The following is a 115,343-nucleotide window of genomic DNA, read 5'->3' as shown; positions in this document are numbered from 1 at the left end:
ACGCCGCTGCCTGAAACAGAGTCTCGGGTGAAAAGCGATAACGGAGAAATGGAACAGACTGAGTCTCGCCTCGCTGTCTCATTATCGGCTGCTTTCCCATGGATTGGCGCAGCCGCAAGGCACCGGGGTCTTCTCAGTTCATCCGTTCGACAATCATGGCGGTGCCGACGCCCGCAGCACCGCTCATAACAACCAGCCCCAAAGTGCCATCGGCGGCGTCGAGGCTGTCGAGCAGCGAGGATGTCAGGATGGCGCCGCTGGCTCCCAATGGATGCCCCTTGGCGATATGGCCGCCGCCGACATTGACCCGGGAAGGATCGACATCCCTGTCGCGCAGAAACTTGGCGATGGTGACGCCAAACGCCTCCATGAATTCAATCCGGTCCATATCGCCGAGCGTAAGGCCGGCCTTTTCCAGCGCCCTGTCCATCGCGGCGAAGCCTGCCGTCAGAGACGCCGCGGGATCGCCGCCGCACTCGGCGAAGGAGAGTATCCTTGCACGCGGGGCGCTGTCCCGATCCTGACTGCCGACCAGCGCGAGCGCCGCCCCGTCGCAAACCGGCGGTGCATGGGCAATGGTATGAAGCGGTACGAAACGCGCGCCGCCGAGCGCTTCGGCATATTGATCCTGCAAGGCCCCGAAACCGGGCGCGATGGCGGCGAGAAAGGCCGCATCGGTTTTCGGCCTGATGCATTCTTCCACGGCCAGGCCGCCCGTTGCGATACGCGAGCGTTGCAGGGTGGGATTCTGTTCCGCCGCTACAGCCTTTTGCTGCGAAGCGAGCGCCGCGGCGTCCAGTTCATCCCGGCTGATGCCCTCCGCATTGGCGAGCCGGTCGGCTGCGAGCACGACCGGAATATAGCGAGCGCGAAGCGACAGGCTCGGGTCGCTATAATAGTTAGCCTTATCGCCCATAAACGGCACGCGGCTCATGCATTCGACGCCGCCGGCAAGCACCGTATCGGATTGGCCGCTTGCAACCATTGCTGCAGCCTGACCAATCGCAGTGAGGCCCGAAGTGCAGTAATTGTTGAGCGAAATGGCCGCCATATTATCCGGCAATCCTGCATGGAGTTTGGAAACCAGCGCAATGTGCCCGCCCTGATCCGCGACTTGCCCGACACAACCCAGAAACAGCGCATCCGGATTGCGCGCGCCATCACCGCACCGTTCCGCAAGAGCAGCGGCCTGCTGCTTCACCAATTCCTGCGGGCTCAGCGCCGCAAGACCGCCCTCGGGTTTCGCCTTGCCGCGCGGGGTGCGCACCGCATCATAGAGATAGGCCGCGGCCATTCCGTCAGACACCTACTACGAAGCTGACCGAGGTTGTCGCGCTGCCCCCGACATTGAATGTGGCAAAGTTCCGGGCGCCTTCGACCTGGTAATCGCCCGCATTGCCGGTCACCTGACGCCAGCTGTCGAGCATCATCCGCACCCCGGTCGCGCCCACGGGATGGCCCGATCCAATCAGACCACCGGATGGATTGACCGGCAGCTTGCCGCCCAGCGCAATCGTTCCGTCCTCGATCGCGCGCCAGCTTTCGCCCGGCGGCGTAATGCCGAAATGGTCGATCGCCATATATTCGGTGATCGAGAAGCAATCATGCACCTCCACCCCGTCACAGCCATAGACGTCCGCCATCTCGGCCCGGTGCAGCGCGTCGCTCATCGCTTTTCGGACGAACGGAAAGACATAGGGCTGCCCTGCGCTATCGTTGACTTTACGCTGATACAGTAGCGGCGCGGTCGAGTGCCCCCAACCCTTGATCCGGGGAATGCTCGCCAGATCGATGTCCCGGCGTTTCGCATAGGCCTCGGCAACGGCGCGAGAGGCCAGGAAGATCGCTGCAGCACCATCGGTGACCTGTCCGCAATCCGATTTGTGCAGCCGGCCCTCGATCCGCGGATTCCATTCGTCATTGTCCGCCAGGTGATCCGCAGTGATCTGCCAGCCCCGGGTCTGCGAATTGGGGTTGCGTTTGCCGTTCGCGAAATTGTTTTCGGAAATGGCCTTCAGATAGGCCCGGTCGAGCCCATGGCGCTCCTCATATTCCTCTTCGACCTTGGAGAACATCCAGGGCCACATATAGCGGGCTTCGTTCGCTTCCTGTCCGACCCAGGCAGCCGCGCCGAGATGCTCTGCCGCGCGCTGCCCCGGAACATTGCGCATCAGTTCGATCCCCAGCACCAGCGCCATGCCATAGCGCTCCGCTTCGATCTCTGCGCTTGCTGCCAGCAAGGCGATACTGCCCGAGGCGCAGGCCGCTTCGTGCCGCGATGCCGGAATTCCGGCGAGATCGGGGTGAACGTGCCCGAAAAAGCCGCCGAGCTGCCCCTGTCCCGTAAACAGCTCGCCCACGAAATTGCCGACATGCGCGGTCTCGACCTCGCGCGGTTCGATGCCGGTCGCTTCGAAAGCCGCCGCGGCGACGTCGCGGAACAGCGAGAACATGTCGCCACCTTCGCGTTCCACATTGCGGGCGAAATCGCTCTGCGCGCCGCCCAGCACAAACACTTCGCTCGTCATCTCAACTCTCTCCTTCCAGCATGGCGATTGCCCGCTCGCGCACTTCGCTGCGCATCACTTTGTTGGTGACGTTGCGCGGCAACGCATCGAAGCGGAACAACCGCTCGGGCAATTTGAACACCGCCAGATCCTTTTCGCGGAGGAAGTCCGTCACCTGTCCCAGTGTCAGATCGCAATCTTCCCGCGGCACATAGGCCAGGCCGACCCGCTCGCCCATCACCGAATCGGGCAATGCAAAGGCCCCGGCTTCGGCCAATAGGGGGTGCCCGCCCAACAACTGGTCGATTTCCTCCGGCGAGATGTTCACGCCGCCACGGATGATCACATCCTTGCAGCGCCCGACGAAATGGTAGAAACGTCCGCCCCCCGCAATCTCGAACAGGTCGCCGGTCTTGTAGAAGCCGTCATCGGTAAAGGCCTGTGCCGTCTGTTCAGGCGCAGCCTGATAGCCTTCGAACACGGTGGGGCCATGAATATGCAATTCGCCCGACACCCCTTCCACGGTGATCTCCTCGCCGCCGTCCGGGGGCACGAGACGGGTTCGCGCGATCGGCATTGCCTCGCCGCCATGATAGGGTTGGAGCACCATCTCGCGCGGGAAATAGCTCGCCCGCTCGATGGGATCGGGCACCGCCTCGGGGCCGGTGACCAGCGACATGCCCTCGTTCGATCCGAACAGGTTCACCACTATGATGCCGAACCTGTCCTGAAAACCCTTGACCATCGCGGGCGCGAGCGGTGCGGACCCGGATCCGATCGTCCTGATGCTCGAAAGATCGACCTGTTCGAGCAGGGTCTCATCCTGCAGAAGCATATTGAGGACAGCCGGCGGCGCTATCGTGAACTGCGGCCGTTCCGACGCAATCTGGGCAAGATAGACCTGCGGATCGAAAGGATGGTGCAACACCATCGTGCCGGCGATGCGCAGCCAGCTCATCGTTACCCCGCCGATGCTGGCCATGTTGATCAGCGGGAAGGGATTGAGCATCACATCGCCTTCGCGCAATCCTGACGGGCCATAGGTTCCCGGGGCGATCGCCACCCAGTGATTGTGGCTGCGCGGAACGCCCTTGGGCACTCCCGTCGTGCCGGACGTCCAGCAAATGGTGAAGATATCGTCGGCATCCACCGGATTGGCTGCGCGATATGCGGCAAGCGCCTCCGGATTGCCCGTCGCTTGCGAAAGATCGAAAGCGTCTCCCGGTGCATCCGGGCCGAAGGTCATGAGCCGGCAATCGTCGCCGAGCACGGCTTGCGCTGTGCCAAGATGATCGCCGCCCTTGAACCGCGTGCCGCAAACAAAAGCTCTGGGTTTGACGATCCTGCACATGCCGGACAGCTCATGGCTGCGATACTGGACGGCAGCAGGACTGATCACTGCACCGATCATGGCGGCGGCAAAATACAGGTTCACGAACTCGCTGATGTTCGGCAGCTGGACCATGATCACATCGTCCTTGCAGATACCCGCAGCCAGAAGCGCCCCAGCAAGGCGCTCAACCTCGGCCAGCATCTGTGTATAGGTCAGCCGCTGCGGGTCGCCAAAAGCGAAATCGGCGCGATTGGGAGCATCGACCAGCGCCAGCCGATCAGGATAAGCCGCAGCATTGATCAGGAACAGGTCGGCGAGCGTATCGTCGCCCCACCAGCCCTGTTCGCGATACCGTCTGCGTTTTTTCGCATCTGCAGCGATCATGTCAGGCAGCCAGAACGCTGTTTTCGCCCATGCCGATATCGCTGCCATTGGCCCAGGTAGAGTGGGTTCCCGAACAAATCCGTTCCGGCAGGATGATCCGGCAGACCGGCCCAGCTTCCATGTTTTTCGCGTCTATCAGCACACATTCCGACGTGTCGGCGTTAACATCCGCGACATAGGAGACAAGATAGCCGTCATCCTCATCCTTGGCGCCGATCCGGGGAACGAAGGGACTTTCGCTGGCATAGCGGCCCTCGCCGAGTTCGTATGACCAGCTTTCACCTGTATCCAGATCATGTTTCACAAGACCCTTGAACAGGAACCAATAGGGTTCCGGAATCGCGCTATAGGCATAGCGGTATTTCCGCCCGGCATATTTCTGGTTGAACATGCCGAATTCCAGGATGCGATCGTCAAGCCGCTCCTCCCTCGTTTTCCCGGTCTTGAGATCGAAGCGCCACCGGTGGAGCTTGGGCTTCATCAACCCCTGCGAAAGATAGGCCATCATCCGCTCCAGGCCTTCGGGCGCGTCGGGATAGGATTTCGGCTGCGGCTCTTCCTGGAAATAGCCGTCCATGATAATCTCGTCGCCTTCCTCATAGGCGTTGATCCAGTGCAGCGTGTAGGTGGGGTCGGCCTCGAACCAGCGGATGTCCTCCGGCTGGCCATAGCGCGGGATGATTGCGAAACGGGTCGGCATATCGGGGTGGAACTCCACCGCGTGCACGTTGCGCTCGAGCAGCTCCTCGTTCCAGAACAGCGGCATATCGTTCAGGATCGAATAATTTTCCGTGAAGCACATATCGTGCGGCAGGCGCGGCCCCGGCAGGGGAATCGGAACATAGTGCTTCAGCTTATTGTCCGGACCGACGACGCCGTAATGCATGTAGGGCGCGTGTTTGGAATAGTTGAAAAACATCAGCTCGCCCGTCGCCTCGTCGACCTTGGTATGCGCCGATATGCCGTCGACGGGTACCCAAGCTTCAGTCCCGTGCTGCTCCATCGTGAAGGGGTCGAGCCGATACCCCTCGCCGCACTGGTAGAAGGTGGAAAGGATCTTGCCCGCATGGACAATAACATCGGTCGAGGAACTGTCCTTCAGCCATTCCTGCGCGCCCCAGCCCGGCCGGATCGATTTGTGCGGCGGCTCCATGAGCCCGGCCCATAATGAATGCCCGACCTCCTTTTCCGCCTCGAACCCTTTGGTCCGTACGAAGCGGCTGCGATAACTCGCCTTACCGTCCTTGAACGCAATCGAATGGATGAACCCATCGCCGTCGAACGGGTGATAGCGGCCGATCGGTTCGTGAATCTGGTTTTCGCCCGTGCGGACATAGACCCCGTCAATATCATCGGGAATCGTGCCGATCACTTCCGTGTCGCCATCGGCAAAAGTCGCGTTCCATTCATTGTAGGTCGGCCGCCAGGCTCCCTGCATATAGGGGTGATCATTGGACTGAATCGTCGACTTGATCGTTTCCACCAGTTCTGAAGGCATCGTTTCACTCCCGTTCGGTAAAATGCGGCAGTCCGGCCGCAATATCATATTCTCGTTGAAGCCGCGCGGCGATGGCGTCGAGCGAATCGATTCCCCGCACCGCACCCACGCCCTGCCCGGCTGACCATACATTCTTCCAGGCCTTGGCATCGTCCTGCGCATTCTCGAAATCGGGCTTCTTGTCTTCCGGCATGTCGGCGGGATCGTAACCCGCAGCGACCAGACTGGATTTCAACCAGTTGGCGGTAACGCCGGTAATCCCGCGGGAAGGAACAATATCCTCGGCCCCGGCATCGACCACCATCCGCTTATAGGCCGGCTCGGCCATACTCTCGGCACAGGCGATCAGCGATGTGCCGAGATAGGCGAGATCGGCACCCAATATTTCCGCCGCGCGAATCGCGTGGCCGGTGGATATTGCACCGCCAAGCACGATTGGCCCGTCCCAGAATTGACGCACTTCTTCGACAAACGCGAACCCGGCGGTCTGCCCGGTATGCCCGCCGGCACCTGACGCTACGAGCACCAGCCCGTCGACACCGGCGGCGGCGGCCTTGCGTGCGAAGCCTACCGAATTGACGTCGGCAAAAACCAGTCCGCCATAGTCATGGACCTGCCCTATCACCCGCGCCGGGCTGCCGAGCGCTGTAATGACCAGAGGCGCGCGATAGCGGGTCACAAGTTCGAGGTCGGCCGGCAGCCGGTCGTTCGAAGGGTGAACGACAAGGTTTGCGGCCCAAGCCGCGGCGCCTGGCTCTGCCACCATTCGCTCGGTGATCTGTTGCAACCACTGATCCAGAATTTCCGGCGTCCGCGCATTGGGCGTGGGGAACGATCCGATAATGCCCGAGCGCGCGGCGGCAACCACCATTTCCGGGCCGGAAACCAGGAACATCGGTGCCGCGATCGCCGGGATACGGAGATTCTTCCTGAGACCGACGGGCAATCCGCTCATTGATCAGTCGCCGATGCGGAGCGTTCGAAATAGATTTGCATAACCATACTAACTTGTATAACCATACCTTACCGGCAAGCGCAAGTGGATGGATTTCACCGCCAACAAAATGCGAGCCACAAAAAGGGAGGACCACAATGCAAACCGTTACTCGTATCCTGCTCGCGGGAACCGCGTTAGCAGCGCCGGGCATAGCCCAAGCCCAAACCACAGCCGAGGAACAAAGCGGCGGACTCAATGTCATCGTCGTCACCGCCCAGTCACGCGAGGAAGGGCTTTCCGACGTACCGATTTCCATCGCCACAGTGTCGGGCGACCAGCTGGAAAGCTACGGCACCAACTCACTGGAAGATGCGGCGTCCGCCGTGCCGAACCTCAATATCACCCAGACCGCCATCGCAAACCGGATCGCCATCCGCGGCATCGCTTCGGGCGACAATAAGGGTTTCGAGCAATCGGTCGCCATGTTCGTCGACAATATCTATTATGGCCGCGACCAGCTCAGCCGGATGCCGCTCGTCGATCTTGAGCGGGTCGAAGTCCTGCGCGGGCCCCAGCCCACCCTGTTCGGCAAGAACGCGATCGCCGGCGCGCTAAACATCGTCACCCGCGATCCGAGCGACGAATTCGAAATGTCTCTTTCCGCGCTCTACGAGTTCGAACATGACGAGACGAAAATCACCGGTGTAGTCTCCGGCCCGATTACCGATTCCATCGGCGCGCGCCTGGTCGGATATTATCGCGACATGGACGGGTACATCCTCAACACGAATCTGGGTCGCGACGAGCCCAATGCGCGCGATTATTACATGCGCGGCATAGTCGATTACGAAAGCGACGGTTTTCGCCTGGAACTCAAGGGCGAATATGCGGATTTCCGCTCGCGCGGACAGGCTCGCGAAAATTTCGGGCCTGTGGGCACATACTCGCTGATTTTCCAGGGACCGCTGGCGGTCGATACAGATCTCGACTGGCGGCGGGAAGATAACGGCTATCAGAGCGATAACGAGACGATCAGCCTGGTGGCCAACGCCGAACTCGACCTGGGAGGCGTTACCCTGACATCGGTTACCGGCTATCTCGAATATTCGGTCGACGAGACGATCGATGTCGATTTCACGGCCATCAGCCTGCTGGACGGAACCCAGCAGAGCGAGGATTACAGCCAGTTCTCGCAAGAGGTGCGGGTTACCTCTCCGGGCAACGAACCGTTCAACTATATCGCCGGCATCTATTATCAGCACAGCGAACTCGATGCGGGCGACCGGGTTCGGTTCAACCCGACTTTCCTCGGTTTCGGCCCGCCGTTCAGCGCGATTGGCGATACTATTAATGTACGCGACTATTCGCAGGAATCAGACCTGTTCTCTGTATTCGCGCAGGGTGAAATCTCGCTCACAGATCGGCTGAGACTGACCGCCGGCGCTCGCTACAATCACGAGAACAAGTCGGGCGACCGGACGCTGGGTATTGTCCAGGGGCCGCTCAATGCCAGCCCTGCACCCGTCGTTGCCGCGGTGTTCCGCGCGCTCAATATCGAAGCGCACACCATCTCCGGCGAATTCACCGAAAATTCGCTCAACCCGATGGTGAACGTGCAATATGATGCGACAGACGAGCTGATGCTCTACGCCTCCTATGCACGGGGCACCAAAGCCGGCGGCTTCGACATCCGTTCGAATTCGGTACCCGGGTCGCCGACCGTCGCCCGGCCCGGCTCATTCCGTTTCGAGGAAGAATCCGCTAACAATTTCGAGGTTGGCCTTAAATATGAAAGCCGGACCGCAGCCATCAATCTCAGCTTCTTCCGCACGAGCTACAGCGATCTGCAGACGAACGTCTTCGACGGCACGCTGAACTTCAACGTGCGCAACGCTTCGGGTGCGCGAACCCAGGGGATCGAGGCGGATGCGCGCGTCGCGGTGGGCGACCATCTGGTGTTGAGCGGCGCCATTTCCTATCTGGACTTCGAATTCACCAACTTCGACCAAGGACAGTGCTATTTCGGGCAAGTACCGGACGTAGCGGGAGGATTCTGTTCTTATAACGGCCAGCGCAATGCGCTCACACCGGAATGGAGCGGCAATCTCAATGCCGATTTCTCCCACCCCCTGGGCAACACGCTGGAGCTCGGAGTCAATTTCAACGCCGACTTCTCAAGCAATTATATCGCGGCATCGAATCTCGATCCGAACACCCGGCAAGAGGGCTTTGTGAAACTGGGTGCCCGGATTTCGGTCGGCGATATCGACGATCGCTGGTCGATCGCGCTGATCGGGCGCAACCTGACGAATGAGCGCATCCTGACCACCGCCGGCGCCTTGCCGCTGGCAACGACGATCACCGGAGGAACCGGAATCGCCTATAACGGGATATTCGAACGGCCGCGCAGCATTGCCCTGGCAGTGGATTTCAATTTCTGATGCGAATCTGTCCGTAGATGGGAGAAACAGAATGAGGATTTGGCTGGCCGGTTTGGCGCTTGGCGGCATGGCGCTCTTGGGAGCTCCGGTCGCGGCGCAGGACAATCCGGCCAGCGCTGCGGAAACCGACCCGGCAGCCATGGAGTGGATGCGCGGAGCACCACCGCTGGCAAACCGACTGGTGCGGCGGGATGATGGAAGCTTCTACCAGTTTCCCAGAACCCGCTGGTCCTTCTCCAATATGCGCATGCTGTTTCCCACGGCCAATATCGGCCGCGGAAACGGCCCGCAAAGCAACCTACCTGAAAATCATCGCGGCGATCTCGATGCGGTATCGTTTGTGCCGCTCGGCGGAAGCGAACCGATGCGCTGGGACGAAGCGCTCCAGCGCAGCTATGCCGATGCGATCCTTGTCCTCCATCGCGGCACGATTGTTTACGAACGCTATTTTGGCGTGACCGGCAGACACACGCCGCACATGTCCTTCTCCATGACCAAATCCTATATCGGCACCGTCGCGGCGATGCTGATGGCGGAGGGGCTACTCGACGAAAACGAGACGGTCGCCCATTACATCCCCGAACTCGAGGACAGCGGTTTTGGCGATGCGACCGTGCGACAGGTCGCCGACATGACCACCGCTATCGACTATAGCGAAGATTATACGGACCCGCAGTCGGAAGTGTTCGCCTATGCGATCGCCGGCGGCATCTTCGCCCGGCCCGAGGGATTTTCGGGGCCGGACGGTTATTACAACTACCTTCCGACGCTACGGAAAGAGGGCGAACACGGCGCGCGATTTACCTACAGATCCGTCAATACCGAAGTCCTTGGATGGCTGATCGCGCGGGTCACCGGGCGCAGCGCCGTCGACGTGGTTGCGGAGAGAATCTGGAGCCGGATCGGGGCTGAAAACGATGGCTATATGATGGTCGATTCGCATGGAACCGGTTGGGCGGCGGGCGGCCTGAACGCGACCTTGCGCGACCATGCAAGGTTCGGAGAAATGATGCGCCGAAACGGTAATTTCAACGGGATTCAGATCGTTCCGGAAGCGGTTGTCCAGCAGATCCATCGGGGCGGCAGCCGGGAAGATTTCGCCCCGGCGGGTTATACGACACTTCCCGGCTGGAGCTATCGCGATCAATGGTGGGTCAGCCATAACGGCGCTTTTGCTGCTCGCGGCGTGCATGGCCAGACAATCTACATCGATCCGGCGGCCGAAATGGTGATTGTCAGACTTGCCTCGCATCCCATGGCCGCCAATGCCCATATAGACCCGGTGAGCTTGCCCGCCTATCAGGCGATAGCCGATCATCTGGCAAGACAAGGCAATTGAAGGAATAGCGCTCGTGAAAATGGACACCATCCGCGCATGCTCGATCTGGCGTGCGTTGGAGGTTGTCGGCGACGTTCCGGTCCTGTTGATCATGGAGCAGGCTTTTCTGGGTGTCCATGGATTCGAGAAATTCGTCGAGCAAACCGGATTCGCCCGGTCGGTCGTAAGCAACCGTCTGAAAAAACTGGTCGCTGAAGATTGCCTCGCGATGGCGCCGCAACCCGGCAGCCGCCGCACGTCCTATCGCATCACGGAAAAAGGGCGCGCCCTGTTCCCGGTCGCCATGGCCATGGTTCGGTGGCAGCATCGATGGGAGCCCAAACGCCGCGATTTCCAGATTCGACTGGAGCACGCGACCTGCGGCCACGCGATCGAGCCCAAACCTGTCTGCCTATCCTGCACGGCCGAGATCGATCCGCGCGAAGTCGACTGGGAGGAAGGCCCCGGCCTGGTTCAGGTTACGCCGGATTACAGCCGCCGCCGCCGTCCCTCGGCCAGCGTCACCAACCGGCGTGGCGGCGGGACATTGGTCGATTCGATTATCGGCATTTTCGGGGACCGCTGGTCGACTTTGGTGATCCGTGCGATGTTTTCGGGCCTGTACCGTTTCGACCAGATCCAGCAGGATACGCTGATGGCCCCGAACATCCTTTCCGGCCGGATCGACGAACTGATCGAGGCGGGTGTCCTCCGCACCGAGCAATATTGCGAACACCCGCCCCGTTTCGAGTATCGCCTGACCGAAAAGGGACGCGAGCTCTACCCGGTGATCCTCGGCCTCTTGCAATGGGGGGATCGCTACTATGCAGATGAAAAGGGCCCGCCTCTCCTGCTTTTCCACCGCCCCTGCGGCGATCCGTTGGAAATGCGTATGCAGTGCAATCACTGCGGCGAGGAACTGCTGCCCTCCGACATGCGCTTTGGGCTGATCGGCCCCGAATAGCAGCCAGACGGTCATAATCAGCCATCATGCACGGCGACCGGGCGTAAATCGGCGGGACCTTTGCCGGCCATCGGCTTCGCAACAATGCTTTTCGAAGAGCTTCCTCAAGGACCATTTGAGAGTCCCAATTGACTAAGCATCGATGGAACCTAAGAGAATGTGCGACAATCGCAGACAATCACGGGTCTGACAGCTGCGGCTGCGCCATCTGGCCGCGCCGCGGCTTTCTGCTGACCCTTTCGCTATCCGGGTGGGGCCGATGTACGATTTTTTGAAGGGTGTAACGATAGTGGAAGGGTCGGCGTTTGTCGCCGGGCCCACCTGTGCGCTGCACTTCGCGCAGATGGGCGCAAAGGTCATCCGTTTCGACCAGATCGGTGGTGGCCCCGATGCAAGGCGCTGGCCGCTCGGTCCGGACGATGAAAGCCTGTATTGGGAAGGCCTCAACAAGGGAAAACGGTCTATCGCGATCGACTTCAAGAAGCCGGCGGGCCGCGAACTTGCGCAACGGCTGGCGACGGGCGGCAGCGGACTGTTCGTGACCAATTTTCCCGTCGACGGTTTCCTCTCGCACGATGTTCTGAGCGCCTTGCGCGAAGACCAGATTACCTTGCGCGTAATGGGCTGGGCCGATGGCACGCCCGCCGTCGACTATACGGTAAACGCGGCAACCGGCCTGCCCTATATGACCGGGCCGTCCGACGATGATCGGCCGGTCAATCATGTGCTCCCGGCATGGGACCTTCTGACCGGAGCCTATGGCGCTTTCACCCTGCTTGCCGCGGAGCGCGATCGCGCTGCAAGCGGCCGTGGCCGCGAAATCCGGCTGGCGCTCTCCGATATAGCCGCCGCTTCCCTCGCCAATCTGGGCTTTCTGGCCGAAGCCATGCTCGGCGACGCGGATCGCGGGCGGAGCGGCAACAATCTCTATGGCGCGTTCGGCCGCGACTTTACCGCCAAGGGTGGTGAACGCTTCATGATCGTTGCGATCACGCCCCGGCAATGGTCGGGCATGCTGTCGGGACTGGAGATCGGCGAAGACGTGGCCGCGCTCGAAGCCGATCTCGGTATCGATTTCGGCCAGGACGAGGGGGCCCGTTATACGCATCGGAACCAGCTCGATCCGTTGATCGAAAAGGCGTTCGCACGCTTCGAAGCGGCTGATCTGGAAACACGCTTCGCAAAAGCCGGCGTTACCTGGTCGCGATATCGATCGCTGCATCAGGCGCTGTCCCAAGAGCCCCGTCTGTTTGCGGACAATCCGATATTTTCCGAAACCGCCCATCCGGGGGGCGCCACATACCCCGCGCCCGGCGCGGCCGCCCGCATTCCCCAGGATGAGCGCCGCCAGCCTGAACCCGCACCGAAGATCGGCCAACACACCGATGAGGTGCTCGCCGATTTCCTCAACCTCGACAGCAGCGAGATCGCGCGCTTGCACGATCAGGGAGTGGTGAAATGACGGCACTGAGCCCGGATCGTATCGAGCAGTGGCGCAGCGCGATAGGCAGGAGCGAACGGCGGACCGAGATACTGGAAGCGCAAAGCCTGCGGCGCTTTGCCCTGTCAGTCGGGGCGGATACCGCACAAACTCCGCTCGCCCACTGGGCGTTCTTTCTGCCCGGGCCGACGGACGAGGAAATCGGACCCGACGGCCATCCGCGAAAAGGCGGGTTCCTGCCCGATATCCCCCTCCCACGCCGCATGTTCGCCGGCAGCAGCATCCGGTTCGACACCCCTCTGGCAATCGGCGTCGAGGCCGCGCTGATTGCCACGATTGCCGATGTCACCCACAAGGCCGGGCGTTCTGGCGATCTTGTGTTTGTCGAGGTGGAGAAAGTCATATCGCAAGATGGCGCTCCGTGCGTGACCGAGCGGCAGAGCTATGTATATCGTGGTGAAGGCACGCCGGCGGCTATGCCGATACCCGCTTCGAAGCCGCCAGCGGGCGAGCAATGGACGCCCGATGAAGTGAATCTGTTCCGCTTTTCCGCCGCTACCTTCAATGGACACCGGATCCACTACGACAAACCTTATGCGACGTCGGTGGAGGGCTATCCGGCGCTTGTCATCCACGGCCCCTTCACGGCCGCAAAGCTGGCCGGGCTGGCGATGCGCCGCGGGCCGCTTGCAACCTTTTCTTTTCGCGCAATGGCGCCGCTGTTCCTCGGACAATCCGTTTTCCTGAACAGCAGCGCGCAAGACGAAGTTACCGCCATCCGTTGCGACGGCACCCCAGCAATGACCGCCAAAGTGAGTTACCGATGACCGACTGGATCGACCTGTCCCGAAAAGCCGCTTTCGCGGCGCGAGGCCTCACCGAGAAAATGCGAGCAAAGGCCGCCGAGGCCATCCTCGTCGATGGCCGTGTCGACAATGACCGGGTGGAGCGCGAACAGTGCCTCGTTCATGGTTTCGCCTGGCTGGCGACATCCGCGGAAGCCGTTGCCGCCGCGTCGGACTGGGCCAGCCGGGCCAGCGGAGCGGGTGCTTATGGCGAGCTCGAGGAGCTGATCCTCAAAGTGGGTTTGGGAGAATATTGCGCGCAGCTCGCATCCGCGATCCCGATGAGCCAGAACGAATTCGTCCGGCTGTCGGAATTCGGCTTGCGCGACGCAGTCGCAGAGTTTGTCGCCGATCCCGCAATCGCCAAATTCCTGACCGAAGGCAATGTTCCGGAGACGCGGCACAGGCTTGCCGAGCTACTGGGCGAGGGAGCGCGGCCCTTCGAAGAAATGGGCGATGAAACGCATGATATGATCCGGGCGCAATTCCGGGCCTTTACGGCAAACCGGATTACCCCCAACGCGCATAAATGGCATTTGGCCGATGCCCTCATTCCTATCGAGATCGTGCGGGAGATGGCGGAACTCGGCGTTTTCGGCATCTGCATAGACGAAGACTATGGCGGCCTCGGCCTCGGCAAACTCGCCATGTGCCTGGTTTCCGAGGAATTGTCGCGAGGCTGGATCTGCGCGGGTTCGCTCGGCACCCGATCGGAGATTGCCGGCGAGCTGATAGGAAAGAACGGCACCGAGGAGCAGAAAAGGAAATTCCTGCCGCAACTGGCCGATGGGTCGATATTGCCGACTGCCGTTTTCACCGAACCGGACACCGGCTCGGACCTTGCCTCGGTGCGGACCCGGGCGACACGGGCCGAGGATGGCGGCTGGCGGATCGACGGCGCGAAGACCTGGATCACCCATGCCGCACGCGCCGACCTGATGACCATCCTGTGCCGCACCGATCCGGATACACCCGGCTATGGCGGCCTTTCCATGCTGCTGGCTGAAAAGACGCGCGGCACCGACAAGGCCCCCTTCCCCGACCCGGGCCTTGCCGGCGACGAGATCGCAGTGCTCGGCTATCGCGGGATGAAGGAATATACGCTCGGCTTCGACAATTTTGCCGTCGGCGCCGATGGCCTGCTGGGCGGCGCCGAGAGACAGGGCTTCAAACAGCTGATGCGGACGTTCGAGGGCGCCCGCATCCAGACCGCCGCGCGCGCCATCGGCGTGGCCTGGAACGCCTTCGACCTCGGGCTAAGCTATGCCCTTGAACGCAAACAGTTTCGCAAGCCCCTGCTCGCTTTCCCGCGAGTTTCGGACAAGCTGGCCCTGATGGCGGCCGAAACGGTAATGGCGCGCGAGCTGACCTATTCGGCGGCCCGGCACAAGGACAAAGGCGAGCGCTGCGATATCGAGGCCGGCATGGCAAAACTCCTCGCCGCCCGGGTCGCCTGGTCCAATGCGGACCTCGCGGTGCAGATTCACGGCGGCAACGGTTATGCGCTGGAATATGAGATCAGCCGCGTCCTGTGCGATGCGCGGATACTCAACATATTCGAGGGCGCTGCGGAAATTCAGGCCCAGGTTATCGGCCGTGGGCTGGTGATGGCGCAATCCTGACTGCGAGAAACAGAGCGTTGCCACAGCCAAATGCCGCGCGTGCCGACATATTCAGGCGAGGCAGGAGCCTCTTGTCGCGCGAAATGAAACACAGCTGCACTTACCTGCTGGTTGTCGACAAGCCGCTGGCACATCGCGCTTGAAATGCGCACAAGACGATATTTTTCGGGAGATTCTACAATGCGTGAAGCCGTAATCTGCGAACCTGTCCGCACCCCGGTCGGCGGCCTGGGCGGCGCTTTCCGGGAAACCAGCGCGGCGGAGCTAGGCGTGGCGGCGGTTCGCGGCTTGCTTGACCGTACGAAACTTCCGCACGATGCCGTCGAGGATGTGATCTTCGCGCAATGCTATCCAACGATGGAAGCGCCGGCGCTCGGGCGGGTCGTCGCGCTGGATGCCGGCCTGCCCATCGAAACACCCGGAATACAGATCGACCGGAGATGCGGATCGGGCCTGCAGGCCATAATCTACGGGTCGATGCAGGTGCAGACGGGCGGCGCGGATCTCGTTCTTGCGGGCGGCGCGGAATCGATGACCAACGCCGCCTTTTTCACCCATGAAGCGCGGTACGGCACGCGCAAGCCAGCCATGACTCTCCACGATTCTCTGGTGCGAGGACGGTTGACGGCCGGCGGCAAGAATTATCCGGTGCCGGGCGGCATGATCGAAACGGCCGAGAATCTTCGCGCTGAATACACAATTTCGCGCGAAGAGCAGGACGAACTGGCCCTGAACTCGCACGCAAGAGCTGTAGCGGCACAGGAAAGCGGCATATTCGAAGAGGAAATCATTCCGGTTACCATAAGGGACCGCAAGGGCAACGAGACGATTGTCGATCGCGACGAGCATCCCCGCCCCGGCCTGACCATGGACGCCCTTGCCAAGCTGAAACCGATATTCGGCGCAAAGGATGCCAGCGCGACCGTGACGGCGGGCAATGCGAGCGGCCAGAATGACGGCGGATCGGCCTGTATCATTTGCACCCGGGAAGCGGCGGACAAATACGGATTGAAGCCGCTAGCACAGCTGAAAAGCTGGGCGGTTGCCGGCTGCGCGCCAAAGACCATGGGGATCGGTCCGGTCCCCGCCACCGCCAAGGCGCTCGCGCGGGCGGAACTCACCCTCGGCGATATCGATCTGATCGAACTCAACGAGGCATTTGCGGCGCAGGTCCTCGCCTGTCTGCGCGAGTGGAAATTCGCCGCCAGCGACCATGACCGCCTGAACGTGCATGGTTCGGGCATATCGCTCGGGCACCCGGTGGGCGCGACAGGCGGCCGCATCCTCGCCACCCTGTTGCGGGAAATGGATCGGCGCGATGCGCGCTACGGCCTGGAAACCATGTGTATCGGCGGCGGCCAGGGGCTGGGCGCGGTTTTCGAGCGCGCCTGATTCAGCCGGCTATTCTCCGGTGAAATTCGGCGCCCGCTTTTCGAGGAAGGCATCGACCGCTTCCTCATGATCGCGGGTTTCGTGGATAACCGCCTGATAGGCAGCTGACAGTTCCAATATGTCGGAATAGCGCTGGGCCTGCGCCTCGCGCAGCAACCGCTTTGTAAGCCTTACAGCGCGGGGCGGATTCTCGGAGATTTTTTCAGCAACTGCCCGGGCCGCATCCAGCAGCTTGTCGTCGGCCACGACCTGCGAGAACAATCCCATTTCCAGGCCGCTGGCAGCGTCGAATCTTTCCCCTGTCAGAAACAGTTCGGCGGCTTTGGAATAGCCGAGAATCTGTTGCAGCGACCAGGCGCCGCCGTCACCCGGAACGATCCCGACCTTGATGAAGCTGGCCGCGCATTTAGCGCTTTCAGCAGCGATCCTGACATCGCACAGGCAGGCAAGATCGAGGCCGAGGCCGACCGCATGGCCGTTCACCGCCGCAATCATCGGAACATTGGTTGCCATGAAGGCCCGGGTGATTTTCTGCACGCCCCGCCGGTAGGTATTCATTGTTTCAACCGGCACCGGCATCCGGCCGATGCCGGTTTTCTCCTTCATGCCTTTGAGATTGCCGCCGGCACAGAAGGCGCGGCCATTTCCCGTCAGGATGCCGACACTGATTGCCGGATCGTCGTCCAGCGATTCAAGCGCGTTTATCACATCCGCGCAATGCTCCAATGTGCCGATGGCATTGAGCGTATCCGGGCTGTTCAACCGCAGTACGGCCACCCTTCCCGATTTCTCGACCTGTACAAAATCGCCCATCATATTCTCCTTATCGGAGCGGCCATAACCCGCCGCGCACCGGTTCGCCATAGCCTGGCCGCCGACCTACTCTTTGTTTTGAGAGAGGTAGCAAAACTGCTTTGCCCGATGGGCATTTCCCCTTAAGCCGTTCGCGATGCAGAGCTTTGCCATCCATCCCTTTTCAACGCCCGGTACGGTTTCAGACCTGCGGGCGCAGGTGCGCAGGATCGTCTCCGAATGCGAGGCGGGCTGGGATGCCGCAGACCGCGCAAACAGCTGGTCCGTCGCCGACCCTGCATTCAGCGCGCGACTTGGCGACGAAGGCCTGGTCGGGATGATCTGGCCAAAGCGCTATGGCGGCCATGACCGCGATCCGCTGGAACGCTATATTGTTCTGGAAGAATTGCTCGCCGCCGGAGCGCCGGTGGGCGCGCACTGGATTGCCGACCGCCAGACCGGCCCGTTGCTGCTGCGCTATGGCACGGAAGAGCAGCGCGAAAAATATCTTCCCGGCATGGCTGCAGGCAAGACCTATGCCTGTATCGGCCTCAGCGAACCGGGCGCGGGATCGGATCTTGCGGGCGTAAAAACCACGGCTCGCAAGACGGACACGGGCTGGGTCATCAACGGCCAGAAAGTCTGGACGACCGGCGCGCATATCGCCCACGCCATACTGGCATTGGTCCGCACCGAGCCGGGGTCCGAGCGGCAGGCCGGGCTCAGTCAGCTGCTCGTCGATATGGACACACCGGGCATCACGGTCCGGCCGATCATCAACCTCGCCGGGCAGCATGATTTCAACGAGATATTCTTCGAGGATGTCGAAGTGCCGCATGGCGCACTTGTCGGTGGGGAAGGCAATGGCTGGAAACAGGTGACAGCGGAACTGGCGCTCGAGCGTTCGGGGCCAGAACGCTATCTTTCAAGCTTTGCCCTGCTCCGATACCTGATCGCCGAACAGGGCGGCGACCCCGCCGTCCAGCCGCTGATCGGCAGGCTGACAGCCGAGCTGTGGACCCTGCGGCAAATGTCGATGTCGACCGCCGCGAAGCTTGCTGGCGGCGAAGATCCCGCCGTCGAAGCGGCCATCGTCAAGGATCTCGGCAACAGTTACGAACAGGATGTTCCGTTGGCGATACAGGCCGTGCTGACTGCGGATTTCGATACGCGAAGCGATAGCGATCTCGCGCGCACGCTTTCCCTGCTGCTCCAGACCGCGCCCAGCTTTTCGCTGCGCGGCGGCACAAGGGAAATCCTGCGCGGTATCATTGCGCGGGGACTGGGCCTCAGATGAGCGAGAATAGAAGCCTGCTCTGCGATACTGCAACGGCTGTACTGCGCGAGGCGGCCGACATGCACAGCCTTGAGGAAGCAGGCTTTGCCACGCTTCTGATAGCCGAAGCCGATGGCGGCTTCGGCGGTGACTGGGGCGATGTCTTCGCGGTTCTGCGGATCGCCGGATATGAAGGATCGGATCTCGATATTGCCGGGCTGATCCTCGATCCGGTGGCTGGCGACAGCATGGAGAAAGGCGCCTTTGCAAAAGTGTGTCTGGCTGCCGGGGCGCTCGACCGGATTCTCGAAATGGCCATCGACTATGTGAACACGCGAGAACAGTTCGGTCGGCCGCTCGCCCGATTTCAGGCGGTCCAGCAGTCGCTCGCAATCCTCGCGGTCGAGGCGGCGGCAGTGAATTCGGCCGGGGCGGGTGCAGCACTGGCGCTCGATCACGGCGATGCAACGTTCGAGATCGCGGCGGCGAAACTGCGTACCAATCAGGCGATCGGCGTCGGCACGGCCATTGCCCATCAGGCCCATGGCGCGATCGGCTTTACCCGGGAATATCCGCTCCATCCCTTCACCCGGCGGCTCAACCAGTGGCGCACCGACAATGGCAATGACCGGTACTGGTCCGAAAAGCTGGGCGCGGCGGTTGTCGCCCTGGGTACGGACGGTCTGTGGGAAGAAATCACCCGCCGTTCGGACCGGAGCGCGGGCTGAAATGGCGCATGAGCGGGAGCAGTCAGGGAAAAGGGTAGACGATGGAGCAGGCTGACGATTTTCGCAGGGAATGCGACGCGCTGGACCGGCTACTGGCTCCGCTCGACGACACGGATTTCGGCCGTGCGACCGGCTTCAAGGGCTGGACGATCAATCAGATTCTGCGCCATCTGCACGTCTGGAACTATGCGGCGCATCTCTCCCTCACCGATGGAGAGGCTTTCCGGGCATGGATGAAGGATGCGGGCGGCCCCATCGGCAGGGGCGGTATGCCGGCATTCGAGGAAGCCTGGCTGGATGGCTTGTCCGGCACCGCGCTGCGCACCGCGTGGCGCGATTTTTATCCCGTCCTGACCGCCGCGTTTTCCGGGGTCGATCCATCGAAGCGTGTGCCCTGGGCGGGCCCGAGCATGAGCGCACGATCCTCGATCACTGCCCGGCTGATGGAGAGCTGGGCCCATGCCCAGGCCATCTATGACGAGCTGGGCGTGGTCCGGGACAATGCCGATCGCATCCGCAATATCGTGATATTGGGGCTCAACACCTATGGCTGGACCTTCGCCAACCGCAAATTGCCGGTGCCGGAACCGCGCCCGCAGCTTGTGCTGACCGCGCCTTCGGGCGAAGTCTGGACGTTCGGCGAGGAGGCTGGCGGGGAGCGCATAACGGGAATGGCGGAGCAATTCTGTCAGGTCGTCACCCAGACGCGCAATATTGCGGACACCGGGCTTGTCGTGTCCGGGCCGAACGCGGCCCTGTGGATGCGTTTCGCGCAATGCTTTGCCGGTCCGCCCAACGATCCACCCGAACCGGGCGCGCGCAGGGTCCGCGCCGCCTGACCCGTCCCTCCCCACCCGAAACCGTCACGGAGAGAAATCAGCCTCATGCATATTCCCCATTCGCTTGCCGGTCGCACGGCCCTTGTCGCGGGCGCTTCGTCCGGTATCGGCGCGCATCTTGCCGAACTGTTTGCGGCGGCCGGCGCCAATGTCGTGCTCGGCGCGCGGCGATCCGACCGGACCGAGACCCTGGCCGCCGCGCTCCGCGATGCGGGCCACCAGGCGCTCGCCGTGACCATGGATGTCACTGACGAGGCCTCGGTAAAGTTGGCCTATGATGCCGCCGAGCATGCGTTCGGCACGGTCGACGCGATCATCGCCAATGCGGGCATGGCGGGTGGCGGGCGTTCGACCGATGTCGATGCCGGGCGGGTGCAGGCGGTTATCGATACCAATCTGCTCGGCGTCTATCTGACCGCGCGGGAAGGCGCGAAACGGCTGATCTCGGCGGGCAGCCGCGAGAAGGAGAATGGCCGGATCGTCCTGATCGGATCGATCACTGCCGAGATGACGGGCCAGGGCGATGCCGCCTATGCCGCAACCAAAGCGGGCGTCGCGCATCTCGCCAAACAGTTTGCCCGCGAATGGATCCGCCAGGGGATCAACGTCAACACGGTCCAGCCCGGCTATATCCGGACCGAATTGTCGGGCGACTGGTTCGACACCGAAGGCGGCCGAGCGCAAGTTGCGGGCTGGCATCGCGGCCGGCTGATGGATATCGACGCGCTCGACGATCTCATCCTCTATCTGTGTTCCGACGCCGCGCGTTATGTGACCGGCGCAACCCTCACCATCGACGACGGACAAGCCCTATGACCCAAGCCCCTATCTCCGACCGCGCCCGCGCCATTGCCGACAATGTCGAACGCTTCGTGCGCGAGACCGTGGCCCCCCATGAGCAGGATCCGCGCATGGGCGCGCATGGGCCGAGCGACGCGCTCGCCGACGAACTCAAGGACAAGGCGCGCGCCGCCAATGTGCTGACCCCGCATATCCTGGACGACGGCAGCCATCTCACCCATGCCGAAACGGCGCTGGTGCTGAGGAAGTCGGGCCTTTCCCCGCTCGGCCCCGTCGCCTGCAACACCGCCGCGCCCGACGAGGGCAACATGTATCTGCTCGGCAAAGTGGGCAGCCCGGAGGCGAAGGAACGGTTCCTGAAACCGCTGGTCGAAGGCCGGGCGCGCTCGGCCTTTTTCATGACCGAACCGGCCGACGAGAACGGCGCGGGCTCCGACCCCTCGATGATGCAGACGGTCGCGAAGATGGATGGCAATCACTGGGTGATCAACGGCCGCAAGACCTTCATCACCGGGGCGGAAGGCGCCAAGGTCGGCATCGTCATGGCCAAGTCGGACGACGGCGCCTGCATGTTCCTGGTCGACCTTCCCGACCCCGCAATCCGCATCGAACGCGTGCTCGATACCATCGACAGCTCGATGCCCGGTGGCCATGCCGTCATCACCATCGACAATCTGCGCGTGCCTGCGGACCAGATGCTCGGCGAAAGCGGCGAGGGTTTCAAATATGCCCAGGTTCGCCTCGCCCCGGCCCGCCTCACCCATTGCATGCGCTGGCATGGGGCAGCAACCCGCGCCAATGAGATCGCAACCGACTATGCCTGCCGCCGCAAAGCCTTTGGCAAGCCACTGATCGACCATGAGGGTGTCGGCTTCATGCTCGCCCAGAACCTGATCGACCTCAAACATACCGAACTGATGATCGACTGGTGCGCCGCAGTACTGGATACCGGAGACCTCGGCACGGCGGAAAGCTCGATGACGAAGACCCATGTCGCCGAAACGCTGTTCAAAATAGCCGATCGCTGCGTCCAGGCGATGGGCGGAACTGGTGTGTCCGGGGATACCATCGTCGAACAGGTATTCCGCGAAATCCGCGCCTTTCGCATCTATGACGGCCCGACCGAAGTACACAAATGGTCGCTCGCCAAGAAAATCAAACGGGAGTGGAGCGCGGACTAGCGACGCCCCGGCGGCACAATTCTCTTGTAACTATATTTACAAAAAAACAAAAGGTTGTGCGGGCAGGCCGACAGCACGACTTGATTAGTTACAAGAATCCATGGCCTGAGTCGCAAAATTCCTGCAAATCCTCTGGCACACGCTGTAAATTTATTGACAGCTTAAAGTGATTCAACTTCCCAGAGGTATAAAAGCATGTCCTACCAAGACCATATCACGGCCAGCAATAAGCTGATCGACAGCAAGAACGGCACCTGGAGCAGCATCGACGCTGAGTCGGTTGCCCGGATGCAATTGCAGAACCGCTTCAAGACCGGTCTCGATATTGCCAAATATACCGCTGCGATCATGCGCGAAGACATGGCCGCCTATGATGCGGATCCTTCCAAGTACACGCAGTCGCTGGGCTGCTGGCACGGCTTCATCGCCCAGCAGAAGATGATTTCCATCAAGAAGCATTTCGGCGACACCAAGCGCCGCTATCTCTATCTTTCCGGCTGGATGGTTGCCGCGCTGCGCAGCGAATTCGGCCCCCTGCCCGATCAGTCCATGCATGAAAAAACGTCGGTGCCCGCGCTGATCGAGGAGCTCTACACTTTCCTGCGCCAGGCCGATGCGCGCGAACTGGGCGGGCTGTACCGCGATATTGACGCGGCCCGCGAGGCCGGCGACGCCGCAGCGGAAAAAGCGGCGATGGACAAGGTCGAGAATTTCCAGACCCATGTCGTTCCGATCATTGCGGACATCGATGCCGGTTTCGGCAATGCGGAGGCCACCTATCTGCTTGCCAAGAAGATGATCGAAGCGGGTGCCTGCGCGCTGCAGATCGAAAACCAGGTTTCCGACGAAAAACAGTGCGGCCACCAGGACGGCAAGGTTACCGTTCCGCATGAGGACTTCCTCGCGAAGATCCGCGCCTGCCGCTACGCTTTCCTCGAGCTCGGCGTCGAAGACGGTATCATCGTCACCCGCACCGACTCCCTCGGCGCCGGGCTGACCAAGCAGATTGCAGTCAGCAAGGAGCCGGGCGATCTGGGCGACCAGTATAACAGCTTCCTAGATTGCGAAGAGATCGATCCGGCAACGGCGCGCAACGGCGATGTCATCATCAACCGCGACGGCAAGATGGTGCGTCCGAAACGCCTGCCCTCCAACCTGTTCCAGTTCCGCGCCGGCACGGGTGAGGACCGCTGCGTTCTCGACAGCATCACAAGCCTGCAAAATGGCGCCGATCTGCTCTGGATCGAAACCGAAAAGCCGCATGTCGAGCAGATCGCCGGCATGATGGACCGTATTCGCGAAGTCGTTCCGAACGCCAAGCTGGTTTACAACAACTCGCCTTCGTTCAACTGGACGCTGAACTTCCGCCAGCAGGTTTACGATGCGATGGCCTCCGAAGGCCTGGATGTCTCGGATTATGACCGCGACGATCTGATGGACGCCAAATATGACGATACCGAACTCGGCGAAGCGGCCGACAAGCGCATCCGCACCTTCCAGGCCGACGGATCGAAACGGGCCGGCATCTTCCATCACCTGATCACCCTGCCGACCTATCACACGGCGGCGCTGTCCACGGACAATCTCGCCAAGGAATATTTCGGCGATGCGGGCATGCTCGGCTATGTTCTGGGCGTCCAGCGCAAGGAAATCCGCGAAGGCATCGCCTGTGTGAAGCACCAGAACATGTCCGGCAGCGACATTGGCGACGATCACAAGGAATATTTCGCGGGCGAAGCGGCGCTCAAGGCCGGCGGCGTACACAACACGATGAACCAGTTCGGATAACATCCGACTAGGATCAGGCACCCCTCCCCCCCTCTCGTGGTGCCTGATCCAACCGAATTTTCCTGGGGAGGAAAAGATGATCCGTCGGCAGCAATGTCGGCGGATCATTCTTTGGCGCGGGCACCGCGCCCCGGCTCCCGGTTGTTCAGCGGCAGGGAGCGAAGGTCGTGCTCATTGCCGGGAGCGTGCTGGAAACCGCCGCCCGCTTCATCCCGCCGGAATTGTAGAGCATCGCAATTTCTCCCGTGCTCGATACGGCTATGGCGCCGCCATCTCCACCGAGCTCCTTCACATCGCCGAGCATGTTCCAGAGAGCCTCTTCCAGCGTGTCTCCGGCCAGTGCGAAGCGATGCGCGGCGGTCAGCGCTCCGCCGGCCCGGATGAATTTCTCGCCCGTTCCGGTGCAGGAAATGGCGACATGCCGGTCGGCCCAGGTGCCCGCACCGATCAGCGGAGTGTCTCCCACGCGGCCCGGCGGCTTGCCGAACACGCCGCCCGTCGAAGTTCCCGCCGCGAGATTGCCGTGCACATCCAGCGCCACCGCGCCCACCGTGCCATGCGACATATCGGTAACCGAAAGATCGGCCTCGCTCACCCCGACAGGCAGCACATAATAGCCATCCGGATCGCCGACCGGCGCGCAATCGTTCGCAGCGGCAAAGCGGATCGCGCCGTCCCCGGCCAGCATGACGCTGGGCGAACGCTCCATCACCTTGCGCGCAACACCGATCGGGCTGATCACATCCTGGATCACCGCCACGGCACCGGCATCCTGCGCCGCGCCGTCCATGATGCTGGCGTCGAGTTCGATGACGCCGTGCAGGTTCGGGGACGACCCCCGGCCCGCCACATAAAGGCCCGAGGCCTCCATATCGCGGACCATTTCCTCGACCACATCGAGGCTGGCTCCGCCATCGCGCAACATCCCCTCGCCGCGCGCCACCAACGCCGCCAGATGCGCCTCGACCTCGGCATAATCGACACCCGGTTTCGCCCCCGCGCCGCCATGCAGGGCCAGCGCGAATTTGGGGGATGATGTGGTCATGGACAATGCTCCGAAGGGAATTTCGCCTCTATGAGAAAGCGTTCTGCTTGTCGATCAAAAGGCATCAATCCCTCACGCACACAGCAACCGCCGCACCAGCAGCGCCGCGCTCCGCGCCGTCATTCCGTCGCGGTCATGAGCCGGGGAGAGTTCGACGATATCGGCGAGCGGCAGGGCGCAGCCATGCGCGTCCGCCGCTGTCATCACCGTCTCGACCAGATGCTCGACCGTCGAAAGCGGCACGCCGCGGGCGGCGGGGGCGCTGACGCCGGGGGCCTGATAGTGGGGCAGCAGGTCGATATCGATAGTGAGGTAGAGAATGTCGGATCGCTGCGCGATGGCCGCGATTTCGGCGTCTGCCGCTGTGTGGTCCGCGATCAGGGCGTGATCCATCACCATATGCACGCCCCAGTCCGCCGCCCGGTCAAACAGGGCCACTGTGTTCGATTCCTCAGCCAGCCCAATGCACAGATAGTCAAAGCCGTCCGGGTCCGCATGGCGCATCTGGTTGAAGGGCGTGCCCGATGAGGGGCCCGCCGCGCCGGGCTCGCGCAGATCGAGATGCGCGTCGAGATTGATGATGCCGATGCGTTTCTCTGCGAAATGCGCGCGCAGGCCCTGATAGCTGCCCCAGGCCGTTTCATGCCCGCCGCCAAGAACAATTACGCGATCATGCTGGCCGAGCGCGCGGGCGATATGCTGGCCGAGCATCGTCTGCCCGGCTTCCAGATCGTCGCCCTCGACATCCACATCGCCAAGATCGGCAAAGGGCTGCGCATTCGTGGGCGCGGCAAAACCGGCCAGCGCCTTGCGAAGCGCCTGCGGCCCCTGCCGTGCGCCGACCCGCCCCTTGTTGCGGGCAACACCGGCTTCCGAGGCAAAGCCGAGCAGGGCGCGATCCCCGCTATCGCCTGCATATTGGTATATTCGCCGCGCGCGCCCGCCATCCTCGCTGTCGTCGCGGCCGGTCCATTGCTCGGGCGGGATATGGGTGGCGGGCATGGTCTGTCTTACCCCAAAATGCCGGGCAGGTTCAGGCCGTGTTCGCGGGCGCAATCAATCGCCTCGTCATAGCCGGCATCGGCATGGCGCATGACGCCGGTCGCCGGATCGTTCCACAGCACATTGGCGATCCGCGCATCGGCTTCCTCGCTGCCATCGCAGCAGATGACCATGCCGCTATGCTGCGAAAAGCCCATGCCGACGCCGCCGCCATGATGGAGGCTGACCCAGGTCGCGCCGCTGGCGGTGTTGAGCAGCGCGTTGAGGAGCGGCCAGTCCGACACCGCATCCGACCCGTCTTTCATCGCCTCGGTCTCGCGATTGGGCGAGGCGACCGAGCCGCTGTCGAGATGATCGCGGCCAATCACGACCGGCGCGCTGAGTTCGCCGCTGCGGACCATTTCGTTGAAGGCGAGGCCCAGCCGGTGCCGCTGGCCCAGCCCGACCCAGCAGATGCGCGCAGGCAGCCCCTGAAAGCTGATCCGTTCGCGGGCCATGTCCAGCCAGTTGTGGAGATGCGGATCGTCGAGGATCAGTTCCTTCACCTTGGCGTCCGTCTTGTAGATGTCCTCCGGATCGCCGGAAAGCGCGCACCAGCGGAACGGGCCGATGCCGCGGCAGAAGAGCGGGCGGATATAGGCGGGCACGAAGCCGGGAAAGGCGAAGGCGTCCTCCAGCCCCTCTTCCTGTGCAACCTGGCGGATATTGTTGCCATAATCGAGCGTCGGCACGCCGGCTTTCCAGAAATCGACCATCGCGGCGACATGGACCTTCATGCTGGCGCGCGCGGCCTTTTCGACCGCCTTGGGGTCGCGTTCGCGCTGGTCGCGCCATTCGTTCATCGTCCAGCCCGCGGGCAGATAGCCGTTGATCGGATCGTGCGCGCTGGTCTGGTCGGTCACCATGTCCGGGCGGATGCCGCGCTTGAAGAGTTCGGGCACGATCTCGGCAGCATTGCCCAGCAAGCCCACGGACTTGGCTTCGCCCGCTTCGGTCCATGCCGTAATCATGGCAAGTGCTTCGTCGATGGACCGCGCTTTCTCGTCCACATATTTGGTGCGTAGACGGAAATCGATGCGGGTCTCGTCGCATTCGATAGCGAGGCAGCAGGCACCGGCCATCACCGCGGCGAGCGGCTGTGCACCGCCCATGCCGCCGAGCCCGGCTGTCAGGATCCACTTGCCGGTCAGGTCGCCGCCATAATGCTGGCGCCCGGCCTCGACGAAGGTCTCATAGGTGCCCTGCACGATCCCCTGGGTGCCGATATAGATCCAGCTGCCGGCCGTCATCTGGCCGTACATGGCGAGCCCCTTTTTATCGAGCTCGTTGAAATGATCCCAGGTCGCCCAGTGCGGCACGAGGTTGGAATTGGCGATCAGGACGCGGGGGGCATTCTCATGCGTTTTGAATATGCCGACCGGCTTGCCGGACTGCACGAGCAGGGTCTCGTCCGCTTCGAGATCGGTAAGACCCGCGACAATCTGATCGAAAGCCTGCCAGTTGCGCGCCGCCCGGCCGATCCCGCCATAGACGACCAGTTCCTCCGGCTTCTCCGCCACATCGGGATGGAGATTGTTCATCAGCATACGCAGCGGCGCTTCGGTCAGCCAGCTCTTGGCGGTGAGCGTCGTGCCTGTCGGCGGGCGCACTTCGCGGGAATTGTGGAAGCGATCAGCCATGGAAAATATTCTCCAGCGTAGGGAAGGTCAGTCCTGTCGCATTGACGAGCTTATCGCTCCGGGCGAGCTCGGCGGCAGCGTTCAGGTTGGGCGCGAGGAAGCGGTCTTCGGTCAGCGGAGCGATCCGTTCGCCGAACCGGTCGATCACCGCGCGCAGCGGCGCACTTGTCTGTTCGGGCGCGCGGAAGCGGATGCCCTCGACCGCGCAGAAAATCTCGATGCCGAGAATGTGGAACAGATTGCCGAGCATGCGCTGCAAGCGCCGCGCGCCATGGGCCGCCATGCTGACATGATCCTCCTGATTGGCGCTGGTCGGCGTCGAGTCCGTCGAGCAGGGATTGGCGAGATGCTTATTCTCGCTCATCAGCGCTGCGCTTGTCACCTCGGCGATCATCAGGCCCGAATTAAGCCCCGGATCGGCCGCCAGGAAGGGCGGCAGATCGTAGCTGAGCGTCGGATCGACGAGCAGCGCGACGCGCCGCTGGGCGATGCCCCCAATCTCGGCCAGCGCCAGCGCGATCATGTCGGCGGCAAAGGCAACGGGCTCGGCATGGAAATTGCCGCCAGACACGATGCGGTCCTCCTCGGTCAGCACCAGAGGATTATCGGTCGCGGCATTGGCTTCGCGGACGAGCGTGATGCTGGCCAGCGATAGCATATCCATCGCCGCACCCGTGACCTGGGGCTGGCAGCGCATGCAATAGGGATCCTGCACCCGCGGATCATCATCCCGGTGCGAGTTGCGGATTTCGCTGTCATCAAGCAGGGCGCGCATGGTCGCCGCAGCAGCAATCTGGCCGGGATGCCCGCGAAGCGCATGGATTTCGGCGAGCAGCGGCGCAGTGGAGGCCTTTGCGGCATCCATCGACAATGAAGAGGATATCAGCGCGGTGTGAGCCGCATGCTGCGCCTCGAACAGTGCCGCCAGTGCATAGGCGGTCGAAAATTGCGTGCCGTTAATAAGCGCGAGCCCTTCCTTTGGGCCAAGCACAATGGGTCGCAACCCGGCTTTGGACAGCGCCTTGGCCCCGACATGCGTTTCGCCATTATACACCGCCTCGCCTTCGCCCATCATCACGGCGGCCATATGGGCAAGCGGAGCGAGATCGCCCGACGCGCCCACCGATCCCTGGGCCGGGACCACCGGCGTCACGCCCTTGGCAAGCATGGCTTCGAGCAGGTCGATAACCTCTTCGCGAACGCCCGACGCGCCGCGCCCCAAAGAGATAAGCTTGAGCACGATCATCAGCCGGGTGATCGCGCGCGGCGTTGCCTCACCCACCCCGCAACAATGGGAAAGGACCAGGTTGCGCTGCAGCTTGGCCGTGTCCTCTGCCGCGATGCGAATGGAGGCGAGCTTACCGAAGCCGGTATTGACGCCGTAAACCGCATCATTCCCCTGCGCCGCCGCGGCGACGCGCTCTGCCGAAGCCAGGATCGCAGTTCGCGCTTCAGCGTGCAGCTCGATCGGCAGCTCCTCCCGCCAGACCGATTCCAGCGTCGCGAGGGAAACCTCGCCGGGTCTCAAAATCAGCATTCGGCACCTCCAAAAATCCGCTTGTGGAGCAGAGTATCGCCCATACGGTAGGTCAGTTCCGCCGGATCGGTTACGTCCCAGATTGCAAGATCCGCTATCTGCCCAGAGGCGAGCCGGCCGATATCGCGCAGGCCGAGCGCCCGCGCGGCGTTTACCGTACCGCCTCGCAAACATTCTTCCGGCGTCAGGCCGAAAAGCGTCGCGCCCATGTTCATCGCCAGCAATAGCGACGTCATCGGAGACGAACCGGGATTGCTGTCCGTCGCGATGGCCATCGGGACACCGGCCTTACGAAAATCCTCGATCGGCGGCTTTCTCGTTTCGCCCAGAAAATAGAAGGCGCCGGGCAGGATCACGGCGACCGTCCCCGCCCCGGCCATCGCGGCGATCCCGTCTTCGCTGACAAATTCGAGATGCTCGGCCGACAGCGCGCCATATTCGGCGGCCAGCGCCGCACCGCCCTGATCCGACAATTGCTCGGCATGGAGCTTCACCGGCAGGCCGAGCTCGACAGCCACATCGAAAACTTTGCGGATCTGCGCCGGCGAGAAGGCGATATTTTCGCAAAAGCCGTCCACCATATCGACGAGATTTTCGGCAGCAGCCTCGCGCAATGTCGGCAGGCAAATACCGTCCAGATACTGGTCGGCGTCCATATCCTCGGGAATGGCGTGCGCACCGAGAAAGGTCTTGCTGATCCGCACCGGGCGCATTTCGGCCAACCGCGCGGCGACCCGCAACATTCGCAGTTCCGTCTCCCGGTCGAGGCCGTATCCCGACTTGATCTCCACCGTGCAGACACCTTCCGCCAGCAACCGGTCCAGCCGGGCGAGTGCGCCGGCCAGCAGGTCCTCTTCCGACGCGCTGCGGGTTGCTTGGACCGTGGAGAAGATACCGCCGCCCGCCCGGGCGATGTCTTCATAGCTTGCGCCTTCAAGCCGCAACTCGAACTCGCGGGCCCGCGAACCGGCGTAAACAAGATGGGTGTGGCAATCGAACAGGCCGGGCGTGATCAGACGCCCGCCGAGCGAAGTCTTCTCGAAATCCGCATGTTGTCCGGGAATGGAATTGGCCGCCCCCGCATAGACGATCCGATCGCCATCAATTGCAATCGCACCATCAGCGACCATGCCCCAGCCACGCGCTTCGGACAGCGTTGCGAGCGTCGCATCAGTGTAAATATGGTGCCGCATCCGTGATTCTTCCCTCGAAAATATGTTTAGACATATAAATTTTATGGTCAACTTTACGATTGCGTGAATGGCGCAAATCGGGGAGTGTGTATGGAATGCATCCCTATGAAGAAATCCGCACCGAAATCCTGCGCCGGATCAACAGCCAGGCCTGGCCCGCGGGTTTCGCGCTGCCACATGAGGAAAAGCTGGCCGAGGAATTCGGCGTCGCGCGCGGCACCATCCGGCGCGCCCTCTCGCCGCTTGTCGATGCCGGACTGATCGAGCGCCGCCGCCGCGCCGGCACCCGGGTCGTCGGCCGCAAGGCGCACAGCTCAACCCTGACAATTCCCGTCGTGCGCCACGAGATTGAACGCGGAGGCCATGCCTATGGCTACAAGCTTCTGAGGAGCAGTCTGGGCGACGATGCCAGGGACGATCAGGGTCTTTTCGCGGGCGCACCGCTACGACATATTGTCAGTCTTCATCTCAGCGATGGCCGCCCCTATCAACTGGAAGACCGGCTGGTGAATCTGGAGGCAATACCCGAGGCGAGGGACGCCGACTTCTCCACCGTCAGCCCCAATGAATGGCTGATTGCCCGCGTCCCCTATTCCTCCGTCCGCACAATATTGCGCGCGGAAATGCCAGGGACGAACGACTCCAAATATCTCAAGCTGCAACGCGACGAGCCCGTCTTCGTCATCGAACGACAGACCCGGCTCGACGGCAATATACTGACGCTGGTTCGTATGGCTCATCCGGCCCACGGATTTCAGATGATTACCGCGACAGACGATTTCCAATAGGAACTCGGGAACTGGCTCTTTACGTTTACGTCAATTGGCGTATCATTACTGTAAACGAGCCCCGAGGATCCCGATTCATGAATTTCGATTTTTCCGACGACCAGAAATTCCTGCGCGAAGAGGCCCGGAAGTTCCTGTCCGCCAAATGTACTACCGCCGAAGTGCGCGCCGTGCTCGACGACGAAACCATGAGCCACAATGAAGCGGTCTGGCAGCAGATTGTCGAGATGGGCTGGCTCGGCACGGCGATTGCAGAAGAACATGGAGGTCTTGGCCTCGGTATGCTCGAACTGTGCGTGATCGCCGAAGAGCTGGGCCGCGCGCTTGCGCCGGTTCCCTTCGCATCGACGGTCTATTTCTTCGCCGAAGCGCTGAAACTGGCAGGATCGGACGCGCAAAAGGCCGCGCTGCTGCCGAAAGTTGCCGATGGCTCCGCGATTGGCTGTATAGCAGCCTCGGAGGGCCCCGGTGCCGTCGAGGCCGGCAAGCTTGCAACCGAATATAAGGATGGAAAGCTCAGCGGGACGAAAATCCCGGTAACCGATGGCGACATCGCGACCCATGCAGTTGTGCTGGCCAGGGATGGCGCAGGTGTGAGCCTTGTGCTGGTGGCGCTGGACCAGCCCGGCGTTACGCGCACATCGATCGAAACCATCGAACCGACGCGCAGCCATGCCGAGATCGTGTTCGATGGCGCCGAGGGCGAACGGCTGGGCGCTCAGGGCGATGGCGAAACCCTGTACAATGAGGTCATGAACCGGGCCGCCGTATTGCTTGCCTTCGAACAGACGGGCGGCGCATCAATCTGCCTGGAAATGGCGACCGACTATGCCAAGGAGCGTTACGCCTTTGGGCGCCCGATCGGCGGCAATCAGGCGATCAAGCACAAGCTCGCCGAAATGTATGTGAAGAACGAGGTGGCCCGGTCCAACGCCTATTATGGCGCATGGGCGCTATCGACGGATGCAGCCGAACTGCCCGAGGCCGCAGCGGCCGCGCGGATCGCCGCCTCCGAAGCCTATTGGTTCGCATCCAAGGAAAATATCCAGACGCATGGCGGCATGGGCTTCACCTGGGAGGTGGACTGCCACCTCTATTATCGCCGCGCGAAACTGCTCGCCGTGCAGGCCGGCGCGCCCGCCGTCTGGAAAGAGAAACTCGTTCGTGCGCTCGAAACACGCAACGCTGCGTAAAGGAACCTCCGATGGATTTTAACGACACCCCCGAAGAAGCCGAATTCCGCGCTGAGGCCCGGGCCTTTCTCGAACAGCATCTCGAGCCCAAAAACGCCAGTGCGATCCGCGGCCGCGAAGCGCGCAAGCAGACGCTGGAAAAAGCCAAGAAGTGGCAGAAAGTGAAAGCCGAAAACCGGTTCGCGCAAATCACCTGGCCCCGGGAAATGGGCGGTCGCGGCGGCACGCCGATGCAGCAGGTCATCTGGAACCAGGAAGAGACGAAATTCGATGCGCCGATCGGCCCCTTCGCCATCGGGCTTGGCATGTGTGTGCCGACGGTAATCGCCTTCGGGTCCGACGCGCACAAGGAGCGCTATGTCCAGAAGGCGCTCCACGGCGAGGAAATCTGGTGCCAGCTTTTCTCCGAACCCTCCGCAGGCTCCGATGTCGCGGGCCTCAAAACGAAGGCGGTGAAGGATGGCGACGACTGGGTGATCAACGGCCAGAAGGTCTGGACCACCGGCGCGCAGTTTTCCGACTTCGGCATCGTCCTGACGCGCACCGACCCAAATGTGCCCAAGCATAAGGGCCTGACCATGTTTATCGTCGACATGAAGGCGCCCGGCGTCGAGGTTCGCCCGATCCACCAGGCATCGGGCGGCCGCGAATTCAACGAAGTCTATTTCACCGACGTTCGCATTCCCGACAGCGACCGGCTCGGCGAACCGGGAATGGGCTGGAAGGTCGCACTCGTCACACTGATGAACGAACGGCTGGCCGTGGGCGGCTCGCCGGGGCCGGACTGGCAGGAAATCATGGACTATGCCCGCGACGCCGGTACGCTCTCGAACAGCGCCTTCCGGGAAAAGCTCGCCGACTGGTATGTCGCCGCACAGGGCTACAAGCTCACGAAATTCCGGACCCAGACAGCCCTGTCGCGCGGCGAAACGCCGGGGCCGGAAAACTCGATCGGCAAGATCATCACCGCCAATCATCTTCAGGATATCTGCAACAGCGCGGTCGAGATGCAGGATCATTACGGGCTGATCGTCGACAAGGACAAGGCCCCCGCCGATGCGATTTTTCAGGAGAGCCTGATGTGGGCGCCCGGCCTGCGGATTGCCGGCGGGACGGACGAGATCCTGAAGAATATCATCGCCGAACGCGTGCTGGGCCTGCCCCAGGATGTTCGCGTGGATAAGGACAAGGCATTTTCCGAACTTTAGGCGGCATTAGAGTGCTGTGCGACAAGACCATAATCTAAAAGGATAATTCTGATGGCTGAAGCCTATATCATCGACGCCTGCCGCACCCCTCGCGGCATTGGCAAGGTTGGCAAGGGCGCGCTCGCCGAAGAGCACCCCCAGCACCTGGCCGCCACGGTTTTGAAGGCCATTGCCGATCGCAACGATCTCGACACCGCCGACATCGACGATGTCATCTGGAGCACCAGTACGCAGAAGGGCAAACAGGGCGGCGATCTCGGCCGGATGGCGGCGCTCGACGCCGGCTATGACATCCGCACCAGCGGCACCACGCTCGACCGTTTCTGCGGCGGCGGTATTACCAGCGTCAGCTTCGCCGCGGCGCAGATCATGTCCGGCATGGAGGATCTTGTCGTCGCCGGCGGTACGGAAATGATGTCGCTGACCTCGGCGATGGCCAAGGAAGAAATGGCCGCAGGCTTCCGTCCCGCCATGATGGGAGCCGGCAACGAACGGCTACAGGCCGTCCATCCACAGTCGCACCAGGGCGTGTGCGGCGATGCGATTGCCTCGATGGAAGGCATTTCGCGCGAAGCCGTCGATGCGCTTGGCCTCGAAAGCCAGAAGCGAGCGGCTGCCGCGATCGCAGAGGGCCGGTTCGACAAGAGCCTCGTCCCGGTGGTCGATGACGAAGGCAATGTCATCCTGGGAGAAGAGGAATTCCCCCGCCCGCAGACCACCGCCGAAGGCCTGGCCGCGCTGGAACCCTCTTTCACCAAGATCGCCGATGTCCCGCTCGACAAGCAGGGCACGACCTTCCGCAAGCTCATCAACCAGAAATATCCCGATCTCGAGATCCAGCATGTCCACCATGCCGGCAACTCCTCGGGCGTGGTCGATGGCGCTGCGGCCGTGCTGCTGGCGTCCAAAGACTATGCCGACAGCCATGGGCTGACCCCACGCGCGCGGATCGTGGCGACCGCCAATATGGGCGACGACCCGACGCTGATGCTGAACGCGCCGGTTCCGGCGGCGAAGAAGGTGCTCGAAAAGGCCGGTCTGACCAGGGACGATATCGACCTTTGGGAAATCAACGAGGCCTTTGCGGTGGTTGCCGAGAAGTTCATCCGCGATCTCGAGCTGGACCGCGACAAGGTGAATGTGAATGGCGGCGCGATTGCGCTCGGCCACCCGATCGGTGCGACCGGTTCGATCCTGATCGGCACGCTTCTCGACGAGCTTGAGCGGCGCGACCTGAAACGCGGCCTCGTCACCATGTGCGCAGCAGGCGGCATGGCTCCCGCGATGATCATCGAACGGGTCTGATTGATTGCAACGGGGCGGCTGCAACAGGTCGCCGCCCCGTTCTATCCTTGCTTTCTGGGAAACCCCGCCAGAGGCATCTGCCGCTGCCCAAGCGGCTATCGTAATGGGCGCACGATTTCCCCAGACAACATCAACCAGCGTTCCGGAGGGGTGCGAAGCCTGCCGCCTGACAGTCACGCGACTTTCAGAAACGATCTTCTTTGGACCTCGCAGCGAGTAAAGCATTGTGGAGTCGCACCCGATACATGCAAGGCAAGCCATGCAAGCAATGCGGACGTGTCGACGACATTGAATAATCACTGCAAGTCGCGGTAAGAGAGCATCAAGAACACAGCGAATTTTATCGCCAGCGTCGCAAAGTCAGGCCATTCATGATGAAAAATATGAAAGTCGCCGATTCGGAAATCGATGCCCCCCAATTGGGAAGGGGACATCCGGCCGACAGCGACAGTGCGCCACTGAGTTTCCTGAAGCTCTTCTATCCGTTCCACTATGCGGTCGGCATGACGGTCGAGAAACACCTCGCCGGGAACTCACTCAGCCGCCATCAGACGGTAATCCTCTGGATCTTAAAATCGAAAGGCCGCAACGGACGCACCCTGCCCCGCAAGATTATCGCCCAGATGGTCAAAGCCTGGTATAATCTGGGCAATCCAGCCATTTCGAAAGTCTTGCGCAAAATGGCGCAGCAGGAGCTTATCGCGATCGAGGAAAGTGCGAATTCGCGCCGGGAAAAATGCATCAGCCTGACCGATACGGGTGCTGCCACCATCAACGAAATGATCGCCCGCACCGAAAATTTCATTACACAGATTTCGGACAAGTTGACCGATGCTCAGATCCTCAACGGCATGGACTTTATCGAGCGGGTCGGCGAGATTGTGGAATTCGAACTGGAATCGCCCGTCCCCTCAAGGGTGTAAGAAACAAGGAACGACCATGAGTAAAATGCGTATCGTGCTGAGCGGAGCAGCCGTTATGGCCCTGACCGCCACCGTAGCCTGTTCGGGAGGCGAGGACGCGGCCCCAACAGCAGAAACCGAGACGCCCACGGAAACGTCTACCGAAACGCCGGCTGAAACCGCTGCGGCTCCGGAAACGCCCAGCGCGGATTCCGTCGATACGCTGGACGGCACGGTATTCGCCGATTTCACCGGCGATGCGACCGCCGGCGCGGCCGTATTCGCGCAGTGCCGGGCCTGTCATGTGCGCGATGCAGGTGTTAATCGTACCGGTCCTTCGCTCCACAATATCGTCGGCACCGAAGCGGGCAGTATCGAAGGTTTCCAATATTCCGACGCCAATGCAAGCAGCGGCATCATCTGGACCCCCGAAAAACTGTTTCAGTATCTCGAAAATCCGCGCCGCATCATCCCCGGCACACGCATGGCCTTTCGCGGCCTTTCGGATCCGCAGGACCGGGCCGATCTGATCGCCTATCTCCAGTCGGAGTAAATCCTCGCCGGAGATCGAGGTCGCTCAGACATTGGTGGCCGGAACTATCGACCAGGATTCCAGTCGCTTCCCTCCAGCCCGGGCGGCGCGACGGTTTCGATGTTCAACTGGCCCTTGAGGCCCGCTGTACGGTGGACGCTGATCTCTTGCCATTCCGGCGACATCGACATGCGAACCATATCGGCCCGCGCGGGATATGACGCGATAGCAACCTCGTCCCACAATTCCTCAACCTGGCCGAGGGAAAGGAATGTAACATCGCCGACGAAAACCGGCTTTCCGCCAAATCTCGGGAGGATTTCCGCCACGGCCCGGCCATAGATTGCATAGGCCTCGCGGCCGGTCAGATCGGTCTCGCGACCATCGGCATATTCGGCCCTGTCCTTGAACTTGAGCAGATTGACCATGAAGATCGGCCCGTCAGGGCCCGGTTCCATCAGTTTACCGATCTGTTCCGGATCGTTCGGCACCACCTCATTCTTAACGTCCATCCGGCATTCTCTCCCTATTCGGCCAGCGGAGCCACGCCGTAGCCGCGGGCGATGGTTTGTTTCCGGACTTCGGTCGGTTCGAATGCATCGGCGAGGGCCCGGAGCGCGGCATCGATATCGTGCCGATGGCCGCACAGGAACAAGTCGAGCGCGGCATAGCCATGTTCAGGCCAGGTATGGATCGACATGTGCGATTCTGCGAGCAGGGCCACGCCGGTTACCCCCTGCCCCTTACCGAAATGGTGAAGGTTCAGGTCGAGAATCGTCGCGCCCGCAGCGGCCACGGCTTCGCGCAGCGCCCTCTCGACAAGAGCGGCATCGTCGAGCCGGACGGTGCAGCCATGAAAGTCGGCCAGCAGGTGGCGGCCGTCATAGGGCGGAGTTGCGCTATCCGTCATAACGCCGCCATTCATTGGTGAAAGTTCTCACGAGCCGCTGGTTGTCGAGCCGGTTCGGCTCGGCCTCGACCCGCGCCATGTCTGGCGGGAATTCGAACAGTGTCGGTTCGGATGCGGTCGTTACGAAACGCCCGCCAGGCAGCAGGTCGGACTGTTCGGGCACGCCCATGGGCGATGCCAGAATGAAACCCCATTCGCCAAAGCTCGGTACATAGGCATGATAAGGCCGTGTCTCGAAGCCGGCGGCCTCAAGTGTTGCCGCGATCGTCCAGAAGGCGTTGGGCGCGACATAGGGCGAACCACTCTGCACCGAGACCATGCCGCCGGGTGCGAGGCGCTGGAGCAGCGAGCGGTAGAAGGTGGTGGTATAGAGCTTGCCCAGCGAGAAATCGGTCGGATCGGGAAAATCGATGACGATCGCATCGTACAGCCCCTCAGCCTCGCGCACCCAGCGGAAACCGTCCGCATTGATAACGGTCATGCGCGGATCGCTGAGCGACCCCTGGTTAAGCTGCACCAGAAGCGGCGTTTCGCGAAACAGTTCCGTCATCGCCGGATCGAGATCGACCAGCGTTACGGTCTCGACATCCGGGTGGCGCAGCACTTCGCGCGCTGCAAGACCATCGCCGCCGCCGAGGATCAGGACGTTGCGCGGGCTTTCCACACGACCCAGATTGGGGAGCACGAGCGCCTCATGATAGCGATACTCGTCAAGCGACGAAAATTGCAGATTGCCATTGAGGAACAGCGAGACATTGCTCCCGCGCCGGGTGAGTACGATCCGCTGGTACGGCGTCGATGTCGCGTGGATAATGGGCTCGTCGATGCTCGCGGTTTCGGCCAGACGCTGGAAGCGTTCGGCGCCGACGAAACCGATGACGAGAGATATGGCGACCAGCACACCGGCCAGCATCTCGACCGGCAGGCGCCGGCCTCTTGGCTGGATCATGATCAGGGCTATCGCCACGCCGACATTGAGCAGCCCGAACAGGAAGCCGGTTCGGATCATGCCGATAAAGGGCATGAGCACCAGCGGAAAGAGCAACGACGCCGCAAGCGCGCCAACATAGTCGAACGTCAGCACGGTCGAGATGGTTTCGCGAAAATCGAAATCGTCGCGTAAAATCTGCATCAGCAGCGGAATTTCGAGGCCCACAAGAAAGCCGATGACGAGGACGAGTCCATAGAGAACCACGCGGAACTCATCGACGACGGGAAACATCATGAAAAGGATTGCCGCGGCCCAACCGCCAGCCAGAGCGATCAGGATTTCCGCGCGAATAAAGAGCCTTAGCTCATCCTTCTTTACATAGCGTGAGAACCAGCTCCCGATTCCCATCGCGAACAGATAGACGCCGATAATCGTCGAAAACTGGGTGACGCTGTCGCCGAGCAGATAGCTGGCGATCGTGCTGGCGAGCAGCTGGTAGACCAGGCCGCAAATCGCGACGACGAAGACCGATGCGATCAGGGCATAGGCTAGCGGCCTTGCGGTTTTCTCGAACGGGGGCGGAGGCGCCGCTGGGTCAGCCAACGATCGCCGCAGCCACGATAACCGAAAGGCCGAGCGCGATCATGCCGGCAAAGATGGCGACCGCGACATTCTGCTTCTGCTCGATTTCTTCCCACAGGCTGCCCGGGGTCAGGAAATCGAGAATGACAAAGGCGACGACCATGACGAATATGCCGACGCCCGCATAAAGCAGGGTCGCGCCGACAAGATAGAGGCTGAATAGGTTCATAACTGGCTCTCCCTGGTAAATTCCGAAATCATTTGTGGCGCGGCCCCCGGCCGATAAAGACGCCGCCCGGTCCGCGCGCTGTGCTGGCCCGCTGGCCGTCTGCAAAAGGCGAATAGCCAGTGAAAGAGGCATAGGCGAAGCTCGATGTGACGAGCAGGCACCACAGCCCGAAAATGAAAACGCCCCGGTTCATGCTGCTGCCTCAGTCATCGTCATCATCTCCTGCAAAATCGCTGTCCGACTTGCGCCGCGATTCAAAGTTCAGATGTTTCCACCATTGCCATATCGCCGGGACGAACACGAGTAGCAGCGCCAGGAACAGGTTCGAATAGAAGGTTGCGCCCTTCTCTATCGTCACCTCGACCTGCGCATTGGGGCTGCTGCCATATTGGCCCTCCGTCCAGCGGTTTCCGGCCGCATAGACGTTGAGCTCGTATGTGCCGCGCGGAATCATCGAGAATTTGCTCGCCGAGTAGCGGCTGCCCTCGGACCAGTTACCCTCGCTGTCTCGGCCGGAATAGGCTTCGACGACATTGTTCGCCTCAAACACCTCGCCGGTGTCCCGATTGGTCAGGGTATAGCTCAGATCGATCCAGCTATTCTCGATGCGCGGAGCCTGGGCCGAAACCGTGACCGCCTGGCGCGCGCGATCAAGCACGATAGGCCCGACTTTCGCGCTCTGCTCAACACCATCGGTAGAGAGGTTGACCCTGGCCGTCTGGGGATCGCTGGTTCCGCCAAAGAGGAAGCTCAGCACCAACAGCGCAAGCCCCACGGCAAGGGCGAGCTTCATGAAGCTTCCCGCTTTCTTGCGATAGGGCGAAGGCTGATGTGGCAGCGGCAGGCCGCCACCGGTCGCCGACGGGATTCCGAAGGCATCGGTTATTTCATTGGGTTCGAGCAGCTCGCTCAGCGACCATACCGTCTCGTTGCCGCTATGCTCCCAGCTCAGCATTTTTCCCGGACGGACGAAATCGGCCGTCAGGACTTCCTCGCCAACCGCCACGCGCCAGTAAAACTCGCCAAGCACATAATCGACCTGCGCCCGGGTTTGCGCATAAAAGGGCTCGTAGAATTCACCATCTACGGTGAAGCCGACCAGCGACAGTTTTTGCGGCGAAGCCGTCAGCTGTCGCCCCAGGCTCCAGCCGCGCCCGTCGGTGTCGAGGAAGCGATAGCCTTCGTAGGGATTGAACAGCAGATATTCGTCCCACGGATATTGCCCGTTTTCCGAGCGCCGCTGATAGCCGATGACCTCCCATTCCGTCCCGCGCAAAACGCCCCGGCTGCCGAGCGGCAGCTCGAGTTTGCGCACCTCGCCTTCATAGCGCTGGATGATGCTGACATCGGGATTGGCGATATCGAGCGTCGAGCCGCAATATTGGCATGCGATGCTGACGGACGTGCCGGCAGCCTTGATCTCGATCGATCCGCCGCAATTGGGGCAGTTGAACTGTTCGGCCGCAGGCGCGCTGTCGCTCTCCGACGGCACGACTGTGCGCTTGGCCGTCGGGCCTTGCGGCTGGTCTTCCGGCGCACTGCCCCAGGGATTGGGGCGATCGTCGCCGGGCGGGGATTGCGGCGGTTCAGGCGGCATAATCGGGCATCTTCCAGCCATGGATAGAGCGCAGATTGTGCGGCTTGAGCTCGGCAAGCGTTACATAGCGGCCGACATAGAAACCCGGATCCTCGCCTTCCTCGCGCTCGAAATTCGCGGAAAAGCCCTGATCGTCGCGCATGTCGACATTGAACACTTCCCAGCCCGTCGATGGCGCAAAGGGCAGCTCGCCCTCTGCTGCAATGCATCTGGCGGTGCGCATGTCCGACACGACAAATTCCGCCCCATCGATCTGGGTGCGATCCCCGACCGCCGTCTCGCCGCCCTGCGCCAGATGCTGGATCAGGTCTGAATTGCATTCGGCAATCGGGCGTTCGATCACCATCTGGAACTGCCCGTCGGACTCGCTGAGCCAGCCATGGCTCATGTCCGAAAACAGGCACAGCCAGTCGTTCCACGCACCCTGATCGTAACCGAGCCGGATCCGGCCGATGACATCGAAAGGCTTGCCGCCATATTCGCCGCGCGTTCCGATCTGGATCGGGCTGACATCGAAGGGCAGAACGGCCACTTCGCCGGCCAGTTCGACGCCCTCGGCAATCCGCTTCACGGTCGCCTGGCAATAGTCGCAGATGCGCGCAGGCAGAGCCGGTGAGCGGAAGATGACTTCCGCTCCGCAGTTCGGGCAGTTTTCCGATTGCATTGCCTCGCCAGTCCCCCGCTTTGCCTGTTTCGATCAGGCCGTACGTCTAGTCTGCATCTAAATCTGGCTCAGAAGATCCGCTTTTTTCGCGTCGAATTCTTCCTTGCTGATCGCACCCATCTCCTGAAGCTTGTGCAGCTTCTCGATCTGTTCGAACGGATCTTTCTCTTCCGCCGCCGGCGCAGCGGGAGCGACTGGCGCGGCAGGGGCTGCCGGAGCCGGCTGGGCCAGCGCGCCGGCCATAGTCTGGCCGATCGCCATGCCCACACCCGCGCCTGCGCCGATACCGGCCATGCCGCCTTCCTGCTGGGCGGCAAGCTCGATGGCTTCGGCTGCCTGGAATTTCGCATACTGATCGAGATCGCCGAGCACCCGCATCGAACTTTTCTTGTCGAGATGCTCCTGGACCGCTTCGGGAAGCGACACGCTTTCGACAAAAAAGGTCGGCACTTCGAGGCCATATTGCTCAAAGGCCGGGCCAACCGCCTCTTTCAGCGCATCGGACAGTTTCTGCTGGTTGGCGGCAAGATCGATAAACGGCACATCGCCGCCGCCGAGACCGGTGGCCAGCGCGGTGATGATCGCCGCGCGGAGCTGCGGTTCGATGGAGCTCACCGTCACCTTGTCGAGCGTACCGACCAGAGCCGAATAGAAAGGCGCGATATCCTTCACCCGGAAGGAATAGGTGCCAAAGGCACGCAAGCGGATCGGGCCGAGCTCGGGATCGCGAATGGTGACCGGCTGCGCCGTGCCCCATTTCAGGTTCACCTGTTCCTTTTGCGAGAAGAAATAAACATCCGTCTTGAACGGCGATTTGAACGCCTTGTCCCAGTTTTTGAGGTTGGTAAGGATCGGCATGTTCGACGTGTCGAGCGTATGCAGGCCGGGGCCGTACATATCGGCAAGCACGCCTTCATCGATCACGACGGCGGCCTGCGTCTCGCGGACCGTCAGCTGGGCACCATTCTGGATCTCGTTATCCGCAAAATCCAGCCGTTCCGCCAGATCGCCGGGCTCTTCGCCCCATTCGATAACGTCGATAAATTGTTTCGAAAGAAAATCCCTAATGCCCATTCCAGTCTCTCCCTTGCCGTTTCACTTTAGCGCTATCCCTAAGAAGCGCAAACCATGATACTGATATAGGGCGGCAACACGGGTGTTTTTAGGGGTCATGGCTGAAAATCGACGAAAAAGGGCTGAGAAACCTCATAGCTTCCCCGCCCCTTCGCTGAGGATCGTGACCGGATCCCAAATGCGGTTCTAGAAGGTTGTGCTGAGACCAAAGGAGAAGCTGCGCCCCCGGTCGTAGCTGAGCGCATCGATCGAAGACCCATCTGGTGCCCGGTAAAATTCCCGGAAATCCTCATTCAGGATATTGCGCAGTTCCAGCGTCGCCTGCACTTCCTGGCCGAACAGGGTCAACGCCTGGCGCCAGATAAAGTCGAGCTGGATACGCCCCTCCTCGCGGATATCGGGCGCATCGCCGATCGGCGAACGGTTCGTAATCCGGTCGCTCGTATAGGTGACGAGCAGCGATTGCTGAGAGAGTCTGTCCTCATCTTCCAGGCTGAGCTGCAGATTGACGATATGATCGGACTGGCCGGTCAGGGCCACACCGTCGACGAAATAGTTGGTTGCTGGTTGCGGGTCGGTAAAACCGGGCACGAACGTCGTGTCGTTGGCGTTCACCGAAATTTCCGACTGGGTATAGGTATAGTTGAGCTGGGCGCGCAGCCGGCGCGAGGAGAGGATTCCCCCCCAGTCGTAGAGCGGGAAGAATTTCACAAGCTCCGTTTCCACACCGTAAAGCGTAGCCGCCGGCGCGTTGAGGAAGGTGACATTGACATCATTGTCGCCGCTCGTCGCCAGCTGTTCGATCGGATTGTCGATATCCTTGTAGAAGGCGGCGATGCTGAACAGTTCGTCCCTATCGAAATACCATTCGAAACGCCCTTCGATGTTCAGGAGTTCGCTGTCGATCAGGGCCGGATTGCCGCGGAAGGTGCGGTCATTGTCCGGATCGGTATAGGAAGGCGCGGCCAGCTCGCGGAACTGGGGCCGGCCGATCGTGCGCGACGCGCCGAGGCGCAGCTGCATGTCTTCGGCGAAGTTCCACGTCACCGTGGCCGCGGGCAGCCAATAATCGTTGGCGATCGGCGGCGCGACGAAGAGCGGGTTCACCTGAAACCCGAAAAAGGGGATCGGCGTCACGCTTTGCACGGCGTCTTCATAGCGGACGCCGGCCGCCACGCTGAACCCGTCGAACAGTTCGATATCGACCTGTCCGTACCCGGCATGCACCTCAAGCTCGGCCGTATAGGCGTCGCCGCCCTGGGCATCGGTGCGCTCTTCGACGAAGATATCGTAGAAGCCGAGGATCGCGTCCGAAAACAGGTAATCCGGCCTGAGCTGCGTCACCGGGAAAGGCAAGCCGCCCTGGCGCTGGGTGACGAAACGGAAGGCCCGGCGCTCGAAATCGCGCTGGTTCAGATAATAGGCATAGCCGGCATTGATATCGAACCGCCGCCCTGTGGGAACGCTATAGGTGAGATCGACCTGCGCGCCATAGACATCGTCGTTGAGCTCGGAAAAGCTCAGCAGGTCGGTCTGGCCGCCCGAGCGCGTGTCATGGACGAAATCGTTCGCCACCGTGTTGAACGCATATTGGATCTCGCGCTCATAGGGCGCCTCGCGCTGCGCGTTGGCATAGCTGCCGCGGACATCGACATTGATATCGCCGAAATCGAACTCGCCCACCAGCTGGGTGCTCATCAGCTGACGCTCGAACCATTCGGTATTCTGGTTGTTCTGGATCGTGCCGGTGCTGCGGACCGGGCTCGCCGACGTGCTGATCCGTGCTTCCTTGGCGGTATCGCGGATGTAGAGATTGGTAAAGCGGATGCTGTGCTCGCCAAATTCCGCACCGATCCCGACCAGCCCGTTCACGACGATGCGGTTCTGGGTCGACAGGAAGCGATAGTCGGACACATTGGGGGTAATCGTCTGGTCGCCATTGGTGAGCTCGCCCTGCTGGCGGATGCCGCCGCGCGTTTCCCAGCCATTGCTCCAGCCGGCGGTCGCGACAAAACCGAGCCGGAAATCGCTGCCGATATCGACATAGGTGCCGCCCGTGATGTTGACGCTGCCGTTGAACGGGATCTCGTCATTGCGCTGCACGAGGTTGATATTGGCGTTCTGGAAGCTGCGCGAGATGTCCGCGATATCCGCGACATAGCCCGAGGCCGCCGGATTGCTGAATTCCGGCTGGTCGAAACGGATGCGCACACCGCTGTCCAGCGCCGTCTGCACGAGCGCAGGAATATCGCGCGTCCCGTCGTCGAAACCGGTCCAGTCGCTGTCGCTGCCATAATAGGTATAGCCGGTTTCCAGCGTGGTTTCGGAATTACCGCTCAGGCTGCCGCTGAAAGTGATGAATGGCTCGTCGGGAACGGCGCGGGTCGTGAGGTTGATAACCCCGCCGCCGAATTCGCCGGTATAATTGACCGAATAGGTTTTCTGGACGAGCGAGCTCGCCAGGATGCTGGTCGGGAAGAGATCGAGCGGCACCGTGCGCTTGAGCGGCTCGGGAGACGGGAGCGGCGATCCGTTGAGCAGCGCCAGGGAATAGCGTTCGCCAAGACCGCGCACATAGACGAAGCGGCCGCCGACAAGACTGAGCCCAGACACGCGCTGCAACGCGCCAGCGGCATCGCCTTCGCCGGTACGGGCCAGATCTTCCGAAGACAGCACCGACAGCACTTCGGAAGAAGCGCGGACGGGTTCGGGAATATAGCGTCCGGTGACAACGATCGGCGTACCGCTGCCACCGCCAGTCGAGATATCGACACTGTCGTCAGGCCGATCCTCGTCGACCGGCGCATCGGCCGGAACGCTGGCGTCCGCGACGCTCGCATCTGCCGTTTCTTCAGCAGTTTGGGCGAAGGCAGGCGCGGTAAGCGCACTCGATACGAGCAAAAGGCTCGCGAGTGTAAATGTCTTGGTCATGGCTGTTCTCTTCCAAGCGGGTGAAGACAAGAAGGGGCGGCAACCGGAATGTCGGTCGCCGCCCGATCATGCTTTTGGTTAGCCGTAGAACGGCGTGACCAGGCAGGAGAGCATGGCGCTGCCGGTGTCCTGATCGTCGGATCCGAACAGGCCGCAGGTCCAGTCCTGCGTCCAGGGTGTCGCCGCAGCCTGATCGACCGCTCCGATATAATCGACCGTTGCGATCGACGGATCGGTGAAGGCTGTCACCGCATCTTCATTCGCGCCGTTGACGAAACCATCCGTCAGCGAAGTTGTGAACGAGGCGTTGTTGTTGGCGCCCAGGTTGAACAGGGTCGTGATTTCAGCCGCCGTGATGCTGCCTTCGCTGCCGAATGCCGTCGGGCAATCGATAACGACAGACTGGAAATCGGGAACGCCGTCGTCACGCGTCTCATCGTCGCTGAGGTTCAGACATTCAGACTTGTCCGTGATGATGCCGTTCCAGAGCTGGCCGCCAATGCCTTCGCGGAGCAGCACGCCGAAATCCTTGGACCCGCCGCCGCCATAGAAGGTGAAGTTGGCCAGAGTCGGGTCCGACCGGGGCAGATCGTCGAACTTGGAGTCCGCTTCGATATAGTGGTCGCCGCCCGCCGCGCGCTGCCTCGCGATGAGGAACTGCAGCGTACCGACAAAGCCGGAGTCGATATCGAAGCTGTCATCGTCGGCGCCGGTTACGGCGATGTGATCGCCATTGACCGTACCGCCGAACCATTCGATGCCATCGTCCGAGCTGTTGTGGACCTGCACATAGCTGAAATCGGTTCCGTCGCCGACACCGCCAAGCGAGATGCCGTTCAGTTCGTTGCCGGTACTGACTTCGAAGCCCGGGTAGCGAACCTGCACATAGCGCAGGGTGCCGCTGTCGTCATTGGGCTGATCGCCGCCGTAAAATGCGCCGGACGTGCCTTCGATTTCGGTCTGGCAATCCGCCGCACCGCCGACGGCCGCGCCGTCGCAATCGTTGATCGGAGCGCGGCCGAGGATGACCAGACCGCCGAACAGGCCGATCGAGTCCGCGTTCACCGTACCGGTGCCGTCAGTTTCATTCTGGAAGTTGGCGCGCGCCGTAAAGGTGATCGGCTGGGTCTGCGTGCCGATTGCATTGAGCTGGGAGCCACGCTGAACGACCAGGAAATCGGCTGTACCCGCACCGATCACGACGACGCCGGGATCGATGTTGAGAATGCCCTGGGTGCCACCGGCCGCCAGGCCGTCTCCACCGACATCGACGCCTACATCGACGCGGCCGCTGAGCGAATAGACAACGCCGTCGAGCTTCTGGAGCGTCACCGTACCGGTAATCGTTCCGCCCAGGCGGCAGATGCGGAAATCGACGGAACCATCGTCATCCCCATCGATCGTGCCGTCATTCGTCGTGCCCATCGGGCAATCGGCAGCCGGTGTGATTGCGTCGAAGCGCGCGCTCGTCGGCGCTGGCCCAGGAGGAGGAGGCGGGGGCGGCGCCGGGGTCGACGGCGTCACAACGACGATATTGCCTTCCCCCGGCGACGCGACATCGTCGGCGCCGCAGGCGGCGAGCGGAATGGCAGTGCTCATCAAGAGCATGATGCGAGTAGGTGACATGAAGAAAAACCCCTTTGAACCGTTTTGGCGTAGCGAACCGCGGGCGCTGGGGCCGGCAGGTTCCGGGGACGCCTCTATGGGCGCTGTGTGATTCCTTGATGACGGACTTTTTGAGCTTTTGTGACACTGATCGAAACGAAAATGTCACAAAGTGCCGCGGCGCGTTTCCATGCTGCGTTAGCGGGCATCCATGATGATTGTCCGGCGCTCACCATCCCGCAATATTTCGATCTCGACCTGCCCTCTTTGACGAATGCGGCGGGGAATTCCGGCGACATCGTCGGCATCTTCCAGCCCGAGTCCCCCGACTCGCAGCACGACATCGCCGTCCTGCAAACCGGCATCGCGGAACATTTCCGGCATGCTGCCACTGCGAAATTGATAGCCGGCATGACGACCATCGACGCGAACAGGGGCCAGCGCCGCCTGATATTCGAGCGATTCACGCCGCGAAGCTTCGTCGCCGCGCTGACCGGACCGGGAACCGCCCCCCGGCGAGGCGGCCGAAGCCGTGCCGCCCTGCCCGTCCTCGGCAAAAGAGAGTCGCACCTCGCGCCCGCGCTCCCGCACGAGAATATGGTCCGCCGCCACGGCGAGCAGCGGAACGCCCGGAACGAGATCGCGCCCGACCCGCACGAGCCGCTGGGCCCCCGCCCCGGTCGAAACAATGGCCGCGCCATCCTCTCCCGTGCCCATCACGCCGTGCAGGCGAAGTTCGGCAACAGAGCCCGTCGGCGGTACGGGAGCAGGAGAGGACGGCGCGGATGATACGGAGGAAGGTGCGGGCACCGGCGCTGGCTGCGCGGTGTCGTGCGGGGAGGAATCGCCTCCGCTGAACAGCCAGAGCAGGAGCAACAGCGCCGCCAGCCCGGCGGCCACGATCATGGCCAGGCGGCGGGGCGATGTTTCGGCATCGCGATCCAACTGGAAAAGGCCGGGCCGTCCATCGGCCATGCTGCGCTCTCCTCGGCCAAAGCCTGAAACCGGCATCTGCTACCGGTATGACATGACGAAGTGATGACAGAAGGCAAGGATCAATAGCTGTTCTATCGCGATGATGAGGAAAACGGGCTTGCTATATCCCCCGCCCTCGCCCCACTATCGGCGGATAACAGATCGGGAGGACAATTGGTGAGCGAGCAGGATATTTTCCCTGTGCCGGAAGAATGGGCGAAGCGGGCCCATGCCGACAAGGCGGAATATGAATTGCAATATGGGCGGTCGCTGGCCGACCCCGGAAGTTTCTGGCTGGAACAGGCACGCACACTGGACTGGATCAAGCGGCCCGAAATATCCGGTGACTGGAGTTTCGACGCAAGCGATTTCCATATCAACTGGTTCACCGACGGGCAGCTCAACGTGTCGGCCAATTGCATCGACCGGCATCTGGAAACGCGCGGCGATGCTGTGGCGATCATCTGGGAACCCGATGACCCCAGCGAGGATTCCAGAAGCTTCACCTACAAGCAGCTCCACGAACAGGTGTGCCGTTTCGCCAATGTGCTCAAGGATCAGGGCGTGCGCCGCGGCGACCGGGTCACCATCTATCTGCCGATGGTCCCGGAGGCCGCCTTCGCGCTGCTCGCCTGCGCGCGGATCGGCGCGGTCCATTCGGTGGTGTTCGGCGGCTTCTCTCCCGAAGCGCTGGCCGGCCGGATCACCGATTGCGACAGCACCCATGTCATCACTGCAGACGAAGGCCGGCGCGGCGGCAAGACCGTCGCGCTCAAGGCCAATGTCGACAAGGCCGCCCAGCACACGACCAGCCTCAAAAAGGTCATCACCGTCCGCGTAACGGGCGGCGATGTCGACATGACGGAAGGCCGGGACGTCTGGTATCATGAAGCGGCCGAGACAGTGGAAGCCGATTGCCCGCCCGAACCGATGGGCGCCGAAGACCCGCTCTTCATTCTCTACACGTCCGGTTCGACGGGCAAGCCCAAGGGTGTGCTCCACACGTCAGGCGGATATCTGCTCTGGGCGTCGCTCACGCACAAATATGTGTTCGATTACAATCCGGGCGAGATTTACTGGTGCGCTGCCGATATCGGATGGGTCACCGGGCACAGCTATATCGTCTACGGCCCGCTCGCCAACGGCGCGACGACGCTGATGTTCGAAGGCGTGCCCAACTGGCCGACGCCGAGCCGCATCTGGGAAGTCGCCGACCGGCACAAAGTCGAAATTCTCTACACCGCGCCGACCGCGCTGCGCGCCCTGATGCGCGAAGGCGACGATTATGTGACCCGCACCAGCCGCGCCAGCATCCGCCTGCTCGGCACGGTCGGCGAACCCATCAATCCGGAGGCCTGGCGCTGGTATTACAATATCGTGGGCGAACAACGCTGCCCGATCGTCGACACCTGGTGGCAGACCGAAACGGGCGCGGCGATGATCGCGCCGCTGCCTGGCGCGACCGACCTCAAACCCGGCAGCGCGACCAAGCCTTTCTTCGGCGTGGAACCGCAGATCGTCGATGGCGAGGGAGAAATTCTCCATGGCGCCACAGAGGGCAATCTGTGCATCACCCGCTCCTGGCCTGGCCAGATGCGCACCGTATACGGCGATCACAAGCGCTTCTTCGACACCTATTTCACCACCTTTCCCGGTAGATATTTCACCGGAGACGGCTGCCGCCGCGACGAAGATGGCTATTACTGGATCACCGGCCGGGTCGACGATGTTATCAACGTCTCGGGCCACCGGATGGGCACAGCCGAAGTCGAAAGCGCGCTCGTGCTCCACAAGGACGTATCGGAAGCCGCGGTCGTCGGCATGCCGCATGACGTAAAAGGACAGGGCATTTACGCCTATGTCACGCTCAACGCGAACACCGAGCCGAGCGAAGCGCTGCGCAAGGAGCTGCTCGACTGGGTGCGCACCGAGATCGGTCCCATCGCCCGGCCCGACGCGATCCAGTTCACACCGGCTTTGCCCAAGACCCGCTCGGGCAAGATCATGCGGCGCATCCTCCGCAAGATCGCGGAAGGCGATGTCTCTAGCCTCGGCGATACGAGCACGCTGGCGGAACCCGCAGTGGTGGATGAGCTAGTGGCGAACCGGGTCGGCTAATCGCCTTCAGTAAGCGGCGTCAGGAAACTCCGCTCGGCAACCCAGTCTTTCAGCGCGTCCAAATCGCGAATGTGCACGGCGCGATAGCCGGTTCTGACAAGCCCCGCATCCGCCAGTTCGGCCAGCGCCTTGCCGGTCGTCACCCGGCTTGCGGCAATCGCTTCGGCCAGGCCCGACTGGCTGCCATGGGCGACATGCCCTTCGCCATCCGGTTCAGCGAGCGTGAGCAGCGTTTTGGCAAGCCGCATAGCTGCCGGCAGCCGCCGCTGGTCGTCGAGCCGCTCCAGCGCCAGAGACAATTGCCGCGCAAGGCTGGCCAGCAGATGATCCCGCAATTCAGGCTGCGTATCGAGTAGCCGGGTGAACCGGGCACGAGAGACTTCCCGGATCGCCGTCTCACCGACCGCCACAGCGTCCAGCGTACGCGGGATATCGAGAAACAACGTCATCTCGCCAAAGACATTGCCGGGGCCATGGACGATATAGGTGGAACGCTCGCCCTCGGAATCCGTCGCGCTCATCCGCACCCTGCCTTCGACAATGATGGAGAGTCCCGGCTTGCGATCGCCGCGCTGCTGGATGACCGCACCGTCGCGATACCGGATCAACGTTCCCGCAGCCTGGACGGCACTGCGCATTTCGGCCGGCATTCGGCTGATAAACTGGCCGAGTGATAGGGAAAGTGGCGTTTCGGTCAATTGCAAACTTCTTGGCAGTTAGGATCAGTCCTTCCTGCTACGAGTCGCTGCACAAGGCAAGAATCGGAAGCAAAGCGGTCGGATACCAAAACGCCCCCGGGAGAGGATGTCATGCATACGAGTACTATCCTGATCCTCGCGATCTATTTCGGATTTGCACTGATCGAGCTTTGGCGGACAGGGCTTTTCAGCAAGCCCGAACAGACCCGGGGCGACGGAATCGTCGAAGCGGTGAGCACCATCGTGCTGCTGTTCGTGACCCAGCCTTTCATCCTGTTCAGTTCCGTCTGGATCGCCGGGCAGATCGCTCCCCAATATGCGGGCGCGCTCGCCGGTATTCCGATCATTGCCGCCATAGCGCTGTTCCTCGTGTTCGACGATATGATGCAATATTGGTGGCACCGCGCGGCGCACACATTCTCGCTGCTCTACAAGCTGCACCGTCCCCATCATGACGGCCGCTATATGAGCGTGCGCCTCGTCTATCGGAACAACATCTTCTATTATCTGACGATGCCGGGCATCTGGTTTTCCGGCGTGCTGATCTATCTCGGCCTCGGCTATGTCTATGCCGGCTATATCGTTGTGAAGCTCGCGGTGATCATCGGCGCGCATTCCGATGTCGCCTGGGACAAGCCGCTGTACAGGATCGCCTGGCTCTCGCCCGTCATGTGGGTGGTCGAGCGGACCATCTCGACGCCCTCGACCCATCACGCCCATCACGGCCGCCACAAGGCCGACGGCGTGACCAATTACAAAGGCAATTTCGGCAACCTGCTGTTCTTCTGGGACGTGCTTTTCGGTACGGCAAAGATCACGCGGCGCTACCCGGAGAGCTATGGCGTGGAAAACCTGCCCAAGACATCGACCGGCGAAATGCTGGTCTGGCCGCTGATCAGCACGGGGAATTCGGCCGAGGCGCAAGTCCCTGAGAAGGTAACGGTTTAGTCGGTCAGAAGGTCGCTAGCGCAACATCGCCGCACCGCCCTCCGATGACATCCAGCGACGCCTCGCGCCGCCGGAGCCTGTGTCTTCTCCGCCCGCTCCCCCACTCAGTATATTCTATGGGAGGCCGGGTGGGGGAGAGGGCTGGAACGGCGCCTGAGGCAAAGCCGAAGGCCTGACAAACTAAGTCTTCACTATCCCGTTATCGATCAGGCTGCGGGCGGTATCGACGATCGTCTGTTCCTCGTCGCGCGTCTGCCAGCCGAGCTTTTCCTTCGCATGGCTGGCATCGGCATGGCGCACCTTGCCGAGTTCGGACTTTACCTGCCGCGCTACGGGATCCCAGATCGCGACGATCTTCATCAGCCAGTCGGGAAGCTTGCGCGACGGAACCTTTTTCGCCTCGTCCCCCAGTCGCTCTTTGAGCAGCATCGCAATGTCGTGAAGCTTGAAAAACTTGCCGGCTGCGAAGAAGCGTTCGCCGTCCATATCCGGGGCGGTGAGCGCGCGGACGTGCAGGTCTGCCACATCGCGGACATCAACGACGCAAAATCCAAGATCGGGCGCGCCCGGGAAGCTGCCGTCCATCATCTTCTTCACGGCTTCCAGCGATGTCGAAAAATCGGGGCTGAGGATGGGCCCCAGAACCATGCTCGGATTGATCGTGCAGAATTCCATGCCCTCGCCATTGGCTACCATCCAGTCCCGCGCCGCGCGCTCGGAGATCGTTTTCGACTTCACATAGGGATAGACATCGGGATGCTCGAGATTGGTCCAGTCCTTCTCGCTGAACGTATATTCGCCGCGATCTACGCCGTACGCTATCGCCGCCATGGACGAGGTCATCACGACCCGCTTCACACCCGCTTCCTTGGCGAACCTCAGCGCACGGAGCGCGCCGTCTCGCGCCGGCCCGATCAGGTCGTTCTCATCCCTGGGGGATGCACTGGGAAGCGGCGAAGCGAGATGGGCGAGATGGGTGCAGCCCGCCATCGCCTCGGCCCAACCCGCATCGTCCATTAGATCGGCAGCGAAAAAACGAAGCTTGGCATTGTCGACGTTCAGAATATCGCGAACCTGCTGTTCCCGGTCCAGCGAACGGATCGTGCTATGGACAGTCCAGCCCTCGGCCACCAGCTGCCTGATCGTGAAGCCCGCGATATAACCGCTGCCCCCCGTTACGAGTACGGTTCCCGGCATTGCGATCCCTCCCGCTGTGGCGTCGGGGGAAGACTATGCCTTTATCCTGCCGAATACAACGCAACCGATCGGGATGTCATTCCGTCGGAGCCGTAAGAAAGCGCTCCATTGCCGGGCGCAGCTCTTCGGAGAAGAACAGAACTTCCGGCGGCTCGAACCGCCATGCCGTGCGGTGCTCCCGGAATGCGACAACATCGCTGGTGGTCAGCCCGTCTTCGCCATAGGCTTCGCGCATGGCGGCGACGATCCGTTCCTGGTCGTCGGCATCGACGAGAATCCAGACCATCTGCAGGGCGTCGTCGCGGAAGACGAATTCGGCGAGGCGCGGTTCCCCCATATAATCGAATCCCTGGCAATCGATCTGCTGCTGGATGTTCTGCACGTCCGGCAGCACAGGCGGATCGATGGTTCGCAATTCCGCCTCGCTGCACAGTCCGGCGAGCCGCTCGGTCATGCTGTCCACCGAAGCGCCGAACGCAATGGCATCGGGGATCGTAACGTCCGCCGATTGCGCCGATGCGGCCGAGGAAACGCCCAGCATGGCCCATAGAAACAGCGATCCTGCTTTCATTCGAATATCCTCCCTAATATCCATGGCCGTATTACCGTATTACATGTATAATACAATAGCATTTCCAAATCCGGCAATTCGCCATAAAGGCCGCCTATGCGATCTATCGACACAGTCCTTATCGGCGGCGGCATTGCCGGGCTCTCGGCGGCAGCGAGGATCGCGCGGCATGGCGAGACAGTGGTTCTCGAGCGCGAGAGCGCTGCCGGCTATCATTCGTCCGGCCGCAGCGCGACATTCTGCCATTTCGGAATAGGCGACGGGCTGGTCCACAAGCTGACCGCGATCAGCAAAACCCTATTCGCCGCGCCGCCCGAAGGGGACCACCCTGCCCTGGCCCGGCGCATGGCGGCCTTCTTCATCGCCCGGGCCGATGAGGAAGAGCAGCTCGACCGGCTGACCGAAACCACCCTCGCCCATTCGCCCCAAGCCCGGCGGATCCCCGGCGCCGAGTTGCGCGATATCGTACCAGTCCTGAATATTGGCGATGGAGGGTTTGCAGCAGGCCTGTTCGATCCCGACGCCTACAAGCTCGACAGCGACGCCATGCTGCAGGCGAATATCCGCGCTCTGCGCGCCGCCGGCGGAGTGTTGGTGACCGACGCTCCGGTCGGCGCGATCCGCCGCGAAGGTGCGCGCTGGATCGTCGATACGCCCGGCGAAAGTTACGCCGCGAAGCGCATCGTCAATGCCGCCGGCGCCTGGGCCGATACAATAGCGGAGATGGCGAGCGTCGGGACGCTCGGCCTGATGCCTCTCAGGCGCACCATCATCGCCTTCCGCCCGCCCGAAGGGGTGGATGTGTCCGGCTGGCCATTTACCAAGACGGTTGGCGAGGGCTTTTACATGCTGCCCGAAGGATCGGGACAGTTGCTCGCCTCGCCAATGGACGAGAGCGCCTCGCCGCCCTGCGATGCGCAGCCCGACGAGGAAACGGTCGCGCTGGCCGCCTGGCGGGTCGAACAGGGAACGACAATGCCGATACGCCGCATCGATCACAAATGGTCGGGCCTCAGGACGTTCGCGCCAGACCACAGCCCGGTCGCAGGCTACGCGCCTGATGCACCCGGCTTTTTCTGGCTGGCCGGGCAAGGCGGTTTCGGGCTTCAGACCTCGCCCGGCATGGCGATGGCAGCGGAAGCGTTGCTGCTGGAGCTCGAGTGGCCGGAAGCGCTCGTGGAGAATGATGTGCGACCAGAGATGCTCAGGCCGGATCGGTTGCGCATCACTCGCTAGATCGTTTTTCAGCCATTTGGGCCGAGAGGCTATCGTATCGGAAACAGCGTCTTTATCTTCTGTTTACCAAAATCTGACATGGCTTTTCCATGCAGCACAGCAGGCTCATCGCGAACCAGGAATTGCAGCCGATTCCAGACAGGCGGAACTGGCCGATCTGGCCATGGGCTCTGCTTGGCATTTTTGCCCTGATCGACGGCCTTTGGCTCCTCGCGACGCCAATTGCCCTCGACGCCAATGCCGTCGGCACAATTTTCTCGCTGATGCCGCTCGTCGTCGCGGCATTGCTCGGGGCCAAAAGATTCGAAGACAATGATGCCATATATGTTGTCTGCACGGGTCTTGCGTTCATTCTGGTTGCCTGGCCGACGCTGCGATTGTTCAACCATCTCAGCATGACGACCGCGCTGCCCTGGGCAGACGCAACTTTGAGTCAGCTGGACAGCATGATCAGATTTGACTGGCACGCCTATATCCGCTGGCTTGACGGGCAGCGCTGGCTGCTTTCGATCATGAACTGGACCTATACCGGTTTGAATGGTTACTCGATCTTCTTCTTTCTTCTTCTCGCACTTTTTCCCGATCGACGCGCTGCCTGCTTCGAATTTATCGCATTATTCGTCGTGTCTGCCAGCCTGTGCATGACGCTAGGCATGTTTTTCCCGGCTCAGGCAGCGATGGTCTATTACGCCCCGGACCTGGCCGGTTTCCAGCATGTCCATGACAGTCTCGGCACCTACCATATATCGTCGCTCAACATGCTTCGTGAGGCGCCAGCGCCCGTGCTTGAGCTCGATAGCCTGCCCGGCCTCGTGACCTTCCCGTCATTCCACACTGCCATGGGTGTGGTTCTTATCTATGCATGCCGGAGATCGTTGTTCCTGCTGGTGCCCAGCCTCGGCATCAACCTTTCGATGATTGCCGCAACGCCGCTATATGGCAGCCATTATGGCATCGACATTCTCGGAGGAATCGTCGCGGCCCTTGCGACGATCGCCATCATACGACACCTTGAAAGGCGGGCATCCGATGCAACCGACTGGGTTTCGCAACTCGGATTTGCCCGCCTGAAGGCTCCGGCTGCCTAATTGAGCAGCACCAGCTCCTCGGCCATGGTCGGGTGGAGCGCAACGACATCGTCGAAATCGTCCTTGGTCAACCCCGCCTTCACCGCTACAGCGGCCGCCTGCAGGATTTCGGCGGATTCCGGGCCGATCATATGGAGCCCGACGACTTTACCTGTATCTCCGTCGCAGACCATCTTGTAGAGCGCGCGTTCGTCGCGGTCGGCAAGCACGTTCTTCATTGCGCGGAAGTCCGATGAATAGACTTTCACATTGCCTAAAGTCGTGCGGGCCTCGCTCTCCGTCATGCCGATGGCTGCCATAGGCGGGTGGCTGAACACGGCCGACGGGATATAGCGATAGTCGACCGTTTTCGGATTGTCGTTGAACACCGTTTCGGCGAAAGCCTGGCCTTCGCGGATCGCAACCGGCGTCAGCTGCACCCGGTTGGTGACATCGCCGACCGCATAGATGCTGTCGACATTCGTCTTGCTATACTCGTCGACCTTGATCGCACCCTTCTCGTCCATCTCGACTCCGGCATTTTCCAAGCCGAGCCCGTTCGTGTTGGGCACGCGGCCCGTTGCGATCAGCACCATGTCGACATCGAGCGGCGAATGATTGCTCATCTCGACATGCAGCGATCCGTCTTCATTCTTTTCGATGCTCTCGAACTCGGCATTGAACCGGAAGTCGATGCCCTTGCGCATGGATATCTCGAGCAGACGATCGCGGATGGACTGGTCATATTGGCGCAGGATCGCGTCGGAGCGGTTGATGAGCGTCACTTCGCAGGAAAATTCGTTGAAGATCCCGGCGAATTCGTTGGCGATATAGCCGGCACCCGCGATCAGCACGCGCTTGGGTAGGGTTTCGAGGTGAAAGACCTCGTTGGAACTGATCGTGTGTTCGACGCCCGGAAAATCCGGCTTGAACGGCCAGGCCCCGGTGGCGATCAGAATCTTGCCAGCAGTAACCGTCTTGCCCGAGGCAAGCGTGACCTCGTTGGGGCCGGTGACGGTCGCCCGCTCATGGACAATCTCGACATCATGGCTTTCGAGCGTGTTGATATAGATGCCGTTCAGCCGCTCGACTTCGGAAAGGACATTGTCGCGCAGGGTCGGCCAGTCGAACTCGGGGTCGCCCGAAACTTTCCAGCCGAAGCGGCGCGCATCATGAATATCCTCGGCAAAATGGGAACCATAAACCAAGAGTTTCTTGGGAACGCAGCCACGGATCACACAGGTGCCGCCCACCTTATGTTCTTCGGCAATAGCCACTTTCGCGCCAAAGGCCGCCGAAACGCGGGCCGCGCGGACGCCGCCGGAACCGGCACCGATTACAAAAAGGTCATAGTCAAAATCAGCCATCGGGATTTCCTGTTGTCTTTGTCTGCCAAGGGTTCGAACTGGGGCGGCAATCGGTTACGCGCAAGTCGAGTTTTACCGATCAGAGTGATCGTCATTGCATCTTGTGCCTCATAGCGCCCGGTCAATCAGCGCTCTGGTCGAGGCGTCCAGCTCCAGCGTATCCTCATCCCCGGCGATGGCCCTGGCGATATCCTTGCCAAGCTCGACCCCGAACTGGTCGAAGGGATTTATTCCGAGCAGCGCCGCATTGACGAAGGTGCGATGCTCATAAAATGCCAGCAATGCGCCGAGGCTTGCCGGATCGAGCCGCTCGAGGAGGATCGTGCTGGAGGGCCGATCTCCTGCAAAATGCCGGGCCGGATCGTCCGATGCGCGCCCAGTCATGAGTGCAGAGCCCTGCGCGAAACAGTTGACCAGCAATTGCTCGTGATGCGCGGGATCGCGGTGGTCGTGCGCTTCCGCCACGGCCACGAACTCCACCGGTACGAGATGCGTTCCCTGATGCAGGAGCTGGAACACGGCATGCTGCGCATCGGTGCCCACACCGCCCCAGACGATTGGCGATGAGGCCCGGGTCAGAGGCTGGCCATCGGCATTTGCCGCCTTGCCGTTCGATTCCATTTCGAGCTGCTGGAGATAGGAGGGCAGCAACCGCAGCCGCTCCTCATAGGCAAATATGGCGCGGGTCTCCGCGCGCCGCGTCTGCGCATAATAGAGATCGGCGAAAGCGGCGAGCGCGGGCGCGTTGCGGTTCCACTCGGTGAACCGGAAATGCCGATCCATCGCCGCGGCCCCTTCAAGCATCTGCTCGAACGCTTCCCAGCCCAGCGCAAGCGCGATGGGAAAGCCGATCGAAGACCAGAGCGAATAACGGCCGCCTACCGTATCCGGGAAGGGTAGCACGCGTGTCTGGTCAATCCCGAATGCTACAGCTGCATCCGGCTGCGCCGTCAGCGCGACCATCTGGCCGAACGGATCGACGACCCCGGCATTGCGCATCCATTGCAGGGCGCTTTCAGCGTTGAGCATGGTTTCTGCCGTGGTAAAGCTTTTCGAGGCAATGACGACCAGCGTATATTCCGGATCGAACAGCGTGAACGGTCCTTCCAGCGCCGCGCCATCGACATTTGAAACCACCGCGACATCATAGGCCGGATCGTCGCGCCCCAACGCGTCGATCACGAAATCCGGGCCCAGCGCCGATCCGCCGATCCCCAGGTGCAGGATGTGCCGGATCTCGCCGAGTGCGCCAGCCTCGATCGCATCGATAAGCGCGCGCATCCGCATGTGCAGCGTCCTGGCGAGGGCCACGCTGTCCGGCGCGCCTTGCCCGCGCTGGGCCATATGCTCGGCCGCCCGTCCTTCGCTGATATTGATAGGTTCCCCGGCAAACAGCGCGTCACGCTTTTTCCCCAGTTCCTGCGCCCCGGCCAGCCCTTCGAAAGCCTCCACCAGCGCCCCATCCAGATGCGTTTTGGAAAAATCGAAATAGAGACCCGCTTCCTCGACAGTCAGCCTGTCGAGACGATCAGGATCGGTATCGAAAAGGGCGGTCAGGCGTTGCGGCTTGGTGCTGGCAATCGCCTGCCAATAATGTTCGCTATCAGACATATTGCCCTTCTGACGTGCAGACGGCGTGGCGGCAAGCGCCCCGGGGCCTACCCTTAGGGCAGCGAAAGCGAAAGACGCGCCCGCAAGCCCCCGCTCGCCAGATTTTCAAGCGTCAGTTCGCCGCCATGTTCGCGAACGATGGCGCGGGCAAGAGCAAGGCCGAGGCCCGAGCCGCCCTGCTCGCGATTGCGCGATTCGTCGAGCCGAGCAAAGGGCTCGAACACGGTTTCCAGCGCCGCCGGATCGATTCCCGGGCCGTTATCGTCGATCTCCACCACGGCCTGTTCGCCAGCCAGCCGAACGCGAACCGACGCCGCCTCGCCATAGCGCAGGGCATTGTCGATCAGATTGCGGATCGCCCGTTTGAGAAGATTGGACCGCCCGTTGACGATCAATCGCGCGCTGTCCTCGAATTCCACCGGCGCGCCAACAACGCGAAAATCCTCGATCGCGCTGTCGACCAGCGCGGTCAGATCCAGCTTTTCCGACTGCGCATTGGGTCGTCCCAAACGGGCAAGCGAGAGGATATCGTCGAGCGTCTCGGTCATGCCGGAGATCGTCTCGACCATTCGCGCCCGTTCGCCTTCGTCGGAAACATTTTCGGCGTGGATGCGCAGGGCGGCGAGCGGTGTTCGCAGATCATGCCCTATTGCGCCCAGCATATGATCCTTCTCACCCAGCATCCCGGCAATCCGCACGCGCATCGCATTAAATGCGGAGATAAGGCTGGCTACATCGCGCGGTCCTTCGACAGCTACCGGTTCATTGGGGTCGGCGTCGGTAAAATCGCTGACCGCGCTCGTTAGCGACCGCAATGGCCGCGAAACCCGCCGCACGAACAGGAACAGGACCAGCATCAGGACGCCGTAGAGGACCACCGTCTGCGCGACGATCGAGGCAAGCGCGCCTATGCCGCCGGGCCTCATCCGCATCCAGCTGTTGAGCCACCTGCCATCTTCCAGCTGTACGGAAACGCGAAAAACCTGCGGTGGGCGGCGATTGTCGAAACGGCGTTCGCCCATCGGTCGGCCACGGCCTCGCGCATTTCGCAACTGGGCGATATCGGCCCGCCCGACCTCGACCCTTTGGACATGTATTCCGCTTGTTTCCAAGATCGTTGCCAACCTTAGTTCATATTCGGAGACACGTGGAAGGCCCTCCGCGCTGACGGCGCTCTGCGCGCCGACGCTCATCCTTCCGCCGCCTCGCCGATGCCTGCGACCATGGCGTACGCGCAGCGGTTCGCCCGCCGCCAGTCGTTCGGCCGCCGTAATTGTCCGCTCGACCACCGGGCCGGCCGCCTCGGCGAAACGCAGCCGCTCGCCCGCCCTGACGAGCATCGCGAAATTGATCGCCTGCGCCGCAAACAGCGCCAGCGCGACCAGCAACATCAGTTGGCCGAACAGGCTTTTGGGCAGCAGCTTCTTCACAATCGGGTAACGTCGGTCGCGAGCGTATAGCCGCCGCCCCACACCGTCTTGATCAGCTCCGGCGTTTTAGGATCGACCTCAATCTTGCGCCGCAAGCGACTGATCTGGTTGTCTATTGCCCGGTCGAATGCCCCGGCCTCCCGGCCCTGGGTAAGATCGAGCAACTGATCTCGCGTAAGCACTTGCTGCGGATGGGTGACTAATGCGAGCAGCAGCTGATACTCCCCCGTCGACAGGGCGACGGACACGCCGTCGCGATCGACAAGCGTGCGCTCCCCGGCCTTGAGGACCCAGTCCCCGAAACCGTAACTTTGCTGGTCGGGCGCACGCTGGCGCATGCCGCCATTGCCGGTGCGGCGCAGGATCACCTTGATCCGCGCCAGCAGCTCGCGCGGTGAAAAGGGTTTCACGACATAATCGTCCGCACCCATTTCCAGGCCGATGATCCGTTCGGTTTCTTCCGACTTCGCCGTCAGGAGGATTACCGGAATGTCACTCGTCTCGCGAATATGGCGCGTCAGGCTGAGGCCATCCTCGCCCGGCATCATGATATCGCAGATCACGCAATCGATGGCGTAGCCGGCCAGGTGTCGCCGCGCCGCTACGGCATCCGCTGCCTGGGTGACGCGATAGCCGTTCTTGCCCAGAAACGCGGCAAGCGGATCGCGGATGCTGCGCTCGTCTTCGACAAGCAGGAGGTGTGGGCGACTGGTCATGAAATCTGCATAGCGCGGCAGGGGCCCTTAAGCGATATGGCGGGCAACCGGCCAGGGAAGGCACCGGTTGCCCGCCAAACGCTGCGCGCCCCGATCAGGGAGGGGGTGGAGCGCACAGCAAGAGGCCGACGTAGCGCGACCTATTCGCCGCGCCGCTCGGCACGGCGGGCGGCGCGGGCCGCCCGGCGTTCTTCGCGTGTCACCGTGCCGTCGCCATCCGCATCGGCGCTGTTGAAACGCTCAACGGCCCGGGTTCCGAATTCCTCGCGGGTGATGCGACCATCGCCATTGGCGTCCGGATTGGAGCGGTTAGCGCGCCGCTGAGCGCGCCATTCGGTGCGGCGGGCCCGACGCTGCTCGCGCATCGCCGTCCGCTCGGCTTCGTCAATCTGTCCGTCGCTATTGGCATCCGCCCGGTCGAAACGAGCCAGAGCCGGAGCAAGGGCTTCGTCGCGGGTCACAACGCCATCGCCATTGGTGTCGAGCCGCTCCATGCGCGGCCCGTGCCCGCGGCGACCTCCGCGACGGCTCTCGCCGCCATGCCGGCCACGACGCTCACCGCGGTGCCGGCGGCGCTCGCTGCGCATCGCCTCGCGCTCGCTGGCATCGATCGCGCCGTCGCTGTTCGCATCGGCACGGGAAAAACGTTCGTCGAGGGACGTATTGAGTTCGGCGCGGGTCACATTGCCGTCGCCATTTTCATCGGCGCGCATGCCGCCCGGCTGGGCAAGAGCCGCGCCGGCAACGATAAGGGCGGCGGTTCCTACACCGATAGTCATAGTCTTTTTGGTGATCATCATGGGGATCTTCCTAGCTGTAAACGGTTCCATCCGGCGGACTTTTCCTCCGCCACGGCACAAAGGAATAGACGATGATTGTCGCAGAGATTTGCCGAATGGCGTGAAAAGTGTCGCAAATTGTCGCAAAGCTCTCTTTTCCCGGGGTTGACCGGAGCGCGCGCCTCGTCGACATCGCCCGCGATGCTCAGGGAACTGGACGAGAAGACCGGCGACGGTTCGCCGCGGCCCCCGCCGGGTCAGCCCTATCGGCGAACGCTGTTCGGCTGGGTGCGGTTCATCGTCTCACTGGCGATCCTGGCGATACTTGTGCGCAGCCTGGTTATCGCGCCCTTCAACATCCCGTCACGCTCGATGACGCCGACCATGCTGGTCGGAGACTATCTGTTCGTCGCGAAATGGCCCTATGGCTATTCGCGGTACAGCTTTCCCTTCGCGCCCGAATTCATCCACGGCAGGATCGGCAACGGCCGGCCGGACCGTGGCGAGATCGTCGTTTTCCGGTCCCCAGCGGTACCGGCCAGCAGCTACATAAAGCGCGTCATCGGATTGCCGGGAGACCGGGTACAGATGATCGCCGGAGAGTTACACCTTAACGGCGAAGCGGTTGCCCGCGAGACCGCCCCCGTTTTTGCCGAACCGGTGGACGATGCGGGCACCTGCGCCAGTGAACCGGGAAGCAACAGCCGGCTGGAAAGCGCAGATGACGGCTCGCTCGTCTGTTACACGCCGCGTTACCGGGAAACCCTGCCCGGCGGCCGAAGCTATCTGGTGCTCGATGCGGGCGACAGCACCGCCGATACAACCCAGGAATTCATCGTTCCCGCAGGCCATTATTTCCTGATGGGCGACGATCGCGATCGCAGCGCGGACAGCCGCTTTCCCGCCGTGCCGGGCGGTGGCATCGGATTCGTGCCCGAAGAGAATATTATTGGCCGGGCGCTGGTAATCTTCTGGTCGACCGACGGGTCGGCAAGCTGGATCAACCCGATCAGCTGGTTCAGCGCGACCCGATGGGACAGGATCGGCAGCGGGTTTTAATAGCGCTTGCGGCTCACCCTCGCTAAAGACCCACCCGATGAACGACAATCCAGAAACCTCGACCTGGCTGGCCGATACGCTTGGCCATACGCCGCATGACACCGCGATATTCGCCCGCGCCCTTACCCATCCGAGCATGGACGAGCCCGATTATCAGCGGCTCGAATTTCTCGGCGACCGGGTGCTCGGCCTGATCGTGTCGACCTGGCTTTACGAGCGGCATGAGAATGACCCCGAGGGCCAGCTCAACAGCCGGCTCGCCGCGCTCGTCTCGCGCAGCACCTGCGCCGCGATCGGCCGGGAGATCGGCGTTGCCGCGCATATCCGCCTCGGCAAACAGGCGCGCGACGATGGCAGCGCAGACAGCGACAATGTGCTCGGCGATGTCGTCGAAGCGCTGATCGGCGCGCTGTATCTCGATGGCAGCTTCGATACCGCCCGCTCCTTCGTCTACCGGCGCTGGGAAAGCCGGGTCGAAGAAATGGACCGCGCGCCGCAACATCCCAAGAGCGCGCTGCAGGAATGGGCCGCCGCCAATCGCTGCAAGCCGCCCGTCTATACGATCGCAGACCGCAGCGGCCCGGCCCATAATCCGCATTTCCGGATGCGCGTCGAAATTCCGAACCGCGACCATGCTGAGGCCGAAGGGTCCTCGAAACAGGAGGCCGAGAAAGCCGCCGCCAAGGCGCTGCTGGAGAAACTGAGTTGAGCGATATCAATAACCACCATTGCGGCTTCGTGGCCATTGTCGGCGCGCCCAATGCGGGCAAGTCGACGCTCGTCAACACGCTGATCGGCCAGAAGGTCGCGATAACCAGCGCCAAGGCGCAAACGACACGCACACGCCTTATGGGGATCCTTGTCGAAGACGATACCCAGATCGTGCTGATCGACACGCCCGGCATCTTCGCGCCAAAACGCCGGCTGGACCGGGCCATGGTCTCCGCCGCCTGGGGTGGCGCGGAGGGTGCCGACCTGATCGCGCTGATCATCGACGCAAAAGCAGGCCTCAAGGGCGGGATCGAGGCGATGGTGGAGAGCCTCAGAAAACGCCCCGAGCCCAAGCTGCTGGTCCTCAACAAGGTCGATATCGCAAAGAAGGACGAGCTGCTCCGCCTTGCCGCAGGGCTCAACGCGCTGCTCGACCCCGTGGACACATTTTTCGTTTCGGCTACGACCGGCGACGGCGTGGACGATCTTAAAAAGGCGCTGGTGGAAGCCATGCCCGAGGGCATGTGGCATTTCCCGGCGGACCAGGTGTCGGACGCCAGCCAGCGCCTGCTCGCCGCCGAAGTGACGCGCGAACAGCTTTATCATCAGCTGCGCAACGAACTGCCCTATGCCAGCGCCGTCGACACCGAGAGCTATACCGAACGCAAGGATGGGTCGGTCGAGATCCGCCAGCAAATCCTGGTCGCCCGGCCGACGCAAAAAGCCATCGTGCTCGGCAAGGGCGGCAGCCGCATCAAGGAAATCGGCCAGAAGTCCCGCGAGGAACTGGGCGAAATACTGGGCTGCAAGGTCCACCTGTTCCTGCACGTAAAGGTGAAACCCGACTGGGAAGAGGACCAGACGCTCTACCGGGACATCGGGCTCGATTGGGTGGAATAAATCAACTGGCGGTACCCAGCACCTCATCCACCCATCGCGGCACAAGCTCCCCTGCCCGCCCCATCCGGCTTTCCTCGAAAAAGATGCTGCCCTCGCTCGGGTCGAGATTGAGTTCCAGCGTTCGCGCGCCATAGTGCCGGGCGCTCTGCACAAAACCGGCGGCGGGATAGACGGCGCCCGAAGTGCCGATCGACACGAACAGGTCGCATGTGGCGATCGCGGCGTCGATTTCGTCCATCCGGTAGGGCATCTCCCCGAACCAGACGATATCGGGGCGGACATGGCCGCTCGTCTCGCAGGCCGGGCAAGGCGGCCCGCCGGCCATCTTTCCCTCGAACACATGCCGCGCGCCGCAGGCCAGGCACCAGCCGGATTTCAGCTCGCCATGCATATGCAGCAGCCGCTTCGCCCCGCCGCGCTCATGCAGGTCGTCGACATTCTGCGTCACGATGAGCAGCCTACCCTTCCATTCGGCATCCAGCCGACCCAGCGCCAGATGCGCCGGGTTGGGCTCGACCGCGCGGAGCTTTGCGCGGCGTTGATCGTAGAAATTCAGGACGAGATCGGGATTCCGCTGAAAGGCTTCGGGTGTTGCCACATCCTCGACCCGCTGCCCCTCCCACAGGCCGTCGGGCCCGCGAAAGGTCGGCACGCCGCTTTCGGCGGAAATGCCGGCCCCGGTCAGGACCACGATATCGCGGACATCCTTCATCGGGCTCTAGATACGGTTCCTCCAAAAATGAACAAGGGAGTCTGTCATGCCAGGCCGAATTCTGCCATTCCCCATCCAGAACGCGACGCCCCCTCAAATCGGATACTGACAAAGGCCCGGCCTTATGGGATGTGATGCGAACAGGATGCGAGAAGAGAGAAAATGAAACAGATCGGCATTATCGGCAGCGAAGGACGGATGGGCCGGACGATCGCCGCGCTTCTGGACGGTAGCGCCGGCCATGCGGGCGGAGTCGATGCGGGCGGCGATGTTGCCGGCCTGGCGGCCGGCAGCGATGTGCTCGTCGATTTCTCCGCGCCCGGCGCGCTGGAGGCCACCCTTGCCGCCGCGCGCACCGCGCAAACGCCCCTTGTTGTCGGCACGACCGGGCTGGCAGACAGCCATCATGCACTGATCGACGCGACCGCGAAGGACATCGCTATTCTCCAGGCCGCGAACACGTCGCTCGGCGTAAACCTGCTCGCCCATCTCGTGCGCGACGCCGCCGCGCGGCTCGGCACCGAATGGGATATCGAGATCGTCGAGATGCATCACCGGCACAAGGTCGACGCGCCGTCGGGAACCGCCCTGCTGCTCGGCGAAGCAGCGGCGGCGGGCCGCAAGACGACCCTCGGCGAAGTCGCCGAAGAAGGCCGGGCCGGGCTCGATTGCGCCCGCACGGAAGGTGCGATCGGTTTTGCGAGTTTGCGGGGCGGGTCGGTCGCCGGCGATCATCAGGTCGTCCTTGCCGCGGAAGGCGAACGCATCGAACTGGGTCACCGCGCCGAAAGCCGTGAAATCTTCGCCCGCGGGGCGATCAAGGCGGCCCTGTGGCTCGCCGACAAAGAGCCCGGACGGTATACGATGGGCGATGTGCTGGGGCTTTGATTGTCAGACCTTCGCTATGCTCAGGCACCGCACCGGCCCACACCCCTACCCGGCCTCCCACTCAGTATATTCTATGGGAGGCCGGGTGGGGGTGTGGGCCGATGCGGTGCTCAACCGACAGGTTGAATCTGACAGACATCTTGCGGCGATTTCCTGCGATGGAAATTCTGACAAATAGGACAACCGACGATGAAAAAAGCCGATATCTATGAACTCTTTCACCGGCTTTCCGAGAATAACCCCGAGCCCGAGACGGAGCTCAATTACGTCAATCCCTACACCCTGCTGGTCGCCGTTGCGCTCTCGGCGCAGGCCACGGATATCGGCGTAAACAAGGCGACGAAAAAACTGTTCGAACAGGTGACGACGCCCGAGCAGATGCTTGCGCTTGGCGAAGAAGGTCTGAAGGAACACATCAAGACGGTGGGCCTTTTCAACACCAAGGCGAAGAATGTCATCAAGGCCGCGGCCATGCTGGCCGAGGAGCATGGCGGCGAAGTGCCGCGCAATCGCGAGGCGCTCGAACGGCTGCCCGGCGTGGGCCGCAAGACGGCCAATGTGGTGCTCAACGAGGCCTTTGGTGAGCACACCATCGCCGTCGACACGCATATCTTCCGGGTTTCCAACCGCACAGGCCTCGCACCGGGCAAGACGCCTCTCGCCGTCGAACAGAAGCTCGAGAAGGTAACTCCGGACGATTTCAAACGGCATGCGCATCACTGGATACTCCTACACGGACGCTATATCTGCAAGGCGCGGACGCCGGAATGCTGGCGCTGCTCGATCTCCGAATTTTGTAACTTCAAGCCGAAAACGGGCGAACCCGCTGGCAAGCGGAAGAACGCTTAAACTGCCGTTCATCTGCCCGGCGCTATTCGGATAGTTCAAGGAGACAGTCATGCGCAGATCATTTCTTGCTTTTCCGGCAGCCGGAGCCGCAATCGCCATTGCCGCTCTCGCTATCCCGGCCGCCTCTTCCGCGGAAGACGAGCTGCCCCGCTGGCAACAGGCGCGGGAGACCGGCGAACCGGTCAGCTGCATCCCGCTCAGCCGGATTCGCAACACGCGCGTTCATGACGACCGCACGATCGATTTTCACATGAATGGCGGAGAGATTTACCGGAACACGCTGCCCCATCGCTGCAGCGGCCTGGGGTTCGAGGAGAGCTTTTCCTACGAAACGTCGCTGAGCCGGCTGTGCTCGACGGATATCATCACTGTGGTCCGCACGGGCGGCGGCGGAATGAGCGGCCCGAGTTGCGGCCTCGGCCAGTTCCAGCCGATCGAACTCCCCGAACGCGACTGAACCCGCTGACCTGAGATCGGGCAAAAACAGGCTGGCAGGCCCGAACACTTCCTGCTAGGCGCTCTGCGCACGCACCCGTAGCTCAGCTGGATAGAGCGCTGCCCTCCGAAGGCAGAGGCCAGAGGTTCGAATCCTCTCGGGTGCGCCAGCTTTTCCGCTCCTTCCGCCGAGAACAGGAATCCGGATCGCCCCAAAATCCGCTCCCCATCAGGTCAGCCTGATGGAAACTCCGCCATCCGCGGTCATGGCGCTACCCGTTACGAAGCTTGCACGGTCCGACAGCAGGAACAGCGCCGACTGGGCGATCTCTTCGGGTTCCGCCATCCGCCCGAGCGGGTGAAGGCTGGCGATGGTTTCATGAACGTCCGGATCTTCGCCGGCCATGGCGGTTCTTGTGCCGCCGGGGAGCAGCGCGTTCACCCGCACTTTTTCAGGCCCGTGTTCGGCGGCCAGCGCGTAGGCCAGGCCGATAAGGCCCGCTTTCGATGCCGCATAGGCCCCCATCCCCGGCATGCCCGCATTGGCATGGCCGACAAAGGAGGAGGTAAACAGGATCGAACCGCCCCCCGCCGCGGCCATGGCGGTGATCTGGTGTTTGGCGGCGAAAAAGGCGCTTGTCAGATTCGTCGCGAGAACAAGGTTCCAGTTGGCAGCCTCCATAGCGGGAACGGAGGCGATTTCGCCCATGATCCCGGCATTATTGAACGCACCGTCAAGCCGGCCGAAGGTATCGACAGCAAGGTCGACCAGCGCCTTTGAATAGGAATCTTCCGTCACATCGCCCGCCAGAGAGACGGCGGAACCACCCTCCGCCCGGATCCGCGCGACCAGGGCATCGAGTTCGGCTTCGCGGCGTGCACCAAGCACGACGTTCGCGCCTTCGCTGGCGAACAGCAACGCCGCAGCGGCGCCTATGCCGCTGCTGGCCCCGGTGATGATGATCGATTTATCAGAAAGCTGCATGTCGGCCTGTTCCCTTTTTCCACTATGTCTGGGGGCCGGATGGCAGCGAACCGGATGGAAGAAACTCCGTTTATTGCTCTCGAAACAAAACATGCCGGCGCGGAAATTGCGCGAACCGTAAAGCGGGATTCGGGTCGCCGATCCTTGCGTTAAACAGATTGCATTTGTCCTTTGGCTTTCGGTAATGCCATTACAATCGCATCGTCCCGAGAAAGAGAAACGCTCCATGAAAACCCGTGCCGCCGTGGCCTTCGAGCCGAAGAAGCCACTCGAAATTGTCGAACTGGATCTGGAAGGACCCAAGGCCAGCGAGGTTCTTGTCGAGATCATGGCGACCGGCATCTGCCATACCGACGCCTATACGCTGGACGGTCTGGACAGCGAGGGGCTGTTTCCCTCCGTTCTCGGGCATGAGGGCGCAGGCATCGTCCGCGAGGTCGGCGCGGGCGTCACATCCGTCGCGCCCGGCGATCACGTTATCCCGCTCTACACACCCGAATGCCGCCAGTGCAAAAGCTGCCTCTCCGGCAAGACCAACCTGTGCACGGCGATCCGCGCAACCCAGGGCCAGGGGCTCATGCCCGACGGGACCAGCCGGTTCAGCTACAAGGGCCAGACGATCCACCACTATATGGGCTGCTCGACCTTCTCCAACTTCACCGTGCTGCCCGAAATCGCGGTCGCGAAAATCCGCGAGGACGCACCGTTCGAGACGAGCTGCTATATCGGCTGCGGCGTGACGACGGGCGTTGGCGCGGTCACCAACACGGCGAAGGTGGAGCCGGGCGCGAATGTGATCGTGTTCGGGTTGGGCGGAATCGGCCTCAATGTGCTGCAGGGCGCGAAGATGGTGGGCGCGGACAAGATCATCGGCGTCGATATCAACGACGATCGCGAGGAATGGGGCCGCAAGTTCGGCATGACCCACTTCGTCAATCCGGCAAAAGTGGATGGCGATATCGTCCAGTTTCTCGTCGAGCTGACCGATGGCGGCGCGGACTACACCTTCGATTGCACCGGCAACACCGATGTCATGCGCCAGGCGCTGGAAGCCTGCCACCGGGGCTGGGGCGAAAGCATCATCATCGGCGTGGCCGAGGCCGGCAAGGAAATCGCCACGCGGCCGTTCCAGCTCGTCACCGGGCGGGTCTGGAAAGGCACAGCCTTTGGCGGCGCGCGCGGCCGGACCGATGTGCCCAAAATTGTCGACTGGTACATGAACGGGAAGATTGCCATCGATCCGATGATCACCCACACATTGAGCCTCGAGGAGATCAACAAGGGATTCGATCTGATGCATGCGGGCGAAAGCATCCGCAGCGTCGTGGTCTATTAGAAACAGCATTTACCCCAAGGAGAAATATCTATGTTTTCACATGTAATGCTCGGCGCCGACGATATGGATGCGTCCAAGAAATTCTACGACGCGGCGTTCCAGGCGCTGGGCGGCCGCGAAGGCATTGTCGATCCCAAGGGCCGGGTGATGTATATTCACAATGGCGGCATTTTCATGCTGAGCCAGCCTATCGACGGCGAGCCAGCCAGTTGCGGCAATGGCTCGACGATCGGATTCGCTGCGGAAAACCCGGAACAGGCCGACGCCTGGCACAAGGCCGGTCTCGACAATGGCGGCACAGCGATCGAGGATCCTCCCGGCGTGCGCGAGAATAACGGCATGAAGCTTTACCTCGCCTATCTGCGCGACCCCGCCGGCAACAAGGTGTGCGCGATGCACCGGATGGGCTGAGCCCCGAAAGAAACCGGCTGGCATTTCGCGCCTGATCGGCTAGCTTCCACCCCGTGACGAACGACCGCACAAAAGGCGGCGACGAACAGGGGGTGGAAGATGGCCGAAGGCGCCAACGACAAAGACTATGCCACAGGCGAGAATGAGCGGGGCTATTGGCGCGCCAATATCCGCCTGCTCGTCACGCTGATGAGCATCTGGTTTCTCGTGTCCTTCGGCGCAGGCATCCTGTTTCGCGATTTCCTCGACCAGTGGAGCCTTGGCGGATATCCGCTGGGCTTCTGGTTCGCGCAGCAGGGTTCGATCTACGTCTTCATCGCGCTGATCGTGATTTACGTCCGCCAGATGCGGAAGATCGAAAAGCGGTTCGGGTTGGACGGCGAATGACCACCCAGACCCTGATCTATCTCTTCGTCGGCGCGTCCTTCGCGCTCTATATCGGCATCGCCATCTGGTCCCGCGCGGCGTCTACGTCCGAATTCTACGTCGCCGACGGCCATGTGAACCCGATCGTCAACGGCATGGCGACCGCAGCCGACTGGATGAGCGCAGCAAGCTTCATCTCCATGGCCGGGCTGATCGCCTTTCTCGGCTATGACGGCAGCGTCTATCTGATGGGCTGGACGGGCGGCTATGTGATGCTCGCGCTTCTTCTAGCCCCCTATCTGCGCCAGTTCGGCCAATATACCGTCCCCGATTTCATCGGTGCGCGATACTATTCCAAGGCCGCCCGTGTCGTCGCGGTCATCTGTCTCATTTTCATCAGCTTCACATATATCGCCGGTCAGATGCGCGGCGTCGGCATCGTCTTTTCGCGCTTCCTGGAGGTGCCCGTCGATCTCGGCGTGATCATCGGCATGGGCATCGTGTTCGTCTATGCCGTGCTCGGCGGGATGAAGGGCATAACCTATACCCAGGTCGCGCAATATTGCGTGCTGATCTTCGCCTATATGGTGCCCGCTTTCTTCATCAGCTTTCTGGTGACCGGCAACCCCATGCCGCAGGTCGGGCTGGGCAGCCAAGTCGCCGACGGATCGGGCATGTATGTGCTCCAGAAACTGGACAGCACGCTGACCGATCTCGGCTTCACCGCCTATACCGACGGTTCGAAATCGATGATCGACATTTTCTGCATCACGGCTGCACTAATGATCGGTACGGCCGGCCTGCCGCATGTCATCGTCCGTTTCTTCACCGTGCCAAGCGCGCGGGATGCCCGCAAATCGGCTGGCTGGGCGCTGGTTTTCATTGCGCTTCTCTACACGACCGCGCCTGCGGTCGGCGCCTTTGCCCGGATCAATTTCATCGATACGGTGAATGAAACGCCCTATGCCGAAGCTCCTGAATGGCTGACCAATTGGGAAAGCAACGACCTTATCGCGTTCAACGACCGCAATGGCGACGGGGTGATGCAATATCGCGCGGGCGACGCCTTTGCCGGTGCGCCCGCCTTTACCGAGGAGCGCGGCGCATCGGGCGAGAGGCTGGTGTCCAACGATCCGGCCCAGGGCGAAAACGAGGTCTATGTCGATCGCGACATCATGGTGCTCGCCAATCCGGAAATCGCGAACCTGCCGGGTTGGGTGATCGCGCTCGTCGCGGCGGGCGGCCTGGCCGCTGCGCTTTCCACGGCGGCAGGGCTGCTCCTCGTGATCTCCTCCTCGATCAGCCATGATCTGCTCAAACAGACCTTCCGCCCGCAGATTACCGAGAAAGGCGAGCTGATGGCCGCGCGTATTGCGGCCACTGCCGCGATCCTCGTCGCCGGCTATCTCGGCATCTATCCGCCCGGCTTCGTGGCGCAGGTCGTCGCCTTCGCATTCGGTCTGGCGGCTGCTTCGCTCTTCCCGGCCATCTTCATGGGCATCTTCTCGAAGCGGATGAACAAGCATGGCGCGATCGCCGGGATGCTGAGCGGCCTCGCCTTTACCTTCCTCTACATCGCCTATTTCAAGCTGTGGAATCCGGATGCCAATGTCGCGGCCAACTGGTGGTTCGGCATCTCGCCCGAGGGGATCGGCGTGATCGGCATGCTGCTCAATTTCGCTGTTGCGATTGGTGTTGCTTCCTTCACCAAATCGCCGCCGCTCGAGATTCGCCGGCTAGTCGATTCAATCCGCGTGCCGCGCGGGGCAAGAGACACGCAAATATGACATATGATTTCGACGCATGGCGGGCGCGCTCGCCCTATTATGACGAAAGCCATGACGCGCTGGCCGAAAGCGTCCGCCGCTTCGTGGAACGCGAGGTCGAACCGCATATCGATCAGTGGGAAGCGGATCGTCAGCTCCCCCGCGAATTGCACAAGAAGGCCTCTGAAGCCGGTATATTGGGACTCAACTATCCGGAGGAATTTGGCGGTCATTCGGAAGGCTTCGATATTTTTCACGGCATGGTGGTAACCAACGAACTGGCCCGCGTGGGTGCCGGCGGCCTTGGCGCTTCCCTGATGACGCACGGTATCGGCCTGCCGCCGATCCTGGCCATCGGCTCGGACGAGATGAAAAAGCAGATCGCCCCTCCTGTCCTTGCCGGAGACAAGATCATCGCGCTCGGCATTACCGAGCCGTCCGGCGGGTCCGACGTCGCCAATCTCCAAACCCGCGCCGTCCGCGACCGCGACGATTATATCGTCAACGGCCAGAAGATGTTCATCACCTCCGGCGTGCGCTGCGATTATATGACTACCGCCGTGCGCACAGGCGGCGACGGCGCGGGAGGTATTTCGCTGCTTCTGATCGAGATGGACAGACCCGGCGTCAGCCGCACCGCTCTGGAAAAAATGGGCTGGCACTGCTCGGACACTGCCGCCATCTATTTCGACGATGTCCGCGTACCTGCCGAAAATCTGATCGGGCAGGAAAATGGCGGCTTTATCGGCATCATGCGCAACTTCAATCGCGAGCGACTGGGCCTGGCCATGGGCTGCTGTGCCTTTGCGCGCGTGTGCCTGGAAGAAGCAGCCGACTGGGCCCGCGAGCGCAAAACCTTCGGCAAGCCGCTGGCTGGGCACCAGGTGATCCGCGTGAAGCTCGCCGATATGGCAAGGCGGATCGGCGCGACCCAGGCCTGGGTCGATCAATGTGCCTGGGCCGAGCAGGAAGGCAAAGGCCAACCCGCCGATTTCGCGATGCTCAAGGTGCAGGCCACCGAGATGCTCGAACGGGTTGCGCGCGATGCCGCGCAGGTGCTTGGCGGCGCTTCCTATCTTCAGGGATCCAAGGTTGAACGCATCTATCGGGAGGTCCGCGTCAATGCGATCGGCGGCGGATCTGAAGAGATCATGCTCGATCTCGCTGGGCGGCAGCTGTTCGGCGGGAACCGTTAGGCAGCCCAGAGCAGCGGTTTCGCGATCATCAGCCAGAAAACCCCGAGCAGCGCGATAAAGGCTGGCCAGCCGAGGATGAACCAGAGCCGCATTGCACGGTGATAGTCGGTGCCCAGCGGACTGCCCGTTTCCGCCGCCGTCTGCGCCAGCCGCTGTGCCCTAATCTGCAAGCCCACAACCGGTGCCCAGCAGGCAAAGGCGATCGCATAGAGCAGATAGGTGACAAGCAGCCAGCTCTCGGTCAGCGAATAGCCGGCCAGATAGACAAGTGCGACACCGCTGACGGGCTGCACCACGCCGCTCGTGCCGGTAAAAATCCAGTCGGCGCGGACGACCATCCGTCCGACACTGGCAATTGTCGCCGGATCTCGGGTCAGATGGGCGTTGAGCAGGTACCAGGCGGTCCCAGCCCCGAAGCCGAACAGGATCGTGGAGCTGAGAATATGCACCCATTTGACGAGCAGGTAAGGATCCATCAGCGCCGGTCTCCAATCGCACCATGGATGAGGATGGCGACAAGGATGGGAATATTCTTGAGCAGCGGGCCCAGCGGGTCGAGCCAGAGATGGGGAAGCGCGAAGCCAATCACGAGCGTATAGCCAAACACCATCACCAGCTGCGCAAGCGTGGACCAGCGCGCATGCCGGTCCAGAATCAGCAGGGCCGCAATCCCGAGATCGAGCGCGCTGCCACCGATTCGAAGCGGGTCAGCCAGAGATGCCGGCCAGCCAAGCGAACGCACAAGCTCATCCGCCTGTGCCGCTCCATGGAAAAAACCGAGCAACGCAGACGTGACCCACATCAGCACCAACACGGCTTTCAGGGCCGGCGCGAGAAAGAACAGCCGCGCGTGCCAGCGGTCCTGCACCTGGGCAGGCCGGTCGCGCAGCGCCGTTTCAAGGTTGCGCGGTTCAAAACCGACCGCGCTTGCGAACGCCTTGCTGTCCCCGGCATTGCCGACGACCATCTGGACCAGGCTGTTGGTCGCGATTGGCCCATTTCCCAGCAGGTCGCCCATCCGGCCGAACAGGCCCATGACCGGCATCGGGATCGAAGCGAAGCGCGCGCGCCCAAAGCCCAGCCATGCGCGATACCGCGCAAGCATCTCGCGCAGGTCCATCGTCTGCGGCCCCACAGGCTCAAGCGTCCGTTCAGCAAAACCATCGTCTTCGCAGGCGATGCGGACCGCCCGGGCAAGATCGCGAACATGGATCGGCGTAAAGGGAAAATCGCCCTTGCCCGGTATCGGTACACAGGCGGGCAGGCCGGCCATGCCGCGCATCAGCGATGTGCCGCCATAGCTGCCATCGCCATAGACCAGCGACGGCCGCAGGATCGTCCAGCCAAGGCCTGACGAGCGCAGAACCGCCTCCCCGTCGAGTTTGGACCTCGCATAGTCGGTCGGCACATCCGGCCGCGCGCTGATCGCCGACAGGAGGACAGCGCGCCTGACCCCCGCGTGCACCGCGGCGGCGTACAGCGCTTTCGGCATCGCTTCATGCACTGCGGACATGGCCCGCCCCCGGAGCAGCCCGGCGGCATTCACGATAAGGTCTATGCCTTGCAGATGCGACGCCCAATCGGCCTCGTTCAGCGCGGTAGCCAGATCCATCCCGACAAATTCCGCGCCGGGAAAGGCCTCGGCCAGGCCGTCAATCTTCCGGACGATGGCAACCGCCTCATGCCCGTGAGCGAGCATTTCAGACAGCAGGTGCCGCCCGATAAAGCCGTTCGCGCCCAGTAGCATGATCCGCATGAAGTCCCCCCTCGGCCTTGTCTGCTAGCATTGTCGCCATTCGCGGTCACCCGGTTCTAGCCGTTTTTGGTGGAGCGGAGCATCGCCGAAATGTTAATCTTTGTTCTGGAAAAGCTCCGGGTTTGGAGTATGTTTCCCGAAAAGATCGACCGTACAGGCTACAGGAAAGGTGGAGCCGTAATGGGAAAGGGTCGCATTTCCCGTTCGATGGCGCCAAAAAAACTTAGTAAACTACTGACACACCGCGATGGATAGTTTAGATTTAATCTATCGGTTTCATTGCGCGAGATGTAATTTCATTGCTCCAAAATGGAACATTCAGGGGCAAAGCGAGTATCTGGGACGGGGAAAAAGGCATCACGTGAACCCATGAGTGCACAACAATTATCCGAACTATCCGAAGGCCAGATATCCTGTTTGCGGCTGGTGGCGCGCGGGATGTCCTCCAAGGAAATTGCCCGTGCAACCGGCCTTTCACACTATACCGTCGATACATATATCAAACGCGCACTACCGGTCGTCGGCGCCAGCAATCGGCGCGATGCGGCACGTATTGTCGTTAGATCAGAGCAGTCCCAAAAAATAGGGTCCCCACCGGAATCGGTTGTTTTCCAGTCCGATTCGGCCATTCTCAACCCCGCAACGTCTCACCGGAGCTCGAACGCAACGCTCAGCAGCGTGTTCGACCTCCCGAAGATCGGAGGAGGGGTAAATGACCTAGCATGGGTCGAAAGACATTATGCCATCATCAAAGTCGCAGCTCTCGGCTTCAGCGTCATATTGGCGATCACGCTCGCTTCAGCCGGTATTCTCTGGGTCTTTGAATAAACCTGAATAAGCCAAAAAATTCAGCAGCAATTAGACACGGCCCGGCGGCCGGGTAGGAGGAAACATGTATCAATTCGACACGGCATCCATTCCTGTTCTTCAGGAAGATTCAAAAGCAGCGATCGCAGCAGCCGATGACGCGCTTCTGACCAATTCCGTTCTTCTGACGACGATATTGCAGACCGCCAAGACCGCCGACCTGCCGATCAACATCACGCAGGATCTGTACGGCAACATGATCGAAGGTTCGGTCAAATTGCTGGAAGGTCGCGAGCAGCTGCGCAAATCGATCCGCATGATGCACAGCATCGCCCGCCACCATCCGGAATCTCCCAAAATGGTCGGTTGCCCCCTTCCTCCCATGGCAGAGAGTCCAGTCGTCCCAACAAAACGCAAATCTCGTGAAACGGCATAACGATGCATGCCATCACCGGGTAGGTTGACCGGTGATGGCTGGCATGGTCGATCTCTAGAATGGCACTAGTATATCTCTTTTGGGCACTGGCGATCCTGTGTTGCGGCTATGGTGCCTACTTCGGCGGCCGTGAGGGTCGGCGGGTTACGTCTCTCTATATGGGCGGCGTCCTGCTCACCATGCCCGCACAATTGCTTCAGCAATATTTGGGCGGTGCTATTTGGCCAATAATCACGGTCGATCTGCTGCTTTTGGTCGGACTCTATTGGGTTTCGATGCGCACCGATCGCTATTGGCCTCTTTGGGTGACCGGGTTCCATATGATCACGATGACAGCCCATCTGGCAGCACTTCTGGCACCGACCTTCCCCGCCCGCATCTATTTTGGGCTCACGACGGTTTGGACCATTCCGCTGTTGCTGGTCATCCTCGTGGGTGTCACCCTCGATCGACAAGCAGGTCTGGCAGATCATGACACCGCCTGAAAATATCACGCCCAGACAAGCTGGAGGTCCATCCTGCTTGCCGCCCGGGGACACCGACCGCAATCATGATGAAACCGAACCCACGGCAGAGAACGGCAATCCGGACTCCCAACGAACTGTCCTGCGCAACCCCAACCATCTGTGCGGTGAAGGCGCGGCGTTCATCAAAACGTATCTGAGAGCTCGGCGCGACCGCGAATGGCAATTCCCCCGGGGTCTCTTTTCCGATCCCGCCTGGGATATCCTGCTCGATCTCTACGCCGCGAAATCCGAAGAGCGCAAGGTGACCATATGGGATGCGTGCCAGGCGGCATCCGTGCCCAAGACCTCGGGAATGCGGTGGCTCAGGATTCTGGAATCGCGCCATCTGGTGGAACGCGAAGGGGATATAGACGACCAGAAAAACACAACGGTTACGCTCACCCGCGACGCCATCGCCGGCATGAACCGCTGGCTTGACCGGATTCACCCGATGCCCGCGACCGACCAGCCTGCCGGATAGGAAATCGCAAGCCCCCAATGGGACGGCGCGTCGGGTTTGCCCGAAATCAAACCGGATTTTATGCTGGCAGTTTCACCAATCTGCATCCAACGGACTACACCGTTGGTGCCAGAAGAGGACTCGTATAATCCCACTATATAATTGATATATTTACATATATATGATTCGAACTTGCGTATGGCCCCCAATATGGCCCCCAATGTTCTAAGGATGCACTATCTGGCACGATTGTAAAACGTTCCGAACAGGATACTGACAGCTGCCAATTCCATTCGTGTCCATATTGCCTTATCGCCATGATATCATGGCGATTCAGAATAAGAAGCGCGCAGCGTCATTGCCCAAGGCAGTTCGAGAAAAATTGGCACTTTGCCACGATCGACCTAGCCAAGTTATATTTTTGGACATCGAAACCACTGGTTTAAGCCACTACTATGACGAGATTACCATCGTTGGCTGGACGCTTGGCGGGCGATCTGGGACGTTCATTAAGGGTGATAATCCGACGCCAATGTTAAATGCGATTGGAAGTGCGGTCGCACTCGTAACATTTAATGGAATTCGATTCGATGCGAAGTTCCTGGTGCAGGAATTCCCGAAAATTGAGCTACCAGCGACGCATGTTGATCTGATGTATTTATGTCGCCGAGTTGGTCTGCAAGGTGGGCAAAAGGCTATTGAGCAGGAACTGGGCATCGATTTTCGCCAGGATATCCAAGGTGTCGATGGCTTCGCAGCAGTGTTACTCTGGCACCAATATCTGAGAGGCGAGCTGGACGCACTCCGCACTCTCATTACCTATAATCGGGCGGATATTGCTGCAATGGGAGCGCTTTTCGATCATGCCCTGAGAAGGTTGGGTTTCGAGGCGGATCTCCTAAGCGATCCAATTGAGTTTGTGGAATGGTCCGCCCCGCCGGATAGGCATTCTTTGCCAACAATAAAAAAGGCGCCTCATAGTGAGTCGGCGCGGATGCCAACATTTCGCGAATTGTTCAGTGGTTCCAAGGCCGAATCCGCGAAAATTGTTGGGATCGATCTAACCGGTTCAGAAAAGCGTCCATCAGGTTGGTGCAATCTAACCGGTCATCACGCTGAGACCAAAACGTTATCAAGCGATGAGGCAATCATCGCTGAAACTATTGCTGCCGATCCCGAGTTCGTTTCGATAGATTCTCCGCTTTGTCTCCCGACCGGTCGAGTTTCCGTTTTTGACGACGACCCAGGCCGCGACGAATACGGGATCATGAGGATCTGCGAACGCGAGCTGAAACGCAGGGGTGTCAACGTCTATCCTTGTCTGCTTCCGAGCATGCAGAAGCTTACAGCCCGGGGTATCAAACTGGCCGATGAGTTTCGCAAAATGGGTTTGCCGGTGATCGAGAGTTACCCTGGCGCAGCTCAGGACATCATGAGAATTCCCCGCAAAGGGGCGGGTGTAGAATGGCTCAAGCTAGGGTTAAGCGAGTTTGGCATCAGCGGTCGCTATGTGGACCAACACGTGACCCATGATGAACTTGATGCAATTACGTCTGCGCTCGTCGGGACTTTCCACCTTGCTGGCTTGTCCGAGGGGCTAGGCACAGAAACCGAGCCGCCGCTGATAATCCCGCGCCTTCAGCGAGAGGATCGACCTCTAGTGATTGGAGTGAGTGGGCCGATCGCAGCAGGGAAGACGACACTTGCGAAAGGCCTTGAAGACCTCGGATTCGCTTATACGCGCTTTAGCCTAGTGATCGACAACCTGTTGCGAGAGCGTGACCTACCTGTGGATCGAAAGCATCGACAAGAGATGGGAGCCGAGATTAACCGCACTGGACGTCAACGGCAATTGGCGGAAATGACGATTGCGAGAGTCTCTACGGCCAAGCGGATTGTGGTGGACGGGTTGAGGTTCCCAGAGGACCACGCCTTTTTGAAAGAGTATTTTGGTTATCGTTTCTTCCACATATTCGTCGACGCTGACGAGGGAAACAGGCGAAGTCGCTACTTCCTGCGAGACGAAGGGAGGGCAAACGTTGGTCGATCAGCTTTCGATGACGCTTCGGCCTCAGAAGTGGAGCAGAAAGTTTCGAAAATGCGACCGCTCGCAGATCACACCGTATTCAACAATGGACTTGAACGGGATATGCTCACAGACGTGAATCGATTACTAAGCGCATTTGAAGCGGAGACATAGATGCCCGTATCCATTGTCATTGGTGGCCAGTTTGGCTCGGAAGGCAAGGGGAAAGTATCTCTTGAACTGGTCCGAATGGCGAATGCGGCACGCGTGGCCGTTGTAAGGGTTGGTGGTCCAAATTCCGGCCATACAGCATATGATCGATCAGGGCAGAAATTTGTTCTTAGGCAGCTGCCTGCGGGTGCAGTCGACCTCAATGTCGACGTTGTGTTCCCTGCCGGATCATTCATCGATCTTGATGTGCTTCAAGATGAGATCGAACTCCTCGACTACCCACGCGATCGAATTTTCATAAGCCCTTACGCGAATATCATCACTCATGCGCAGAAGGCCTGGGAAGTCGACGCAGGTCTAGTTTCAGGCATTGGGTCAACCGGGAGCGGTGTTGGAGCCGCTATCATGGCTTCGGTCGCTCGCGAAGCGGCAAACTTCCCTCTCCAAAGGCATGATGCTCAGCATTGTGAACCGTTGGAACAGTATCTCTGCGACACAACGGCGAAAATGCGTCAATGGTTGAGCGATGACGCTCGAGTTGTAATTGAAGGAACTCAAGGATTTGGTCTATCGCTCTATGATGGCGGGTATTGGCCGAAGGCAACTTCACGATGTACGACCGCAGCGTCGGCTCTCACTGAGGCCGGACTAAGTCCGATCGATGTAGATGAGGTCGTTCTCGTTTTACGATCATTCCCTATTAGAGTTGCTGGGATGTCCGGTCCGTTGCCTAATGAGACAACTTGGGAAGATATTGCGAAGTCAGCTGGCATTGAACGAAACATACGCGAGTTCACAACTGTCACCAAGAATCTGCGTCGCGTGGGAGAGTTTGATCCCGAAGTAGTGAAGGCTGCAATTGCCGCTAACAACCCAACAATTTTGGTTTTAAACCACCTAGATTATGTCTCAGCGTCTGCATCTAGGGTGGAGGTGCTTGAATCCCTCCGCGAGATGGAACAGAGTTTGGGGAGAAGATTTGACTATTTGGGATTTTCTCCGATCGATATGGTCGCTCGGGACGCTAACCTTGTCCAAATCTGAATCTGAGCGGGAGCTGATATCCCGAGAGCGAGGCAAGCGATTAGCGAACGGCTGGCGAGCAAAGCCAAAATCTTTGCCGATTCCGGATACGCTTTTGTCGTCGGAAGATATTCAAACCGTTGTGAAGGCGACGGGCGCAATTTCTCCGTTCTATGTCGGAGGGGGCAGAGAATCCCGCCTCAAGAAAGCCGCCTATGAAGGCCGTATCGGATCGAAGGCCTACATTTACAGGACGCATCACCAGCCGGATGTAATATTCGATGCTGAAAGGGATGATGTTCTCAAAGTGCCTAGTAACAGCATCGTTTTTGTAGAGTCTGATATCGATTTTCGATTGCCAGACTTCCTCGCTCTTCGGTTCAACCTTCAGATCAAGCACGTACATCGAGGGCTTTTGCTGGGGACAGGCCCTCTGGTCGATCCTGGTTATTGGGGAAAGCTCTGTATCCCTTTGCACAATCTGACTGACCAAGATTATGAAATTGAGAAATCCGAAGGCCTTATTTGGATCGAATTTACGAAAACAACTCTTCCTACTAAAGAGAAAGACAAGGGCAGGGTTCCTTTGGGGTCTAGTTCCGATCCCGATGACGGTCACTGGGAAATCAAGGAGTTCCTTGATAGGGTTTCGGTTTTATCAAGTGGAGCTAGGATACCAATACGTAGCTCTATTTCTGAAGCTATGCGGGAAGCGGCTCTCAATGCCTCCGAAGCCAAGCGGAGTGCTGAAGAATCCAAAAGTGCAGTGGGCCGAGTTAGCACAGTTGTACAGGGTAGCCTTCTTGCGGGGCTCGTCGGCGTTTTCGTGCTAACTTGGAGTTACTATTCGGATATCGCGGCTCATTTGGAAGATACGCTTCCGAGAATTGAGCAAGTAGATGACAGGCTGGAAGATCATCTGGAGTTTGTCGAAGGGGACTCGACAACCCCTCCTGAGAGAGAAGAAAGCTTAGCTGCTTTGCGCCGGAAAGTTGAGGAACAAGAACTTCAAATCAATGAGATCCGCTCCGAAATTCGTCAAATCCGCGAATAACATTTCTCATTAAATGTCGAGGGAGGCACCTTTCTCTCTCAACCAATTTTTCCGTTGCCTGAAGTTTGGCAGTACCTTGTCAACCTCATTCCAGAATGCATCGGAATGGTCGCGATACCGCAAGTGGCAGAGCTCGTGCACCACGATATAATCAATGACGGTTTGCGGAGCCATCAGCGTTTTCCAGTGGAAATTGAGTGCTCCTCCCGTGCCGCATGATGCCCAGTGATACCCTAGTTCCTTCACAGCGATTTCACCGGCAGAGACGCCAACCTTTGGCGCAAAGTGAGCGACCCTCTCGCCAAAGATTTTTCTCCCTTTCTCCATATAGAAGTCCCGAAAGGCCTTTCGCGCTCCCGCTTCCCCGGCATCCGCAGCGAACTTTTCGCAAAGCTCCCAGCGCCCATTTTTCAAGGTAAGCGGTGCCTTGGCACTGTCGACAAATCTAAGTCGATACGAGCGGCCAAGATAAGCAAAGCCCTGCCCCTGGGCGATGGGTCTCGTCCGTCTGCTGGAATTCAAGCTTTCCCACTCGGCGAGCGATCGATGGACCCAGAGCGCTCGATCAGCGACCGCTTGGCGGACCCTTCCATCGTCAATTTCGTTTGGCGCTCGCACGATAACGTCGCCGGACCGCTCGATCACGATATCGGCTGTTTTCCTGTCGCCGCGAATGAGCGTAAACTCGATGTCCTGCGCGCACATCTTCATGACCGCAACAACTCCGAGTGACGTTTCTCCGCGAGCTTGGTTAGCTCAACTGCAATCCTCTGGTGATTGTCTTGCACTGGAGCAATTCCAGACACCATGACCTCCGTATCAATGTCTGCTCTCAATCGGCGGACCTGGTCGGGCTTTCTCCAGAAATCGACGATCGTGATCGCCTCGCGAGTAATTTCGACGATGCGCGCCGCCAGTGCATCAAGAAGAACCGCGTCTTCATTGGAGAGCGTCATACCGTCGCCGATCAGGTCGAAGAGGTTCGCCCGGAACACCTGGACTTCGGCGGGTTGCTCGGTACCTTCGTCCCCTCGACCGACCCTAATTTCTGCCCGCAGCTCTTCGTAATGCTCTGCCAGGGCTTTCCAGTCGTCGCCATGCTTAGCGATCAAAGTGTCAAGCTTTTCGCTCATTCGCTTGAAGAAGGCAGGGTCTTCGTCGAAGTGAATAGTGCAGTGTTTGCGGATGGCGTGCTCCATCTCGCTCGCCTTCGCCCGCGTACTAGTCCCAGCATGCCCGGTGACATGATCGACAAACTCTGGATCAAGCAGTTCAATTGGCGGAATTTGCGGATCGATACCCAGCTCGATGAGGTGGTGGTTGATCAGCGCCGCAACCTTTTCGCCGACCCCTGCGAAGTTGATCGAGTCATCCTTGTAGCGCTCTTTTGCCATGCGCATCAGATACCCTAGCCGTCTGGCCGGGCCGCGATACTCATGCGCTGCCGAACCCGGCAAAATCAGGTCGAGGCTCATCAGAAATTTCTTCAGGAACACTTCGAAGTCGGCCCGAGCCTTGATGTTCTCCAGCGCATCGACCGTCTTGTGAATGACAGCGGCCTCTTCGTTGAGACCAGCCAACGACGCTGTCAGAAAGCGCTCGATCTCGTTCACGCCCAGAGCCTGGAAATGCTGGAGCAAGCGGCGGTACCGCTCTTCTAGGATCGGCAACTCCGAACTGATATTCTGCAATCCCGCCTGCAGGTCTTCGAGTTCTTCGTCCGCGTAAATTTTGAGCGCATCGGTCAGGTGATTGGCAAGCCCAATATAGTCGACAATGAAGCCGCGCCGCTTGCCATGCGTCACGCGGTTTACGCGAGCGATGGCCTGGAGCAGATTATGCTCCTTCAGCTTCTTGTCGATATACATGACCTGCTCGATCGGAGCGTCGAAGCCGGTGAGCAGCATATCGCATACGACAAGGAAGGCGATACCCGTGTTGGTCTTGCCGTAGTCGTCTAAATCAAAAGGCTTGCAGAAGTTCTCAACGGCGTTTGCCGCCTTCGCTTCCTTGCGGGCATTGGTGATCTCGGCTGACTCATTGGTGCCGTCAGAAGAGATGACCGCTGCCACCTTTAGAAATGCGATGCGCTTGATCGCGTCGTCATCGGGTTCAGCCTTCGCCCGCTCTTCCTCCAGCCGCACCTGCAAGGCTCCGCGTAAGGCCTTCTGGTACCGCACGGCGGCGAGCTTTGAGTGGCAAACGACCTGCGCCTTAAAGCCATTAGGCAGGATGTTGTCGACGTAGTGATTGACGATATCTCGGGCGATAGACTCGATCCGGCCCTCTGCTTCCAGTATGTCACCGGTCGCGCCATACTTCTTCTTGATCGCCAGCAGTTCCTCTGGCGTTCGATCCGCGAACAGGTCCTCGAAAGCCTCATCGAATTCGGCCTTGTCGCGCAGCGCGGTGTTGGCCGTGCGGCCTTCGTAGAGGATTTTGAGCGTCGCCCCGTCCTCTACAGCGTCCATCAGCTTGTAGGTATCGATATACTCGCCGAAGCGTTTGACGGTCTTCCTGCCTTCATGGCGATCCGTGATCAGCGGCGTACCGGTGAAAGCCACGCGCGCGGCGTTGGGGAAGGCCTCGAACAGATTGTCGCCCATGTCGCTGCCCTGCGTCCGGTGGGCTTCGTCGACCATGATCAGGATGCGGTCTGACTCGTTGACCGTGCCAAAGCTGTCGGCGCTTGGCGGCGGGGCGTAGCGGCCCAGCTTCTCGCGCAGACCGTCGGACAGATCTTCCTTCGCTTCCAGGAATTTGTGGACCATCACCATGTTTATGTCCGAGGCAGGCGAGGCAAGCTGGTCGCGCACATCGGCGCGGCTTTCGATTACATTGACCTTGCCGCCGATCAACCGCGCCGTGGCGGAGAGCTGGTCTTCCAGATCGGCCCGGTCGACCACCATCAGGATCTTGAAGTCGTTGAGGTCGCTGGAGGCGCGCAGCATCCGCCCCACGAAGACCATGGTGAGTGATTTGCCTGAACCTTGCGTGTGCCAGACGACGCCGCTGCGATCTTCGCGTGTTTGACCCTCGCGCAGCCGCTCAACTATCTTCCGCGCGGCGCGGTGTTGCTGATAACGGGCGAGCACCTTGATCCGCTTACCATTGGGCAGGTCCATGAAGGCGGAGCAAGTGCGCAGCATGTCGAGCAGGGCGTGGGGATTGAGCAGGCCTTGCGCCAGTTCCTCCTGCGGGCGGACTACGCCCAGCGGCGGATTGATCTCGGAAAACTGCTCAGGCCAAATATTGCGCCAGCTGTAGAAGTGTTCGGGCGCGCTGGTGATCGATCCGAATTCTGCCGCCTCGCCGCAAGTGCGGACGACCGCGAGGTTGGTGTAGAACAGTTTCGGTTCGCCTTCGCGCAGGCCGGCCGCTTCGGTTTCGGGGCGTGCTCCGCGATAGCGTTGCAGCTGGACGAACGCCTCGTGCATCGGATTGGCGGTGTTGGCATCGCCGATCTTGCCCTCAATCACGACCAGCGGCAGGCCGTTCACAAACAGCACCACATCGGGGATGATGAAGCCCTTCACGCAGCCCGGCGTATCGACGCGGAACTGGTTGATCGCGTGGAAGGTGTTGCGGGCGGGGTCGGTGAAATCAATCAGGCGGACGGTCGGGTCTTCCTCTCCCGTTACCTCGTTGCGGTCGACCTGCGCCTTGAACAGCAATGCCTGCACCGTCTCGTTCGCTTCCAGCAGGCTGCGATTGGGCTGGCGATAGATGTCGTCGATCAGCATGTCGAGCTGCCGGTCGGTCAGCCATTCGTCGCCGTCCTTGGTGCGGTTAAGCTTGCGGATCGACTGGCGGAAGATATCCGGCAGATGCAGTTGGCGGAAACTGGCGCGCAGCGATTTCGCCGAATCTTTGGGGATACCGCTACCCTGGTCGATCGCCGTCCAGCCCAGCCCTTCGAGCTGGTCCAGCAGCGGTTTCTCGACATGGGCATATTCGCTCATGCTGGGTCCTTCTCCAGCAGCGGCTCAACCGAGACGGTGCCGGTCAGCAGGTCTTGCATGAGGCCGGTCTTTTGGAGGAGAAGCTTTGCCAAGTCACCCCGCAATGCAGCCAAACTGCCGCTTGAGGCATGATAGCGCTGAAGTATTTGCTCCTGCTCCGGTAAAGTCGCGCATGGAAGTCGGAGGCGCTTCAAGGTCGATGATTGGATTGCATCCATAATCCCGCCCTGTGACTGCTGGCGAAACCACGAAAGCACCCACGGCGCGAGGTTAAGCTGCCAACATACCAGTTCAGGAATGACTTTGGCTGGATCGAACGTCATGGTCCACAAATGCTTGGATGATAAGAGGTCGCCATGACCCTCGGGTACGAGGCAGCATCGGCCAATAGTGCCCATTATCGTGATAACAACGTCGCCGGGGAGTGCTCGATAGCGTGATAGCTCGAGAAACTTCCTTAGCGTAACGAAGCGCGAGAATCTGGCCTCGAAGTGCTCAGCGTGGATGTTGTCGATTCCAAGGAGGGGAATGCCGCTTTCGACCAATTCGTGCTTCAAAAGTGCACTTCCGAACGGGCCGCTTCTCATTGGCGTGGGGACGCTGGCCAGAAGAGTTCTTACCTCAGGTGCAGACCACCCCTTCGGCAACCAGCCTAGTTCGGTTTCGTGGTAGAGGTGCGGGGCTTCTTCGCGAGGTGGGCGCAGTTCGCCGTTTTCGTCCACGCCGCGTGTGAACAGGTCCTGCATCAACCCGGCGCGCAGCCGCTCCTGCTTCCCAATTAACGCCTCCGTCGCCTCAATCTGAGTGTCGATGCAATCAAGCACGTCGCAGATCGTCGTCTGTTCAATTTCGTTCTTTGGATATCGGAGTTCGAGAATTCGCCCGAGATCCTTCGGAACGTGCGGAACACCTGTCCCGGTGCGTCTTGCCTGGATCCATTCATAATTTTGCCGAAGCAAGTGGACCAAGTAAGCGCCGCTCATATCACTCTCTGGGCGTAGACGCATAACTGTCGACGAGATGACGCCACCTCGACCAGGACCAACAAGGCCGCTTCGTTCACCGTCCCAAAGCAATAACGCATCGCTGGAAAGGCAGTCGATGCCCCCCTGCGGCTTTGCCCAGCCGTCTGATCCGCCTGTGAGCGATGAAGCACCTAAATATGGAATGTAGTCGTCGAGCGGCAATTTCGAGGTGTCGACTTTCTTGCCCTTCTTGAAAGAGGCCAATTTGCCGAGAGGCTTCTCAACCCACTCAGACATACCCAAGTGCCTTCAAATAGCCGTCCAACTCGCTCGCCGCGCTAGCGCGATTGTCCTCGATATCGCGAAGCGTTACCGCGTATTTGTCGTGCAGGTTCTCGATGGCCGATGACACCGCGCGGCGGTCCGCCTCCAGATAGTGGCGATACGTGTCCTGAACGATCCGGTGGAAGCGCCTGAGGATTTCATCGCGCGCTTCCTCGCGGCTGATCTTTGCGCGCGCCTGTTCGACCAGCTCGTCCTTCTTCTTCTCCGCCGTGCGAAGCTCCGCCTTCAGCGCCTTCGCTTCCTCCTCCAGCGCCTTGTGCGCGGCGAGGCGGTGGGCAATCTCAGTGAGCCGCTCAACAATGTAGCCACCCTCGCTGGCCAGCTTCTCAAGCGGTATGGTCAGGAAAGGATCGACCGCAGCGTCCCGCGTGACGCTAAGCGTGCGCTGCGCATCGGCAATGTCCGGAGCAAACTGCGTACCGCCAAGTTTCACATCGCCCTTGCCCCAACAATCGGGCCAGGCATCGCGCCGGTCGATATCGGCCTTGATCGGGGCAACCGCAGCCTTCGCTTCTTTGGTCAGCGGCTTGATCTGCGCCTTGAGGCTCTTCTCTTCGTCCTTGAGTGAAGAGACAATCTCGCTGCCCAGCACCCCGGTGTCGTCCTCGTCCTCGAAATCCTCATCATCGGCAGCGCTGAAAAGCGCCCCCAGCTCATCAATCCGCGCGCGTTTGGCCGCCATTTCCTCGATCAGTTCGGGAAACTGGCTTTGCAGGATATCGTCGTCCGGGATCAGCTCCGGTCCCCAGCCGCTGGCGGCAATGGACTTCAGATCGGCCTTCAGCCCGTCAATCGCCTTGGCCATCGCGCCCCGCAACTGGAAATCATTGAGCAGCGTCTGGTCGCCAAATGCCTTATCAATCGACGCAACCAACGCGCGGCGTACGGCATAGACATTGCCGCCTCTCTGCTTGCCATCACCCGGTTCGATTTGCTGGATTGTGGGCAGGTTTTCGGACCACCATGTGTTCAGCCGTTCCATGAATGCCGCATGCGTGGAGGTGACGCCCTCGTGCTCACGAACCAGTCCGGCAATATCCCGCCGGGTAGCGATGGCATCGGCGAAGTCGCAATACTTTGGATCACCGGAACGGGGCGCAAAGCAGGCCTCCTGCAGCCCGGGATAGTTGCGCCAGAACCGCTCCAGTGCATCGACCTCCGCCGTCGGTACGCCGCCATGGATATGCGCGCGAACGTCTTGCGGTTCGGGCGGTGGCGCGTTGTCGACATAGCGGCGGATGTTGCAATTGTAGTCCTCACCCCGGATGTCGCTGCGCGCCACCACGCGGGCATAGCCGGGGACATCCTTGCGTGCGCGATAGACGTGGACGATCTTCGCCATGTCTTCCGGGCGCAGGAAGTTTTGCGCCTTGCCTTCGCGGTATTCCCGGTCAGCATTGATGAACAGGACATCGTCCCGCTCGGCGGCGCGTTCCTTGTTCATTACGAGCAGGCAGGCAGGAATGCCTGTGCCGTAAAACAACGATGACGGCAGGCCGATCACCGCGTCGAGCCAGCCCTTGTCGATGAAGTGTTTGCGCGCCTCTTTCTCTTCCCCGCCACGGAACAGAACGCCATGCGGCATAACGCTGGCCATGCGGCCTTTCGCATTGAGCACGGAAAGCATGTGCTGGACGAACATCATGTCCGCCTTCTTGCCCTTCTCAGGCATCCAGACGGAGAAGCGACCGGGTGCTTCCATGTCCTTTTTGCTGTAGTTCTGGCTGAAAGGCGGATTGGCGAGGATACGATCAAACCGCATCAGTTCGCCATCCTTGTCGCGGTGCTGCGGGTGCTGAATGGTGTCTTCCTGCCGGATTTCCGCAGACTGGATATCGTGCAGGATCATGTTCATTTTGCAGATCGACCAGGTGGTGCCGATCTTTTCCTGCCCGGCCAGGGTAAGATCGTAGGGATCGCCCCCGGTGTCCCGAATGTAGTCCCGCGACTGGATCAACATACCGCCTGAACCAACCGTTGGATCATAGACCGACATGCCCGGTTTCGGGTCGACGATTTCGACCATAGTGCGCACGACATCAGCGGGCGTGTAGAACTCGCCGGCCTTCTTCCCAGCGGAATCGGCGAAGTACTTGATGAGATATTCGTAGGCCGCGCCAAGCAGGTCAGGAAATTCGAAGTTCTCGTCCCTCAAAGGGATCTTCTCGAAGACCTGGATGAAGTCGACGAGCGTGTCGTCGCTCAGGGTTCGCTGGCCAATCTTTCGGTTGAAATTGATGTGCTCCAGCACGTCCTCGAGCTGATCCTTGTTGTGGCGCTCAAGCTCACCGAGCGCGGTATTCAGGCCGTTGCCGACATCCTCTTTCAGGTGTCGAACAGTTTCCCAGCGCGCTTCTTGCGGTACAAAAAAGATATACTGGTCAGGGTTATTGAGCGCAGCCTCCAACCGATCGCCGTCGAGCCCGCGAACGCGAAGGTCCTTCGCCAGCTTTTCACGCTGCTGATCGAACAAGTCGCTGCACCTTTTCAGGAACAGCACGCCGAAAATGTATTCCTTGTACTCGGAGGCATCCATGTTGCCGCGAAGCTCATCGCAGGCTTTGAACAGCAGACCGGTAAGTTGAGCAAGCGTCAGTTTGATCATGTCTTAATCGTTGCCACCGGAGCCTTACTTTGTCGAACTTTTGCCGCACAGGGCCCGCGAAGTTGCGGAAGGTGAAATCATCAATTAGCTCCGATTTCGCGGATTAGTTCCAAAACCCGACCGTCCAGCAAAGGATCGTCTTGTTCGGTATATCGAAACCCTCTAATCAATTCCGCCTGCCGTTGCGCGGGCACTTTCCCATAGCTCGTAAACGTCGTTAGCACCTGTTCATGGCCCAAATTTTGTGACCATGCCTTGAATGCTTCAGGCGTTTTGCATTTACGCTCGCCAAGTTGCGCCAGCGTGTTCCGGAAGGAATGCGGGTTGAAATAAGGCAAACCAGCCGCTTCGAACGCAGCCTTGAAGATAGTGCGGATCGGTCCTGCCCCGCTCCAGTGTTCACGGCAAAGACCGACCGGCTGAAAACCACCTCCTTCGTCCAAGCCAATCTGCGTTTTGGGAAACAGCGAATCGTCATCGCCCCATAGCAGTGCATCCCGCAAATGCTGACACCAGTCCGTCACGATTTGCAGTGCGTCGCTACCAACTGGAAAGAACCATGTCGAAAAGCTCTTTGAGGCTTTGGTTCGCACATCGCGGGCATCCTGATGGGCGACACCTTCCCCTAAATCTACATGCTTGAGTTTCAAGGATGCTAAGGCCCCGTCACGCGCTCCTGTCAGGATCGTGAAAGCGATCAGCGCCCGATTGCGTCTCTCAATATCGGTTCCGGCTGGTATGGTCGCCAGAACGTGATGCACTTGCTCCAGCGTCGGCACTGGCTTCTGCCGCGCTGCCTTGGCAATCCGCACATCCTTTTCCGCTAGATTGAAATAGTCCGCGTCACCATAGGCGAGTTTGGATTTGTAACCCGGCTGGCCAGCGAGCCAGATAAAAAATGCTCGCAACGCCGATAGTGTAGAATGGACTGTAGCGCGAGCCAATGGCTTGCCAGTGCGAAGGGCAATTTGCGAGTCCAGCTTGCGCTTGAATGCGACCGCCTGTTCCCGATGAAATTTGCGAAAATCCTTGAAGCCGTTCGCCTCTTCAAAGCGCGATAGCGCCTTTGCCACTGCATCAATCGACGCTTCATCGCGCCGCATCGCTTCCTTCAGATATTGGAAATATTCCCGTTTGATCCGGGTATTTTGCGCATTGTGCTTTGCCATGCCTTAGGCCTCCATTGCTTTGTCACAGTTTAGGGAAGGATGCGCCCGCTCTATTATGCGTGGTGGTGCTTCCGTTATCTGGACGTCCAGATTGGGCATGACAGTGCCGATAGAGTCTTGGCGCACGTGACGATGCATCATCGTGTCACAATCGCTGCAAAACGCTCTCAGCGTGCCTGATACAGCATTCCTAGGTGTATATTCGACCATGCCCAGCGCAGGCGGTTTCGGCTCACGACATTTGGCACAGTAAAGCGTGCCCGGGGGACAGGGACGTTTCGCCGAATTGCGGCGTCTCTCCAGCCAACCACGCAATTCTCTGCCCAAAATTAGAATGGGCCTTGTGCTATCGACTATCGGCAATCCCGACTTGATCCAGGAAAGCACCGAATTTTTGTGCACGCCTAGAACCCGCGCCGCTTCCTCAACACTGTAGGAACGGTGCAACTTGGCAAGGCGCGGATTGATCCGCTTGCCAGACATGACGCGTTCTATTCCGCGCTATCAATCAAGCGCCGGATCGATTCCGTTTTGATTAGGTGCCGCCGGCCAAACTTGACCGTTTCCAGCCGCCCCTCGTTGATAAGCGCATAGATCGATGTGCGGCCAAGCCCCAAAGCCTTAGCCGCGCCGTTGATTGCGATCGTGACAGGTTCCATTTTCAACTCCCTTAACCCATTCGCTGGTTATCCAGCGTGTGCAAGGAAGTTTACCGCCGTCTGTTTTTCGCGGTCTATTTCGGCGTTAAATACGCGGCAAATTTGCGGCACTTAGCCGCGAGATGGCTTTTTTCCAGGGGCTACAGGTCCACGTATCTCGCGAAAAATCGCGCGAAAAGGATCACGGGCAATTTTATTTGCGGAAACATCGCCTTGCATGCTGCGAGCGCGTTCTGTTCCGTCGCCTGCACACCCCAAATTTCAATATAGAGACGACAAAAACGCTCAAGTTCACTCTTAGCAATCGGTGCTTTCGGCTCCGCTTTCTCCTCGGCAAGCGTTGTCCAATCTTTAGCTGGCGGCATTATTCCTCGAATTTCTTCCGAACGGAATCGGACACTATATAGAGAGATCGTAGGTCCAGATTGAATAGCGTACCTATTTGCGTCGGGAACATGAATCGAAATGTCACCGCTCTTCCAAAAGTTGTGGTGCACTTCTTCCGTTTCATCGGGCCAGTATCCGAACCTAATCAATCGAAATCGGTGCGACTCTCGTTTACCCTCTGCCTTCCAAATTAGCGTGCTTGCCACAGCATCTATTAGTCCATCTTTGAGACGCTGCGTGATCGTGACCGCAGCGGCGTAAGGTGACCAATCATCCTGAGATGCTAGTAGTGCTTTAGCGTCCGCTGCAGACATCCAGCCATCATATTCGCTCTCGGAAATGGTGTTGGAATCTTCGTCGGAGGCAACCATTTGCCAAGACTGAACAAAATCTTCTCTTCTGTCGAATCTTGATCAACCAGATTCTGCGCTCAAGACTTCACGGCAAATGGAATGATCGTTGCGCCATCGCGAAGCGTATCAAGATGATCGCTCCACCATTGCGCCATTTCGACGCGCTCTTTCCAATGCTGGCCGCGATGATAAGCCGCGCGCGTAGCATTGCCCTCCTTGTGGGCCAGCGCTCGCTCAATGGCATCAGGGTTGAATTTACCGCTTTCATTCAGCAGCGTGCTGGCCGTTGAACGAAAGCCGTGCGCGGTCATTTCCTTGCCGGTGTATCCCAGCCGACGCAAAGCCGCGTTGATGGTGTTTTCCGACATAGGCCGATTGCCGGGATACAGGGACGAAAAGACATAGCGCTGCCCCGCGCTAATGGCCTTGGCGGACTCCAGCAATTCGAGAACCTGTCCAGAAAGCGGAACGACGTGCGGATTGCGCATCTTCATTTTCTCGGCTGGAATAGTCCAAATCGCTTTTTGCAGATCAAATTCGCTCCACTCGGCACGGCGCAATTCGCCCGGACGGACAAACAGGTGCGGCGTAAGCTTGAGTGCAAGGCAGGTGAGTGGTTGGCCTGCATAGCCATCGATGGCCCGCAATAGCTCGCCTACCGCTTGCGGCTCTATTAGCGCGCTATGGTGCTTCACTTTGGGAGCCACCAGCGCGCCACGTATCAGCGCGGAGGGGTCGGCGGTCGCGCGGGACGTTGCCACGCCATAACGGAATATGCGCCCCGCCAGTGACCGCATCCGCCGCGCGGTTTCAAGATGGCCCTTGGCTTCAACTTTCTGCAACGTGGCCAGCAGATCGGCTGGCGTGATTTCGCTAATCGGGCGGTATCCCAGATCAGTTTCCATCAATGACAATAGCCAGCGCGTTTTCTTGATCGTTACAGCCGCCCTGCCCTCCAGAGCCGATTTTTCGATATATTCGTCCGCGACAACCTTGAACGTGTTGGCGGCTAACGCCCGTGCCGCCTTTTCCTGATCCAGCTTGACTGTTGCTGGGTCTGTACCATTGGCAAGAAGCGTGCGCGCCTCATCACGACGCTGACGCGCGACCTTCAATGTCACATCGGGATATATCCCTAGCGACAGCTTCTTTTCTTTGCCCAATATCCGGTATTTCAAGCGCCAGAGCTTGCCGCCGGACGGTTGAAGCAACAGAAACAGGCCTCGCTCATCAAACAGCTTGATCGGCTTGGCCCCATGTTTTGCGTTTCTAATTTTCGTATCTGTCAGCGCCATGATGGGGGCCACTCCCTTAAGCCGGTTTCCAAGTGGCCCCCAACGTGGCCCCCACTACATCGCGATTGAACACGAACAGGGGCGAACGCCAGCGGCCAAACTGGGTAATTTTTACCGGATTTCTGGGGTTTTTGCAAGCACTGGAGGACTGTCACGAACAGTCAAATGGTGCCCAGAAGAGGACTCGAACCTCCACGTCCACAAGGGACACCAGCACCTGAAGCTGGCGCGTCTACCAATTCCGCCATCTGGGCCCACGGTTCGGGCGATATGCTCGCCAAAACGCAGGAGGGGCGCTATGATGGCCGATGGAGCGCTTGTCAATGTGCTGGTTAAACGCCATTGGGGCAGCTTGATCTCTAGGGAGCGGATTCACGATGCACGACAGGCTGGTGACAATGTTTGGCGGTGGCGGTTTTCTGGGCCGTTATGTCGCGCAGGATTTGCTGAAAGCCGGCTTCCGCATCCGCATTGCCGAACGCAATCCCGAAAGCGCCCATTTCATCAAGCCGATGGGCGGGCTTGGCCAGACGCAGTTCGTCGCCGCCGACATCACGCGGCCTCAAACGCTGGCCCGGGCGGTCGAGGGTGCGGATGCGGTCATCAACTTTGTCGGCATCCTCAAAGGCGATTTCCAGAAATTCCATGTCGAGGGTGCGCGCAACCTGGCGGAAGCGGCCAAGGCCGCCGGGGTTGCGGATTTCGTCCAGATCTCGGCGATCGGGGCCGCGGCGGACGCTGCATCGCATTATGCGCGTTCCAAGGCCGCTGGCGAAGACGCGGTACGCGAGATACTGCCGCAGGCGATCGTCATGCGGCCTTCCGTTATCTTCGGTCCGGAAGACGGGTTTATCAACCGGTTCGCGGCGATAGCACGTCTGACGCCCTTCATCGTACCGGTGATGAAACCGGAAACGAAATTCCAGCCCGTTTATGTCGCCGATGTGGCGCAGGCCGTGGCAAAGGCGATTGCCGACCCATCGGCCTATCGCGGCAAGACGTTCGAGCTGGGCGGTCCCGAGCAGCTGTCCATGCGCGCCATCAACCGCTTCATACTCGATGCCATCGGCAAGCCCGACAAAGAAATTGTAGATGTGCCCGATATGGTGGGCAGCGCCATCGCGAACATGGGCTTCCTGCCCGGTGCACCGATCAGCCGGGACCAGTGGCTCTCCCTGCAAAGCGATAATGTCGTGAGCGATAGCGCCGAGGGCTTCGCGGCGCTTGGTATAACGCCTCGTCCCCTGGCGGCAGTCGCCGATCGATGGCTGGTCCAGTATCGCAATCATGGGCGTTTCGCGAACAAGGCAGCCAGCGCGGCCTAACAGCCCATCCAGACCACGCACTATATTGGAGATTGTAGGTGAGCGACGGCCAAAGCGACAATGCGGGGCGGCCGACCGCCTTTATCAGCCATCACAGTTCGCAGGTCGAAACCGCGCGGCGGCTGAAGGTTATTCTCGGCCATCACGGCGTTACCGGATGGATGGCGCCGGACGATATCGATCCCGGCCAGCCGTTCGACAAGGCGATTGTCGATCAGGTCCGCCAGTCCGATCTGATCATCCTGCTCTTTTGCGGCCAGTCCGATCAGTCCCGCCACGTGAAACGCGAGCTGATGATGGCGGAAGATTCCGACAAGCTGATCTATCCGGTGCGGCTGGAAGAAAAGCCCGCAGACGGGCTGGCCTATTGGCTGAACGACTATCAATGGATCGACTGGTTCGACGGCGACGACAAAACGATCACGCGGATGATCGATACGATCAAGCGCCAGGCCAAAAACGCTGCGCCGGATCCGGCCCCGCCACCTGTTACCGCCCAAACCGCCCAGCCCGCAGCCGCGCCGCCGCCTCCGGCCGAGCCAGCCGCGGCTGCTGCCGCTCCGGTCAATGGTGGGTCGGCCAATGGCGGACCGGGCAACCAGTGGAAAATTCCGATTGTCACGGCCCTGATCGTCGCCGCCGTCATGCTTGCCGGTTTTTATATCATGACGCGCGATGACGGAACGGAGACCGCAGCAGCCGACACGACAACGGATCCGGCGCTGGATGATGGCAGGACCAGTGTACAAGAGGTCGAATCGGTCGAACCCCAACCCATTGCGCCTGTACCGCAGCAGCCAGAACCGCAATACGCCGAACCGGCTCCCTCACCGACTCCACCCGCCTCGGCGGTGCCGGCAACCGGCGGCGGTTATTATGTCGTGGTCGGCAGCTTCCAGCCCGGCGACCGGACGGCATTGAGGCGCGCACGTGGCTTCCAGGCCTGTGCCGGTATCGAACCGATCGTGGCGCGGTCCGACGATTATCCAGGGCTCGCACCCGGTTTAACCGTGGTGATGATCGGCAGCTATCCAGATGCGGCGGCGGCCAACCGGGCGCTTGGCCTGGCGCAGCCCTGCGTCGCGGATGCCTATGTCCGCACAGTCGGCGGCTAATTACCTAGCGGCGCTAAAAGACAGCCAGCAGCAGGATGCCCAGCGCGACGCGGTAGACGACGAACAGCATCATCGAAGCCTTGCGCAAGAACCGCATAAGGAAATGCATCGTGCCGAGCGCGGCAACGAAGGTCATCGCTCCGGTGATCAGCGCCTCGGCCATTAACTCGCCGCCCACTTCCATGATCTGCGGGATGACCAGCACCCCTGCCCCGGCCACAGCCGGGATCGAGAGCAGGAAGGAGAAACGGGCCGCCTCGACGCGTTCATAGCCAAGGAAGCGGGCTGCCGTCATCGTCACGCCTGAGCGGCTGGTACCCGGAATCAGCGCCAGCGCCTGGGCAAGGCCGACGATGATCGCATCGCGCAGCGTCATATCCTCATAGGCTTTTTCCTGCCGGCCGAAGCGATCCGCAACACCGAGCAGAATTCCGTAGCCGATCAGGTTTACCGCCACGAGATCGGTCAGCCGCAAATTTTGCATGATGTCATAAGTGTAGAGAAAGGCCCCGAAAGCGACGACTGGCACCGTGCCGATCGCAACCCACCAGAAGAGCCGGCGCTGTTCGGGAGCGGAGCCGATACCAACCGTGGCGAAGCCGCCCCGTGCCAGGCCCCAGGCATCCTTGAAAAAATAGACGATGATTGCGAGCAGTGTACCGACATGCAGCGCGGCGTCGATAAGCGGCCCCTGATCCTCTTCGCCCATGAACAATGGTGTCAGGATCAGATGCCCCGATGACGAGATCGGCAGGAACTCCGTCACGCCCTGTACAATCGCAGTAATCAGCATTTGAAGAAAGGACATGAAATGCCCCTATCACAGGCGATTCCCGTCTGTCTTGCGTTAAATATAAGACCGTTATGGCCCTATATATTTCCTGTCACTCCGCAAATCGGACCGCAGGCGAGAAATATTCATTCTATTAGTCAGTATAACTGTCCTATATCGCCTTTTTGCGGGTGACTTGGGGATTTTTCCTGTTATGACGTGCCGCATACGGAGAAGATGATGGCTGACAATCCAATGCTCAAATTTGTGGGCGTTGCGCAGGATTATCCTGCCAAACGCACGCCCGGAGACCGCCGCGAGGATTTCGAGGAAATCGCGCGCGCCTATGCCGCGGAGAAAGCGGAGGAACAGTCGGCGCGCTGCTCGCAATGCGGCGTTCCCTATTGCTCGGTCCATTGCCCGCTGCACAACCATATTCCCGACTGGCTTCGGCTTACGGCCGAAGGCCGGCTGCGCGAAGCGTTCGAACTCTCCAACGCCACATCGACCATGCCGGAAATCTGCGGCCGTATCTGCCCGCAAGACCGGCTGTGCGAAGGCAATTGCGTGATTGAGTTTACCGGCCATGGCGCGGTGACGATCGGCTCGGTGGAAAAATACATCACCGATACCGCCTGGAAAGAAGGCTGGGTGGAACCGATCACCCCCGTGCGGGATCGCACCGCCCAGTCGGTCGGCGTGATCGGTGCGGGGCCGGCCGGCCTGGCGACGGCCGAATATATGCGCGGCCATGGCTATGAAGTGCATGTCTATGACCGGCACGACCGGGCGGGCGGTCTTCTCACCTATGGCATCCCCGGCTTCAAGCTCGAAAAAGAGATTGTCATGCGCCGCGTCCAGCGGTTGAAGGACAGCGGCATCCAGTTCCACGAAAGCTTCGAGGTCGGCCGCGATGCGACGCTCGCCGAGCTGCGCGAGAAGCATGACGCGCTGCTTATCGCGACCGGCGTCTACAAGGCGCGCCAACTGAAGGCGCCCGGCGTCGGCACGGACGGCGTCGTCGAGGCACTCGACTATCTGATTGCATCGAACCGCAAGAGCTTCGGCGAGAAGGTCGCGGCTTTCGACAATGGCGATCTCAACGCGGCGGGCAAGAATGTCGTCGTTATCGGCGGCGGCGATACGGCGATGGACTGTGTGCGCACCGCCGTTCGCCAGGGTGCGAAAACGGTCAAATGCCTGTACCGGCGCGATCGGGACAATATGCCCGGCTCGCAGAACGAAGTCCGCAATGCCGAAGAGGAAGGCGTCGAGTTCGTCTGGCTTTCCGGTCCGCAGGCATTCGAAGGAACGGATAGCGTGACTGGCGTGAAGGCTGTGCGGATGCGGCTCGGCGCGCCCGATGCCTCTGGCCGCCGCTCGCCGCAAATCGATCCGGGCAGCGATTTCCATCTCGACGCCGATCTCGCGATCAAGGCGCTGGGATTCGATGCCGAAGACCTTCCCGGCATGTTCGGCTCGCCCGACCTCTCCGTCACCCGCTGGGGCACGCTGCGCGTCGATCACAAGACGATGCAGACGAGCCTCGACGGCGTGTTTGCCGCTGGCGATATCGTGCGCGGCGCGAGCCTTGTCGTCTGGGCCATTCGCGACGGCCGCGATGTCGCCGAGCATATGCATGCCTATCTCAAGGCGAAGGCGCCAGAGGCGGCAAAGCAAGTGGCGCGGGAAGAGGCGGTCGCGTGAAAATTAATCCTTTTCTGATCGGACTGGCTGCACTCGCGCTTCCATTTCATACTCCCATGCAGGCGCAATCGGAATCGCGAGCCTCAACTGATGGAGATCAAGCCTCGCCCGTCACCATTCTCGTTCCCGAACCGGAACGCGTCGAAGCGGCCCGCGAGCTGCTCGACATCCTGATGCCGCCGGATCAGCGCGAAGCCATGATGATTGCGATGATCGAGCCGATGATTGCCAATCTGGAAGCCGGGATGATGCAGGCGCCCGAGCTGGAGGCTGCGCTCTCCGACAATCCCGATGTCCGGACCCTCTTCATGGAATTCATGGTGGTCCAGCGCGCCCGCGCGCTCGAATCGGCCACTGCCGACCTTCCGAGCATGATAGAGGCCATGTCCTGCGCCTATGCACGCCGCTTCACGCGCCGAGAGATGCGGGAGATCGGCGAATTCTTCGAAACGGAGGCGGGCCGGGCCTATCTGCAGCAGTCCAATTCCATCATGGCCGATCCGGATATCGCGGCCTGGCAGCGCGGGACGATGGCGCGATCGATGCAGCATCTCCAGACCGATATCCGAGACTTTATGACACGCCTTGCCGCGCTTCAGGGCAGCGACGGCGCGAGCGCTCCGCGCGATGTCACCACCAGCAATCTCGACGCCATGCGCGGCGGGACGCAAGCTTCTGAAACAGAGACCGAAGAATGACCCATTACCCCACCCCCGAACATGAACGCCTTGAGCGCGAGGGCATGTACCGTCCCGATTTGGAATCCGATGCCTGCGGCGTCGGGCTGATTGCGGCGATTGATGGCAAGCCTTCGCGGCGGGTTGTGGAGGCAGGGATCGAAGCGTTGCGCGCGGTCTGGCATCGCGGGGCTGTCGATGCGGATGGCAAGACCGGGGACGGCGCTGGGCTGCTCGTTGATCTGCCCGAGCGTTTCTTTGACGATGCGATTGCCCATAGCGGGCACCGGCCAATGCCGAACCGGCTGGCCGTTGGCATGATCTTTCTGCCGCGCACCGATTTGAATGCACAAGAAATCTGCCGGACGATTGTCGAGAGTGAGATTATCGAATTCGGCTATTCCATCTATGGCTGGCGGCAGGTGCCGGTGGACGTTTCCGTCATCGGCCAGAAGGCGCAGGCCACGCGGCCCGAGATCGAGCAGATCATGATTGCCGGTCCCATGGGCGATGAGGTGGACGCGACCGAGTTCGAGAAGGACCTGTTCCTGATCCGCAAGCGGATCGAGAAGCGGATCATCGCCGCCCAGGTGCGCGATTTCTATATCTGCAGCCTTTCCTGCCGGTCGATAGTCTATAAGGGTCTGTTCCTCGCGGAATCGCTGGCGACCTTCTATCCCGATCTTACCGACGAGCGTTTTGAATCGCGGATGGCAATCTTCCACCAGCGCTATTCGACCAACACCTTCCCGCAATGGTGGCTGGCCCAGCCGTTTCGCTCACTCGCCCATAATGGCGAGATCAATACGATCCGCGGCAACAAGAACTGGATGCAGAGCCACGAGATCAAGATGGCTTCGCTGGCATTTGGCGAGCATGGCGACGAGATCAAACCGCTGATCCCGGCGGGATCGTCCGACACCGCTGCCCTCGATGCGACTTTCGAGACTATTTGTCGCTCGGGCCGCGATGCGCCGACGGCCAAGCTGATGCTCGTCCCCGAAGCCTGGCAGCATGACGACGACATCCCACAGGCGCACAAGGATATGTATGCCTATCTCGCCAGCATGATGGAGCCGTGGGACGGCCCGGCCGCGCTTGCCATGACCGACGGCCGCTGGATCGTGGCGGGGATGGACCGCAACGCGCTGCGTCCCTTGCGCACGACCCAGACTTCGGACGGTCTTCTCATCGTCGGGTCGGAAACCGGCATGGTGGTCGTTCCCGAAAGCCAGATCGTGAAGAAGGGGCAGCTTGGCCCCGGGCAGATGATCGCCATAGATCTCGACGAGGGCGTGCTGTTCGACGACCTCGCGATCAAGGACAAGATTTCCGGCGAGCGCCCCTATGGCGAATGGGTCAAGGGCTTCAAGACGACCGCCGACCTGCCCAGGCCGAAAAAGCGGTACGCGCCGGACTGGAACCGCACCGAACTGCTGCGCCGCCAAGTCGCGGCCGGGCAGACCATGGAGGATATGGAGCTGATCCTCGCGCCGATGGTCGAGACCGCGAAGGAAGCGATCGGATCGATGGGAGACGATACGCCGCTCGCCGTGATTTCCGGCAAGCCCCGGCTGATCAGCCAGTTCTTCCGTCAGAATTTCAGCCAGGTGACGAATCCACCGATCGACAGCCTGCGCGAACGCCATGTGATGAGCCTGAAGACGCGCTTTTCCAACTTCGCCAATATCCTCGACCGCGAGGCCGAGCAGGACAGCGTGCTTGTTCTCGATTCTCCCGTGCTTACGTCCGACCAGTGGGGCGGGCTGAAGGAAGGGTTTGGCGAAGTCGCCGCGGAAATCGACTGCAGCTATGAAGTCGGCGGCACGCTGCGCGAGGCCATAGCGGCCGTGCGCAAACAGGCCGAGCAGGTGGTCCGCGAAGGCCATATCGAACTGTTCCTGACCGATGAACATACCGGGCCGGACCGGATTGCAATCCCGATGGTTCTCGCCGCCGCCGCTGTTCACACCCATCTGAAAGCCAAGGGCCTGCGCAGCTATGCGTCGGTCAATGTCCGCTCGGCCGAATGCCTCGACACCCATTATTTCGCGGTGCTGATCGGCGTCGGCGCGACGACGGTGAACGCATATCTGACCGAAGGCGCGATCGCCGATCGCCATGCGCGCGGCCTGTTCGGCGATCTGACGCTCGAAGACTGTCTCGAACGCTACCAGCTGGCGATTGACGAAGGCCTGCGCAAAATCATGTCGAAGATGGGGATCGCGGTCATCTCCAGCTATCGTGGCGGCTATAATTTCGAAGCGGTCGGATTGTCGCGCTCGCTGGTCAACGAGTTCTTCCCCGGCATGCCGGCCAAGATTTCCGGCGAAGGCTATGCATCGCTGCAACTGAATGCGGAGCTGCGCCATGATGCGGCCTGGGATCCGTCGGTGATCAACCTCCCCATTGGCGGCTTTTACCGCCAGCGCGCCGGCGAAGAGAGCCATGCCTTTTCCGCCCAGCTCATGCATCTGCTGCAGACCGCTGTCAGCACGGACAGCTATTCCAACTACCTCCAGTTCGCGCGCGGAGTGCGCGATATGGACCCCGTCTATCTGCGCGACCTGATGGAGTTCAATTACGCGCCGCAGGCCGTGCCGATCGACGAGGTCGAGGCGATCACCGAGATTCGCAAGCGCTTCGTAACCCCGGGCATGAGTCTGGGCGCGCTCTCCCCCGAAGCGCACGAAACGCTGGCCATCGCTATGAACCGTATCGGCGCGAAAGCGGTGTCCGGCGAAGGCGGGGAAGACAAGGAGCGCTACGCACCGCGCGCCAATGGCGACAATGCCAACAGCGTGATCAAGCAGATCGCGTCCGGCCGGTTCGGCGTGACCGCGGAATATCTCAACGCCTGCGACGAAATCGAGATCAAGGTTGCCCAGGGCGCCAAGCCCGGCGAAGGCGGACAGCTGCCTGGCTTCAAGGTCACCGAATTCATCGCCAAGCTGCGCCATGCCACGCCCGGCGTTACATTGATCTCACCGCCACCGCACCACGACATCTATTCGATCGAAGATCTGGCCCAGCTGATCTATGACCTGAAGCAGATCAATCCCAAAGCACGGGTCTGCGTGAAGCTTGTCAGCTCGGCCGGCATCGGAACGGTCGCCGCGGGTGTCGCCAAGGCCCATGCCGATGTGATCCTGATCGCCGGCAATACCGGCGGCACCGGCGCTTCGCCCCAGACATCGATCAAATATGCAGGCACGCCGTGGGAGATGGGACTTAGCGAAGTCAATCAAGTGCTGACGCTCAACGGATTGCGTCACCGGATTCGCCTGCGCACCGATGGCGGACTGAAAACCGGGCGTGATATCGTGATCGCCGCGATCCTCGGGGCCGAGGAATATGGCATCGGTACGCTCAGCCTCGTCGCGATGGGCTGCATCATGGTCCGGCAATGCCATTCCAACACCTGCCCGGTCGGCGTTTGCACACAGGACGAGAAACTGCGCGGCAAGTTCACCGGTACGCCCGAGAAGGTGATCAACCTGATGACCTTTATCGCCGAGGAGGTTCGCGAGATCCTGGCCCGGCTCGGCTATCGCAGCCTCGACGAGATTGTCGGGCGGACGGAGTTGCTCCGCCAGGTCAGCCGCGGCGCGGAACATCTCGACGATCTCGATCTCAACCCGATTCTCGCCAAGGTCGATGCGGCGGACCATGAACGGCGGTTCAGCCTCGATAGCTGGCGCAATGAAGTGCCCGACAGCCTCGATGCACAGATGATCGAAGACACGAAAGCTGTGTTCGAACGTGGCGAGAAGATGCAGCTCACCTATACGGTGCGCAATACGCACCGGGCGGTGGGCACCCGGCTGTCGTCGGAAGTGACCCGGCGCTTCGGTATGTCGGAACTCGCCGACGACCATCTTCACGTCCGCCTGCGCGGTTCGGCCGGCCAATCGCTCGGCGCCTTTCTGTGCAAGGGCATCACGATCGAAATCTTCGGGGATTCGAACGATTATGTCGGCAAGGGCCTGTCCGGCGGCCATATCGTCATCCGTCCGACGGTTTCCTCGCCGCTAGAAGGCAGGGACAACACGATTATCGGCAATACGGTGCTTTACGGCGCGACCTCGGGCAAATTGTTCGCGGCGGGCCGGGCCGGCGAGCGCTTCGCGGTGCGCAATTCCGGCGCCGATGTCGTGATCGAGGGCTGCGGGGCCAATGGCTGCGAATATATGACCGGCGGCACAGCTGTCATCCTCGGCCGAGTCGGCAAGAATTTCGGCGCGGGCATGACCGGGGGCATGGCCTTCATTCTGGACGAGGCCGGCGAGTTCGAACGGCACGCCAATCCCGATAGCATCGTCTGGCAGCGCCTGGCATCCAGCCACTGGGAAGAGCGGCTCCTTGAACTGATTGGCAGCCATGCCAAGGCGACAGAAAGCGCCTGGGCGCATACGATCATCGACGATTGGGACCGGTGGCGCGAACAGTTCTGGCAGGTCTGCCCAAAAGAGATGATCGGCCGGCTCGATCATCCGCTCAGCGATGAGGAAGAGGTCGTGGCGGCGGAATAACCGCTGCCGCATTCTCAACTGTATCGGGCTTCGACCTTTTCGGCGCCTTTGCCGTCCTCGCCCGCAGCGACGGCGCTTGCACAGGCGGCCAGGTCTTCGAGATAGGCGTCGATGAAATCCGCATGCCTGGGTGACAGCATCAGGTGCAGGCTTGGCGGCTCGATCGTTACCGATGTGAACCATCCCCGGCGGTACATTGCGCCATAAAGCGCCAGGGCATGATGCTCGGGATGGCTAAAGGCGATCAGCCCGAGAATCGGATTGCCGAGAATTTCGAAGCCGAGCGCTTTTACACCCTCTTCCACCCTTTCCCGCGTCGCGCACACCTCTCCCTGGAGGCGGCAATAGCCGTCCACGCCGAGATAATTCATGACCGACCAGGCCGCGGCGATCGCGCCGCCGGGCCGTGTGCCGGCAAGCGTGGGTGTCGTCATCGGCGCGCCCGACCAGCAGGAAAAGTCGAACGGCATATGCTTGTAGAGCTCTTCTGTGCGAAACAGGACGGTCGAGGCGCCCTTGGCCGCATAGCCATATTTGTGCAGGTCGGCGCTCATCGATTTGACCGCGGGCACCTCGAAATCGAAAGCCGGAACCGGAACGCCATTCATCCGGGCAAAGGGTGCGAAATAGCCGCCGACACAGGCATCCACATGGAGCCACACGCCCTTGCGTTGTGCCGCCTCTCCCAATGCCGCGATCGGATCGACAATCCCGTGCGGGAAATTGGGCGCCGACCCCACCATCATGATGGTCTCGGCGTCGCATGCCGACTCCATGGCCTCGACATCGGCTTCGAATGTGTCGTCGGTTTTCAGGGCGATGCGGCGCAGCTCGATATCCATCAGATGGCAGGCCTTGTCGAAGGCCAGATGGGCCGATTGCGGTACGACGATATTGCCCTTTTCCAGCGCCCTGCCACCGGCGCGCGCATAATCGCGCGCCGCCTTGATCGCCATGGTGATGGAATCGGTGCCGCCGGACGTCATCGCGCCCGTCCCCCCCTCCGGCCCATGCAGCACGCCCAGCGCCATGGAGATAACATCCTTTTCCATCTGCGCGAGCGACGGAAAGGCGGCCGGGCCAAGCCCGTTTTCCGACATATAGGCGGTATAGGCTTCCTTCTGCACCGCCGCGATATCTTCCCCGGCATTGAACACATAGACGGCCGTCTTGCCGTCCCGCCATTTGGCATCGTTGCCGCCGCGATCGAGCAGATCCTTCTTCACTTCATCCCATGGTCGCCCCGTTGCCGGCAATTGCATGATGTCTCTCTCCGTAACGTCTCGAACAACGATTACTGTGGCGGTTATTAGGCAGACAGACAATGTCGGAGCCGGGTATCGGTGTCGCGCCATCCTCACTCGCTATTGCCACGACATTTCAAAGAACATAAAGAGAACAATAAGGAGATACGCTATGGACCTGCCCAATTATCTCGAGCTCGCCACTGCCGACATGGCCGCAACCAAGGGCTTCTACACTTCCGCCTTCGGGATCGAATTCACCGATTACGGCCCGGAATATGCGGGTGCGAATACGGAGAGTTTCGAGCTCGGCCTGGCCGCTTTCGGCGAAACACCCCCGCCGCTTCCCGGCTTCCAGACCAGGGATATCGCCGCCGCCGAACAGGCCGTGCGCAATGCCGGCGGAACGATCGTGAAGGAAATCTATGATTTTCCGGGTGGGCGGCGCTTCCATTTCCGCGATCCGGGCGGCAACGAGCTGCTCGTCTATCAATATGAGGAACAGGGCTGATCCGGCTGTTCAGCCATCGCTCATTTGGTTTGCGATAAGAGTGGCCGACTGAAAAACACCGTTTACCCTGATCTTGTCGAAGGGTTGTTCTTCTTCCTATGGTCGACAGGAAAAGGACAGGGTTTCGACAAGCTCGGCACCAACGGAAGATTAGCGAGGCCAACCGGTTATGAAATACACTCTTGCTGTTGCAACCGCCCTTTTGCTCGCCACGCCTGCCCTCGCCCAGGATGACGATATCTGGGACGACGATCCCTATGCCGCCCAGGACGAAACCGTGCTCGCGATCGACCGCTTCATGGGCGCGTTGCTCGACCTGCCCATCGGACGACTGGCCCGCGCCATGCCCGATGTCGAAATCGAGGGCGATATCCGCGAATCCGATACGCTGCGCGACGTGATGGTTCGCGACAATCCCGGGGCGGAAGAGGAACTGCGCGGCAAGGCGCGAATGGCGACCGCGCTTGTTGGCACGATGCTGAGCGAGGTTGAAGCCATGCTCCCCGCGCTCGAGAGCTGGGCCGAAAATCTTAGCCGCTCCGTCTCCGACTAAGCCGGCCCCGGACGATGCGCGCGGAATAACCGCTGGACGGAAACGGCCACTGCGCTACAACCGCAACCATGTGGGAACTCTTCCAATTTCCTCTTTGTCCGTTCAGCCGCAAGGTCCGCCTGCTGCTTGGGGAAAAGGGCGTCGGTTACGATCTGGTGCGGGAATCCCCCTGGGAGCGGCGCGACGAATTTCTCGACATAAACCCCGCCGGCAAGACACCTGTCATGGTGGACAAGGACAAGGGCAGCACGTTGATCGACAGCCGCGCGATCTGCGAATATTTCGAAGAGACGGTCGATACGGCGCGGATGATTACCGGCCCTGCCCCCAACCGCGCCGAAATCCGGCGGCTGGTCGCCTGGTTCGACGAGAATTTCTATGTCGATGTGGTCGCGCCGCTCATGCATGAGCGCATGTTCAAGCGGCTGGTCCACCGCGAGGCGCCGGACGGAACGGCTCTGCGCGAGGCGATGAAAGCGGCCGATTCCCATCTCGACTATATCGATTATCTGCTCGATCATCGCCGCTGGATCGCGGGCGCGACGCTGAGCCTTGCCGACCTTGCCGCGGCGGCACAGATTTCGGTGGCGGACTATCTGGGCGGCTTCAACTGGTCGAGCCATTCCCAGGCCAAGGCCTGGTATGCCGGCCTCAAATCACGGCCCAGCTTCCGGCCGCTCCTCAACGAGCGCATGGAAGTGATCTCGCCGCCCGCCCATTATGACAAAGTGGATTTCTAGGCTGGAGCCCGCACCGCCGTCAGCAGGTAATTGAGCGCTTTCCGGTCCGAAATCTCAAACCCGCGTGCGGGCGAGAAGCTCAGGCCCGACACATCCGTCACCCGCATTCCGGCCGCTTCGAGTAGCCCGGTCAGCTCTTCCGGCGTCAAGAACTTGTCCCAGTCATGCGTGCCTTTGGGGATGAGGCCAGCGCCCTCGCCCACCGTGATCATTGCCAGCTTCGACAGACCCGTGCGGTTAGGCGTCGACATGATGAGCAGGCCATCGGGCTTCAGTGCCCCGGCCAACCCGCAGACGAATGCCGCGGGATCGGTCACATGCTCGACGACTTCCATGCAGGTGACGAGATCATGGGTGCCTTCTGCTGCCTCGACCCCGCCAATGCGATAATCGATGGCGAGGCCGGATTGCGCGGCATGCGCCCGCGCGGCGGCGATATTCTCTTCCGCCGCGTCGATACCGGTAACGGTGGCGCCCAGCCGGGCCAGCGGCTCGGCGAGCAGCCCCGCCCCGCACCCGATATCGAGCGCACTTTTGCCAGTCAGCGGGCGTCGGTCGGCCGCATCCAGATCCCAATGCCGATCCGCAGCCTTGCGGATATAGCCGAGACGCGGCGGGTTGAGCCGGTGGAGCATCGCGGACGAGCCCTTGGGGTCCCACCATTCGGCGGCGAGCTTGCCGAAATGTTCGGCTTCTTTCGGATCAACCGAATGGGCCTGAGAATCGGTGGTGGGGGGGGGTGTTGCTGCACTTGCGTTCATAACCTCTCCTGCCTAACAGGATCGCCCGCCCCGTTCCATGGGGCAAAGCGCATTTTTTCGGGGGTTTGCTAGAGATCAATGGCCCGCATTGTGATGAAATTCGGCGGCACGTCCATGGGTGGGATCGATCGTATCCGGGCCGTGGCCGAACGCGTTAAAGGCGAAGTCGACAAGGGCAATGACGTCGCCGTGATCGTGTCCGCGATGGCGGGCGAAACGGACCGGCTCGTCCAGTTCTGCCGCGAAGCCTCTTCGCTCTATGATCCGCGCGAATATGATGTGGTTGTGGCGTCCGGCGAGCAGGTCTCGTCCGGGTTGCTCGCGATCATGCTGCAATCCATGGGCGTGCAGGCGCGCAGCTGGATGGGCTGGCAGCTACCGATCCGCACATCCGAAGCCCATGCCTCTGCCCGGATCGACGATATCGATGCCGACATTCTCTGCAAAGCGATAGAAGGCGGCAATGTCGCGGTCATTCCCGGCTTCCAGGGCATGACGGAGGAAGGCCGGGTCGCCACGCTCGGCCGCGGCGGTTCCGACACTTCGGCGGTCGCCATTGCGGCCGCGATGAAGGCCGATCGCTGCGACATTTATACCGATGTGGACGGCGTCTACACGACCGATCCGCGTATCGTGCCGCGCGCCCGCAAACTCGCAAAGATCACCTATGAAGAGATGCTGGAGCTGGCGAGCGTCGGTGCAAAAGTGCTCCAGACCCGCTCGGTCGGGCTGGCAATGAAATGTCAGGTGCCGCTCCAGGTTCTGTCCTCCTTCGAGGACAAACCCGGCACCATGATCGTCGACGAACAGGATATTGAGGACAGCGAGATGGAAAAACAGCTGATAACCGGCATCGCATATGACAAGAATGAGGCCAAGGTCACGCTGACATCGGTGGCGGACAAGCCCGGCTCCGTATCGGCAATTTTCACGCCGCTGGCCGAAGCGAATGTCAATGTCGACATGATCGTGCAGAACTTCGCCCGGGAAACCGGCAATACGGACGTCACTTTCACCGTCCCTTCGGACGATCTCGCCAAATCGCTGGACGTGCTGGCCAAGGCCAAAGACGAGATCGGCTATCGCGAGATCGCGCACGATACCAATGTCTGCAAAGTCTCGGTCGTCGGCGTCGGCATGCGCAGCCATGCAGGCGTTGCCGCCACGATGTTCCAGACACTGGCGGATCGCGGCATCAACATCATGGCGATCACAACAAGCGAGATCAAAGTCAGCGTACTGATCGAGGAGGATTATACCGAACTCGCGGTGCGCGTACTCCACACCGCCTATGGACTGGACGCAGAGGATGACGCGGCGTGATGGGAGTATTTTCGTCAGACTCGGCCTTTCGGTCGAGCGCGGCACCGGGATCCGTCTGTCAGACTCGACCTCGCGGTCGAGCGCGGCACCGGCCCGCTCCCCCACCCGGCCTCCCACGAGTGTATCCTGAATGGGAGGCCGGGTGGGGGAGCGGGCCGGTGCCGCGCCTGAGGCGAAGCCGAAAGTCTGAACAAGGAACAACCCCATGACCACCGAAAACGATATCAAGCGCATGATGGCGCGCGGCTGCGAATTTCTTGGCACCGAATATGCTATCCTGGGCGGCGCGATGAGCTGGATCTCGGAGCGCAATCTCGTTTCCGCCATCTCCAACGCCGGCGGCTTCGGCGTGATCGCGTGCGGCGCGATGGAGCCGCATATGCTCGACGAGGAAATCGCCGAGACTGCCAAGCGCACCGACAAGCCGTTCGGCGTCAACCTGATCACCATGCACCCGCAGCTGGAAGAGCTGATTGAAGTCTGCGCCAAACATGAGGTCAGCCATGTTGTGCTCGCCGGCGGACTGCCGCCGGGCTGGGCAATTCCGAAGATCAAGGAATTCGGCGCAAAACTCATCTGCTTCGCCCCGGCTTTCGCGCTTGCAAAAAAGCTGGCCCGCAGCGGCGTCGACGCGCTGGTGATCGAAGGCATGGAAGCGGGCGGCCATATCGGCCCGGTCAGCACATCCGTCCTCGCACAGGAAATCCTGCCCGAGCTGCGCGACGAACTGCCGATCTTTATCGCGGGCGGCATCGGACGCGGCCACGCAATTGCCGCCTGGCTGGAAGTCGGCGCAGTCGGCGTTCAACTCGGCACACGCTTCGTCTGCGCCAGCGAATGCATCGCGCATGAGAATTTCAAAAAGGCCTTTATCCGAGCGCCCGCCCGCGATGCGATCGTCTCCACCCAGATCGACGACCGCCTCCCCGTCATCCCCGTCCGCGCGCTCAAGAATAAAGGCACGCAAGAATTCGCCGCCAAACAGATCGAAGTCGCGAAGCGGCTTGACGCGGGCGAAATCGAGATGGGCGAAGCGCAGCTCCAGATCGAACATTTCTGGGCTGGAGCGTTGCGCCGCGCCGTGATCGAGGGCGATGTCGAAAATGGCTCGCTCATGGCTGGTCAGAGCGTCGGCATGGTGAAGGCTGAGGAGCCCGTCGCCGATATCATCGCGACGTTGATGGATGAAGCGGTGAAGGCGCTGGAGAAGAATAGGGGTTAACGAGAGAGCGGAATCAACGATGACTCAGAAGAGAATGCCACGTTCTGTGATAATCTTCGTTGTTCTGAGCTGCATCTTCTTCTTATGTATATGGGTTGGCTTATCGATCTTTGACCAACACGACCGGATCATATGGTCGTTCTTCGCGCTCCTTTGGTTCACCAATCTGCTCTGGATGGTGCATTTGTATCGCCAGCATTCAATATTTGGTCCGATCCAAGCCTCTCCGCGCTCACCCTGAGCTTGTCGACAGATAAGCGCCGCCTCAAAAAGGATTCACCGTAAACCCATCCTGCTGCAACAGCGCGTGCGCCGTCATCGCTGACAGCGCCATATCGACGCCGGGCAGTAGATATTCGACATCGATCTCATAATAGGCTGCCGTCTGACCGCAGACGATGATCTGGACATTGTTCGCAACCAGCGCTTCGACCGCCGCCACATTGACGTTTTCCGCGCCGTCATAATGGGCGCCGTATCTTTCCGCATTGGTCATATCGAACGCAGCCTGGCCGTGGACGACGACCGCGATGCGGATATTTTCCGGCGGCACGCCCGCCGCGACATGCATGTTGATGAAGCGCGCGGCGCTGTCGATCGTACGGTTGATCTCACCGGGCTCGGCCTGCGTCGATGTGTCGAAAACCACGGCGAATTCGGCATCGGCCGGAATCGCCATCGTCGTCGTCACATCGGCGATCCGGCCGAATTGGGTGTAGACCGGGCCGGAATGAAAGGCGGCGTACTGGGCCGCGAGCGGCGTGGCGGCAAGGCTGAGGCCGATCAGGGCAAGGGCGGGTTTGAGCATCGGGGCATCCTGTCAAAGTGCGGTGTCCGGTTCATCCTACCGCCTGTCTCGGGATAGGAACAGTGCGAGATTTCCCTCTATTCCGTTTACCCTGAGCGTGTCGAAGGGTCGTCCTTCCCCTCTTCCGCCGGTTCGGAAGAAAAGGACGGGGTTTCGACAGGCTCAGCCCAAACGGCCTTGTGGTGGATAGATGCCTCAACAGGCCGGGCACCGTTACTTCTCGACCAAAGCCAATCTTTTGCGATGCTTAGCGTTTCCGCAATGGCGCCCATCCTGATGCTCTGCTAATCGGTCGCGCATGAGTTTTTCCGAAGCGACAGCCTCCTCCCGCGAAATTCTGACCGGGTTGCACGATGTGATGGCTTCGCGCACCCATGCGCAGGCCAAGCTGAACCGGGTCGTCGAGATTATCGGCGAGGCGCTGTCGAGCGAAGTCTGCTCGATCTACCTGCTGCGTGAGGGCGTGCTGGAGCTTTATGCAACGCTCGGCCTGAACCAGGATGCCGTGCACGTCACCAAGCTGGCGCTGGGCGAGGGGCTGGTCGGGGTGATCGCGAAAACCGGCCGTATCCTCAACCTCGACGAAGCGACATCGCATCCCGATTTTGCCTATAAGCCCGAAACCGGCGAGGAAACCTATCACAGCTTTGCCGGCATCCCGATCATCCACCGTGAACGCACGGTGGGCGTGCTTTCCGTCCAGCATGCCGATCCGCGGCCCTATCGCGATGTTGAGATCGAAGCGTTGCAGACCGTGGCCATGGTGCTGGCTGAGCTGATCGCCAATGCCGAGCTGATCGACGACAGCGCCACCGATGACGAAATTGCCCGCCAGACCGAGGCCATGCATCTGACCGGCCAGAAACTGGTTGTCGGCATGGCATCCGGCGTTGCCGTGTTTCACCAACCGCGCGTCAATATCGAACACACCGTCGCCGACGATGTCGAGGCCGAACGGGCGCGCGTCTATGCGGCATTCGGCAAGATGCGCGAACAGATCGACACGCTCTCCAACCAGGCCGAATTCGGCGCGGGCGGCGAGCACAAAGATGTGCTCGAGACATACAAGATGTTCGCCTATGACGAGGGCTGGAGCCGCCGGATCAATTCCGCGATCGATTCCGGCCTGACCGCAGAGGCGGCGATTGAGCGCGTCCAGCAACGCACCCGGGCGCGGATGCATGAAATTGACGATCCCTTGCTCGCCGAGCGGATGCACGACCTGGAAGATCTCGCCAACCGCCTGATCCGCATCGTGTCCGGCCAACTGGGCACGGCGGCGCAGCTCGGGCTGCGCAATGATTCCATCCTGATTGCCCGCAATCTGGGCCCGGCCGAGCTGCTCGAATATGATCGGCGGCGGCTCAAGGGCGTCGTCCTGGAAGAAGGTTCGCTGACCGCGCATGTAACCATCGTGGCCCGCGCCATGGGTGTGCCGGTGCTGGGCCGGGTCGCCAATATCCGGCGGCTGATCCATGAAAATGATGAGCTGCTCCTCGATGTGGAGGATGGCTCGGTTTATGTCCGGCCTTCCGGCACCATGATCGAGGTGTTCGAGGCCAAACAGGCGCGATTAAAAGAGAAACGCGCCGAGTTCGAGGCGCAGCGCGATGCGGCGCCGGAAACGCAATGCGGCAAGCGGCTCAAGGTCATGGTCAATGCGGGGCTTCGCGAGGATGTCGCCGCCGTCAACCTGGCCGGCGCGGATGGCATCGGCCTGTTCCGGACCGAGTTCCAGTTCCTCGTATCCGCCACCCTGCCCCGCCGCGACGCACAGCAGAAACTCTACACGGACGTGCTTGACGCATCTGGCGACAAACCGGTTATCTTCCGTACGCTCGACATCGGCGGCGACAAGGCCGTCCCCTATTTGCGTACCGAAACCAGCAAGGAAGAAAATCCGGCCATGGGCTGGCGCGCGCTGCGCCTGTCGCTCGACCGCGAGGGCCTGATGAAGGTGCAGGCGCGCGCGCTTATCGAGGCGGCGGCCGGCAAGACCCTGAATGTGATGTTCCCGATGGTGTCCGAACCCTGGGAGTTCGACGAAGCCCGCGCCCTGTTCGAAGCGCAGCGGGTCTGGCTTGAAGACCGCCATCACATGCTGCCGCACGACATTCGCTATGGCTGCATGCTCGAAGTGCCCGCGCTTGCAGAGATTCTGGATCAGCTTTTGCCGCGGCTCGACTTTCTTTCGATCGGCACCAACGACCTGACGCAGTTTCTGTTCGCCGCCGATCGCGCCGATCCGCGCATCGCCGACCGCTATGACTGGCTCAGCCCTGCTATCCTCCGTTTCATTCGCCGGATCGTGCGCGAAACAACCGCAGCCGGCGTACCGACCACAATCTGCGGAGAGATGGGCGGCAGGCCCATCGAAGCAATGGCGCTTATCGGCCTTGGCGTGGAGCAGCTCTCGATCACCCCTGCGGCGGTGGGTTCGATAAAAGCGATGATACGCTCGCTCGACGCCGAACAGCTGCGCGGCAGGATGGACGAGTGGCTCGCCGAACCGCCCCCCGACATGCGCCAGACTCTTCTCGACTGGGCGGAGCAACGGTCGGTCGCAATCGCCTGATTTTCGACGAATCGCTTGGCGGAAGTCCTTGACAGAAATGGCGGCAGCTTGCGAAAGCCGTTGGTGACGCATTTGCAGATGTGCAGCGTCTACAGGGAGCGCAGATGTCAGAAGAAAGTGGCGACGACGCCGCATTGTTCGAATCTCTAGTCGGAAGCAAACTTCGCGATGCTCGCGAAAGCCAGGGCATTTCGCTGGAAGATATTGCGAAATCGACACGAATACCTCTGCGCCAACTGCACAATATCGAAAACAGCGAATATGAAAAACTGCCCGCACCAACCTACAGTATAGGTTTTGTGAAGGCCTATTCCCTCGCCGTGGGGCTCAATGCGCCGGAGATGGCTGCGGCGTTCCGTGAGGAGATTGATTTTCGCTCCGCCGGCCAGGCCGCCGGAGACTATTTCGAACCGACCGACCCGGCCCGCGTGCCGCCGCGCAGCCTCGCATGGATTGCCGCCGGCATCGCCCTCCTGCTGGTCATCGGTTACGCCTTGTGGCGGAGCGGCATGTTCGGCCTCGACGGCGACGACCGCGCCAGGATGGCAGCAGGGACCGACGCGCCCGCCGCCAGCGCGAGCCGTGATACCGGCACGTCTCAAACCGCCGCATCATCTCCGCCGCCGCCAGCCGAAGGCACTGTCAGGATCGAAGCGACCGACACAGTTTGGCTGCGTATCTATGAACTGGAGAGCGGCGACCGGATCTACGAGAATGAGCTGCAGGCCGGCGACACATATGAAGTCCCGGCAAACGCCGTTCAGCCCGCCATTCGAACGGGCCGCGCCGATGCGTTGCGGATAACCGTAGCCGGCCGGGCGGTCGATCCGATCGGCCCTGCACAAACGGTGATCAGCGATGTCAGCCTTTTGCCAGCGGACCTTGCGCGCCCTCGCCCGACAGCGACGGAAACCCCGTTAGCCAACTAACAGTCTGCGCCCGCTTCATGTTGGCGACAGGACCGGCGGGCGATATATGTCCCGTTACGGGTCAAGGGAGGGAAAACGCCATGCGTCCTATGCTTATTGCCGCACTGCTGGTTTCGACCGCAGCCACCCCAGCGCTGTCACAGGGCGCCGAGATGGACCGCCGGATCGACCGGGTCGAGCGAGAAATTCGTGCGCTCCAGCGCCAGGTGTTTCCTGGCGGCGATGCCGATTTCTTCGAACCGGAAATCCAGGCCGGCACAGCCGCTTCACAGGCCGGGAACCCCGCCTCAGCGCCGATTACCGACCTGACCGACCGGGTGAATGCGCTTGAACGCCAGCTGGCTACGCTGACGGGCCAGGTTGAGGAGAATAATTTCGAGCTGCGCCAGCTCCGCACGATGGTCGAGGCCTTGCAAGGGCAGGACGCGCCTGACTCCGGCACCGAGACTGGATTGACGACTGGCTCTGCGGATGTCGACGCCGGGCAAGATGCACCCGCCGAAGACAGCGGCCCTGCAAGCGCCGATCCTGAAAACAGCGGCCAGACAGAGCCCCCCGCGGCAACAGCGACCCCGGCGCAGAGCGACGAAGCGCCACTGCCCGATGATGCCGGCGAAGCGGCTTATGTTCGCGGATACCGCCTGTGGCGCGACGGCGATTACGCGGCAGCCCGAGCCCAGCTGCTGCAAACGGTCGAGACTTATCCCGGTCACCGGTTCGAAAGCTATGCACGCAATCTGCTCGGCCGTGCCTATCTCGACGATGACAAACCGGCCAACGCGACCGAGATTTTCGTCCGCAATTACCAGGAACTGCCTAATGGTGAACGGGCTGCTGACAGCCTGTTCTTCCTTGGCGTCGCGCTGACCCAACTCAACTATAATGATCGCGCCTGCCTTGCCTTCGATGAACTCGAAGACGTTTATGGCGAAAATCTGCGCAGCACGATCCGCGAGCAGGTTCCGGGCGCACGGGATGCGGCAAACTGCAGCTAATGGTTTCGCTTTCGGCATAGGGGCGGCTAGAGTCGATCCATGCCGCAGCAAACCCTACCGGAACGGTTCAGGACCGAGACCGAGCGCCTGACCGCCGCGCCGCCGACGGAGAAGGCGCGGATGGGGTTGGCGGTATCCGGCGGTCCCGACAGTCTGGCCCTTCTGGCTCTCGCTGCAGTCGTCTATCCGGGGGCAGTCGCGGCGATCACCGTCGATCATGGCCTGCGCCCCGAAGCGAGCGATGAAGCGGACCA

General features: G+C 60.8%; 102 protein-coding genes and 2 tRNA genes (1 of these 104 running past the window's edge). 56 read left to right on the top strand and 48 right to left on the bottom strand.

What is annotated here, in order from left to right; all coding sequences use genetic code 11:
- Positions 1-133: 133 nt before the first annotated feature.
- From DFR46_RS14130 to DFR46_RS14110, 5 genes are read right to left on the bottom strand one after another with little or no spacing between them, the layout of a single operon-like run.
- Positions 134-1,294, bottom strand: a complete 1,161-nt coding sequence (locus DFR46_RS14130) for an acetyl-CoA C-acyltransferase (protein WP_116237025.1) — start codon at positions 1,292-1,294, stop codon at positions 134-136.
- A gap of 4 nt (positions 1,295-1,298) precedes the next feature.
- Positions 1,299-2,528: an acetyl-CoA acetyltransferase gene (locus DFR46_RS14125; RefSeq protein ID WP_116237024.1), complete on the bottom strand. Its 1,230-nt coding sequence runs from the start codon at positions 2,526-2,528 to the stop codon at positions 1,299-1,301.
- 1 nt (position 2,529) lies between these two features.
- Positions 2,530-4,224 (bottom strand): class I adenylate-forming enzyme family protein, encoded by a 1,695-nt coding sequence (locus tag DFR46_RS14120; protein WP_116237023.1) that lies wholly within the window; start codon positions 4,222-4,224, stop codon positions 2,530-2,532.
- 1 nt (position 4,225) lies between these two features.
- Positions 4,226-5,722, bottom strand: a complete 1,497-nt coding sequence (locus DFR46_RS14115) for a carotenoid oxygenase family protein (protein WP_116237022.1) — start codon at positions 5,720-5,722, stop codon at positions 4,226-4,228.
- Positions 5,723-5,726: 4 nt separating this feature from the next.
- A complete protein-coding gene (locus DFR46_RS14110; protein ID WP_116237021.1) occupies positions 5,727-6,677 on the bottom strand; it encodes an NAD(P)H-dependent flavin oxidoreductase in 951 nt (316 codons plus the stop codon).
- Between the two features lie 137 nt (positions 6,678-6,814).
- Between DFR46_RS14110 and DFR46_RS14105 the strand changes: the two genes are divergently transcribed.
- From DFR46_RS14105 to DFR46_RS14075, 7 genes are all read left to right on the top strand, one after another.
- On the top strand, positions 6,815-9,100 hold the full coding sequence (locus tag DFR46_RS14105; RefSeq protein WP_245953868.1) for a TonB-dependent receptor: 2,286 nt from the start codon (positions 6,815-6,817) through the stop codon (positions 9,098-9,100).
- Positions 9,101-9,131: 31 nt separating this feature from the next.
- Positions 9,132-10,439, top strand: coding sequence for a serine hydrolase domain-containing protein (locus tag DFR46_RS14100; protein WP_245953867.1), 1,308 nt, complete (start codon positions 9,132-9,134; stop codon positions 10,437-10,439).
- 19 nt (positions 10,440-10,458) lie between these two features.
- A complete protein-coding gene (locus DFR46_RS14095; protein WP_116237020.1) occupies positions 10,459-11,382 on the top strand; it encodes a winged helix-turn-helix transcriptional regulator in 924 nt (307 codons plus the stop codon).
- A 259-nt stretch (positions 11,383-11,641) separates the two neighbouring features.
- Positions 11,642-12,844 carry a CoA transferase gene (locus DFR46_RS14090; protein WP_116237019.1) on the top strand — a complete coding sequence of 401 codons (1,203 nt, stop codon included), beginning with the start codon at positions 11,642-11,644 and terminating at the stop codon, positions 12,842-12,844.
- Complete coding sequence (locus tag DFR46_RS14085; RefSeq protein WP_116237018.1) at positions 12,841-13,650, top strand: HTD2 family dehydratase; 810 nt, start codon at positions 12,841-12,843, stop codon at positions 13,648-13,650. The genes DFR46_RS14090 and DFR46_RS14085 overlap by 4 nt, the downstream gene beginning before the upstream one ends.
- Positions 13,647-15,290, top strand: coding sequence for an acyl-CoA dehydrogenase family protein (locus DFR46_RS14080; protein ID WP_116237017.1), 1,644 nt, complete (start codon positions 13,647-13,649; stop codon positions 15,288-15,290). The genes DFR46_RS14085 and DFR46_RS14080 overlap by 4 nt, the downstream gene beginning before the upstream one ends.
- Before the next feature lie 180 nt (positions 15,291-15,470).
- Positions 15,471-16,682, top strand: coding sequence for an acetyl-CoA C-acetyltransferase (locus DFR46_RS14075; RefSeq protein WP_116237016.1), 1,212 nt, complete (start codon positions 15,471-15,473; stop codon positions 16,680-16,682).
- A gap of 9 nt (positions 16,683-16,691) precedes the next feature.
- Here the strand turns inward: DFR46_RS14075 and DFR46_RS14070 are convergent, their stop codons facing one another.
- The gene (locus DFR46_RS14070) at positions 16,692-17,498 is read right to left on the bottom strand and encodes an enoyl-CoA hydratase-related protein (RefSeq protein WP_342769843.1); all 807 of its coding nucleotides are present in this window, start codon (positions 17,496-17,498) and stop codon (positions 16,692-16,694) included.
- Between the two features lie 133 nt (positions 17,499-17,631).
- Here DFR46_RS14070 and DFR46_RS14065 point away from each other — a divergent pair, with 133 nt between their 5' ends.
- The 6 genes from DFR46_RS14065 (at position 17,632) to DFR46_RS14040 (ending at position 24,087) form a co-directional block, all read left to right on the top strand.
- On the top strand, positions 17,632-18,771 hold the full coding sequence (locus tag DFR46_RS14065; RefSeq protein ID WP_116237015.1) for an acyl-CoA dehydrogenase family protein: 1,140 nt from the start codon (positions 17,632-17,634) through the stop codon (positions 18,769-18,771).
- On the top strand, positions 18,768-19,478 hold the full coding sequence (locus tag DFR46_RS14060; RefSeq protein WP_116237014.1) for an acyl-CoA dehydrogenase family protein: 711 nt from the start codon (positions 18,768-18,770) through the stop codon (positions 19,476-19,478). The genes DFR46_RS14065 and DFR46_RS14060 overlap by 4 nt, the downstream gene beginning before the upstream one ends.
- A gap of 41 nt (positions 19,479-19,519) precedes the next feature.
- A complete protein-coding gene (locus tag DFR46_RS14055) occupies positions 19,520-20,317 on the top strand; it encodes a TIGR03084 family metal-binding protein (RefSeq protein WP_116237013.1) in 798 nt (265 codons plus the stop codon).
- Positions 20,318-20,362: 45 nt separating this feature from the next.
- Positions 20,363-21,133 (top strand): SDR family NAD(P)-dependent oxidoreductase, encoded by a 771-nt coding sequence (locus DFR46_RS14050; protein ID WP_116237012.1) that lies wholly within the window; start codon positions 20,363-20,365, stop codon positions 21,131-21,133.
- Positions 21,130-22,299 carry an acyl-CoA dehydrogenase family protein gene (locus DFR46_RS14045; protein ID WP_116237011.1) on the top strand — a complete coding sequence of 390 codons (1,170 nt, stop codon included), beginning with the start codon at positions 21,130-21,132 and terminating at the stop codon, positions 22,297-22,299. Before DFR46_RS14050 ends, DFR46_RS14045 begins: the two co-directional genes overlap by 4 nt.
- Before the next feature lie 195 nt (positions 22,300-22,494).
- On the top strand, positions 22,495-24,087 hold the full coding sequence (locus DFR46_RS14040; protein WP_116237010.1) for an isocitrate lyase: 1,593 nt from the start codon (positions 22,495-22,497) through the stop codon (positions 24,085-24,087).
- A 145-nt stretch (positions 24,088-24,232) separates the two neighbouring features.
- Here DFR46_RS14040 and DFR46_RS14035 read toward each other — a convergent pair whose 3' ends face one another.
- The 5 genes from DFR46_RS14035 to hutI all read right to left on the bottom strand — a co-directional run bounded on the left by DFR46_RS14035 (position 24,233) and on the right by hutI (position 30,543).
- The gene (locus tag DFR46_RS14035; RefSeq protein WP_116237009.1) at positions 24,233-25,132 is read right to left on the bottom strand and encodes an isoaspartyl peptidase/L-asparaginase family protein; all 900 of its coding nucleotides are present in this window, start codon (positions 25,130-25,132) and stop codon (positions 24,233-24,235) included.
- A gap of 72 nt (positions 25,133-25,204) precedes the next feature.
- The gene (gene hutG, locus DFR46_RS14030) at positions 25,205-26,134 is read right to left on the bottom strand and encodes a formimidoylglutamase (RefSeq protein ID WP_116237008.1); all 930 of its coding nucleotides are present in this window, start codon (positions 26,132-26,134) and stop codon (positions 25,205-25,207) included.
- An 8-nt stretch (positions 26,135-26,142) separates the two neighbouring features.
- Entirely contained in the window at positions 26,143-27,813 is a 1,671-nt protein-coding gene (hutU, locus tag DFR46_RS14025; RefSeq protein ID WP_116237007.1) for a urocanate hydratase, read from the bottom strand.
- A complete protein-coding gene (hutH, locus tag DFR46_RS14020; protein WP_116237006.1) occupies positions 27,806-29,350 on the bottom strand; it encodes a histidine ammonia-lyase in 1,545 nt (514 codons plus the stop codon). The genes hutU and hutH overlap by 8 nt, the downstream gene beginning before the upstream one ends.
- Positions 29,344-30,543 (bottom strand): imidazolonepropionase, encoded by a 1,200-nt coding sequence (hutI, locus tag DFR46_RS14015; RefSeq protein WP_116237005.1) that lies wholly within the window; start codon positions 30,541-30,543, stop codon positions 29,344-29,346. The genes hutH and hutI overlap by 7 nt, the downstream gene beginning before the upstream one ends.
- Positions 30,544-30,638: 95 nt before the next feature.
- Between hutI and DFR46_RS14010 the strand changes: the two genes are divergently transcribed.
- The 6 genes from DFR46_RS14010 to DFR46_RS13985 all read left to right on the top strand — a co-directional run bounded on the left by DFR46_RS14010 (position 30,639) and on the right by DFR46_RS13985 (position 36,492).
- Positions 30,639-31,331 carry a histidine utilization transcriptional repressor HutC gene (locus tag DFR46_RS14010; protein WP_116237004.1) on the top strand — a complete coding sequence of 231 codons (693 nt, stop codon included), beginning with the start codon at positions 30,639-30,641 and terminating at the stop codon, positions 31,329-31,331.
- A 77-nt stretch (positions 31,332-31,408) separates the two neighbouring features.
- Positions 31,409-32,524 (top strand): acyl-CoA dehydrogenase family protein, encoded by a 1,116-nt coding sequence (locus tag DFR46_RS14005; RefSeq protein WP_116237003.1) that lies wholly within the window; start codon positions 31,409-31,411, stop codon positions 32,522-32,524.
- Positions 32,525-32,535: 11 nt separating this feature from the next.
- Complete coding sequence (locus DFR46_RS14000; RefSeq protein WP_116237002.1) at positions 32,536-33,732, top strand: acyl-CoA dehydrogenase family protein; 1,197 nt, start codon at positions 32,536-32,538, stop codon at positions 33,730-33,732.
- Positions 33,733-33,783: 51 nt separating this feature from the next.
- A complete protein-coding gene (locus DFR46_RS13995) occupies positions 33,784-35,037 on the top strand; it encodes an acetyl-CoA C-acetyltransferase (protein WP_116237001.1) in 1,254 nt (417 codons plus the stop codon).
- A 383-nt stretch (positions 35,038-35,420) separates the two neighbouring features.
- The gene (locus tag DFR46_RS13990) at positions 35,421-35,960 is read left to right on the top strand and encodes a winged helix DNA-binding protein (RefSeq protein WP_211306437.1); all 540 of its coding nucleotides are present in this window, start codon (positions 35,421-35,423) and stop codon (positions 35,958-35,960) included.
- 16 nt (positions 35,961-35,976) lie between these two features.
- On the top strand, positions 35,977-36,492 hold the full coding sequence (locus tag DFR46_RS13985) for a c-type cytochrome (protein WP_245953866.1): 516 nt from the start codon (positions 35,977-35,979) through the stop codon (positions 36,490-36,492).
- A 44-nt stretch (positions 36,493-36,536) separates the two neighbouring features.
- On the opposite strand, the gene DFR46_RS13980 is transcribed toward DFR46_RS13985, so the two are convergent.
- The 11 genes from DFR46_RS13980 to DFR46_RS13935 all read right to left on the bottom strand — a co-directional run bounded on the left by DFR46_RS13980 (position 36,537) and on the right by DFR46_RS13935 (position 47,969).
- Positions 36,537-36,983, bottom strand: a complete 447-nt coding sequence (locus tag DFR46_RS13980) for a DUF1330 domain-containing protein (RefSeq protein WP_116236998.1) — start codon at positions 36,981-36,983, stop codon at positions 36,537-36,539.
- A gap of 14 nt (positions 36,984-36,997) precedes the next feature.
- A complete protein-coding gene (speD, locus tag DFR46_RS13975) occupies positions 36,998-37,381 on the bottom strand; it encodes an adenosylmethionine decarboxylase (RefSeq protein WP_116237367.1) in 384 nt (127 codons plus the stop codon).
- Complete coding sequence (locus tag DFR46_RS13970) at positions 37,371-38,915, bottom strand: polyamine aminopropyltransferase (protein ID WP_211306436.1); 1,545 nt, start codon at positions 38,913-38,915, stop codon at positions 37,371-37,373. The genes speD and DFR46_RS13970 overlap by 11 nt, the downstream gene beginning before the upstream one ends.
- On the bottom strand, positions 38,908-39,123 hold the full coding sequence (locus DFR46_RS13965) for a DUF350 domain-containing protein (RefSeq protein WP_116236997.1): 216 nt from the start codon (positions 39,121-39,123) through the stop codon (positions 38,908-38,910). Before DFR46_RS13965 ends, DFR46_RS13970 begins: the two co-directional genes overlap by 8 nt.
- A gap of 28 nt (positions 39,124-39,151) precedes the next feature.
- Entirely contained in the window at positions 39,152-39,316 is a 165-nt protein-coding gene (locus tag DFR46_RS14865) for a hypothetical protein (RefSeq protein ID WP_162843484.1), read from the bottom strand.
- 9 nt (positions 39,317-39,325) lie between these two features.
- The gene (locus tag DFR46_RS13960; protein WP_162843483.1) at positions 39,326-40,720 is read right to left on the bottom strand and encodes a DUF4178 domain-containing protein; all 1,395 of its coding nucleotides are present in this window, start codon (positions 40,718-40,720) and stop codon (positions 39,326-39,328) included.
- A complete protein-coding gene (locus DFR46_RS13955; protein WP_116236995.1) occupies positions 40,710-41,384 on the bottom strand; it encodes a DUF4178 domain-containing protein in 675 nt (224 codons plus the stop codon). Before DFR46_RS13955 ends, DFR46_RS13960 begins: the two co-directional genes overlap by 11 nt.
- Positions 41,385-41,441: 57 nt before the next feature.
- Positions 41,442-42,458 carry an SPFH domain-containing protein gene (locus DFR46_RS13950; protein ID WP_116236994.1) on the bottom strand — a complete coding sequence of 339 codons (1,017 nt, stop codon included), beginning with the start codon at positions 42,456-42,458 and terminating at the stop codon, positions 41,442-41,444.
- Positions 42,459-42,644: 186 nt separating this feature from the next.
- Positions 42,645-45,389 carry a TonB-dependent receptor domain-containing protein gene (locus DFR46_RS13945; RefSeq protein ID WP_116236993.1) on the bottom strand — a complete coding sequence of 915 codons (2,745 nt, stop codon included), beginning with the start codon at positions 45,387-45,389 and terminating at the stop codon, positions 42,645-42,647.
- 78 nt (positions 45,390-45,467) lie between these two features.
- On the bottom strand, positions 45,468-47,015 hold the full coding sequence (locus DFR46_RS13940; RefSeq protein ID WP_211306435.1) for a hypothetical protein: 1,548 nt from the start codon (positions 47,013-47,015) through the stop codon (positions 45,468-45,470).
- Positions 47,016-47,192: 177 nt separating this feature from the next.
- Positions 47,193-47,969 carry a type II secretion system protein N gene (locus DFR46_RS13935; RefSeq protein WP_162843482.1) on the bottom strand — a complete coding sequence of 259 codons (777 nt, stop codon included), beginning with the start codon at positions 47,967-47,969 and terminating at the stop codon, positions 47,193-47,195.
- A 177-nt stretch (positions 47,970-48,146) separates the two neighbouring features.
- Here DFR46_RS13935 and acs point away from each other — a divergent pair, with 177 nt between their 5' ends.
- Positions 48,147-50,087, top strand: coding sequence for an acetate--CoA ligase (gene acs, locus DFR46_RS13930; protein WP_116236991.1), 1,941 nt, complete (start codon positions 48,147-48,149; stop codon positions 50,085-50,087).
- On the opposite strand, the gene DFR46_RS13925 is transcribed toward acs, so the two are convergent.
- Complete coding sequence (locus tag DFR46_RS13925; protein ID WP_147297697.1) at positions 50,084-50,785, bottom strand: Crp/Fnr family transcriptional regulator; 702 nt, start codon at positions 50,783-50,785, stop codon at positions 50,084-50,086. The genes acs and DFR46_RS13925 overlap by 4 nt on opposite strands.
- A gap of 111 nt (positions 50,786-50,896) precedes the next feature.
- Between DFR46_RS13925 and DFR46_RS13920 the strand changes: the two genes are divergently transcribed.
- A complete protein-coding gene (locus DFR46_RS13920; protein WP_116236989.1) occupies positions 50,897-51,733 on the top strand; it encodes a sterol desaturase family protein in 837 nt (278 codons plus the stop codon).
- 180 nt (positions 51,734-51,913) lie between these two features.
- On the opposite strand, the gene DFR46_RS13915 is transcribed toward DFR46_RS13920, so the two are convergent.
- Together DFR46_RS13915 and DFR46_RS13910 are read right to left on the bottom strand one after the other, a co-directional pair.
- Positions 51,914-52,930 carry an NAD-dependent epimerase/dehydratase family protein gene (locus DFR46_RS13915; RefSeq protein WP_116236988.1) on the bottom strand — a complete coding sequence of 339 codons (1,017 nt, stop codon included), beginning with the start codon at positions 52,928-52,930 and terminating at the stop codon, positions 51,914-51,916.
- A gap of 76 nt (positions 52,931-53,006) precedes the next feature.
- The gene (locus DFR46_RS13910) at positions 53,007-53,501 is read right to left on the bottom strand and encodes a hypothetical protein (protein WP_116236987.1); all 495 of its coding nucleotides are present in this window, start codon (positions 53,499-53,501) and stop codon (positions 53,007-53,009) included.
- 96 nt (positions 53,502-53,597) lie between these two features.
- Between DFR46_RS13910 and DFR46_RS13905 the strand changes: the two genes are divergently transcribed.
- Both DFR46_RS13905 and DFR46_RS13900 read left to right on the top strand, forming a co-directional pair.
- A complete protein-coding gene (locus DFR46_RS13905) occupies positions 53,598-54,737 on the top strand; it encodes an NAD(P)/FAD-dependent oxidoreductase (protein ID WP_116236986.1) in 1,140 nt (379 codons plus the stop codon).
- An 89-nt stretch (positions 54,738-54,826) separates the two neighbouring features.
- Positions 54,827-55,825 carry a phosphatase PAP2 family protein gene (locus DFR46_RS13900; protein WP_116236985.1) on the top strand — a complete coding sequence of 333 codons (999 nt, stop codon included), beginning with the start codon at positions 54,827-54,829 and terminating at the stop codon, positions 55,823-55,825.
- On the opposite strand, the gene gorA is transcribed toward DFR46_RS13900, so the two are convergent.
- From gorA to DFR46_RS13875, 5 genes are all read right to left on the bottom strand, one after another.
- Positions 55,822-57,171 carry a glutathione-disulfide reductase gene (gorA, locus tag DFR46_RS13895; protein WP_116236984.1) on the bottom strand — a complete coding sequence of 450 codons (1,350 nt, stop codon included), beginning with the start codon at positions 57,169-57,171 and terminating at the stop codon, positions 55,822-55,824. The genes DFR46_RS13900 and gorA overlap by 4 nt on opposite strands.
- A 108-nt stretch (positions 57,172-57,279) precedes the next feature.
- Entirely contained in the window at positions 57,280-58,782 is a 1,503-nt protein-coding gene (pgi, locus tag DFR46_RS13890) for a glucose-6-phosphate isomerase (RefSeq protein ID WP_116236983.1), read from the bottom strand.
- Between the two features lie 53 nt (positions 58,783-58,835).
- Positions 58,836-60,212 carry a HAMP domain-containing sensor histidine kinase gene (locus DFR46_RS13885; RefSeq protein ID WP_116236982.1) on the bottom strand — a complete coding sequence of 459 codons (1,377 nt, stop codon included), beginning with the start codon at positions 60,210-60,212 and terminating at the stop codon, positions 58,836-58,838.
- Positions 60,209-60,928 (bottom strand): response regulator, encoded by a 720-nt coding sequence (locus DFR46_RS13880; RefSeq protein WP_116236981.1) that lies wholly within the window; start codon positions 60,926-60,928, stop codon positions 60,209-60,211. Before DFR46_RS13880 ends, DFR46_RS13885 begins: the two co-directional genes overlap by 4 nt.
- Positions 60,929-61,068: 140 nt before the next feature.
- Positions 61,069-61,728: a CREC-EF hand family protein gene (locus DFR46_RS13875; RefSeq protein ID WP_162843481.1), complete on the bottom strand. Its 660-nt coding sequence runs from the start codon at positions 61,726-61,728 to the stop codon at positions 61,069-61,071.
- 75 nt (positions 61,729-61,803) lie between these two features.
- Between DFR46_RS13875 and lepB the strand changes: the two genes are divergently transcribed.
- The 3 genes from lepB to era are packed head-to-tail and all read left to right on the top strand — an operon-like array spanning position 61,804 to position 64,377.
- Complete coding sequence (lepB, locus tag DFR46_RS13870) at positions 61,804-62,766, top strand: signal peptidase I (protein WP_245953865.1); 963 nt, start codon at positions 61,804-61,806, stop codon at positions 62,764-62,766.
- A gap of 37 nt (positions 62,767-62,803) precedes the next feature.
- Complete coding sequence (rnc, locus tag DFR46_RS13865; RefSeq protein ID WP_116236980.1) at positions 62,804-63,475, top strand: ribonuclease III; 672 nt, start codon at positions 62,804-62,806, stop codon at positions 63,473-63,475.
- Positions 63,472-64,377 (top strand): GTPase Era, encoded by a 906-nt coding sequence (gene era / locus DFR46_RS13860; protein WP_116236979.1) that lies wholly within the window; start codon positions 63,472-63,474, stop codon positions 64,375-64,377. The genes rnc and era overlap by 4 nt, the downstream gene beginning before the upstream one ends.
- Position 64,378: 1 nt before the next feature.
- Here the strand turns inward: era and DFR46_RS13855 are convergent, their stop codons facing one another.
- Entirely contained in the window at positions 64,379-65,089 is a 711-nt protein-coding gene (locus DFR46_RS13855) for an NAD-dependent deacylase (protein WP_116236978.1), read from the bottom strand.
- A 162-nt stretch (positions 65,090-65,251) separates the two neighbouring features.
- Between DFR46_RS13855 and dapB the strand changes: the two genes are divergently transcribed.
- The 4 genes from dapB (at position 65,252) to DFR46_RS13835 (ending at position 67,431) form a co-directional block, all read left to right on the top strand.
- Positions 65,252-65,977, top strand: a complete 726-nt coding sequence (dapB, locus tag DFR46_RS13850; protein WP_116236977.1) for a 4-hydroxy-tetrahydrodipicolinate reductase — start codon at positions 65,252-65,254, stop codon at positions 65,975-65,977.
- 189 nt (positions 65,978-66,166) lie between these two features.
- Positions 66,167-66,826: an endonuclease III gene (gene nth / locus DFR46_RS13845; RefSeq protein ID WP_116236976.1), complete on the top strand. Its 660-nt coding sequence runs from the start codon at positions 66,167-66,169 to the stop codon at positions 66,824-66,826.
- Between the two features lie 49 nt (positions 66,827-66,875).
- The gene (locus DFR46_RS13840) at positions 66,876-67,283 is read left to right on the top strand and encodes a hypothetical protein (protein ID WP_116236975.1); all 408 of its coding nucleotides are present in this window, start codon (positions 66,876-66,878) and stop codon (positions 67,281-67,283) included.
- 71 nt (positions 67,284-67,354) lie between these two features.
- A tRNA-Arg gene (locus tag DFR46_RS13835) sits at positions 67,355-67,431 on the top strand.
- Between the two features lie 59 nt (positions 67,432-67,490).
- Here DFR46_RS13835 and DFR46_RS13830 read toward each other — a convergent pair.
- Positions 67,491-68,246: an SDR family oxidoreductase gene (locus DFR46_RS13830; RefSeq protein WP_116236974.1), complete on the bottom strand. Its 756-nt coding sequence runs from the start codon at positions 68,244-68,246 to the stop codon at positions 67,491-67,493.
- Between the two features lie 226 nt (positions 68,247-68,472).
- Between DFR46_RS13830 and DFR46_RS13825 the strand changes: the two genes are divergently transcribed.
- The 5 genes from DFR46_RS13825 (at position 68,473) to DFR46_RS13805 (ending at position 73,321) form a co-directional block, all read left to right on the top strand.
- Positions 68,473-69,582 (top strand): S-(hydroxymethyl)glutathione dehydrogenase/class III alcohol dehydrogenase, encoded by a 1,110-nt coding sequence (locus DFR46_RS13825; protein ID WP_116236973.1) that lies wholly within the window; start codon positions 68,473-68,475, stop codon positions 69,580-69,582.
- A 30-nt stretch (positions 69,583-69,612) separates the two neighbouring features.
- Complete coding sequence (locus DFR46_RS13820; protein ID WP_116236972.1) at positions 69,613-69,993, top strand: VOC family protein; 381 nt, start codon at positions 69,613-69,615, stop codon at positions 69,991-69,993.
- Between the two features lie 99 nt (positions 69,994-70,092).
- Positions 70,093-70,380, top strand: a complete 288-nt coding sequence (locus DFR46_RS13815) for a DUF4212 domain-containing protein (RefSeq protein ID WP_116236971.1) — start codon at positions 70,093-70,095, stop codon at positions 70,378-70,380.
- Positions 70,377-72,146 (top strand): sodium:solute symporter family protein, encoded by a 1,770-nt coding sequence (locus DFR46_RS13810; RefSeq protein ID WP_116236970.1) that lies wholly within the window; start codon positions 70,377-70,379, stop codon positions 72,144-72,146. Before DFR46_RS13815 ends, DFR46_RS13810 begins: the two co-directional genes overlap by 4 nt.
- Positions 72,143-73,321, top strand: coding sequence for an acyl-CoA dehydrogenase family protein (locus DFR46_RS13805; protein ID WP_116236969.1), 1,179 nt, complete (start codon positions 72,143-72,145; stop codon positions 73,319-73,321). The genes DFR46_RS13810 and DFR46_RS13805 overlap by 4 nt, the downstream gene beginning before the upstream one ends.
- On the opposite strand, the gene DFR46_RS13800 is transcribed toward DFR46_RS13805, so the two are convergent.
- Together DFR46_RS13800 and DFR46_RS13795 are read right to left on the bottom strand one after the other, a co-directional pair.
- Positions 73,318-73,797 carry a DUF2269 family protein gene (locus DFR46_RS13800; RefSeq protein ID WP_116236968.1) on the bottom strand — a complete coding sequence of 160 codons (480 nt, stop codon included), beginning with the start codon at positions 73,795-73,797 and terminating at the stop codon, positions 73,318-73,320. The two genes, DFR46_RS13805 and DFR46_RS13800, sit on opposite strands and share 4 nt — an antisense overlap.
- Positions 73,797-75,077: an SDR family oxidoreductase gene (locus DFR46_RS13795; protein WP_116236967.1), complete on the bottom strand. Its 1,281-nt coding sequence runs from the start codon at positions 75,075-75,077 to the stop codon at positions 73,797-73,799. The genes DFR46_RS13800 and DFR46_RS13795 overlap by 1 nt, the downstream gene beginning before the upstream one ends.
- Before the next feature lie 369 nt (positions 75,078-75,446).
- Here DFR46_RS13795 and DFR46_RS13790 point away from each other — a divergent pair, with 369 nt between their 5' ends.
- The 7 genes from DFR46_RS13790 to DFR46_RS13760 all read left to right on the top strand — a co-directional run bounded on the left by DFR46_RS13790 (position 75,447) and on the right by DFR46_RS13760 (position 81,560).
- A complete protein-coding gene (locus tag DFR46_RS13790; RefSeq protein WP_211306434.1) occupies positions 75,447-75,905 on the top strand; it encodes a helix-turn-helix domain-containing protein in 459 nt (152 codons plus the stop codon).
- 64 nt (positions 75,906-75,969) lie between these two features.
- Positions 75,970-76,320, top strand: coding sequence for a hypothetical protein (locus DFR46_RS13785; RefSeq protein ID WP_116236965.1), 351 nt, complete (start codon positions 75,970-75,972; stop codon positions 76,318-76,320).
- A gap of 59 nt (positions 76,321-76,379) precedes the next feature.
- On the top strand, positions 76,380-76,805 hold the full coding sequence (locus DFR46_RS13780; protein WP_116236964.1) for a hypothetical protein: 426 nt from the start codon (positions 76,380-76,382) through the stop codon (positions 76,803-76,805).
- 37 nt (positions 76,806-76,842) lie between these two features.
- A complete protein-coding gene (locus DFR46_RS13775) occupies positions 76,843-77,307 on the top strand; it encodes a winged helix DNA-binding protein (protein WP_162843480.1) in 465 nt (154 codons plus the stop codon).
- 304 nt (positions 77,308-77,611) lie between these two features.
- Entirely contained in the window at positions 77,612-79,486 is a 1,875-nt protein-coding gene (locus DFR46_RS13770; protein ID WP_116236962.1) for a ribonuclease H-like domain-containing protein, read from the top strand.
- Positions 79,487-80,527 (top strand): adenylosuccinate synthetase, encoded by a 1,041-nt coding sequence (locus DFR46_RS13765; RefSeq protein WP_116236961.1) that lies wholly within the window; start codon positions 79,487-79,489, stop codon positions 80,525-80,527.
- On the top strand, positions 80,514-81,560 hold the full coding sequence (locus tag DFR46_RS13760) for a hypothetical protein (RefSeq protein ID WP_147297696.1): 1,047 nt from the start codon (positions 80,514-80,516) through the stop codon (positions 81,558-81,560). Before DFR46_RS13765 ends, DFR46_RS13760 begins: the two co-directional genes overlap by 14 nt.
- Before the next feature lie 9 nt (positions 81,561-81,569).
- Here the strand turns inward: DFR46_RS13760 and DFR46_RS13755 are convergent, their stop codons facing one another.
- From DFR46_RS13755 to DFR46_RS13710, 10 genes are all read right to left on the bottom strand, one after another.
- Positions 81,570-82,271, bottom strand: coding sequence for a M48 family metallopeptidase (locus DFR46_RS13755; RefSeq protein WP_116236959.1), 702 nt, complete (start codon positions 82,269-82,271; stop codon positions 81,570-81,572).
- Positions 82,268-85,522, bottom strand: coding sequence for a type I restriction endonuclease subunit R (locus DFR46_RS13750; protein WP_116236958.1), 3,255 nt, complete (start codon positions 85,520-85,522; stop codon positions 82,268-82,270). The genes DFR46_RS13755 and DFR46_RS13750 overlap by 4 nt, the downstream gene beginning before the upstream one ends.
- Positions 85,519-86,784, bottom strand: coding sequence for a restriction endonuclease subunit S domain-containing protein (locus tag DFR46_RS13745; protein WP_116236957.1), 1,266 nt, complete (start codon positions 86,782-86,784; stop codon positions 85,519-85,521). The genes DFR46_RS13750 and DFR46_RS13745 overlap by 4 nt, the downstream gene beginning before the upstream one ends.
- Positions 86,777-89,437 carry a type I restriction-modification system subunit M gene (locus DFR46_RS13740; RefSeq protein WP_116236956.1) on the bottom strand — a complete coding sequence of 887 codons (2,661 nt, stop codon included), beginning with the start codon at positions 89,435-89,437 and terminating at the stop codon, positions 86,777-86,779. Before DFR46_RS13740 ends, DFR46_RS13745 begins: the two co-directional genes overlap by 8 nt.
- Positions 89,438-89,517: 80 nt before the next feature.
- Positions 89,518-90,606, bottom strand: coding sequence for a tyrosine-type recombinase/integrase (locus tag DFR46_RS13735; RefSeq protein WP_116236955.1), 1,089 nt, complete (start codon positions 90,604-90,606; stop codon positions 89,518-89,520).
- Positions 90,607-90,609: 3 nt separating this feature from the next.
- Entirely contained in the window at positions 90,610-91,089 is a 480-nt protein-coding gene (locus tag DFR46_RS15055) for a helix-turn-helix domain-containing protein (RefSeq protein ID WP_116236954.1), read from the bottom strand.
- A gap of 8 nt (positions 91,090-91,097) precedes the next feature.
- Complete coding sequence (locus DFR46_RS13725; protein ID WP_116236953.1) at positions 91,098-91,265, bottom strand: helix-turn-helix domain-containing protein; 168 nt, start codon at positions 91,263-91,265, stop codon at positions 91,098-91,100.
- A 140-nt stretch (positions 91,266-91,405) separates the two neighbouring features.
- On the bottom strand, positions 91,406-92,023 hold the full coding sequence (locus DFR46_RS13720) for a hypothetical protein (protein WP_116236952.1): 618 nt from the start codon (positions 92,021-92,023) through the stop codon (positions 91,406-91,408).
- 59 nt (positions 92,024-92,082) lie between these two features.
- Positions 92,083-93,300: a tyrosine-type recombinase/integrase gene (locus DFR46_RS13715; protein ID WP_116236951.1), complete on the bottom strand. Its 1,218-nt coding sequence runs from the start codon at positions 93,298-93,300 to the stop codon at positions 92,083-92,085.
- Between the two features lie 166 nt (positions 93,301-93,466).
- Positions 93,467-93,554 (bottom strand) — tRNA-Leu (locus DFR46_RS13710).
- Positions 93,555-93,677: 123 nt separating this feature from the next.
- On the opposite strand from DFR46_RS13710, the gene DFR46_RS13705 reads away from it, so the two are divergent.
- Both DFR46_RS13705 and DFR46_RS13700 read left to right on the top strand, forming a co-directional pair.
- Positions 93,678-94,625, top strand: a complete 948-nt coding sequence (locus tag DFR46_RS13705; protein ID WP_116236950.1) for a complex I NDUFA9 subunit family protein — start codon at positions 93,678-93,680, stop codon at positions 94,623-94,625.
- Between the two features lie 38 nt (positions 94,626-94,663).
- A complete protein-coding gene (locus tag DFR46_RS13700; RefSeq protein WP_116236949.1) occupies positions 94,664-95,740 on the top strand; it encodes a TIR domain-containing protein in 1,077 nt (358 codons plus the stop codon).
- A 13-nt stretch (positions 95,741-95,753) separates the two neighbouring features.
- Here DFR46_RS13700 and DFR46_RS13695 read toward each other — a convergent pair whose 3' ends face one another.
- Entirely contained in the window at positions 95,754-96,548 is a 795-nt protein-coding gene (locus tag DFR46_RS13695; protein WP_116236948.1) for an undecaprenyl-diphosphate phosphatase, read from the bottom strand.
- A 204-nt stretch (positions 96,549-96,752) separates the two neighbouring features.
- Between DFR46_RS13695 and DFR46_RS13690 the strand changes: the two genes are divergently transcribed.
- Genes DFR46_RS13690 through gltB form a run of 3 tightly spaced genes read left to right on the top strand, consistent with a single transcriptional unit; the run spans position 96,753 to position 103,428 of the window.
- On the top strand, positions 96,753-98,219 hold the full coding sequence (locus tag DFR46_RS13690) for an NAD(P)-dependent oxidoreductase (protein WP_116236947.1): 1,467 nt from the start codon (positions 96,753-96,755) through the stop codon (positions 98,217-98,219).
- Entirely contained in the window at positions 98,216-98,917 is a 702-nt protein-coding gene (locus DFR46_RS13685) for a DUF2059 domain-containing protein (protein WP_116236946.1), read from the top strand. Before DFR46_RS13690 ends, DFR46_RS13685 begins: the two co-directional genes overlap by 4 nt.
- Positions 98,914-103,428 (top strand): glutamate synthase large subunit, encoded by a 4,515-nt coding sequence (gltB, locus tag DFR46_RS13680; RefSeq protein WP_116236945.1) that lies wholly within the window; start codon positions 98,914-98,916, stop codon positions 103,426-103,428. Before DFR46_RS13685 ends, gltB begins: the two co-directional genes overlap by 4 nt.
- 14 nt (positions 103,429-103,442) lie before the next feature.
- Here the strand turns inward: gltB and DFR46_RS13675 are convergent, their stop codons facing one another.
- Positions 103,443-104,690, bottom strand: a complete 1,248-nt coding sequence (locus DFR46_RS13675) for a pyridoxal phosphate-dependent decarboxylase family protein (protein WP_116236944.1) — start codon at positions 104,688-104,690, stop codon at positions 103,443-103,445.
- A gap of 154 nt (positions 104,691-104,844) precedes the next feature.
- Between DFR46_RS13675 and DFR46_RS13670 the strand changes: the two genes are divergently transcribed.
- From DFR46_RS13670 to DFR46_RS13660, 3 genes are all read left to right on the top strand, one after another.
- Complete coding sequence (locus tag DFR46_RS13670) at positions 104,845-105,183, top strand: VOC family protein (protein ID WP_116236943.1); 339 nt, start codon at positions 104,845-104,847, stop codon at positions 105,181-105,183.
- A 169-nt stretch (positions 105,184-105,352) separates the two neighbouring features.
- On the top strand, positions 105,353-105,736 hold the full coding sequence (locus DFR46_RS13665; RefSeq protein WP_116236942.1) for a hypothetical protein: 384 nt from the start codon (positions 105,353-105,355) through the stop codon (positions 105,734-105,736).
- A gap of 68 nt (positions 105,737-105,804) precedes the next feature.
- The gene (locus DFR46_RS13660) at positions 105,805-106,476 is read left to right on the top strand and encodes a glutathione S-transferase family protein (RefSeq protein ID WP_116236941.1); all 672 of its coding nucleotides are present in this window, start codon (positions 105,805-105,807) and stop codon (positions 106,474-106,476) included.
- Here DFR46_RS13660 and ubiG read toward each other — a convergent pair.
- Complete coding sequence (gene ubiG / locus DFR46_RS13655; protein ID WP_116236940.1) at positions 106,473-107,237, bottom strand: bifunctional 2-polyprenyl-6-hydroxyphenol methylase/3-demethylubiquinol 3-O-methyltransferase UbiG; 765 nt, start codon at positions 107,235-107,237, stop codon at positions 106,473-106,475. The two genes, DFR46_RS13660 and ubiG, sit on opposite strands and share 4 nt — an antisense overlap.
- Before the next feature lie 78 nt (positions 107,238-107,315).
- Between ubiG and DFR46_RS13650 the strand changes: the two genes are divergently transcribed.
- A complete protein-coding gene (locus DFR46_RS13650; RefSeq protein ID WP_116236939.1) occupies positions 107,316-108,560 on the top strand; it encodes an aspartate kinase in 1,245 nt (414 codons plus the stop codon).
- A 205-nt stretch (positions 108,561-108,765) separates the two neighbouring features.
- Complete coding sequence (locus DFR46_RS13645) at positions 108,766-109,782, top strand: NAD(P)H-dependent flavin oxidoreductase (protein ID WP_245953864.1); 1,017 nt, start codon at positions 108,766-108,768, stop codon at positions 109,780-109,782.
- 265 nt (positions 109,783-110,047) lie between these two features.
- On the opposite strand, the gene DFR46_RS13635 is transcribed toward DFR46_RS13645, so the two are convergent.
- On the bottom strand, positions 110,048-110,590 hold the full coding sequence (locus DFR46_RS13635; protein ID WP_116236937.1) for a DsrE family protein: 543 nt from the start codon (positions 110,588-110,590) through the stop codon (positions 110,048-110,050).
- Between the two features lie 298 nt (positions 110,591-110,888).
- Here DFR46_RS13635 and ptsP point away from each other — a divergent pair, with 298 nt between their 5' ends.
- From ptsP to tilS, 4 genes are all read left to right on the top strand, one after another.
- Complete coding sequence (ptsP, locus tag DFR46_RS13630) at positions 110,889-113,165, top strand: phosphoenolpyruvate--protein phosphotransferase (protein WP_116236936.1); 2,277 nt, start codon at positions 110,889-110,891, stop codon at positions 113,163-113,165.
- A gap of 104 nt (positions 113,166-113,269) precedes the next feature.
- Positions 113,270-114,094: a helix-turn-helix domain-containing protein gene (locus DFR46_RS13625; protein ID WP_116236935.1), complete on the top strand. Its 825-nt coding sequence runs from the start codon at positions 113,270-113,272 to the stop codon at positions 114,092-114,094.
- Positions 114,095-114,174: 80 nt separating this feature from the next.
- Positions 114,175-115,089: a tol-pal system YbgF family protein gene (locus DFR46_RS13620; protein ID WP_147297695.1), complete on the top strand. Its 915-nt coding sequence runs from the start codon at positions 114,175-114,177 to the stop codon at positions 115,087-115,089.
- A 39-nt stretch (positions 115,090-115,128) separates the two neighbouring features.
- Positions 115,129-115,343, top strand: partial view of a tRNA lysidine(34) synthetase TilS gene (gene tilS, locus DFR46_RS13615; RefSeq protein WP_116236933.1) — the start only. 739 nt of this gene lie beyond the right edge of the window; only the first 215 of its 954 coding nucleotides appear in the window; its start codon is at positions 115,129-115,131; the stop codon falls past the right edge of the window.

Origin of the sequence: Parasphingopyxis lamellibrachiae (genome assembly GCF_003385775.1) — a bacterium.
Lineage (GTDB): Bacteria > Pseudomonadota > Alphaproteobacteria > Sphingomonadales > Sphingomonadaceae > Parasphingopyxis > Parasphingopyxis lamellibrachiae.
Note: the sequence above shows the minus strand (reverse complement) of the source record. Positions and strands in the feature narration are given on the sequence as shown.

What these genes read in the sequence shown, in the direction of transcription:
- DFR46_RS14130 (WP_116237025.1), bottom strand. Translation starts at nt 1,294, where the DNA reads ATGGCCGCGGCCTATCTCTATGATGCGGTGCGCACCCCGCGCGGCAAG.
- DFR46_RS14125 (WP_116237024.1), bottom strand. Translation starts at nt 2,528, where the DNA reads ATGACGAGCGAAGTGTTTGTGCTGGGCGGCGCGCAGAGCGATTTCGCC.
- DFR46_RS14120 (WP_116237023.1), bottom strand. Translation starts at nt 4,224, where the DNA reads ATGATCGCTGCAGATGCGAAAAAACGCAGACGGTATCGCGAACAGGGC.
- DFR46_RS14115 (WP_116237022.1), bottom strand. Translation starts at nt 5,722, where the DNA reads ATGCCTTCAGAACTGGTGGAAACGATCAAGTCGACGATTCAGTCCAAT.
- DFR46_RS14110 (WP_116237021.1), bottom strand. Translation starts at nt 6,677, where the DNA reads ATGAGCGGATTGCCCGTCGGTCTCAGGAAGAATCTCCGTATCCCGGCG.
- DFR46_RS14105 (WP_245953868.1), top strand. Translation starts at nt 6,815, where the DNA reads ATGCAAACCGTTACTCGTATCCTGCTCGCGGGAACCGCGTTAGCAGCG.
- DFR46_RS14100 (WP_245953867.1), top strand. Translation starts at nt 9,132, where the DNA reads ATGAGGATTTGGCTGGCCGGTTTGGCGCTTGGCGGCATGGCGCTCTTG.
- DFR46_RS14095 (WP_116237020.1), top strand. Translation starts at nt 10,459, where the DNA reads ATGGACACCATCCGCGCATGCTCGATCTGGCGTGCGTTGGAGGTTGTC.
- DFR46_RS14090 (WP_116237019.1), top strand. Translation starts at nt 11,642, where the DNA reads ATGTACGATTTTTTGAAGGGTGTAACGATAGTGGAAGGGTCGGCGTTT.
- DFR46_RS14085 (WP_116237018.1), top strand. Translation starts at nt 12,841, where the DNA reads ATGACGGCACTGAGCCCGGATCGTATCGAGCAGTGGCGCAGCGCGATA.
- DFR46_RS14080 (WP_116237017.1), top strand. Translation starts at nt 13,647, where the DNA reads ATGACCGACTGGATCGACCTGTCCCGAAAAGCCGCTTTCGCGGCGCGA.
- DFR46_RS14075 (WP_116237016.1), top strand. Translation starts at nt 15,471, where the DNA reads ATGCGTGAAGCCGTAATCTGCGAACCTGTCCGCACCCCGGTCGGCGGC.
- DFR46_RS14070 (WP_342769843.1), bottom strand. Translation starts at nt 17,498, where the DNA reads ATGATGGGCGATTTTGTACAGGTCGAGAAATCGGGAAGGGTGGCCGTA.
- DFR46_RS14065 (WP_116237015.1), top strand. Translation starts at nt 17,632, where the DNA reads ATGCAGAGCTTTGCCATCCATCCCTTTTCAACGCCCGGTACGGTTTCA.
- DFR46_RS14060 (WP_116237014.1), top strand. Translation starts at nt 18,768, where the DNA reads ATGAGCGAGAATAGAAGCCTGCTCTGCGATACTGCAACGGCTGTACTG.
- DFR46_RS14055 (WP_116237013.1), top strand. Translation starts at nt 19,520, where the DNA reads ATGGAGCAGGCTGACGATTTTCGCAGGGAATGCGACGCGCTGGACCGG.
- DFR46_RS14050 (WP_116237012.1), top strand. Translation starts at nt 20,363, where the DNA reads ATGCATATTCCCCATTCGCTTGCCGGTCGCACGGCCCTTGTCGCGGGC.
- DFR46_RS14045 (WP_116237011.1), top strand. Translation starts at nt 21,130, where the DNA reads ATGACCCAAGCCCCTATCTCCGACCGCGCCCGCGCCATTGCCGACAAT.
- DFR46_RS14040 (WP_116237010.1), top strand. Translation starts at nt 22,495, where the DNA reads ATGTCCTACCAAGACCATATCACGGCCAGCAATAAGCTGATCGACAGC.
- DFR46_RS14035 (WP_116237009.1), bottom strand. Translation starts at nt 25,132, where the DNA reads ATGACCACATCATCCCCCAAATTCGCGCTGGCCCTGCATGGCGGCGCG.
- hutG (WP_116237008.1), bottom strand. Translation starts at nt 26,134, where the DNA reads ATGCCCGCCACCCATATCCCGCCCGAGCAATGGACCGGCCGCGACGAC.
- hutU (WP_116237007.1), bottom strand. Translation starts at nt 27,813, where the DNA reads ATGGCTGATCGCTTCCACAATTCCCGCGAAGTGCGCCCGCCGACAGGC.
- hutH (WP_116237006.1), bottom strand. Translation starts at nt 29,350, where the DNA reads ATGCTGATTTTGAGACCCGGCGAGGTTTCCCTCGCGACGCTGGAATCG.
- hutI (WP_116237005.1), bottom strand. Translation starts at nt 30,543, where the DNA reads ATGCGGCACCATATTTACACTGATGCGACGCTCGCAACGCTGTCCGAA.
- DFR46_RS14010 (WP_116237004.1), top strand. Translation starts at nt 30,639, where the DNA reads ATGCATCCCTATGAAGAAATCCGCACCGAAATCCTGCGCCGGATCAAC.
- DFR46_RS14005 (WP_116237003.1), top strand. Translation starts at nt 31,409, where the DNA reads ATGAATTTCGATTTTTCCGACGACCAGAAATTCCTGCGCGAAGAGGCC.
- DFR46_RS14000 (WP_116237002.1), top strand. Translation starts at nt 32,536, where the DNA reads ATGGATTTTAACGACACCCCCGAAGAAGCCGAATTCCGCGCTGAGGCC.
- DFR46_RS13995 (WP_116237001.1), top strand. Translation starts at nt 33,784, where the DNA reads ATGGCTGAAGCCTATATCATCGACGCCTGCCGCACCCCTCGCGGCATT.
- DFR46_RS13990 (WP_211306437.1), top strand. Translation starts at nt 35,421, where the DNA reads ATGAAAGTCGCCGATTCGGAAATCGATGCCCCCCAATTGGGAAGGGGA.
- DFR46_RS13985 (WP_245953866.1), top strand. Translation starts at nt 35,977, where the DNA reads ATGAGTAAAATGCGTATCGTGCTGAGCGGAGCAGCCGTTATGGCCCTG.
- DFR46_RS13980 (WP_116236998.1), bottom strand. Translation starts at nt 36,983, where the DNA reads ATGGACGTTAAGAATGAGGTGGTGCCGAACGATCCGGAACAGATCGGT.
- speD (WP_116237367.1), bottom strand. Translation starts at nt 37,381, where the DNA reads ATGACGGATAGCGCAACTCCGCCCTATGACGGCCGCCACCTGCTGGCC.
- DFR46_RS13965 (WP_116236997.1), bottom strand. Translation starts at nt 39,123, where the DNA reads ATGAACCTATTCAGCCTCTATCTTGTCGGCGCGACCCTGCTTTATGCG.
- DFR46_RS14865 (WP_162843484.1), bottom strand. Translation starts at nt 39,316, where the DNA reads ATGAACCGGGGCGTTTTCATTTTCGGGCTGTGGTGCCTGCTCGTCACA.
- DFR46_RS13960 (WP_162843483.1), bottom strand. Translation starts at nt 40,720, where the DNA reads ATGCCGCCTGAACCGCCGCAATCCCCGCCCGGCGACGATCGCCCCAAT.
- DFR46_RS13955 (WP_116236995.1), bottom strand. Translation starts at nt 41,384, where the DNA reads ATGCAATCGGAAAACTGCCCGAACTGCGGAGCGGAAGTCATCTTCCGC.
- DFR46_RS13950 (WP_116236994.1), bottom strand. Translation starts at nt 42,458, where the DNA reads ATGGGCATTAGGGATTTTCTTTCGAAACAATTTATCGACGTTATCGAA.
- DFR46_RS13945 (WP_116236993.1), bottom strand. Translation starts at nt 45,389, where the DNA reads ATGACCAAGACATTTACACTCGCGAGCCTTTTGCTCGTATCGAGTGCG.
- DFR46_RS13940 (WP_211306435.1), bottom strand. Translation starts at nt 47,015, where the DNA reads ATGTCACCTACTCGCATCATGCTCTTGATGAGCACTGCCATTCCGCTC.
- DFR46_RS13935 (WP_162843482.1), bottom strand. Translation starts at nt 47,969, where the DNA reads ATGGCCGATGGACGGCCCGGCCTTTTCCAGTTGGATCGCGATGCCGAA.
- DFR46_RS13920 (WP_116236989.1), top strand. Translation starts at nt 50,897, where the DNA reads ATGCATACGAGTACTATCCTGATCCTCGCGATCTATTTCGGATTTGCA.
- DFR46_RS13915 (WP_116236988.1), bottom strand. Translation starts at nt 52,930, where the DNA reads ATGCCGGGAACCGTACTCGTAACGGGGGGCAGCGGTTATATCGCGGGC.
- DFR46_RS13910 (WP_116236987.1), bottom strand. Translation starts at nt 53,501, where the DNA reads ATGAAAGCAGGATCGCTGTTTCTATGGGCCATGCTGGGCGTTTCCTCG.
- DFR46_RS13905 (WP_116236986.1), top strand. Translation starts at nt 53,598, where the DNA reads ATGCGATCTATCGACACAGTCCTTATCGGCGGCGGCATTGCCGGGCTC.
- DFR46_RS13900 (WP_116236985.1), top strand. Translation starts at nt 54,827, where the DNA reads ATGCAGCACAGCAGGCTCATCGCGAACCAGGAATTGCAGCCGATTCCA.
- gorA (WP_116236984.1), bottom strand. Translation starts at nt 57,171, where the DNA reads ATGGCTGATTTTGACTATGACCTTTTTGTAATCGGTGCCGGTTCCGGC.
- pgi (WP_116236983.1), bottom strand. Translation starts at nt 58,782, where the DNA reads ATGTCTGATAGCGAACATTATTGGCAGGCGATTGCCAGCACCAAGCCG.
- DFR46_RS13880 (WP_116236981.1), bottom strand. Translation starts at nt 60,928, where the DNA reads ATGACCAGTCGCCCACACCTCCTGCTTGTCGAAGACGAGCGCAGCATC.
- DFR46_RS13875 (WP_162843481.1), bottom strand. Translation starts at nt 61,728, where the DNA reads ATGATGATCACCAAAAAGACTATGACTATCGGTGTAGGAACCGCCGCC.
- rnc (WP_116236980.1), top strand. Translation starts at nt 62,804, where the DNA reads ATGAACGACAATCCAGAAACCTCGACCTGGCTGGCCGATACGCTTGGC.
- DFR46_RS13855 (WP_116236978.1), bottom strand. Translation starts at nt 65,089, where the DNA reads ATGAAGGATGTCCGCGATATCGTGGTCCTGACCGGGGCCGGCATTTCC.
- dapB (WP_116236977.1), top strand. Translation starts at nt 65,252, where the DNA reads ATGAAACAGATCGGCATTATCGGCAGCGAAGGACGGATGGGCCGGACG.
- nth (WP_116236976.1), top strand. Translation starts at nt 66,167, where the DNA reads ATGAAAAAAGCCGATATCTATGAACTCTTTCACCGGCTTTCCGAGAAT.
- DFR46_RS13840 (WP_116236975.1), top strand. Translation starts at nt 66,876, where the DNA reads ATGCGCAGATCATTTCTTGCTTTTCCGGCAGCCGGAGCCGCAATCGCC.
- DFR46_RS13830 (WP_116236974.1), bottom strand. Translation starts at nt 68,246, where the DNA reads ATGCAGCTTTCTGATAAATCGATCATCATCACCGGGGCCAGCAGCGGC.
- DFR46_RS13825 (WP_116236973.1), top strand. Translation starts at nt 68,473, where the DNA reads ATGAAAACCCGTGCCGCCGTGGCCTTCGAGCCGAAGAAGCCACTCGAA.
- DFR46_RS13820 (WP_116236972.1), top strand. Translation starts at nt 69,613, where the DNA reads ATGTTTTCACATGTAATGCTCGGCGCCGACGATATGGATGCGTCCAAG.
- DFR46_RS13815 (WP_116236971.1), top strand. Translation starts at nt 70,093, where the DNA reads ATGGCCGAAGGCGCCAACGACAAAGACTATGCCACAGGCGAGAATGAG.
- DFR46_RS13810 (WP_116236970.1), top strand. Translation starts at nt 70,377, where the DNA reads ATGACCACCCAGACCCTGATCTATCTCTTCGTCGGCGCGTCCTTCGCG.
- DFR46_RS13805 (WP_116236969.1), top strand. Translation starts at nt 72,143, where the DNA reads ATGACATATGATTTCGACGCATGGCGGGCGCGCTCGCCCTATTATGAC.
- DFR46_RS13800 (WP_116236968.1), bottom strand. Translation starts at nt 73,797, where the DNA reads ATGGATCCTTACCTGCTCGTCAAATGGGTGCATATTCTCAGCTCCACG.
- DFR46_RS13795 (WP_116236967.1), bottom strand. Translation starts at nt 75,077, where the DNA reads ATGCGGATCATGCTACTGGGCGCGAACGGCTTTATCGGGCGGCACCTG.
- DFR46_RS13790 (WP_211306434.1), top strand. Translation starts at nt 75,447, where the DNA reads ATGAGTGCACAACAATTATCCGAACTATCCGAAGGCCAGATATCCTGT.
- DFR46_RS13785 (WP_116236965.1), top strand. Translation starts at nt 75,970, where the DNA reads ATGTATCAATTCGACACGGCATCCATTCCTGTTCTTCAGGAAGATTCA.
- DFR46_RS13780 (WP_116236964.1), top strand. Translation starts at nt 76,380, where the DNA reads ATGGCACTAGTATATCTCTTTTGGGCACTGGCGATCCTGTGTTGCGGC.
- DFR46_RS13770 (WP_116236962.1), top strand. Translation starts at nt 77,612, where the DNA reads ATGGCGATTCAGAATAAGAAGCGCGCAGCGTCATTGCCCAAGGCAGTT.
- DFR46_RS13765 (WP_116236961.1), top strand. Translation starts at nt 79,487, where the DNA reads ATGCCCGTATCCATTGTCATTGGTGGCCAGTTTGGCTCGGAAGGCAAG.
- DFR46_RS13755 (WP_116236959.1), bottom strand. Translation starts at nt 82,271, where the DNA reads ATGAAGATGTGCGCGCAGGACATCGAGTTTACGCTCATTCGCGGCGAC.
- DFR46_RS13750 (WP_116236958.1), bottom strand. Translation starts at nt 85,522, where the DNA reads ATGAGCGAATATGCCCATGTCGAGAAACCGCTGCTGGACCAGCTCGAA.
- DFR46_RS13745 (WP_116236957.1), bottom strand. Translation starts at nt 86,784, where the DNA reads ATGTCTGAGTGGGTTGAGAAGCCTCTCGGCAAATTGGCCTCTTTCAAG.
- DFR46_RS13740 (WP_116236956.1), bottom strand. Translation starts at nt 89,437, where the DNA reads ATGATCAAACTGACGCTTGCTCAACTTACCGGTCTGCTGTTCAAAGCC.
- DFR46_RS13735 (WP_116236955.1), bottom strand. Translation starts at nt 90,606, where the DNA reads ATGGCAAAGCACAATGCGCAAAATACCCGGATCAAACGGGAATATTTC.
- DFR46_RS15055 (WP_116236954.1), bottom strand. Translation starts at nt 91,089, where the DNA reads ATGTCTGGCAAGCGGATCAATCCGCGCCTTGCCAAGTTGCACCGTTCC.
- DFR46_RS13725 (WP_116236953.1), bottom strand. Translation starts at nt 91,265, where the DNA reads ATGGAACCTGTCACGATCGCAATCAACGGCGCGGCTAAGGCTTTGGGG.
- DFR46_RS13720 (WP_116236952.1), bottom strand. Translation starts at nt 92,023, where the DNA reads ATGGTTGCCTCCGACGAAGATTCCAACACCATTTCCGAGAGCGAATAT.
- DFR46_RS13715 (WP_116236951.1), bottom strand. Translation starts at nt 93,300, where the DNA reads ATGGCGCTGACAGATACGAAAATTAGAAACGCAAAACATGGGGCCAAG.
- DFR46_RS13705 (WP_116236950.1), top strand. Translation starts at nt 93,678, where the DNA reads ATGCACGACAGGCTGGTGACAATGTTTGGCGGTGGCGGTTTTCTGGGC.
- DFR46_RS13695 (WP_116236948.1), bottom strand. Translation starts at nt 96,548, where the DNA reads ATGTCCTTTCTTCAAATGCTGATTACTGCGATTGTACAGGGCGTGACG.
- DFR46_RS13690 (WP_116236947.1), top strand. Translation starts at nt 96,753, where the DNA reads ATGGCTGACAATCCAATGCTCAAATTTGTGGGCGTTGCGCAGGATTAT.
- gltB (WP_116236945.1), top strand. Translation starts at nt 98,914, where the DNA reads ATGACCCATTACCCCACCCCCGAACATGAACGCCTTGAGCGCGAGGGC.
- DFR46_RS13675 (WP_116236944.1), bottom strand. Translation starts at nt 104,690, where the DNA reads ATGCAATTGCCGGCAACGGGGCGACCATGGGATGAAGTGAAGAAGGAT.
- DFR46_RS13670 (WP_116236943.1), top strand. Translation starts at nt 104,845, where the DNA reads ATGGACCTGCCCAATTATCTCGAGCTCGCCACTGCCGACATGGCCGCA.
- DFR46_RS13665 (WP_116236942.1), top strand. Translation starts at nt 105,353, where the DNA reads ATGAAATACACTCTTGCTGTTGCAACCGCCCTTTTGCTCGCCACGCCT.
- DFR46_RS13660 (WP_116236941.1), top strand. Translation starts at nt 105,805, where the DNA reads ATGTGGGAACTCTTCCAATTTCCTCTTTGTCCGTTCAGCCGCAAGGTC.
- ubiG (WP_116236940.1), bottom strand. Translation starts at nt 107,237, where the DNA reads ATGAACGCAAGTGCAGCAACACCCCCCCCCACCACCGATTCTCAGGCC.
- DFR46_RS13650 (WP_116236939.1), top strand. Translation starts at nt 107,316, where the DNA reads ATGGCCCGCATTGTGATGAAATTCGGCGGCACGTCCATGGGTGGGATC.
- DFR46_RS13645 (WP_245953864.1), top strand. Translation starts at nt 108,766, where the DNA reads ATGACCACCGAAAACGATATCAAGCGCATGATGGCGCGCGGCTGCGAA.
- DFR46_RS13635 (WP_116236937.1), bottom strand. Translation starts at nt 110,590, where the DNA reads ATGCTCAAACCCGCCCTTGCCCTGATCGGCCTCAGCCTTGCCGCCACG.
- ptsP (WP_116236936.1), top strand. Translation starts at nt 110,889, where the DNA reads ATGAGTTTTTCCGAAGCGACAGCCTCCTCCCGCGAAATTCTGACCGGG.
- DFR46_RS13625 (WP_116236935.1), top strand. Translation starts at nt 113,270, where the DNA reads ATGTCAGAAGAAAGTGGCGACGACGCCGCATTGTTCGAATCTCTAGTC.
- DFR46_RS13620 (WP_147297695.1), top strand. Translation starts at nt 114,175, where the DNA reads ATGCGTCCTATGCTTATTGCCGCACTGCTGGTTTCGACCGCAGCCACC.